The 113,689-nt window shown below is 59.6% G+C and carries 101 protein-coding genes and 19 pseudogenes (2 of these 120 cut by a window edge); 69 read left to right on the forward strand and 51 right to left on the reverse strand.

Features of this window, described 5'->3' with window-relative positions; all coding sequences use genetic code 11:
* Positions 1-982 carry the 5' portion of an LLM class flavin-dependent oxidoreductase gene (locus LPU83_RS61080; protein WP_024315073.1) on the reverse strand. It extends 377 nt beyond the left edge of the window, so 982 of the gene's 1,359 nt are visible here — the first part of the coding sequence; it begins with the start codon at positions 980-982; its stop codon lies beyond the left edge, outside the window.
* A gap of 11 nt (positions 983-993) precedes the next feature.
* The gene (locus LPU83_RS61085) at positions 994-2,172 is read right to left on the reverse strand and encodes an acyl-CoA dehydrogenase family protein (RefSeq protein WP_024315074.1); all 1,179 of its coding nucleotides are present in this window, start codon (positions 2,170-2,172) and stop codon (positions 994-996) included.
* A 305-nt stretch (positions 2,173-2,477) separates the two neighbouring features.
* On the opposite strand from LPU83_RS61085, the pseudogene LPU83_RS61090 reads away from it, so the two are divergent.
* From LPU83_RS61090 to LPU83_RS61115, 6 genes and pseudogenes are all read left to right on the forward strand, one after another.
* Positions 2,478-3,035, forward strand: a pseudogene (locus tag LPU83_RS61090) (LLM class flavin-dependent oxidoreductase); the annotation flags it as partial.
* A gap of 93 nt (positions 3,036-3,128) precedes the next feature.
* A complete protein-coding gene (locus LPU83_RS61095; protein WP_024315076.1) occupies positions 3,129-3,965 on the forward strand; it encodes an ABC transporter ATP-binding protein in 837 nt (278 codons plus the stop codon).
* Between the two features lie 23 nt (positions 3,966-3,988).
* Entirely contained in the window at positions 3,989-5,065 is a 1,077-nt protein-coding gene (locus LPU83_RS61100; protein WP_024315077.1) for an ABC transporter substrate-binding protein, read from the forward strand.
* A gap of 23 nt (positions 5,066-5,088) precedes the next feature.
* Positions 5,089-5,907: an ABC transporter permease gene (locus LPU83_RS61105; protein WP_024315078.1), complete on the forward strand. Its 819-nt coding sequence runs from the start codon at positions 5,089-5,091 to the stop codon at positions 5,905-5,907.
* A 3-nt stretch (positions 5,908-5,910) separates the two neighbouring features.
* Complete coding sequence (locus LPU83_RS61110) at positions 5,911-6,678, forward strand: ABC transporter permease (protein ID WP_024315079.1); 768 nt, start codon at positions 5,911-5,913, stop codon at positions 6,676-6,678.
* Positions 6,679-7,162: 484 nt separating this feature from the next.
* On the forward strand, positions 7,163-8,761 hold the full coding sequence (locus LPU83_RS61115) for an ABC transporter substrate-binding protein (protein ID WP_024315080.1): 1,599 nt from the start codon (positions 7,163-7,165) through the stop codon (positions 8,759-8,761).
* A gap of 837 nt (positions 8,762-9,598) precedes the next feature.
* On the opposite strand, the gene LPU83_RS61120 is transcribed toward LPU83_RS61115, so the two are convergent.
* Positions 9,599-10,366 carry an SDR family NAD(P)-dependent oxidoreductase gene (locus LPU83_RS61120; RefSeq protein ID WP_024315082.1) on the reverse strand — a complete coding sequence of 256 codons (768 nt, stop codon included), beginning with the start codon at positions 10,364-10,366 and terminating at the stop codon, positions 9,599-9,601.
* A gap of 363 nt (positions 10,367-10,729) precedes the next feature.
* Here LPU83_RS61120 and LPU83_RS74420 point away from each other — a divergent pair, with 363 nt between their 5' ends.
* From LPU83_RS74420 to groL, 4 genes and pseudogenes are all read left to right on the forward strand, one after another.
* Positions 10,730-11,605: an IS701 family transposase gene (locus LPU83_RS74420; protein ID WP_231052442.1), complete on the forward strand. Its 876-nt coding sequence runs from the start codon at positions 10,730-10,732 to the stop codon at positions 11,603-11,605.
* 106 nt (positions 11,606-11,711) lie between these two features.
* A complete protein-coding gene (locus LPU83_RS74425) occupies positions 11,712-12,110 on the forward strand; it encodes a hypothetical protein (RefSeq protein WP_012477274.1) in 399 nt (132 codons plus the stop codon).
* A 234-nt stretch (positions 12,111-12,344) separates the two neighbouring features.
* Positions 12,345-12,485: pseudogene (locus LPU83_RS61130) on the forward strand (co-chaperone GroES); the annotation flags it as partial.
* Positions 12,484-14,049: pseudogene (gene groL / locus LPU83_RS61135) on the forward strand (chaperonin GroEL); the annotation flags it as partial. The pseudogenes LPU83_RS61130 and groL, both read left to right, overlap by 2 nt.
* A gap of 380 nt (positions 14,050-14,429) precedes the next feature.
* On the opposite strand, the gene LPU83_RS61140 reads toward groL, so the two are convergent.
* Positions 14,430-15,437, reverse strand: coding sequence for a LacI family DNA-binding transcriptional regulator (locus LPU83_RS61140; RefSeq protein WP_024316629.1), 1,008 nt, complete (start codon positions 15,435-15,437; stop codon positions 14,430-14,432).
* 221 nt (positions 15,438-15,658) lie between these two features.
* Here LPU83_RS61140 and LPU83_RS61145 point away from each other — a divergent pair, with 221 nt between their 5' ends.
* Genes LPU83_RS61145 through LPU83_RS61160 form a run of 4 tightly spaced genes read left to right on the forward strand, consistent with a single transcriptional unit; the run spans position 15,659 to position 20,080 of the window.
* A complete protein-coding gene (locus LPU83_RS61145) occupies positions 15,659-16,975 on the forward strand; it encodes an alpha-L-fucosidase (protein ID WP_029710224.1) in 1,317 nt (438 codons plus the stop codon).
* Positions 16,976-17,025: 50 nt separating this feature from the next.
* Entirely contained in the window at positions 17,026-18,246 is a 1,221-nt protein-coding gene (locus LPU83_RS61150) for an ABC transporter substrate-binding protein (RefSeq protein ID WP_024316631.1), read from the forward strand.
* 39 nt (positions 18,247-18,285) lie between these two features.
* Positions 18,286-19,212, forward strand: a complete 927-nt coding sequence (locus tag LPU83_RS61155; RefSeq protein ID WP_024316632.1) for a carbohydrate ABC transporter permease — start codon at positions 18,286-18,288, stop codon at positions 19,210-19,212.
* The gene (locus LPU83_RS61160; RefSeq protein WP_024316633.1) at positions 19,202-20,080 is read left to right on the forward strand and encodes a carbohydrate ABC transporter permease; all 879 of its coding nucleotides are present in this window, start codon (positions 19,202-19,204) and stop codon (positions 20,078-20,080) included. The genes LPU83_RS61155 and LPU83_RS61160 overlap by 11 nt, the downstream gene beginning before the upstream one ends.
* A 598-nt stretch (positions 20,081-20,678) precedes the next feature.
* On the opposite strand, the gene LPU83_RS61165 is transcribed toward LPU83_RS61160, so the two are convergent.
* Positions 20,679-21,353, reverse strand: a complete 675-nt coding sequence (locus tag LPU83_RS61165; protein WP_024316634.1) for a methyltransferase family protein — start codon at positions 21,351-21,353, stop codon at positions 20,679-20,681.
* 112 nt (positions 21,354-21,465) lie between these two features.
* The gene (locus tag LPU83_RS61170; protein ID WP_024316635.1) at positions 21,466-21,930 is read right to left on the reverse strand and encodes a GbsR/MarR family transcriptional regulator; all 465 of its coding nucleotides are present in this window, start codon (positions 21,928-21,930) and stop codon (positions 21,466-21,468) included.
* A gap of 71 nt (positions 21,931-22,001) precedes the next feature.
* On the opposite strand from LPU83_RS61170, the gene LPU83_RS61175 reads away from it, so the two are divergent.
* Entirely contained in the window at positions 22,002-22,340 is a 339-nt protein-coding gene (locus LPU83_RS61175) for a hypothetical protein (RefSeq protein ID WP_024316636.1), read from the forward strand.
* A 252-nt stretch (positions 22,341-22,592) separates the two neighbouring features.
* On the opposite strand, the gene LPU83_RS61180 is transcribed toward LPU83_RS61175, so the two are convergent.
* Positions 22,593-22,985, reverse strand: coding sequence for a hypothetical protein (locus LPU83_RS61180; protein WP_024316637.1), 393 nt, complete (start codon positions 22,983-22,985; stop codon positions 22,593-22,595).
* A gap of 317 nt (positions 22,986-23,302) precedes the next feature.
* On the opposite strand from LPU83_RS61180, the gene LPU83_RS61185 reads away from it, so the two are divergent.
* Entirely contained in the window at positions 23,303-24,205 is a 903-nt protein-coding gene (locus LPU83_RS61185) for a 3'-5' exonuclease (protein WP_112334112.1), read from the forward strand.
* 720 nt (positions 24,206-24,925) lie between these two features.
* Here LPU83_RS61185 and LPU83_RS61190 read toward each other — a convergent pair.
* The 3 genes from LPU83_RS61190 to LPU83_RS61200 form a co-directional block, all read right to left on the reverse strand.
* Positions 24,926-25,123, reverse strand: coding sequence for a hypothetical protein (locus LPU83_RS61190; protein WP_024316639.1), 198 nt, complete (start codon positions 25,121-25,123; stop codon positions 24,926-24,928).
* A gap of 254 nt (positions 25,124-25,377) precedes the next feature.
* A complete protein-coding gene (locus tag LPU83_RS61195) occupies positions 25,378-25,800 on the reverse strand; it encodes a VOC family protein (protein ID WP_024316640.1) in 423 nt (140 codons plus the stop codon).
* A 353-nt stretch (positions 25,801-26,153) separates the two neighbouring features.
* Entirely contained in the window at positions 26,154-26,627 is a 474-nt protein-coding gene (locus LPU83_RS61200) for a glycine zipper domain-containing protein (protein ID WP_024316641.1), read from the reverse strand.
* A 606-nt stretch (positions 26,628-27,233) separates the two neighbouring features.
* Here LPU83_RS61200 and LPU83_RS61205 point away from each other — a divergent pair.
* Positions 27,234-27,662, forward strand: a complete 429-nt coding sequence (locus LPU83_RS61205; RefSeq protein WP_024316643.1) for a hypothetical protein — start codon at positions 27,234-27,236, stop codon at positions 27,660-27,662.
* Between the two features lie 582 nt (positions 27,663-28,244).
* On the opposite strand, the gene LPU83_RS61210 is transcribed toward LPU83_RS61205, so the two are convergent.
* The 3 genes from LPU83_RS61210 to LPU83_RS61220 all read right to left on the reverse strand — a co-directional run bounded on the left by LPU83_RS61210 (position 28,245) and on the right by LPU83_RS61220 (position 31,478).
* A complete protein-coding gene (locus LPU83_RS61210; protein ID WP_024316644.1) occupies positions 28,245-29,138 on the reverse strand; it encodes a LysR family transcriptional regulator in 894 nt (297 codons plus the stop codon).
* Between the two features lie 63 nt (positions 29,139-29,201).
* Entirely contained in the window at positions 29,202-30,440 is a 1,239-nt protein-coding gene (locus LPU83_RS61215) for a multidrug effflux MFS transporter (RefSeq protein ID WP_024316645.1), read from the reverse strand.
* 51 nt (positions 30,441-30,491) lie between these two features.
* A complete protein-coding gene (locus tag LPU83_RS61220) occupies positions 30,492-31,478 on the reverse strand; it encodes an aldo/keto reductase (protein WP_024316646.1) in 987 nt (328 codons plus the stop codon).
* Positions 31,479-31,941: 463 nt separating this feature from the next.
* On the opposite strand from LPU83_RS61220, the gene LPU83_RS61225 reads away from it, so the two are divergent.
* The 6 genes and pseudogenes from LPU83_RS61225 (at position 31,942) to LPU83_RS61250 (ending at position 37,043) form a co-directional block, all read left to right on the forward strand.
* A complete protein-coding gene (locus tag LPU83_RS61225) occupies positions 31,942-32,727 on the forward strand; it encodes an SDR family oxidoreductase (RefSeq protein ID WP_024316647.1) in 786 nt (261 codons plus the stop codon).
* 26 nt (positions 32,728-32,753) lie between these two features.
* Positions 32,754-33,581 (forward strand): SDR family oxidoreductase, encoded by an 828-nt coding sequence (locus tag LPU83_RS61230; RefSeq protein ID WP_024316648.1) that lies wholly within the window; start codon positions 32,754-32,756, stop codon positions 33,579-33,581.
* A gap of 40 nt (positions 33,582-33,621) precedes the next feature.
* Positions 33,622-34,637, forward strand: a pseudogene (locus LPU83_RS61235) (zinc-dependent alcohol dehydrogenase family protein).
* A 66-nt stretch (positions 34,638-34,703) separates the two neighbouring features.
* Positions 34,704-35,899, forward strand: a pseudogene (locus LPU83_RS61240) ((R)-mandelonitrile lyase).
* 28 nt (positions 35,900-35,927) lie between these two features.
* The gene (locus LPU83_RS61245; protein ID WP_029710229.1) at positions 35,928-36,488 is read left to right on the forward strand and encodes a flavodoxin; all 561 of its coding nucleotides are present in this window, start codon (positions 35,928-35,930) and stop codon (positions 36,486-36,488) included.
* A 9-nt stretch (positions 36,489-36,497) separates the two neighbouring features.
* Complete coding sequence (locus LPU83_RS61250; RefSeq protein WP_024316649.1) at positions 36,498-37,043, forward strand: GNAT family N-acetyltransferase; 546 nt, start codon at positions 36,498-36,500, stop codon at positions 37,041-37,043.
* Positions 37,044-37,148: 105 nt separating this feature from the next.
* On the opposite strand, the pseudogene LPU83_RS61255 reads toward LPU83_RS61250, so the two are convergent.
* The 3 genes and pseudogenes from LPU83_RS61255 to LPU83_RS61265 all read right to left on the reverse strand — a co-directional run bounded on the left by LPU83_RS61255 (position 37,149) and on the right by LPU83_RS61265 (position 40,219).
* Positions 37,149-37,945, reverse strand: a pseudogene (locus LPU83_RS61255) (ABC transporter ATP-binding protein).
* Between the two features lie 11 nt (positions 37,946-37,956).
* Positions 37,957-38,850 (reverse strand): nitrate ABC transporter permease, encoded by an 894-nt coding sequence (gene ntrB, locus LPU83_RS61260; protein ID WP_024316650.1) that lies wholly within the window; start codon positions 38,848-38,850, stop codon positions 37,957-37,959.
* Positions 38,851-38,908: 58 nt separating this feature from the next.
* Entirely contained in the window at positions 38,909-40,219 is a 1,311-nt protein-coding gene (locus tag LPU83_RS61265; protein WP_024316651.1) for a CmpA/NrtA family ABC transporter substrate-binding protein, read from the reverse strand.
* A gap of 513 nt (positions 40,220-40,732) precedes the next feature.
* On the opposite strand from LPU83_RS61265, the gene LPU83_RS61270 reads away from it, so the two are divergent.
* The gene (locus tag LPU83_RS61270) at positions 40,733-40,924 is read left to right on the forward strand and encodes a DUF6494 family protein (protein WP_024316652.1); all 192 of its coding nucleotides are present in this window, start codon (positions 40,733-40,735) and stop codon (positions 40,922-40,924) included.
* A gap of 180 nt (positions 40,925-41,104) precedes the next feature.
* On the opposite strand, the gene LPU83_RS61275 is transcribed toward LPU83_RS61270, so the two are convergent.
* The 3 genes from LPU83_RS61275 to LPU83_RS61285 form a co-directional block, all read right to left on the reverse strand.
* Positions 41,105-41,623, reverse strand: a complete 519-nt coding sequence (locus tag LPU83_RS61275) for a hypothetical protein (RefSeq protein ID WP_024316653.1) — start codon at positions 41,621-41,623, stop codon at positions 41,105-41,107.
* Positions 41,624-42,074: 451 nt separating this feature from the next.
* Positions 42,075-42,329 carry a hypothetical protein gene (locus LPU83_RS61280; protein WP_024316654.1) on the reverse strand — a complete coding sequence of 85 codons (255 nt, stop codon included), beginning with the start codon at positions 42,327-42,329 and terminating at the stop codon, positions 42,075-42,077.
* 254 nt (positions 42,330-42,583) lie between these two features.
* Positions 42,584-42,814: a hypothetical protein gene (locus LPU83_RS61285; RefSeq protein WP_024316655.1), complete on the reverse strand. Its 231-nt coding sequence runs from the start codon at positions 42,812-42,814 to the stop codon at positions 42,584-42,586.
* A 315-nt stretch (positions 42,815-43,129) separates the two neighbouring features.
* Between LPU83_RS61285 and LPU83_RS61290 the strand changes: the two genes are divergently transcribed.
* Both LPU83_RS61290 and LPU83_RS61295 read left to right on the forward strand, forming a co-directional pair.
* The gene (locus tag LPU83_RS61290) at positions 43,130-43,339 is read left to right on the forward strand and encodes a cold-shock protein (protein ID WP_082321283.1); all 210 of its coding nucleotides are present in this window, start codon (positions 43,130-43,132) and stop codon (positions 43,337-43,339) included.
* A 376-nt stretch (positions 43,340-43,715) separates the two neighbouring features.
* A complete protein-coding gene (locus LPU83_RS61295; protein ID WP_024316657.1) occupies positions 43,716-43,997 on the forward strand; it encodes a hypothetical protein in 282 nt (93 codons plus the stop codon).
* A gap of 549 nt (positions 43,998-44,546) precedes the next feature.
* Here LPU83_RS61295 and LPU83_RS61300 read toward each other — a convergent pair.
* On the reverse strand, positions 44,547-45,482 hold the full coding sequence (locus LPU83_RS61300; RefSeq protein ID WP_024316659.1) for a HEPN domain-containing protein: 936 nt from the start codon (positions 45,480-45,482) through the stop codon (positions 44,547-44,549).
* Between the two features lie 859 nt (positions 45,483-46,341).
* Between LPU83_RS61300 and LPU83_RS61305 the strand changes: the two genes are divergently transcribed.
* The 6 genes from LPU83_RS61305 (at position 46,342) to LPU83_RS61330 (ending at position 51,083) form a co-directional block, all read left to right on the forward strand.
* Positions 46,342-46,500 (forward strand): hypothetical protein, encoded by a 159-nt coding sequence (locus tag LPU83_RS61305; RefSeq protein WP_157997376.1) that lies wholly within the window; start codon positions 46,342-46,344, stop codon positions 46,498-46,500.
* Positions 46,501-46,973: 473 nt separating this feature from the next.
* Complete coding sequence (locus tag LPU83_RS61310) at positions 46,974-48,695, forward strand: arylsulfatase (RefSeq protein WP_024316662.1); 1,722 nt, start codon at positions 46,974-46,976, stop codon at positions 48,693-48,695.
* Between the two features lie 79 nt (positions 48,696-48,774).
* Positions 48,775-49,434 carry a hypothetical protein gene (locus LPU83_RS61315; protein WP_024316663.1) on the forward strand — a complete coding sequence of 220 codons (660 nt, stop codon included), beginning with the start codon at positions 48,775-48,777 and terminating at the stop codon, positions 49,432-49,434.
* 153 nt (positions 49,435-49,587) lie between these two features.
* Positions 49,588-49,998: a cysteine rich repeat-containing protein gene (locus tag LPU83_RS61320; RefSeq protein ID WP_374046201.1), complete on the forward strand. Its 411-nt coding sequence runs from the start codon at positions 49,588-49,590 to the stop codon at positions 49,996-49,998.
* A 24-nt stretch (positions 49,999-50,022) separates the two neighbouring features.
* A complete protein-coding gene (locus tag LPU83_RS61325) occupies positions 50,023-50,592 on the forward strand; it encodes an OmpA family protein (protein WP_024316665.1) in 570 nt (189 codons plus the stop codon).
* A gap of 59 nt (positions 50,593-50,651) precedes the next feature.
* Entirely contained in the window at positions 50,652-51,083 is a 432-nt protein-coding gene (locus LPU83_RS61330; protein ID WP_024316666.1) for a DUF2721 domain-containing protein, read from the forward strand.
* 34 nt (positions 51,084-51,117) lie between these two features.
* Here the strand turns inward: LPU83_RS61330 and LPU83_RS61335 are convergent, their stop codons facing one another.
* The 5 genes from LPU83_RS61335 to LPU83_RS61355 all read right to left on the reverse strand — a co-directional run bounded on the left by LPU83_RS61335 (position 51,118) and on the right by LPU83_RS61355 (position 57,970).
* Positions 51,118-51,906, reverse strand: coding sequence for a porin family protein (locus tag LPU83_RS61335; protein WP_024316667.1), 789 nt, complete (start codon positions 51,904-51,906; stop codon positions 51,118-51,120).
* Positions 51,907-51,990: 84 nt separating this feature from the next.
* Positions 51,991-54,231, reverse strand: a complete 2,241-nt coding sequence (locus tag LPU83_RS61340) for a tetratricopeptide repeat protein (protein WP_258579715.1) — start codon at positions 54,229-54,231, stop codon at positions 51,991-51,993.
* A gap of 110 nt (positions 54,232-54,341) precedes the next feature.
* Positions 54,342-55,169: a hypothetical protein gene (locus tag LPU83_RS61345; protein ID WP_024316669.1), complete on the reverse strand. Its 828-nt coding sequence runs from the start codon at positions 55,167-55,169 to the stop codon at positions 54,342-54,344.
* Between the two features lie 38 nt (positions 55,170-55,207).
* Complete coding sequence (locus LPU83_RS61350; protein WP_082321284.1) at positions 55,208-56,224, reverse strand: HAD family hydrolase; 1,017 nt, start codon at positions 56,222-56,224, stop codon at positions 55,208-55,210.
* Positions 56,225-56,299: 75 nt separating this feature from the next.
* A complete protein-coding gene (locus tag LPU83_RS61355) occupies positions 56,300-57,970 on the reverse strand; it encodes an arylsulfatase (protein ID WP_024316671.1) in 1,671 nt (556 codons plus the stop codon).
* Positions 57,971-58,286: 316 nt separating this feature from the next.
* Here LPU83_RS61355 and LPU83_RS61360 point away from each other — a divergent pair, with 316 nt between their 5' ends.
* From LPU83_RS61360 to LPU83_RS61370, 3 genes are all read left to right on the forward strand, one after another.
* Entirely contained in the window at positions 58,287-60,134 is a 1,848-nt protein-coding gene (locus LPU83_RS61360) for a sensor histidine kinase (RefSeq protein ID WP_231052457.1), read from the forward strand.
* Complete coding sequence (locus LPU83_RS61365) at positions 60,131-60,778, forward strand: response regulator transcription factor (RefSeq protein WP_024316673.1); 648 nt, start codon at positions 60,131-60,133, stop codon at positions 60,776-60,778. The genes LPU83_RS61360 and LPU83_RS61365 overlap by 4 nt, the downstream gene beginning before the upstream one ends.
* Before the next feature lie 79 nt (positions 60,779-60,857).
* A complete protein-coding gene (locus tag LPU83_RS61370; RefSeq protein ID WP_024316674.1) occupies positions 60,858-61,232 on the forward strand; it encodes a response regulator transcription factor in 375 nt (124 codons plus the stop codon).
* Positions 61,233-61,803: 571 nt separating this feature from the next.
* Here the strand turns inward: LPU83_RS61370 and LPU83_RS61375 are convergent.
* From LPU83_RS61375 to LPU83_RS61405, 7 genes and pseudogenes are all read right to left on the reverse strand, one after another.
* A complete protein-coding gene (locus LPU83_RS61375; protein WP_024316676.1) occupies positions 61,804-62,514 on the reverse strand; it encodes an LssY C-terminal domain-containing protein in 711 nt (236 codons plus the stop codon).
* A gap of 262 nt (positions 62,515-62,776) precedes the next feature.
* A complete protein-coding gene (locus tag LPU83_RS61380) occupies positions 62,777-63,115 on the reverse strand; it encodes a hypothetical protein (RefSeq protein ID WP_141652587.1) in 339 nt (112 codons plus the stop codon).
* Positions 63,116-63,238: 123 nt separating this feature from the next.
* Positions 63,239-64,048, reverse strand: coding sequence for a hypothetical protein (locus LPU83_RS61385; protein WP_029710233.1), 810 nt, complete (start codon positions 64,046-64,048; stop codon positions 63,239-63,241).
* A 385-nt stretch (positions 64,049-64,433) separates the two neighbouring features.
* Positions 64,434-64,906 (reverse strand): annotated as a pseudogene (locus tag LPU83_RS61390) (cytochrome P460 family protein).
* Complete coding sequence (locus LPU83_RS61395) at positions 64,903-65,328, reverse strand: carboxymuconolactone decarboxylase family protein (protein ID WP_375680026.1); 426 nt, start codon at positions 65,326-65,328, stop codon at positions 64,903-64,905. The pseudogene LPU83_RS61390 and the gene LPU83_RS61395 overlap by 4 nt, the downstream one beginning before the upstream one ends.
* Before the next feature lie 17 nt (positions 65,329-65,345).
* Positions 65,346-66,431, reverse strand: coding sequence for an alpha/beta hydrolase (locus tag LPU83_RS61400; protein WP_024316679.1), 1,086 nt, complete (start codon positions 66,429-66,431; stop codon positions 65,346-65,348).
* A 122-nt stretch (positions 66,432-66,553) separates the two neighbouring features.
* On the reverse strand, positions 66,554-67,447 hold the full coding sequence (locus tag LPU83_RS61405) for a LysR family transcriptional regulator (protein ID WP_024316680.1): 894 nt from the start codon (positions 67,445-67,447) through the stop codon (positions 66,554-66,556).
* A 112-nt stretch (positions 67,448-67,559) separates the two neighbouring features.
* On the opposite strand from LPU83_RS61405, the gene LPU83_RS61410 reads away from it, so the two are divergent.
* From LPU83_RS61410 to LPU83_RS61495, 20 genes and pseudogenes are all read left to right on the forward strand, one after another.
* Positions 67,560-68,714 carry an aldo/keto reductase gene (locus LPU83_RS61410; protein ID WP_024316681.1) on the forward strand — a complete coding sequence of 385 codons (1,155 nt, stop codon included), beginning with the start codon at positions 67,560-67,562 and terminating at the stop codon, positions 68,712-68,714.
* Between the two features lie 62 nt (positions 68,715-68,776).
* Positions 68,777-69,478, forward strand: coding sequence for an SDR family NAD(P)-dependent oxidoreductase (locus LPU83_RS61415; protein ID WP_024316682.1), 702 nt, complete (start codon positions 68,777-68,779; stop codon positions 69,476-69,478).
* A complete protein-coding gene (locus LPU83_RS61420) occupies positions 69,465-70,460 on the forward strand; it encodes an aldo/keto reductase (RefSeq protein ID WP_024316683.1) in 996 nt (331 codons plus the stop codon). Before LPU83_RS61415 ends, LPU83_RS61420 begins: the two co-directional genes overlap by 14 nt.
* A gap of 395 nt (positions 70,461-70,855) precedes the next feature.
* The gene (paoA, locus tag LPU83_RS61425) at positions 70,856-71,494 is read left to right on the forward strand and encodes an aldehyde dehydrogenase iron-sulfur subunit PaoA (protein WP_037070973.1); all 639 of its coding nucleotides are present in this window, start codon (positions 70,856-70,858) and stop codon (positions 71,492-71,494) included.
* On the forward strand, positions 71,491-72,441 hold the full coding sequence (locus tag LPU83_RS61430) for an FAD binding domain-containing protein (protein WP_024316685.1): 951 nt from the start codon (positions 71,491-71,493) through the stop codon (positions 72,439-72,441). The genes paoA and LPU83_RS61430 overlap by 4 nt, the downstream gene beginning before the upstream one ends.
* A 3-nt stretch (positions 72,442-72,444) precedes the next feature.
* Positions 72,445-74,637: an aldehyde oxidoreductase molybdenum-binding subunit PaoC gene (gene paoC, locus LPU83_RS61435; protein ID WP_024316686.1), complete on the forward strand. Its 2,193-nt coding sequence runs from the start codon at positions 72,445-72,447 to the stop codon at positions 74,635-74,637.
* A gap of 22 nt (positions 74,638-74,659) precedes the next feature.
* Positions 74,660-74,913, forward strand: a pseudogene (locus LPU83_RS74435) (FitA-like ribbon-helix-helix domain-containing protein).
* Positions 74,910-75,220 (forward strand): annotated as a pseudogene (locus LPU83_RS61445) (PIN domain-containing protein); the annotation flags it as partial. The pseudogenes LPU83_RS74435 and LPU83_RS61445, both read left to right, overlap by 4 nt.
* 276 nt (positions 75,221-75,496) lie before the next feature.
* Positions 75,497-75,856, forward strand: a pseudogene (locus LPU83_RS74440) (chromosome partitioning protein ParB); the annotation flags it as partial.
* A gap of 79 nt (positions 75,857-75,935) precedes the next feature.
* Positions 75,936-76,367 (forward strand): annotated as a pseudogene (locus tag LPU83_RS61455) (IS5 family transposase); the annotation flags it as partial.
* Between the two features lie 141 nt (positions 76,368-76,508).
* Positions 76,509-77,891: an IS701 family transposase gene (locus LPU83_RS61460; protein WP_037068948.1), complete on the forward strand. Its 1,383-nt coding sequence runs from the start codon at positions 76,509-76,511 to the stop codon at positions 77,889-77,891.
* 535 nt (positions 77,892-78,426) lie between these two features.
* Positions 78,427-78,600: pseudogene (locus tag LPU83_RS74445) on the forward strand (hypothetical protein); the annotation flags it as partial.
* A gap of 128 nt (positions 78,601-78,728) precedes the next feature.
* The gene (locus LPU83_RS74450) at positions 78,729-78,935 is read left to right on the forward strand and encodes a TraG/TraD/VirD4 family protein (protein ID WP_231052458.1); all 207 of its coding nucleotides are present in this window, start codon (positions 78,729-78,731) and stop codon (positions 78,933-78,935) included.
* The gene (locus tag LPU83_RS74455; protein WP_024319222.1) at positions 78,854-79,075 is read left to right on the forward strand and encodes a hypothetical protein; all 222 of its coding nucleotides are present in this window, start codon (positions 78,854-78,856) and stop codon (positions 79,073-79,075) included. The genes LPU83_RS74450 and LPU83_RS74455 overlap by 82 nt, the downstream gene beginning before the upstream one ends.
* A gap of 230 nt (positions 79,076-79,305) precedes the next feature.
* Positions 79,306-79,536 carry a helix-turn-helix transcriptional regulator gene (locus tag LPU83_RS61470; RefSeq protein WP_018859659.1) on the forward strand — a complete coding sequence of 77 codons (231 nt, stop codon included), beginning with the start codon at positions 79,306-79,308 and terminating at the stop codon, positions 79,534-79,536.
* Positions 79,533-80,795 carry a type II toxin-antitoxin system HipA family toxin gene (locus tag LPU83_RS61475; RefSeq protein WP_024319223.1) on the forward strand — a complete coding sequence of 421 codons (1,263 nt, stop codon included), beginning with the start codon at positions 79,533-79,535 and terminating at the stop codon, positions 80,793-80,795. Before LPU83_RS61470 ends, LPU83_RS61475 begins: the two co-directional genes overlap by 4 nt.
* A 274-nt stretch (positions 80,796-81,069) precedes the next feature.
* On the forward strand, positions 81,070-82,284 hold the full coding sequence (locus tag LPU83_RS61480; protein ID WP_082321218.1) for an IS701 family transposase: 1,215 nt from the start codon (positions 81,070-81,072) through the stop codon (positions 82,282-82,284).
* A gap of 186 nt (positions 82,285-82,470) precedes the next feature.
* Positions 82,471-82,754: pseudogene (locus LPU83_RS61485) on the forward strand (DUF1330 domain-containing protein).
* A 145-nt stretch (positions 82,755-82,899) separates the two neighbouring features.
* Positions 82,900-83,676, forward strand: a complete 777-nt coding sequence (locus LPU83_RS61490) for a hypothetical protein (protein ID WP_024316571.1) — start codon at positions 82,900-82,902, stop codon at positions 83,674-83,676.
* Positions 83,673-84,314 (forward strand): RES family NAD+ phosphorylase, encoded by a 642-nt coding sequence (locus tag LPU83_RS61495; protein ID WP_024316570.1) that lies wholly within the window; start codon positions 83,673-83,675, stop codon positions 84,312-84,314. The genes LPU83_RS61490 and LPU83_RS61495 overlap by 4 nt, the downstream gene beginning before the upstream one ends.
* Before the next feature lie 111 nt (positions 84,315-84,425).
* Here the strand turns inward: LPU83_RS61495 and LPU83_RS61500 are convergent, their stop codons facing one another.
* Positions 84,426-85,379, reverse strand: coding sequence for a sulfonate ABC transporter substrate-binding protein (locus LPU83_RS61500; protein ID WP_024316569.1), 954 nt, complete (start codon positions 85,377-85,379; stop codon positions 84,426-84,428).
* Positions 85,380-85,475: 96 nt separating this feature from the next.
* On the opposite strand from LPU83_RS61500, the gene LPU83_RS61505 reads away from it, so the two are divergent.
* The gene (locus tag LPU83_RS61505) at positions 85,476-85,901 is read left to right on the forward strand and encodes a hypothetical protein (RefSeq protein ID WP_157997377.1); all 426 of its coding nucleotides are present in this window, start codon (positions 85,476-85,478) and stop codon (positions 85,899-85,901) included.
* Between the two features lie 530 nt (positions 85,902-86,431).
* On the opposite strand, the gene LPU83_RS61510 is transcribed toward LPU83_RS61505, so the two are convergent.
* Together LPU83_RS61510 and LPU83_RS61515 are read right to left on the reverse strand one after the other, a co-directional pair.
* Positions 86,432-87,343, reverse strand: coding sequence for a response regulator transcription factor (locus tag LPU83_RS61510; protein WP_040680806.1), 912 nt, complete (start codon positions 87,341-87,343; stop codon positions 86,432-86,434).
* Positions 87,336-90,722 carry a hybrid sensor histidine kinase/response regulator gene (locus tag LPU83_RS61515; protein WP_024316567.1) on the reverse strand — a complete coding sequence of 1,129 codons (3,387 nt, stop codon included), beginning with the start codon at positions 90,720-90,722 and terminating at the stop codon, positions 87,336-87,338. The genes LPU83_RS61510 and LPU83_RS61515 overlap by 8 nt, the downstream gene beginning before the upstream one ends.
* A gap of 217 nt (positions 90,723-90,939) precedes the next feature.
* Here LPU83_RS61515 and urtA point away from each other — a divergent pair, with 217 nt between their 5' ends.
* The 5 genes from urtA (at position 90,940) to urtE (ending at position 96,670) form a co-directional block, all read left to right on the forward strand.
* Entirely contained in the window at positions 90,940-92,232 is a 1,293-nt protein-coding gene (gene urtA, locus LPU83_RS61520; RefSeq protein WP_024316566.1) for an urea ABC transporter substrate-binding protein, read from the forward strand.
* Positions 92,233-92,432: 200 nt separating this feature from the next.
* Positions 92,433-94,052, forward strand: a complete 1,620-nt coding sequence (gene urtB / locus LPU83_RS61525) for an urea ABC transporter permease subunit UrtB (RefSeq protein ID WP_024316565.1) — start codon at positions 92,433-92,435, stop codon at positions 94,050-94,052.
* Positions 94,049-95,212 carry an urea ABC transporter permease subunit UrtC gene (gene urtC, locus LPU83_RS61530; protein ID WP_024316564.1) on the forward strand — a complete coding sequence of 388 codons (1,164 nt, stop codon included), beginning with the start codon at positions 94,049-94,051 and terminating at the stop codon, positions 95,210-95,212. The genes urtB and urtC overlap by 4 nt, the downstream gene beginning before the upstream one ends.
* 5 nt (positions 95,213-95,217) lie before the next feature.
* Positions 95,218-95,973, forward strand: coding sequence for an urea ABC transporter ATP-binding protein UrtD (gene urtD / locus LPU83_RS61535; protein WP_024316563.1), 756 nt, complete (start codon positions 95,218-95,220; stop codon positions 95,971-95,973).
* Position 95,974: 1 nt separating this feature from the next.
* Positions 95,975-96,670, forward strand: coding sequence for an urea ABC transporter ATP-binding subunit UrtE (gene urtE / locus LPU83_RS61540; protein ID WP_024316562.1), 696 nt, complete (start codon positions 95,975-95,977; stop codon positions 96,668-96,670).
* Positions 96,671-96,688: 18 nt separating this feature from the next.
* Here urtE and LPU83_RS61545 read toward each other — a convergent pair.
* Positions 96,689-96,898 (reverse strand): annotated as a pseudogene (locus LPU83_RS61545) (winged helix-turn-helix transcriptional regulator); the annotation flags it as partial.
* Between the two features lie 27 nt (positions 96,899-96,925).
* Between LPU83_RS61545 and LPU83_RS61550 the strand changes: the two are divergent.
* Positions 96,926-97,142, forward strand: a pseudogene (locus LPU83_RS61550) (NmrA family NAD(P)-binding protein); the annotation flags it as partial.
* A 118-nt stretch (positions 97,143-97,260) separates the two neighbouring features.
* Here LPU83_RS61550 and LPU83_RS73215 read toward each other — a convergent pair.
* The 6 genes and pseudogenes from LPU83_RS73215 to LPU83_RS61575 form a co-directional block, all read right to left on the reverse strand.
* A complete protein-coding gene (locus LPU83_RS73215; RefSeq protein WP_167546225.1) occupies positions 97,261-97,542 on the reverse strand; it encodes a hypothetical protein in 282 nt (93 codons plus the stop codon).
* A gap of 179 nt (positions 97,543-97,721) precedes the next feature.
* Positions 97,722-98,020, reverse strand: a pseudogene (locus LPU83_RS61555) (transporter); the annotation flags it as partial.
* Positions 98,021-98,133: 113 nt separating this feature from the next.
* Positions 98,134-99,375 (reverse strand): alpha/beta hydrolase, encoded by a 1,242-nt coding sequence (locus LPU83_RS61560; RefSeq protein ID WP_051166706.1) that lies wholly within the window; start codon positions 99,373-99,375, stop codon positions 98,134-98,136.
* Between the two features lie 123 nt (positions 99,376-99,498).
* Positions 99,499-99,711 (reverse strand): hypothetical protein, encoded by a 213-nt coding sequence (locus LPU83_RS61565; protein WP_024316557.1) that lies wholly within the window; start codon positions 99,709-99,711, stop codon positions 99,499-99,501.
* Positions 99,708-100,514, reverse strand: a complete 807-nt coding sequence (locus tag LPU83_RS61570) for a DUF2092 domain-containing protein (RefSeq protein ID WP_040680807.1) — start codon at positions 100,512-100,514, stop codon at positions 99,708-99,710. The genes LPU83_RS61565 and LPU83_RS61570 overlap by 4 nt, the downstream gene beginning before the upstream one ends.
* A gap of 114 nt (positions 100,515-100,628) precedes the next feature.
* Positions 100,629-100,850, reverse strand: a pseudogene (locus LPU83_RS61575) (adenylate cyclase); the annotation flags it as partial.
* Positions 100,851-101,549: 699 nt separating this feature from the next.
* On the opposite strand from LPU83_RS61575, the gene LPU83_RS61580 reads away from it, so the two are divergent.
* Positions 101,550-102,545 carry a Fic family protein gene (locus LPU83_RS61580; RefSeq protein ID WP_157997378.1) on the forward strand — a complete coding sequence of 332 codons (996 nt, stop codon included), beginning with the start codon at positions 101,550-101,552 and terminating at the stop codon, positions 102,543-102,545.
* A gap of 484 nt (positions 102,546-103,029) precedes the next feature.
* On the opposite strand, the pseudogene LPU83_RS61585 reads toward LPU83_RS61580, so the two are convergent.
* A pseudogene (locus tag LPU83_RS61585) lies at positions 103,030-103,334 on the reverse strand (hypothetical protein).
* A 246-nt stretch (positions 103,335-103,580) separates the two neighbouring features.
* Positions 103,581-103,754: pseudogene (locus LPU83_RS75430) on the reverse strand (hypothetical protein); the annotation flags it as partial.
* Positions 103,755-103,788: 34 nt separating this feature from the next.
* Between LPU83_RS75430 and LPU83_RS61595 the strand changes: the two are divergent.
* Both LPU83_RS61595 and LPU83_RS61600 read left to right on the forward strand, forming a co-directional pair.
* On the forward strand, positions 103,789-104,178 hold the full coding sequence (locus LPU83_RS61595) for an antitoxin Xre/MbcA/ParS toxin-binding domain-containing protein (RefSeq protein ID WP_024316552.1): 390 nt from the start codon (positions 103,789-103,791) through the stop codon (positions 104,176-104,178).
* Positions 104,175-104,693 (forward strand): RES family NAD+ phosphorylase, encoded by a 519-nt coding sequence (locus tag LPU83_RS61600; protein ID WP_024316551.1) that lies wholly within the window; start codon positions 104,175-104,177, stop codon positions 104,691-104,693. Before LPU83_RS61595 ends, LPU83_RS61600 begins: the two co-directional genes overlap by 4 nt.
* 459 nt (positions 104,694-105,152) lie before the next feature.
* Here the strand turns inward: LPU83_RS61600 and soxR are convergent, their stop codons facing one another.
* Positions 105,153-105,587: a redox-sensitive transcriptional activator SoxR gene (soxR, locus tag LPU83_RS61610; protein WP_024316549.1), complete on the reverse strand. Its 435-nt coding sequence runs from the start codon at positions 105,585-105,587 to the stop codon at positions 105,153-105,155.
* An 86-nt stretch (positions 105,588-105,673) separates the two neighbouring features.
* Between soxR and LPU83_RS61615 the strand changes: the two genes are divergently transcribed.
* From LPU83_RS61615 to LPU83_RS61630, 4 genes are all read left to right on the forward strand, one after another.
* Complete coding sequence (locus tag LPU83_RS61615) at positions 105,674-106,396, forward strand: SDR family NAD(P)-dependent oxidoreductase (RefSeq protein WP_024316548.1); 723 nt, start codon at positions 105,674-105,676, stop codon at positions 106,394-106,396.
* Positions 106,393-107,517, forward strand: coding sequence for an S-adenosylmethionine:tRNA ribosyltransferase-isomerase (locus LPU83_RS61620; RefSeq protein ID WP_024316547.1), 1,125 nt, complete (start codon positions 106,393-106,395; stop codon positions 107,515-107,517). The genes LPU83_RS61615 and LPU83_RS61620 overlap by 4 nt, the downstream gene beginning before the upstream one ends.
* Before the next feature lie 395 nt (positions 107,518-107,912).
* Positions 107,913-108,182: a hypothetical protein gene (locus LPU83_RS61625; protein ID WP_024316546.1), complete on the forward strand. Its 270-nt coding sequence runs from the start codon at positions 107,913-107,915 to the stop codon at positions 108,180-108,182.
* A gap of 66 nt (positions 108,183-108,248) precedes the next feature.
* Positions 108,249-108,464, forward strand: a complete 216-nt coding sequence (locus LPU83_RS61630; protein ID WP_141652584.1) for a hypothetical protein — start codon at positions 108,249-108,251, stop codon at positions 108,462-108,464.
* 101 nt (positions 108,465-108,565) lie between these two features.
* Here the strand turns inward: LPU83_RS61630 and LPU83_RS61635 are convergent, their stop codons facing one another.
* From LPU83_RS61635 to LPU83_RS61660, 6 genes are all read right to left on the reverse strand, one after another.
* Complete coding sequence (locus LPU83_RS61635; protein ID WP_225040517.1) at positions 108,566-109,078, reverse strand: sigma-70 family RNA polymerase sigma factor; 513 nt, start codon at positions 109,076-109,078, stop codon at positions 108,566-108,568.
* A gap of 189 nt (positions 109,079-109,267) precedes the next feature.
* The gene (locus LPU83_RS61640; RefSeq protein WP_024316543.1) at positions 109,268-109,879 is read right to left on the reverse strand and encodes a flavin reductase family protein; all 612 of its coding nucleotides are present in this window, start codon (positions 109,877-109,879) and stop codon (positions 109,268-109,270) included.
* Positions 109,880-109,882: 3 nt separating this feature from the next.
* Positions 109,883-110,626 (reverse strand): aspartate/glutamate racemase family protein, encoded by a 744-nt coding sequence (locus tag LPU83_RS61645; protein WP_024316542.1) that lies wholly within the window; start codon positions 110,624-110,626, stop codon positions 109,883-109,885.
* Positions 110,627-110,630: 4 nt separating this feature from the next.
* Positions 110,631-111,452: an ABC transporter permease gene (locus LPU83_RS61650; protein WP_024316541.1), complete on the reverse strand. Its 822-nt coding sequence runs from the start codon at positions 111,450-111,452 to the stop codon at positions 110,631-110,633.
* Between the two features lies 1 nt (position 111,453).
* Positions 111,454-112,368: an ABC transporter permease gene (locus tag LPU83_RS61655; protein ID WP_024316540.1), complete on the reverse strand. Its 915-nt coding sequence runs from the start codon at positions 112,366-112,368 to the stop codon at positions 111,454-111,456.
* Between the two features lie 72 nt (positions 112,369-112,440).
* Positions 112,441-113,689 carry the 3' portion of an ABC transporter substrate-binding protein gene (locus tag LPU83_RS61660; RefSeq protein WP_024316539.1) on the reverse strand. Its footprint extends 50 nt past the window's final position, so 1,249 of the gene's 1,299 nt are visible here — the last part of the coding sequence; its start codon lies off the right edge, out of view; it ends in the stop codon at positions 112,441-112,443.

Below are 113,689 nucleotides of genomic sequence, written 5' to 3' on the forward strand. Positions count from 1 at the left end.
TTTCCGGCACCGGCCCGTCTAGCGGGAAGTCGCGAAGATCGACGCCGGAAAGCTGAGAAATCAGGTTGAGCCCGACCTCGGGCTGAATGAGCTCCTGAAGCGATTCGAACTTTTCCTGCGCTTCCGATTGCGTGCGACCAACGGTCGGGAAAATACCCGGCAGGATCTTCAGATCCTCGTGCGATCGACCGTATTTCGCGAGCCTTGCCTTCACGTCGGCGTAAAAGCCGGTGGCTTCCTCCAAGGTGATCTGGGCAGCAAAGATGGCTTCTGCTGTTCGGGCTGCAAGCTCCTTGCCGGGTTCGGAGGCACCCGCCTGGACGACGACAGGTCGCCCCTGCGGCGAGCGGGGAATGTTGAGCGGGCCACGGATCTTGAAGTGCCGGCCGCTGTGATTGAGGCGATGCAGCTTGGCTGGATCGAAATAGCGGCCGCTTTGGCGGTCGCGCAGGAAGGCGTCGTCTTCCCAGCTGTCCCAAAGGCCGAGCACGACATCTGCAAATTCCTCGGCCCGCTCATAGCGATCGGAGTGAAGGATCTGCGTCTCGTGGCCGAAATTGTAGGCCGCATCCGGATCCGAGGATGTCACGAGGTTCCAGCCGGCCCGGCCGCCGCTTAGTCGGTCGAGTGAGGAAAATTGCCGAGCAAGATTATAGGGGTCGGAGTAGCTGGTGGAGGCGGTGGCGATCAGGCCGATGTTGCGGGTAACCGACGACAGCGCCGAGAGCAGAGTGACCGGCTCGAAGGGATAGACACCGTTATGGGCATTGCGGCTTGCCGCTTCGACGTCCTTGATGCGTGCGGCAACACCATCTGCGAAGAAGATCGTGTCGAACTTCGCAGCCTCGGCAAGCCTTGCCAGTTCCAGATAGTGTTCAAACTCGGTGCCGACCGATGCCTTCGGGTGGCGCCATGCGGCGACATGGTGGCCGGTAAAGAGCAGGAAAGCGCCGAGCTTGATCTTATCCTTGCGTCTCGCCACTGCTGTTCCTTTCAGCGATAGATCGCCGGCACGGGAAATTCGCCCGTCAGCAGCCAGGTGCCGACGGTGCGTTTCTTGTACTCGGCGGGATTGTGGAGCGTATGGGTCCTGACATTGCGCCAAAACCGATCGAAGCCGTTGGCATTGGTGGCCGAGCGCGCGCCCATCAGCTCGAAAACCTCGCTCGAGACGGCAAGGCCGACTTCGCCGGCATAGACGTTGGCGGTTGCAATATCGATTGCAGCTGCGCCACGGTCGGCGAGGCTCAGCGAGGGACCCTGGGCGTAAGCCACGTCGAGACTGCGAGCCGCCTTGTCCGCGAGTTCCGTTGCCGCCAAGGTGCGGATATAGAGATCGCCGTACTGCCGCTTGATCCATGGATCGTCGACATGGCGTTCTACGCCTGAATGGATCCAAGGCCGCGAACTCCTCGTCGTATAGGCGCGACCCTCCTCCAGCATGCCCTGGGCGCTGCCGATGAAGACATTGAGCAGAACACTCTGCTGGAGGAGTGACGTGAGCGAGGAATAGGGCGTCAGCGGTACATCAGGCGAGCTGATCAGCTCGTCGTCATGAACCTGAAGATTGACGAAACGCACCGTACCGCTTCCGGTCTGCCTCTGGCCAATGCCATCCCAATCGTTTTCGATGACAATGCCTTCGCGATCGGCAGGCACGGCAGCGGTCAGCCGAGCGCCCTCGGCATTCTCCCAGGAGATCTGAATGTAGTCGGCGACATGCGAGCCCGAGGAGAATGGCCGGCTGCCATTGATGACCCAGCCCATTGCCGTCTTTTCACCCGATGATGTCCTCGACATGGCGTTTCCGGAATTGCTCCAGACCCAATTGCCCGCCGCGGAACCCATCAGCCATTTTTCCTTCTGGGCGGCCGAACCGCGAAACAGGATGAGGTTGAGCGGCAGATGGTGATAGCCGAAAAGATGGGCGAGCGAGCCGTCCGTCTTGGCGAACTCCCTGACGATCCGCAGGATCGTCAACCACGATGCACCCTGGCCGCCATATTCCCTAGCGATCTGCGCGGAGGGAAGAGAGCTTTCCTTCAAGAGCCTGATCTGCTCGACAGGTCTACCGCCCTGCTTGTCTCTCTCGACGGCATCGAGATGAAATGCTTTGCGAAGCTCAGTAGCCTTCGCCAAGAGTGGGTCATCAACGTCTGTTTCGAACGGCATACTGCCTCCCGGATGTCGGAGCAGGGATGTGCCCCTACCTTCGGCACCAACGGTTGGCCGGCTGACTGCTCAAGTCCAGAAATATCTGATTGATTTTACGGAAAGAAATTCTTTTCGGAGTTTGCAAAACGCCATTCTCGCCATGGACAAGATCGCCGTGGTTTGCGCGACAGCAGAACGTCGTCATTCGAAACGCGGCGTTGCCGATTGCAAAAATCCTGCTTCGTCGAGCTAAATAGAATACTATTTCTATAGATAATACTTTGTGCTGTTAGCCTATCGTCTTCCTGACGACGGAGGCTGATATGAGTACCGCGCAACGACAGCTCAAACTTGGCGCCTTCCTGTATCCGACAGGCCATCATGTGGCTGCCTGGCGGCATCCGGAGGCACAAGCGGATGCCGGTTCCAACATCGCTCACTATATCGAGCTTGCGCAACTCGCCGAAGCGGCAAAATTCGATCTCATCTTCATGGCGGACGGCGTCGGCACTCGCGGTACCGACATCGACGCTCTGAGCAGGACCGCGGTACGCTACGTGGCGCAGTTCGAGCCGATTACGCTACTCTCGGCTCTCGCCACGGTGACAAAAGACATAGGCTTCGTCGCCACAGCGTCCACCTCCTACAACGAGCCCTACCATATCGCCCGGAAATTTGCCTCGCTCGACCACATCAGCGGCGGACGCGCGGGCTGGAATCTGGTTACCTCCTCCAGCGAGCACGAGGCGCATAACTTCGGCCGTGATGAACACTATGCGCATGCGGAGCGATACGAGCGCGCGCCACACCTGCCGGTCGGACTGCGAGACTTTGTTGAACTGGTGCTGCCCGAACTGCGGCGGCGTGGTCTGTTTCGCACTGAATACCAGGGCAGGACCCTGCGAGAGAATCTCGGGCTCAGCGTACCTCAACATCCGGCGCGCCTTCAGGCCGCGGCAGAGTAGGGGCACAAAATGAACCGGCCCCATCTTACAGTCGAGCATATCACCCGGCAGTTCCAAATCGACGGCGAGCCGCTTGTCGCACTTGACGATATCAACCTCGATATTGCCGAAGGCGAGTTCGTGACGATCGTCGGCGCCAGCGGTTGCGGAAAGTCGACGTTGCTGCGTCTTTTCGCCGGTCTGGATGTCGCGACATCGGGCACCATTCGCCATGCGGGCGAGGCAGTCAACGAGCCTAGCCTCGATCGCGGCATCGTCTTTCAGGAACCGCGCCTCTTTCCCTGGCTCACGGTCGAGAAGAATGTCTCCCTTGGCCTTTTGAACAGCAGACTGCCAAAGGCGCAAAAGTCGGAACTCGTGCGCGACCATCTGGAGCTGGTCGGGCTTTCCCGCTTTGCCAATGTCTACCCGTACCAGCTGTCGGGCGGCATGGCGCAGCGCGCCGGTATCGCCCGTGGCCTCGTCAGTCGGCCAAACGTCCTGTTGCTCGACGAGCCCTTCGGCGCGCTCGACGCCATCACCAAGGCGCATCTGCAGGACGAGCTGGAGGAGATCTGGGCCAAGGAAAACATCACCATGGTGATGGTCACGCATGACGTCGAAGAGGCGGTCTATCTCGGGGACCGCGTCGTCGTGATGTCACCGCGCCCAGGCCGCATCCGTGAAATCATACCGGTCAGGCTGGCGCGTCCGCGCCGCCGCACATCCAGCGAGATTGCCAGTGCGCGCGATCGCGTCCTGAAAAGCCTTCATGCGACGGGCGAGAACACGCAGTCCCAGGCCAAGGGGTCGAAGCCATCCGATGACGGCGGTCGCACCGAACGCACGGTTGCTCTGGCGAGGTAAGCTTCACAAAACGGAGAGAAATCATGAAACGCGCATTTCTGTCACGACTGGCCGTCAGCCTCGCCCTGATGCTTGCCGCCGCGCCGGTCACGGGCCAGGCGGAGGAGCCGCTGGTTATTCATGTCGGCTATGCCGCCATCGGCGTCGACAATCGGCCTTATGCGGAAGGCACCTCTGCCGCGACCGCACGGGCCGGTGAATTTCTGGAAAAGGAATTCGCCAATGATCGGAACGTTAAGATCGAGTGGACCTTCTTCAAGGGCGCTGGCCCTGCCGTCAATGAAGGCTTTGCCAATGACCAGCTCGACTTCGCCTATCAGGGCGATCTTCCTTCGCTGATCGGCCGCGCCAACGGTCTGAAGACGAAGTATCTCCTTGCGAGCGGCGCGCGAAAGCCGCTCTATCTCGCCGTGGCGAAAGCCTCCGGCATCAAGTCGATCGAGGATCTGAAGGGTCGCAAGATTGCCCTCCAACGCGGCACGAACGGTCATCTCGCCGCCATCAAGGTTCTCGAGGCGCACGGCTTGAAGGAGCGCGACGTTCAGGTCGTCAACCTCGACAGTGCCGGCACGGTTGCTGCATTAACCAGCAAAGACATCGATGCGGCCTTCGGCGACACGCAGTTGATCAACCTTGCCGCCAAGGGTGCCGCCGACGTCATCTACACGACGAAGGGTGACGATCCGCGCTTTGGTCGCAATGCGGGTATCATCGGCCGGGAGGCATTTATCGATGCCCATCCGGAGATTACCCAGCGGGTCGTCGATGCGTTCGTCAAGGCGGCGCAATGGTCGTCCGATGAGCCCAATCGCGCAGCCCTTCTCGAACTGTGGCACAAGTCCGGAACGCCGGTTCCGATCCTCGAGGAATACTTCAAGGGCGATGCGCTTGCCTATCGCAATTCGCCGTTGATCGATGAGCTCCTCGTCTCGCAGTACAAGGAGCAGGGCGAAAAGAGCAAGGAATTCGGGCTCATCCGCCGCGATGTCGACCTCGAAGGCTGGTTCGAGCCACGTTACCTGAACAGCGCGATCGAGCGCTTCGGCCTGCTGCACTTCTGGCAGGCTTACGGCGCCGACGGCAAGCCGGTCGCCTCGTAAACCAGGACCGGAGTAGCAGGCTAATGGCAACCTATCTTGAACGTTCTGGCCATGACGGCATCAAGGACTGGCCGAGATATCTCAGGGGACTGCTCTTTTCGCTCTTAGCCTTGCTTCTTCCCGTACTGCTGATCTCAGTCTGGTGGCTTGCCTGCGCAAGGGGGTGGCTGCCAGAGCAGATCCTTCCGGCACCCGCCTATGTGCTGCAGACGGGCCGCGATATGATTGCGAGCGGTGAACTGCTCTATCACGCCGCAGTCAGCTTGCGGCGCGTGATCTTCGGTTTTGCGATCGGTGCGGTGTTCGGTCTGGCGCTTGGCATCGCCATGGGGCTGTCGCAACGCGCCGAAGACTATATCAAACCGCTCTTCCTCGCCTTTGCGCAGATCCCGACGCTTGGGTGGATTCCGCTCCTCATGCTGCTGGTCGGTATCGAGGAGACGCTGAAGATCATCATCATCGCCAAGGGGGCGCTCGTCCCGATTGCGCTCAACACCTTCTCGGGTATCCGCAACGTTCCCGGCAAGTATATTGAAGTCGGAAAGGCGCTGCGTTTCAGCCGCTGGCAGACGCTTCGGCTGATCGTTCTGCCCGCTGCCGTTCCGTCGATCTTCACCGGAATCCGCTACGGCCTCACGCACGCATGGACATCGCTCGTCGGCGTCGAGTTGCTGGCATCGTCCGAAGGGCTTGGATACCTGCTCGTCTGGGGCCGGCAGATGTTCTGGCTGGATACCGTGATCGTCGCGATGATTGTGATCGGGCTCATCGGCTTTGCGATGGACAAAGGACTGAGTGGCGCCGAGGTCTTCATTCAGCGCTGGAAGAAAGAGGGGCTTTAAACGATGGCCGCCACATCAACGGATACCGTCCGCCTCCGGCGGGACCTCACGCTTCCATTTCTTCTTCTCGTCGCATGGGAAGCTTCCAGCCGCTTGGGGCTCGTGGATCCACGCTTTTTGCCATCCATCGAGGATGTCATTTCGACGGCCAAGCGCGAGATCATCGACAATGGTCTGACGGGACAGCTCGGATCGAGCCTGTTGCGCAATCTTGCCGGCTTCCTGATCGGCTGCGTTTTCGGCGTCAGCTTCGCTACGCTGGTCGCCGTTACCCGAACGGGGGATCGGCTGATCATGCCGACCTTCAACGGCCTCAAACAAATTTCCCTGCTGGCGTGGATTCCGCTGATCTCGGTATGGTTCGGTTTTGGTGAGCAGGCGAAGGTCGTGTTTGTTGCGCTCGCTGCCTTCATCCCCATCGCTCTCAACACCTATGACGGCATCAAGGGCGCGCCAGCCGATCTGGTCGAGGTCGGCCGTTCGCTGCGGTTCAGCCCGTGGCAGCGCATCACCAGAATCTACCTGCCCTCGGCCCTGCCGGCGATCGCAACCGGCATTCACCTCGGCCTGATATACTCGTGGTTGGCAACGGTTGGCGCGGAATACTTCCTCGCGGTGGGCCCAGGCATCGGCGGCCTTGTGATTGCCGGGCGCGAGCGTTTCGATATGGCATTGGTGATGGTTGGCGTGATCATTCTCGGCCTCGTCGGGTTTGCACTCAACAGGCTGGCTGGCGCGGCCGAAGCAAGGCTCCTGCGCTGGCGCAGTTGAGAGCAGCGAATTTCAAGCTTCCCAACCGAACGTCGTTTCTCTTGTCCACGAATGTGGCGCTTCGGGTTTCGAGCCGACGGGCAATGGCGAGGGCTGTTCGGGCAGGGACGAGGGTACAAGGCTGCGCGAGCCTCGGCGGCCTGCCACGGCCGGACAACAGGTTTCTCGCTGGTTTTTGATCCGTACCGCGCGAACCGGCCCACCGACCATCGCGCCCTACGATACGGTTTTTGCCAATCCTTTTGCGGGGTTTGCCGCTGCATACGATATTTCTTCGTTTCCCTTTTTGCTTCGCCGGCGCAATCGTCCTGCTCGGTGCGAAGCTGCCGGAGCATGCGCATTCTCGCAATCTCGTCAGCGGGACGAAAAATCTTCTGCGCGCAGTTATTCTTTCCCATGCGAGAAGAAACTTTGACTTCGTGTTTCGGCACGCGAGACGGATGCTTCTGTCGAGGACCATTTCGGAACCAAGAGGAGCCTTCGCGTGTCCATCAACCGTCGTAGTTTCAATCAGTTAATTCTGCTTGCCGGCGCGGGTGCATTTCTTCCGTCGATCTCCTTCGGGCAGGGCGCCGCGCCAGCTTCCGGCGGCACCTTGAATTGGATCTACCGCGTGGATCCGGGCAACGCATTGCTTGCGATCAACACGTCGTCGGGAACCGGCCAGGCCATCGGTCCGAAGATCGTCGAGGGGCTCCTGACCTTTGACTTCGACGTCAAGCCGCAGCCACTCTTGGCAACCGACTGGGCCGTCTCTGAAGACAATCTGCGCTACACGTTCAAGCTCCGTAAGGGTGTCAAATGGCATGACGGAGCCGACTTCACCTCCGCCGACGTTGCCTTTTCGATCCTGCGGCTGAAGGAGGCTCATCCGCGCGGTCGCATCACCTACCAGAATGTCGTCGAAGTCCAGACACCTGATCCGCTTACCGCCATCATCGTACTATCCAAGCCCGCACCCTTCCTGCTAGCGGCACAATCGAGTTCGGAATCGCCGATCGTTCCGAAGCATATCTTCGAGAGGCTCGCACCGGGCGATGGCCAAACCCTGCAGACCACGATCGGCACCGGGCCCTTCAAGCTGACGGAATGGGTGCCCGGCAGCCATCTGATCTTCGAGCGAAACACGGACTACTGGGATGCCGGAAAGCCCTATCTCGATCGCATCATCCTGCGCGTGGTGACGGATCCGGCAGCGCGGTCTGCCGCCTTGGAGACGGGCGAGGCCGACATAGGCGACAATCCCGTGCCGCTCGCTGACCTCGACCGGTTGAAACAGGATCCCCATCTTGTCGTTGACACCACCACCTACGCCTATTCAGGTCCGCAGCAGCAGTTGTTCTTCAACTACGACAATCCGCTGTTCGCCAAGCGCGAGGTGCGGCTTGCCATCGCCAAGGCAATCAATCTGCAAGAGATCGTCGATGTTGCGCTTTACGGCTATGCGCAGGTTTCGCCGAGCCCCGTCAGTACGGCATTGCCGAAGTGGTACGATCCAAGCGTTGTGGCGCATCGGTTTGATCCCGTCGCTGCCGAAAAGCTCCTCGACGAGGCAGGCTATCCGCGCAAGTCGGACGGAAAGCGCTTCGATCTCCGGCTGACATACAATTCCTATCTGCCGCAAGGCTATGCCGATGTCCTGAAAAGCCAGTTGGAAAAGATCGGCATCGGCATCGAGATCAAAAAGTACGACCTCCCCACATTCTTGAAGACTGTCTACGCCGACAGGGCCTTCGACTTGGTGGTGGAGTCTCTCTCGAACACCTTCGATCCTTCCCTCGGCGTCCAGCGCGCCTATTGGAGCAAGAATTTTAAGATCGGCCTGCCGTTTTCGAATGCGAGCCACTACGCCAATGCTCAGGCAGACGCGCTGCTCGAGGCGGCTGCGATAGAGCCGGATGAGAATAAGCGATGGGAGACCTGGAGCAAATTCCAACATCTCATCCACGACGAAGTTGCTTCCGTCGACCTCGTTGCTGCTGGTGCGCAGATCGTTGCCAACAAGCGGGTGAAGAACTTCGTTACGGGATCGCAGGGGCTGAACTGGAGCTTCGGCGACCTGTGGATCGATCCGAACGCTTGAGATCAAGGATGGATAGAAAAGCGCCACATTGATCGATTGGCTGGGCGATGGGATTAAACTGGCGGCACTCGACATCGGGCCGGTTGAGGGGATCGGCTGTGCGTTACCGCTGTGTTTGCGACGCGCAACGGCGACGTTCGATTTCTTCAGGGATTCCAGACCGCGTATCGCTCGATCAAGCAGCGCGTGCCACTGCGACAAGCGCGGCCTCCACATCGGGGTTCCGCTCGCCCGTCGTCCGCTTCACTGTCGCGTATATGTTCTCCAGCTCCACATGGGGGATGCCATGAGTCTCGGCGAACTCAACGCTCGTGCCAGCTCCTCTGCGGAGATAACCCGCTTGTAAGGGGCATTGACCGTCCCGAGCACAAGTGCATGGACAGCCAAGGGGCTGTGATGAATTGAGCAGTGAAGATTGCTCAGGTCATTGCCGTGCGGCGAATATGGTTCAATCCCACATGGTTGTCATGGCGTGGTCCGGTTGACGCTGGGATGTCCGCCGCGGTGATGTGCTTAGCGCTTCCTCATCATATCACGAGTGCGGCCATCGCAGCGGTGGTGCCTTCTTCCGTCACGATTCCCCGCGCGTTGGATCGCCCACAGAGCAAATTCGCTACAACTGCTCGCCTGGCGTCTCGTTGCCCGCAGCGAGAAACCGGAAAACCGCTGTGATCACCATCCCAGCCGCGTCCGGTTCACACGGCCGGCGCTCGGAGAGGAGGGATGACGATGCAGCCCGAAAGTTCCACGAAGAAACCCAGCGCTGCCCGAAGAACAACCGATGACCAAGGGCCTTCGACGACGTCCCCTTCCTGAAGAGCAGTGCGTCCCGAACGCTCAAAACAGCCTGACGCCTGTCAGATGTGCCAGCCTAGCCATCAGCCTGTCCTGATAATCCGGGTCTGTAACTTCCGCAGCGGGTCGACGCTGCTGGCGGTGATGCCAATAGGCACCGTTGATCTTTGCGTCTTCGTCGTCGCTCGTCGCCAGCCAGGTCTGGGTCTGATGACCCATTTGAAGATCATCGGGCGCTCCGGCACCGCCCATCTTGGTTGGCACCCAGCCGGGATCCACCGCATTGCTGAGGACATCGGGCCAGTGCCGAGCAACGGCCGCTGCGATGGTGGCCACGTGAAGCTTGCTTTCGGAATAGGCCTGGCTTGTATTCCAAGCGCGCGTTTTCCAGTCGATATCATCGGTGGAGCTACCGCCACTCTGGTGCATGCCGCTGGTAAGGTAGACCAGACGGTCAGGTCGGTCGATCAATGCCGTGAGCAGGTATGGTGCCAACGTGTTGACAGCCAGGATCTTCGCATGACCTTCGGGTGTGTTCCCACGGCTCCTCTCGGAGTAGATGCCGGCATTGTGGATGACGGCGTCCATCTGTCCGACCTCATTGACCTGTTCAGCAATGGAACGCGTCTCCGCATCGCTGCTGAGATCGCCGATGACCACCGCCAAGGCTCTGGTTCTAAGATTTGCGACGGCCGAGGCCCTGTCGTTGGAGCGCGCATGCAACACGACCTCATGGCCTTCGTCTATCAAGGTGCAGGCCGCAGCCAGCCCCAGTCCGTCGGTTGATCCAGTAATGAAAACGCGGCTCACGTCGATACCTTTCAAAATTCCATCTCCAGCGGAGATAGGTAAAGGTGCGAGCCCGACCACCCCTTCATGTGTGACTACGGCCCGCACCGCCTGAAGTCGAATTGTCTGTATTCGTGCGGATCCTTTTCAAGCCCGGCGCCGGGACCATGATCCGGACAGCGAGATCGAAGCCAATCTTGCCGTGTGCGTCGGCGTTGTCTTAAATTAATTCATTGCCGCTCAGGCAATTTAGGCACATCGTCTTATCTCGACTTTGTACAAAATCGGTGGTGATTTCGGGGGCATCTGAGCAGCCCTGGGTGAATCAATTCGCCGCAGGGTCCCGGCCTTGCGCCATTCGTTTGATCGGATTCGAACGAATGGATGAGCGAACAACATGATTGTAGCCGTGAGCCGGGAGACGCGGTCCCCCACATCCTTCGCAAATGGCTGTCGCCGTTTCGTTTCTGGTTTACCGCGCCAAGCTGGGAGCATCTGCTGGTCCTGGTGATGGGTGCGCTCCTTTCGCCTGGCAAGCGAACGGTGACGGCCTGCCTGCGCATCACCGGACGCGCGGAGGTAAGTAATTTTGCCGCCTATCATCAACTCCTCAACCGAGCCCGCTGGAACCCTCGCACGTTGGCGGCCCGTCTGCTGTCCATCATTGTTGCCCGGCTCGTGCCCGAGGGCCCTGTCGTGATTGGCATGGATGATACAATCGAACGGCGTTGGGGCCAACGCATCGCCGCGCGTGGAATTTATCGTGACCCGGTGCGCTCCAGCCATGGCCACTTTGTCAAGGCCAGCGGCTTGAGATGGTTGAGCTTCATGGTTCTTTCACCTGTCCCATGGGCAAAATGTATTAAAGCCCTGCCGGTGCTGACGATCCTGTGTCCCTCTGAGCGCCATGATCAGAAGAAGGGCCGAAAGCACAAGCTGCTGACTGATTGGGCAAGGCAAGGCGTCTTGCAGCTTTGCCGCTGGCTGCCGGGCCGCGAAATCATCTTTGTCGGCGATAGCAGCTTTGCCGTTCATACACTGGCTGCGGCTCTTCCCGACACGGCCACTCTCATCACGCGGTTGCGTCTGGATGCCAGTCTCTTTGCTCCACCAGATCAACGGCACGAACATACGCTCGGGCGACCGGCGCAAAAAGGCAGGCCATTGCCGAAACTGAAAACGCTCCTCAAAGACGCAAAGACCGAGTGGCAGCATCGTCGCATCGTCCTGGTACGGCAAGCAAACCGACAAAACCCTTGATGTCACATCAGGAACCGGCCTCTGGTATCGGCGTGGAACGCCCCCAAGACCAATTCGCTGGGTTCTCGTTCGCGATCCATCAGGCCGTCGTGAACCCCAGGCGTTCATGAGCACCAACGTCAACCTTGAGCCCGCTCAGATCATTGCCTATTTCGTTCGGCGCTGGCAGATCGAGGTCACCTTCGCCGAAACGCGAGCGCATCTTGGCGTGGAAACCCAACGGCAGTGGAACGACAAAGCCATCATGCGCACGACCCCGTCGCTGCTGGCGCTCTACAGCCTCGTCACACTCTGGGCATGCGATCTGCTCGGTCATGGCGTCCTTCCCTATGCCGCCGCCTGGTACAAGAAAACAGAGTTCACCTTCTCCGATGCCATCGGTGCGGTTCGCATGATCCTGTGGGATCAGGATATTTATCGACAGCACCCGCCAGACCCGGACATTCCTGAAACTCAACCAAGCCGCCTCAAGCGGATGACACAAGCACTTTGCTTCGCTGCATAATGTACAAAGTCGAGCTTATCTTCAGCGGTCATTTTCAGGGCGCTGTTGATTGGGGCCATCAAACCCTACTTCAAACAGAGGGCGTCATGCCTCAGGGCACACAAGCGATTGCCCGAAATCTAAGGCCAGGAGCCAGGTGATGCACGCCAGGGAAAAACGACTTTATCGAAAACGCTTCATCGGCCAATGCCGCGTCAGTCGTTTGACCGGCGGATGATCAAAGGGATTAGACAAATGGCAAGCACCAATTTCCGCCCCCTTCACGATCGCGTCGTCGTCCGACGCGTTGAGTCCGAAGGAAAGACCAAGGGCGGCATCATCATTCCCGACACCGCCAAGGAAAAGCCGCAGGAATGCGAAATCGTCGCCGTCGGCTGACGCAGTGAAGGTAACACTCGGCCCGAAGGGTCGTAACGTCATCCTCGACAAGTCCTTCGGCGCTCCGCGCATCACCAAGGATGGCGTCACCGTCGCCAAGGAAATCGAACTGGAAGACAAGTTCGAGAACATGGGCGCCCAAATGGTCCGCGAAGTAGCTTCGAAGACCCACGACATCGCCGGCGACGGCACCACGACTGCAACGGTTCTCGCCCAGGCGATCGTTCGCGAAGGCGGCAAGGCGGTCGCAGCTGGCATGAACCCGATGGACCTGAAGCGCGGCATCGATCTCGCCGTTGCTGAAGTCGTCAAGGATCTCCAGGCCAAGGCCAAGAAGATCAACACGTCTGGAGAGATTGCCCAGGTCGGCACGATCTCGGCAAACGGCGAAAAGGAAATTGGCGCTTATATCGCCGACGCCATGCAGAAGGTCGGCAACGAAGGCGTCATCACCGTTGAAGAAGCCAAGACCGCCGAAACCGAACTCGAAGTCGTCGAAGGCATGCAGTTCGACCGCGGCTACCTCAGCCCCTACTTCGTGACAAATGCCGAGAAGATGGTGGCCGAGCTGGAAGATGCTTACGTGCTGCTGCACGAAAAGAAGGTCTCGAACCTGCAGCCAATGCTTCCGGTTCTCGAAGCTGTCGTTCAGAGCGGCAATCCACTCCTCATCATCGCTGAAGACGTCGAAGGCGAAGCGCTTGCGACCCTCGTCGTCAACAAGCTGCGCGGCGGCCTGAAGATTGCTGCCGTCAAGGCTCCGGGCTTCGGCGACCGCCGCAAGGCCATGCTCGAAGACATCGCGATCCTGACCGGTGGTACGGTCATCTCCGAAGACCTCGGCATCAAGCTCGAATCCGTAACGCTCGACATGCTCGGCCGTTCGAAGAAGGTTTCGATCACCAAGGAAAATACGACGATCGTCGACGGCGCTGGCGCCAAGTCCGACATCGAAGGCCGCGTTGCACAGATCAAGGCTCAGATCGAAGAAACCACTTCGGACTATGACCGCGAAAAGCTGCAGGAACGCCTTGCCAAGCTGGCTGGCGGCGTTGCCGTCATTCGCGTCGGCGGTTCGACGGAAGTCGAAGTGAAGGAAAGGAAGGACCGCATCGACGACGCGCTCAATGCGACGCGCGCTGCCGTTGAGGAAGGCATCGTACCGGGCGGCGGCGTCGCTCTGCTACGTTCGTCCACGAAGATCACCTCCAAGGGTGAAAATCAGGATCAGGAAGCCGGCGTGAACATCGTCCGCAGGGCGCTGCAGTCGCTGGTGCGCCAGATCGCTGAAAACGCAGGCGACGAAGCCTCGATCGTTGTCGGCAAGATCCTCGAAAAGAACGAAGACAACTATGGCTACAACGCCCAGACGTCCGAGTATGGCGACATGATCGCCATGGGCATCGTCGACCCGGTCAAGGTTGTGCGCACGGCTCTGCAGAACGCAGCTTCGGTTGCTTCGCTGCTGATCACCACCGAAGCCATGATCGCTGAACTGCCCAAGAAGGAATCCGCTGGCGGCGGCATGCCTGACATGGGTGGTATGGGTGGCATGATGTGAAGCAATTTCATCTCGGATGAAATTTGAGTGATTGGATTTTTGCTCCGTTCGAGCGACTGGGACGGGTCGTTCGTGGTCGCGCCTTGCACGTATCGAGTGACGCCTTCGTTGACACCTTGCTGTGGGAGCAGAACGCAAGACTGGCTGGCTGATTGCCGAGCGGCTGGGCTGGAGCGCCCTTATCGGATGCAGTCGCTATCGGGGGTCCGGGCCTATGCGGTAGGGACGCTCGGTGACGCGGACGGCGTTTTCGTGGTGGGCGAGACCAGTTCCTGAAGAAGGGCGCGCGCTCGGTCGGGTGGCCCGGCAACATTCCGGGACGGCTTTGCGGCTTGAAAACTGCCAGGTGGGTGTCTTCCCGATGACGTCCTTGAAAAGCGTTAGAGTCGCTTGGTTGATTCTCCGCGGACGAATCTCGGTGTTAGAATGAGGTCTTGCGGGCGCGCGGCGGCGCCTTCAGGACTTTGGATTCTTGCCAGCAGGCGCTGTGCTGTCAGTTCGCCGAGCTTTTGGGCGTCCTGTACCACCATCGTGATGCGGGGCGTGATCACGCTGCTCCAAGGAACGTCGTCGACCATTGCCAGCGACACGTCGTCCGGGCAGCGGAAGCCCATCTCCTGCATCACCTGCAGGGCCGCAAGGCCCATCATGTTGTTGGCGCCGATGATGGCGGTCGGTCGATCACGGCGAGCCAGCAGGCGCATCGCTTGGGTATGGCCGCCGGCCCGCGTGTAGCCGCCTTCGACCACCAGCGAAAGGTCGACTTCCACGCCAGCACCGGCCATCGCTTCCATATAGCCCGTCAAGCGCTCGTCGGCGGTGTACAGTCCGGCCGGGCCCGAGATGAAGGCGATGCGTCTATGACCGAGCTGCAGCAGGTGTTCCGTCAGAATCGTGGTGGTTAGCGGGTTGTCGGAGCCGACGAAGTCGCGCTCGGCGCCTTCCACCCTTTGGTCAAACATGACGATCGGGGTCTTGAAGTCGCGAAGGAATGCGGCGTAATCCTCGCCGCGCCCGTTTGTCGCCAGCACGATGCCGGCCACCTTCTGCGCTTCCAGCCGCTCCAGCAACGCCCGTTCAAGGTCCGCCTTGCCGGAGGAGTCGGCGATCAGAACGAAATAGCCGTTGTCCAGCGCCTGGTGTTCTATCTCGCGGCGGATGTCACCAAAGAACATATTTCCCAGATTGGCTGAGACAAAGCCGATCAGCGAGCTGCGTCCGCGTGCCAAGGTCTGTGCTACCGGGTCGACGCGGTAACCGGTTGACTTTACCGCCTGCTGAATGCGGTCGAGCGTCTCGGCGCCGACCCGCTTCGGGCTGTTGAGCGCGAGCGAGACGGTCGAGATCGAAACTCCCGCAAGGCGCGCTACATCTCGGATGGTGGCCATTATGATCGAACCGGTTCTAAGCCCTTCTTGTGACAGATTCTTCTTGCCTGCGCAACACACCGCTGCTCAATTTGCCTGCGTTTCAAGGCGTTCGTTCAAATTGCGTGAACCTTGATTCCTGCTTGACAGCCAGGATATCAAGGAAGATGATCAAGATGCCGAACCGGTTCGATACGAGGGCTTGAACCGGAAACGAGGAGGAGAGGCCTGTGGCGATTGCAATGCATCAGTCGGGGAATCCGGCATCCGGGGAGGTGGACAAGCATGCATGGTTCAGTCGCGACCGTCTGGGCCTGTTCATCCATTGGGGCCTCTACGCACTGGGAGCCAGGCACGAGTGGTTGAAAAACCGCGAGGAACTAGACGATGAGCGATACCAGCGCTACTTCGATAATTTCGACCCCGATCTCTACGAGCCCAAGGAATGGGCTCGCCGGGCCCGCCTCGCCGGCATGAAATATGTCGTGGTGACGACCAAGCACCACGAAGGATTCTGCCTGTGGGACAGCAAGGTGACGGATTACAAGGCGACGAACACGCCTTGTGGCAAGGATCTGCTGACCCCACTGGTCGAGGCGTTCCGCGCCGAGGGGCTCAAAATCGGCTTCTATTATTCGCTGATCGACTGGCATCACCCGGACTTCCCGATCGACGTCCATCATCCGCTGCGCAACCATCCTGATGCGAAGGCGCTGAATGCCGGCCGCAACATGGCCAACTATGCCGCCTATATGCGCGAACAGGTGCGCGAGCTTTTGACCGACTTCGGCCGCATCGACATCATGTGGTTTGATTTCAGCTATCCGCGACGGGAATATCGCGGCCTGTCCGGCAAGGGACGCGCCGATTGGGAGAGCGAGCGCCTGGTTGAGTTGGTGCGCGAGTTGCAGCCAGGCATCATCGTCAACAACCGCCTCGATTTGCCGCTCGACGCCAACACCCTGCCCGACATGGTGACGCCGGAGCAGTATACGCCGCGGGTGGCGCCCACCATCGCGGGTCAGCCCGTGCGCTGGGAAGCTTGCCATACCTTCAGCGGTTCCTGGGGCTATCATCGCGACGAGGACACCTGGAAGAGCCCGGAACAGATCATCAAGCTGCTCATCGATTCCGTCGCCATGGGAGGCAACCTCCTGATGAATGTCGGTCCGACCGGCCGAGGTACGCTCGATGCGCGCGCCATCGGCGCGCTTGAGGTTTACCAGAACTGGATGGCCCTTAACGGGCGCTCCATCTATGAAGCCGGGCCGTCCGACTATCCGGTGCCGTCAGGCTGCCGCTACACCCAACGCGGCAACCGCCTCTACCTGCACGTCTGCGATTGGCCATACCGCCACATCCACATCGAGGGTATCTCCGACAAGATCGCCTATGCGCAGCTCCTGCACGACGCCAGTGAAGTGCGCTGGCTAAGCCACATCAAGGAGGTGGATTCCAATGTCGGCGTGACTGTGCCGGAAGGCATGATCACGCTCGAACTGCCGGTACGGCGGCCGAATGTCACCGTGCCGGTGATCGAGATCATCCTGAAACCTTAGCGTTCGACCCCACTGCGTATCCATTGCATTCATGGAGGGAGGAGAATCCCATGAAGGTTCTGAAGAAAGCGCTGTTGCTCGCCGCAGTCGGCGGCAGCCTCTTTGCTACGGCCGCGTCGGCTGATCAGGTCAACCTGACCGGGCAGATGTGGACCGGCTCAGAAGCCGATACCAAAACCTGGCAGCACCTGGCCGACATGGTGAGCGTCAAGCACCCGGACATCAAAGTGACGCTGCAGACGACGGGCTGGGTCGACTACTGGACCCGGCTGCCGGTGTTAGCCGCGTCGGGCCAGCTGGCCGACATCGTCTCCATGCAGTCGTTGCGCATGCCGAACTTCTATTCGCTGCTCGAGCCCCTCAATGAGAGGATAAAGGCGGACAAGCTCGACATTGGCGCCTTCACTCCCTCGATCATCGGTGGGATGTCGGTCGACAAGGAGCTTTACGGCCTGCCTTACGACGTTGGTCCATGGGTTATCTATTATAACCAGGACGCGTTCGAGGCCGCCGGCGTTCCATTGCCGAAGCCGGGCTGGTCGCTTGCGGAGTTCACCGACGCTGCCAAGAAACTGACAAAGGACGGCAATTACGGCTTCGGCGTCGCCCCGGTCAACTATTCGGTCATGGCTTCGGCCTGGGGCGACAAATACATCGATGACGCCGGGCAGCTCGACCTCGTCAATCCGGCTGCCATTGCCGCAGCCGACAGGGTGATCGGCTTCGCTGCCAAGGATAAGATTGCGCCGCTGGTGCCGTCAGGCAACGATGCTGGCACGGTCATCCAGGGTCGGTTCAATTCAGGCAATATCGCCATGTATGTCGATGGTCCCTGGTCCATCATTGGCATGAAGGACCAGGTCAAGTTCAAGGTCGGTCTCACCACCCTGCCACGCGACGCCGGCGAACTGGCGGCCGTAACCGCGGGCTCCGGTTTCGGCATTTCCACCACCAGCCAGAACAAGGATGCGGCCTGGAAAGCGATTCAGGTGCTCACCAGTCCAGAAGCGCTGTCGTACCTCGCTGAGAAAGGGCGTGCGTTGCCGGCGCGCACCGCTGCGCAATCGTCCTGGTACCAGGTGGCGGCCAAAGACATCACCAATGGTGGCGAGGCCCTCGACTACTCGTTGGCGCATTCCATACCCTATGCGATCACCAGCAATTGGGCGGCGGTGGAAAACCTCTTCAACCAGTATTTTCCTCCGGCCTTCGCCGGCAGTGCCGACGCCAAGCAGACGATGGAGACCATCCAGAGCCTCGCACAACAATAGCTCTCGCCGCGGCAGGAATTGCCGCGCACGGAGGAAAACATGTCAGAAAGCGCCGTCGCCGAAATTCCCATGCAGCCCAGTCAGTCGCGGCGCCTTCTGAGGCCAGATACGCAGACGGCAATACTGTTCCTGCTGCCGAGCTTCCTCGGCTTCATCGCCTTCATGGCGCTGCCGATCTTGGCGTCGCTGGCGCTCAGCTTCACCAACTGGCAGTTGATCTCGACGCCCTCCTTTGCCGGCTTTCAGAACTATGTCCGCCTCTTCACCGTTGATCCGGCCTTTTACACCGTATTGCGCAACACACTCTTCTTCGCCGTCGAGTATCTGACGCTGAACATCATCGTCTCGTTGACGCTTGCTGTCTGGATATCGAGCCTGAAGCACGGCAAGGCGCTCTTCCGGGTGATCTTCTTCCTGCCGACCTTTACCCCCACGATCGCAGCGTCGGTGGTATGGCTGCTCATCTTCACCCCTGATGGACTGGCCGACAGCCTCATCCGTTCGCTTGGCCTCGGCCTGCCGAATTTCCTGCTCAGCACGACCTGGGCCATGCAGGCGATCGTGCTTGTCACTCTGTGGGCCAATGTCGGTTACAATGTCGTGATGTTTAACGCCGCGCTCGACCTCGTGCCAAAGCACTATCTAGAGGCCGCGACGATTGACGGCGCCAACGCCTGGCAGCGCTTCTGGCGCATCCGCCTGCCACTGATCTCGCCGACGATCTTCTTTGCCACCGTGATGACGGCCATCACCTCGCTGCAGGTGTTCGATGAGATCTATGCGATGACCCGCGGCGGCCCGGGCTCGGCGACAGCCACGCTCGGCTTTGCCATCTACCAGAAGGGCTTCGCCAACTTCCAGATGGGCTACGCCTCGGCACTGGCCTGGGTGATGTTCGTCATGATCATGGCCTTGACGATCCTGCAATTCCAGATGCAGCGCAAATGGGTGCACTATGACGACTAGCGAGGGCGCCTTGCACCCGGATTCTGTGTCGCGGAACAAAACCCTGCGGCGCATTGGCACGTTCGTCAGTTACGCCGCGCTTTCGCTGATCGCGTTACTGTTCCTCTTCCCCTTCTTCTGGATGGTGTCGAACGCGGTACGCTCCAACGCGGAAGTCCTGGCCGTACCGGTCCGCATCCTGCCACAGGAGTATCAATGGGGAAACTTCGTCGAAGCATTGGTTTCCCTGCCGTTTGGAACCTTCTTGTTCAACTCCTTCGTGGTCGCTAGCGGCGTCACGGCGATCGTGATTGCGGTGTCGTGCCTTTCCGCCTACTCTTTCGCCCGGCTGAAGTTTCCCGGCCGGGAGGGTCTGCTGCTCGCTTATCTCGGCACGCTGATGATTCCGCAGGTGATGTTGGTCATCCCGCTTTTCCTGGTGGTCAGTAAGCTCGGCTGGGTCAACACCTATCATGGCATGATCCTGCCGATGGCGTTCGGCTCCTTCGGCGCATTTTTGCTGCGGCAGTTCTTTCTCGGCATTCCCAAGGATCTCGACGAGGCGGCGATGATCGACGGGGCTTCGCGCCTGCGCATCCTGGTCACGATCATCGTTCCGCTTGCAATGCCGGCCATCGGCCTGCTGGCGCTGTTCACCTTCATGGGGCAGTGGAAAAGCTTCCTGTGGCCGCTGATTATCACCAACGGCATGGACAAAGCTACGCTGCCGCTCGGGCTCACCTTGTTCCAGACACAGCAGGGCACGTCGTGGAACTACATCATGGCCGGCGCGGCCATCTCCATGCTGCCGGGCATCTTCCTGGCCGTCGTGCTGCAGAAGGTGATCTACCGGGGCATCGCCATTAGCTCCGGATTCGGCGGGCGTTAATTCCAGCCGAAAACACGCGAAACTGGCAGGCCGCCGAGGGAAACTAGCACGCGGCATTAACTGTCGAAATGGCGTTTTCGGCCTTGAGCACTGCTTGCGCCTCATCGGCGAGCGTGCCCTGGCGGTAACGAAGCCGTGGAGGACCGACTCTGTCCATGCTGCAAGCAATGAGACCAAATTCGTTATTGTCGAGGGTGCCTTCGAGAGGAAGCTCCCGCTGACGTCCAGGCAACAACTTCCCTCTCGCTTGACGCGCCTGTCGCTTGGACAGGGTTTGTACGACACGCGAAAGGCAAGGTCTGCTGAAGGAGGCAATCCCAATCCAATGCCCCGCACAAAGCGGTGAGACAGCTCTTTCGAGAAGCCAATTCGCTTTCGGCTGCGCGCGTGTGGTGTGCGATATCGACTTGACCTGCGCTTCCGGCAGTTGGCGTGCCCGACGCCTAGTCCGAGCTGGAGGAGGCAATCAGACGAGCACAGGAAGGTTCGACCAGTGTCCAAATGGCTTCGGTCACGTCGCCGAGCGTCACTTCCGTCAGTTGAATCGATCGAGCGTAAGCCCGCCATTGACCCTGCAGCCGATATTGAATCGCCGCCTTCACCAGACGCCGGGGACCAATCTCCACCGCACCCGATTGGAATAATCGTTATATCCAGGAAGCTCGGCCCGCAACAGCCGGTCTTCCCAACATGTGCGCAAGACGAGTAGCACTGCCGCCAGCGCAGCGGGACCGAGCGCCCAGAATGAGCCCAGCGCAAGCGCCATGCCGAAGAAGAGCAACAGCGCGGCGATATACCCGGGGTGACGCACAAAGCGGTAGGGACCGATGGAGATCACACGCTGATGTCGCTCGGACTGGATTCGGACGCCAGGCTCGAAGAACGGATTCACCGCCTGCGCCCATCCGGTCACGGCGATGCCCACGACCACACCGATATAGCCCAATAGCACCGCCCAGGCGGGAACAGTCGACCAATGGAACCGCCCGGCATCTAGCGCGGCGACCGGTAGGACCGCCGCCATCGCCGGCAGGATGACCGCAAGCAGCGCCTTGTCCCAGCTTTTCGTGCCCGCCTGAAACCGGCTGCGCGCGCGGTAAATAATGGGATTGACCCGGGCGAGCACGAGGGCCGAAGTGCCAAAACCCAAAAACAGAACTGCAAGGAATATCCATCCGGGCCGCCAAGCGATCGTGCCGGCCGGCAGGAAGATCAATTCAAGCAGCGAAAGCGGCAGACCGATCGCATAGGCAATTGCCGTGCTGCGCGACATTGCACTCGGCTCCCGGGGCTTTTCTGCCTGTTCCATGTTGCTCACTCCTTCCACGAGATATTGCCAGACCGGCTTTGGCCCTAAGCGGGGGAACGCCGATCGAGCGCGTCGATCAGGATCGCGGCTTCTTTGTGCGCCACTGCCCGAGCGCTGTCTCCATTGCCTGGCGTATCGCGAGGTAGAACTCCGCCATTTCGTCGAGGCGGTCCCGCGTTGCTCCCGATGCGACGGTACCTGCTCCGTTCTTCAGGAGATCGGCGAGCGCATCGAGCAGGCGGTTCTGCTCGGTCAGCATGCCTTCGTAATTGTCGGAAACCGCGTATAAGGCCCGTTTACTTCCGCGCTCGCTGTGACGCCGGGCGAGTGTATATGCTTCCAGCAACCGCGCGGCGACGCTGGCGCTGCTCTTGCTGATCTCGAGGTCGGCCGTGATGCGGTCGAGGCTGACTGGCTCGGCGCAGATCAGTAGATAGCCGTAAAGGCGCGCCGCTGTCTGGGGCACGCCCCAGGGCATCAGCAACCGCGCCGCCTCCTCGATGAAGCTTTGCTCAGTGGACGTCATGTGCTTGTTTGACATATTCGGTATGTCCCGAATATAAAGTATATGAAAACGCATGTCCACCGAGCGAAGGTGGTTGAAGGAAGTCCATGCCCGCCACACCGGAATCCAAAGCGCGGACGCGGGTGTCCAGCTTCTTCGAGACTCCGCTCATCGTGTGGTTTGCCGGCGCGCTGCTGCTGTTCGGTGGTCTGCTGATCATCGCGTTCCATCAATATTGGTCGAGCGCCGCGGCGATCGTAATTTCCCTGTTTGGTTGGTTCCTAGCGCTGCGCGGCGCAGTGCTCCTGGCCACGCCGCAACTGATCCAGCGTGGCGCGGCTGTGTCGATGAGGACGCAGTCGCTTGTGCAGATGGGCTTCGGCGTCGCCGTACTGATCGGCCTCTGGCTCACCTATGTCGGCTGGGCCGCCAAGCCCAGCCCGTAAGCAATCGCGCGGGATCAAACGATCCATCGTCACGGTGCATTGAGGATACGAATCCGACCTTGTCATAGTGCGCGGAACGAAGCCAAGCCGAGAGCGTAGCATAGGTCGCCGCGAGCTACCGCGGTGTTTCAGGGATCATCCGCTTTCGGCGAAAGCATTGCGGACATCCATCGGCCAGTCCGCGAATGAGCGCAATGGACCAGAAGTAGCCCCGGAGGGATGTCTCGTTCGCGCCAATCCGGATCTTTTAAGTCAAGCATGCCGCGTGTAACCCTTGAAGCTCAGGAAAGCACCTAGCGTACCGGCTATCAGCGCCACCACGATGGTAGAGGCGGCGCCGCTGTAGATCATCGAACCTACCGCGATTGCGACCTGCGGTAAGACGATGCGGATAACGCCACCGACTGTCATCAGCCAGCCCAGCACTGTGATGATCACGCGCCATTCCATCTTCCATCTATTGTGCAGATTGACGATTGCGAGGCCGGCGAGCAGCGACAGTAAGCCGGAAAGATAGAGAAGGATGCCAGCGCGCAGCCCCTCTACGATCATGCTCTCATACATGCCGAGATTGATCAGCATGCCGAGCGCGACCGCGACGAATGTCGGTCCTACGAGTCTGGCGAGAAACAGCGATCGATCCAAGAGGCACCTCCGCGCCCGCACTCACCAATTGATATGTAGCTCCAGCAGATAACGCGTCAATATGGTGAGCATCGAACCTAGGGTCCAACAAACGTGAGCGAAACCCGCCAATGCGGCCGATCCATATTGAAAGCGCCGGCAATAAGACCACGCGATGAGTGCCATCATGTGACCTGTTGTCCTCACACCATCCGTTCCCTATTGTGGGCGCTTGCTTCACCTTGAGGGACGTCGGAAGCGCGATGGCATCACAACTTGACATGTTTGCACAGACCTCGGCGGAACACGACGGGACTGTTATAAGACTGCGGTCGGAGATGAAGCGGAGCGATGGCAGACCTCGTAGCGAAGAGGACATGGTGCGACATCTGGAAGAGAGCGGCAACTATAGGATCCTTCGCCGGCTAATTCCCCGTCCGGTCGCCGGTTTTTCCCGCGCGGAATATCCTCGCAATGGCGTTATCGTTGACACCGAAACCACCGGCCTTAATCATAGCAAAGACGAAATCATCGAGATAGGCGCCATCGCTTTTACTTTCAGCGATCAGGGAACTATCGGTGACGTCACTGGCGTCTATGGCGGCCTGCAGCAGCCGACAGCTTCGATCCCATCAGAGATCACACGGCTCACAGGCATTACCGACGAGATGGTGGCGGGGCAGGTGATCGACACGTCGCAACTCCGTGCCCTAGTCGATCCGGCCGATCTCGTCATCGCGCACAATGCGGGCTTCGACCGGCCATTCTGCGAGACCTTTTCTCCAATCTTCGCCGGAAAGCCGTGGGCTTGTTCGGTTTCGGAAATCGATTGGGCGTCTCGCGGCTTCGAAGGCACCAAGCTCGGTTATCTGATCGGGCAGGCGGGCTATTTTCATGACGGCCATCGGGCGGTTGACGACTGCTTTGCCCTGCTTGAGGTTCTCGCGCAGGGCGGGAGAGAATCGAGGCGAACGCCCTTTGCCGAGCTCTACGAAGCAAGCCAGCGATCACGCGTCCGCGTCTTCGCCGAGCACAGCCCCTTCGATATGAAAGATTACCTGAAGGCGCGCGGCTATCGCTGGTCAGATGGCAGTGACGGCCGTCCGAAATCCTGGTGGATCGAGCTTGCTGAAGACGCGCTTGATGAGGAACTCGGCTATCTGCGCTCGGAAATCTATCGCTGGGACGAGGCCGATCCACCGATCAAGCGTCTGACGGCATTCGACCGTTTCAAAGCCTGAGAAATATTCCCGGCACCCGGGCGTATGGCTGGATTGCGAATGTCTGCCTACGAGTTGGGCATGCTCATTGTATCGTCTGTCATCGAAGCGAGGCATCTCCTCCGGCCGTTCCCGTCATGGACAGCCGCGATATCAGCGAACGACCTTGTGCGAGTTTCAAACACGGTTGCAGCGAGTTCCACATCTTACCGGGATCGATTTCGGTGCGACGGCTTAAACCCTTCGGGGGAACAACCGTCGCAGCTTGGTTGCCGCACGGAAGCCTTCGTTTTAAACGATTTGAAAATTTTACTTCAAAAACTAATCGATTTTAAATCTGTGATTAAAATTTTCTTGTTGCAGTGCGAAAGATTTCGGCCTTAATTTCTGCCATCGAGCAGTTGTTTTGTTTGGAGGATCTCGCATGACTGTTACTTTTCCGCTCACCGAAAAGCGCCATGCGGACGAATTGCTAAAGCACCTGACAGCCCACAAACTCACTTATCCAGGAAACTGTGCCGTATCGGTAAGAGCCCTCGTTGCACACGTCACGTCCTCCCATACTACTGCATTGGGTAGAGCACGTACTGCTTGGTAAGTGCCCGCGTTTGAAGAAGCCCGCCTGGCTTGTGGAGCCGTCGCGCTGGGACGGATAGCTTCCGCCGCCTCTGGGATAGTCGCAAAGCTCAACGCAGCCATCGCGGTTTCCCCCCTCGATCCGCTGCTGGACGGCAGCAAGTATCATCCTGCTGCAGCAATGTCGTCAGCCGCCTTGCATGCTTCAAGACGTTCAAGGCAGGCGCTGATACGAGGCCGCGCGTCGACACCGGAGGTCTGGATCGAGCCAACGAACTCTCGGGCTTCGGCATGCGCAATCCGCAACCTCTCCTCGCCTCTATTGTTCACGATCACGCCAAGTGTGAAAAGCAACGTTTCCATGAGGGCTTCTTCATCGCGTTTCCTTGCCTATCGGTTCGTACCTCACGCACAAAAACGGGCCATCGGAAACCGAGGCCCGTAGGTGTGAAGGTCTGCACCTTCATAGGGGAACAACTGCTGCGACGGGCCTGGAGGACACCCGTATGTTGCAGCGGTCATACACGATATAGGCGAGTTGGCGCCTTTTGACAACGGATCTCTCAACATTGCGTTGGAGCGGCTTTCTTCCCCGTCGGCACAACCTGATCCGCCGATTACTGGATGGCGACCCTCGAGCTCGACCCCGGGGCGCGATACAGGGGCGTGTTGGGCTCGAACAATTCCACCAGATTTCCAGAGGGGTCTTCTAGCAGGATCTGCTTGCCGCCGGCGCCCTGGATAGCCTCGTTGCGGAAGCGACAGCCCGCCGACTTTAGTTGCTCTACTATTCTGTTCAGGTCTTCCACCGTGAGATGGATGCGGTTCCAGCCGCCCGGCGCCTGCTGCTCTCCTGATGGCATAGGCGAACCGCCGCCACTGCGCGGGTTCGGCTGGCTGAGATAGAGATGCATGTCGTCACGCGAGATTTCGGCAAAGGACGGGGCAGGATGCATCTCGAGCGTGAAGCCGAGATGTTTCGTGTAGAAATCGATCGAGGCACTGACGTCATCGACGATGTATCGGAAGCATGCGGCCATGGTCTATGCCTTTGCTACTTCAGTACGATATCCGGGTTTAGCCTACGCCTCTCGCAGTGAACCGCAAGCGTCCAACTCTGCCCGCGTGGGAGGTTCCGGATACTCTGGTCCGGTTTGTGGTCACGTCGATACCAGAGCGACGAAGTCGGGACCGCGGCGAGCCGGTCACCAAAGTGAACTATGTCCGGCCCGTCACAGAGGACGAATTTGAATCGGTCCTTGCAGCTTGGGGCCAAGGCTATTCAGCCTACCGAAGTCATCAGACCTTGCGGTAGCGCTTGTCTTGATTTTGATACCGGCGATCGCTCCGTCGTCTCGCTCGAGGGCCATCCGGTATGCTGGCCCTTCATTTCCTACCGTGTGGCACCCAAGACAAATGCGATTGCTGCCACAATCCCAACGGCCGTGAGCGGGCTTTCTCTCACCCGTTCCTCCAGATCGGCCAAGAGCGATCTTCCTTGTGTCTTCGCCACCCGGACCGACCCTGATGCAAGCTCAGACACAGATTCCGAAATGCGTGCGGCCTCGGAGCGCAGCGCGCGCACTTCCGCGCCGCCAAGTTCGCTTGCTTGAGCGCGACGGGATTCCAACGCTTCCTCCACCAGTGGCTCTTCCGGGTCATTGGGCTGCGCCTTCACACGCTCCGCTTCTTCGTGGTCGGTACGGCCGGTGGGAATGGTCGTTCGCGTCATTGAAACCGGATCGGACGCCGGGAAGGTGTCTTCCAGTCCCTTGTCCAACTCTCCTTTCTTACCTTTGCGGAGCTGCCGTGCCTGCTCGCGTTTCATTGATTCAACCGCAGGCGATGTTTCATTCGAGCTGGCCATTTTCTTCTCCTTCGCGTCATCTGATCTGGCAGCAAAATCGCTGCCCCCGACCGTATCCTCGTCCTCGAGGTTTCCAAGGCTGAGAGCGTCGTAGTCGTTGACGCTTCCGCCACTGTCACGCGCGCCGAAGGCCGTAGGTTGCACCATCATCGCCTTGGCATGGTCGATCGCAGTCTGGACCGAGTTTGGGATTCTCGTCGTCCATGCGAACAGATACTACCTCGCCGCCTTCACCGATGAAGTCGACCCTCAGCGCGTTGCCGTCGAGCGTAACTTTCGTGTCCATGACTTGCATGAGTACGCCTTTCGCTGGAACACAACTCCGGCCGAGCGCCGGGGTTCCGCAAAAGTCGTCGGAAGCCGACTAATGCATCCTTTTGGAAACTTGTGCGTTATGCGCAGCACAATAGGGAGTATGCGATCCCATGACCAAAGGAACTCATGGATGCCGGACTAGGCATTACATCCGCGGCAATGACCCGACCGCTTCAGGAGGGCTGTCGATGTCGGCAAACCGCTGTCGGCCGACCACCGTCGCAACGCTAGGAATGTCGCCGGGTTGGGCGACGGCGACCCGGGCGACCATCCAAGGAAGGAAACATTGACATGAGCGCGATCCGGCCACGAGCGCCCGGCTTCGACACCGACGACGAGCTACAGGAGCATCTTGCTCACCTTGAGACCGATGCGCCGTCCGACGAAGAGATATCGGTTCCAGAAGACTTCCGCCGGGACAGGCGCACATTCGAGGATGTGCGGGCCGATATCGAGACTGTGCGGGATGAGATGAACCATCTTCGGGCTCGTCTGGCCGTCCTCACTCACCAGGCGGAACTCGCGATCAGATCACGGGCCGAATGGGCGGACGCCAGCGCACATGCTCAACTCGGCGAATACCCGTGGGCGAAGCTGGCAGGTGCCATGGCGGGAAGCTTCGCGCTGACACGGCTAGCGAGACGGCTCCCCTTTGGAAGGTTTGCGACGGCGGCCGCACCGCTCATTCTGGCAGCGTTTAGCAAACGCGCCGATCGTTAATGCGTTGCCTCTTCAACAGCTCGCTCCATCGACTGTGGCCAGACTGCGTCCTTCGTCGCGAGGCCTTCAACTTCAAGAGCGACCAGGAGTGTGGTGGAGGTCTTTAAGACTAGACTCGGCACCTGCCGCTTTAGCGTACCTCTCTGACCACTCTGCGTACTACGTGTTCTTCGCGAGGTGCCGGTCGAAGTCGGCGCCCCATCATTCCACCAAATCGGGGACTCAATCCTTCGTCGCCACCACATAGGTCGGACCGAACTCCGCCTTGGCGACCGAAATGCTGGATCAAGTCAGCGTCTGGCCAGACACCGAGGCGACGCTTGGAAATCGTGCGGTATAGAATGACCGCTCGACGTCATGCACCAGGCGCCAAAGCTTGATCCAATACGATCGTGGCCGAAACGCCACCCTCGAATTTAAGGTTCATTATCTCCTGTTTGGCCCTGGCCAAAGCGAACCTCCAGGTTGACGTTCTTCAGCTTCGCGTATCTCCACGAACCGGAGAATGTAGTCCGTCATGCTTCGTCAGGGCGCGACTAGCTGCTTTGCAAACGTCGGCCTTGTTATACCGATTGGAGTTGATTAACCCCGGTAGCGCAGGGCGTCGACCAGCACCGAGAACGCGGCCGACGGCTGCCTGCGGCTTGGATAGTAGAGATGGTAACCGGCGAAGGAGGGGCACCAGTCTTCGAGGACGCGCACAAGGTGTCCGTCGGCAAGCTGCTGGCTCACGTGGTCCTCCATGACGAAACCCAATCCGAATCCGTCTTCGGCGGCGCGCACGATCATCTTGACGTTGTTGAACGCGAGTTGGCCTTCGACGCGTACGCGCAGTTCGCGGGCCTCCTTCTCTAGTTCCCACGCATACAGCCCTCCTCCGCTCAACATACGGAGATTGATGCAGCGCTGCGACGCGAGATCCTGCGGAACGATCGGCTTCGGATGCTTAGCGAAGTACTCGGGCGATCCGACAATCGCCATTCGAAGATCCGGCCCGATACGGACCGCAACCATGTCCTTGGCGAGGGCCTCGCCAAGGCGCACCCCCGCGTCGAAACGCTCGGTAACGATGTCGGTGAGGCTGGAGTCGGTTGCGAGCTCGACGTTGATCTCCGGGTACTCAGCGAGCAGGTTCCGCAACACCGGCCAGAGGACGGTCGTTGCCCCATGTTCCGAGGTGGTGATCCGGATATTGCCGGCCGGCCGTTCCCTGAGCGCACTGAGGGACGCGAGCTCTGATCCGATGCTATCAAGCGCGGGGCGGAGTGTGGCGAGCAACTTCTCGCCTGCATCGGTCGGGGCGACGTTTCGGGTCGTCCGGGTGAGGAGGCGGACGCCAAGCCGAGACTCAAGACGCCTGATCGTATGGCTTAGCGCCGACTGCGACGTTCCCAACCTTGCCGCCGCGCGGGTGAAGTTTTGTTCCTCCGCCACCGTCATGAATGCGTTTAGATCGACCAGTTCCTCACGTCTCACTCATGAACTCCTGATATCGATGGCGGGGGATTGCTCAAGTTGAAGCAAGCAACTGCTGCTCCGTCAAGCGTTTGGTGGCAGTAGCACAAGGCTCAGAAGGCTTCCGACGCCTGCCACGGCGACGACAAGGGCCAGCGGGAAAGGTGTTCCATCGGCAAGCCGACTAACCGCGGCGGAGCCGACGATCCCGGACCCATAATGGAGCGCGCCGACGAGAGCGGAAACCGCGCCCGCCTGCGCGGGAAAGTCCTGCAGGGCGCCGCCGATCGAGTTGGCGACGATCAATCCCGACCATGACACGAATACGAAAAGCGGGATCGCAAGGCCAGCCAGCCCGCCCCAGCCGGTGGAACCCGTTACCAGCAGCACCAGACCGCTGACCGCCGCGCCCGCCGAGCCGACCTGCAGAAGACGGCGGCTGCCAAAGCTCGTCACCAGTCGAGCGTTGAAGATGTTGGCAAGCATGATGCCGACGATCCCGAGCGCGAAAAGAACCCCATAGAGCTGCGGCGCCACATGGTAGTATTCGATGAACGCGAACGGAGTCCCGGCGATGTAGGCGTAGACGCCCGCGTAGAAGAAGCCGCCAGCGGCGGCGAAGCTGAGGAGGCGCCTATTCGAGACAAGCCGGAGGTGTCCACGTAGCGCGTCTAAGATCGAATCCTTGCTGCGTCTCTCGACCGGCAGCGTCTCCGGAATGGTGAAGAGCGCGGCAAGCGTGACCAGGCCGACAATTACGAGAAGCCAGAAGATCGCACGCCAGCCGGCGATAGCAAGGACCTGTCCTCCGACGATGGGCCCCAGAAGTGGAGCAATCGCCATCACGATGATCAAGGTTGACAGCATCTGCGCGGCGCGACTGCCCTCATAAAGGTCGCGCACCATAGCGCGTGAGAGCACGACGCCCGAGCAGGCGCCGACGGCCTGCACGATCCGCCAACAGATCATCTGCTCGGGGCTTCCGGAAAGGGCACAGCCGGCCGAGCCTAGCACGAACAGCAGGAGCCCCGCCGCGACGGGGAGCCGCCTGCCGAACCTGTCTCCCAGTGGCCCCCAAAGGAGCTGGCCGAGACTGAAACCGATTAGGAAGCCGGACACCGTCAGTTCCATGGAGCCGGCGTTGGCGTCGAGCTCCTTCGCCATGGTCGGCATCGCCGGAAGATAGAGGTCCGTTGAGATCGAGGCAAAGCCCATAAGGGCACTCAGGATGGCAAGCAGCCGCAGGCGCTGCGGCTTGGGACGTGCTTCCGCAGTTTCGTCCGCGACGAAGGCGGTCGGCCGCTCGGCGAAATCTTGTGACATGACGTACTCACTCGCAAAGAAGGAAGGCGCCTCGCGGCGCCTGCGAAGGAATCAAAGACCCGTGGTCTTCATCAGGTGCTCGGGGTAGCGCTCGCCCTCGACCTGGATCTTCGCTGCGGCGTCGTCCAGTTCGGTGAGATCGGCTGTGGTCAGCTCGACCTCAACTGCGGCGAGGTTCTCCTCAAGGCGGTGAAGCTTCGTCGTTCCAGGGATCGGCACGATCCACGGCTTCTGAGCCAGCAGCCACGCCAACGCGATCTGGGCCGGCGTCGCTTTCTTCTCGTCCGCTACGCGCCGGATCAGGTTGATCACGGCCTGGTTCTTTTCCATCGCCTCGGGCGCGAAGCGTGGCAGGATCTTGCGGAAGTCGTTCTCTGCGATCTTGCTGTCCTTACCCATCGCGCCGGTCAAGAATCCCTTGCCGAGAGGGCTGTACGCGACCAATCCGATGCCAAGTTCCTCGCATGCCTGCAGGATACCGTTCGTTTCGGGGCCGCGGGTCCACAGCGAGTATTCGTTCTGGAGCGCGGTGATCGGCTGCACCACCTGTGCCTTCCGCACTGTCTGCGCACCCGGTTCGGAAAGACCAAAGTGCTTCACTTTGCCTTCGGTGATCAGCTCCTTGACGGCCCCCGCCACGTCCTCGATGGGAACGCTCGGATCCACACGGTGCTGGTAGAAAAGATCAATAACGTCGACGCCCAGCCGCTTAAGCGACGCTTCGGCAACTTGCTTGATGTGCTCGGGGCGGCTGTTGACACCGGCCATCTTGCCGTCCTGGATGTTGAAGCCGAACTTCGTGGCGATAACCACCCGCTCGCGCACGGGGCGCAGCGCTTCACCGACGATCTCCTCGTTTGTAAACGGGCCGTAGACTTCCGCCGTGTCGAAGAACGTGACGCCGCGATCCACGGCGTCGCGGATGAGCTTAATGCTCTCATCGTTGCCGAGCGCGTGGCCGTAGCTGAAATTCAGGCCCATGCAGCCGAAACCGAGCGCCGAGACCTCCAGGCCTTGCCCGAGTTGTCGTTTCTTCATCGTCGTCACCTTTCGTGTTGCGAGACCGGAAGATAGGACGAAGTGCTTGGAGCGATTAGTCTGCTAAATCGGCATGCGGTCATGAAATCGGTTCATAGATCCCGCCGGTGGCCCAGCCGCTTTTGGGACGGACGACACGCGCCTTCGCGACGACAAGAACAGAGCGTAATGAGACACGACTGCCCCGCGAGGTAAGGCGACGGCAGTCAGACGGACACCGCACCGCCGCTTGCATGTCCCTACGAAGCTCATTCATAATTCCCGCCGGATTAGGGTGGCGATCTGACGTTGGCGGAGCGAATGGCTGAGCGGCCTGATCGCGTTCGAAAGTCTGGACGTGGGTTATGCGCGCCGCATTCATGAATTCCGCGCATAGGTACATGCCACCGAGAGCGTCTAATCAGATCAATCTGGCGGCGCTATCTTCCTCCGCGAGATGCAAGGAAAACCAGAGATGCAACGGATGAACGTGCTCGTCATCGGTGCGACAGGAAGCATCGGTCGCCTCGTCGTGGAGCAGGCGCTACGGAAGAACCATAACGTACGTGCGCTCGTGCGGAACACCTCCCGCGCCCGCCGCCTTCCGGAAGGCGTGGAGGCCGTCGTGGGGGACGTGACGAGGCCCGAGACGCTTGGACCGGCTCTCGACGGAATGGACGCCGTCGTCCTGACCGTAAACGCCGACGGTCAAGGAAAGGAAGCCGCGGAGGCGGTGTATTACCGCGGGCTTCGCGACCTACTGACCGCCATCGGCAGGCGGAGCGTGCGCATTGCTCTCATGACCACGATAGGCGTCACGGAACGCCGCGGCCACTATAATCGGACTAATGAAGGCCACGACTGGAAGCGGAGGGCCGAGCGCCTCGTTCGTAAGAGCGGTCTGCCTTACACGATCGTGCGCCCCGGCTGGTTTGACTACAACGCGGCCGACGAGCATCGCCTAGAATTCCTGCAGGGCGACCGGCGACATGCTGGCACGCCAAGTGACGGGGTCATTTCCCGACACCAAATCGCCGAGGTGCTGGTTGAGAGCCTCACGTCGGACGCCGCGACCAGGAAGACCCTCGAGCTCGTCGCGGAGAAAGGGCCAGCTCCTGCCGATGTCGATCCATTGTTCGCTGCGCTTCAGCCCGATGAAGAGGACACGCTCGATGGCGTCCTCGACCTCGACAACATGCCTCTCGACCAAGAGCCCGATCGCGTCCGGCGGGATTTGGTTTTGGTTGCGAAACATCGCGCAACGGCTTGACCGGCGCTACGTCGAAAGGAACCGACATGACAAGCGTAGTCGTCGTTATCGGCGCGGGTTCGATCGGTCAGGCGATCGCCCGACGCGTCAGTTCTGGAAAGCGCGTGCTGCTCGCCGATCTCCGGCTTCAAAACGCGGAAGCCGCCGCCAAAGTCCTGAGCGAAGCCGGCTTTGAGGTCAGCACGGCGACCGTCGACGTATCCTCCCGTGCTTCGGTGCACGCGCTCGTTGAGGTGGCGACCGCCATCGGCGACGTAACGGGCGTCATCCATGCGGCCGGCGTCTCTCCGTCCCAGGCGCCGCCAGAGGTCATCTTGAAGGTCGACCTCTACGGAACAGCGGTCGTACTCGAGGAGTTCGGGCAGGTCATCGCCGCTGGGGGATCATGCGTCGTCATCGCCTCGATGTCCGGGCACCGGCTGCCGGCCCTTACCGCCGAACAGGACAAGGCCCTCGCCACGACTCCTGCCGAGGAGTTGCTGGCGCTGCCGATGCTCCAGCCGGACAAGGTCACCGACCCGCTAAACGCCTACCAGATCTCCAAGCGCAGCAACGCGCTGCGGGTCAAGGCCGAGGCGGTGAGGTGGAGCAAGCGCGGCGCGCGGGTGAACAACGTGAGCCCCGGCATCGTCATCACGCCGCTTGCCAGGGACGAGCTGACTGGCCCGCGTGGCGAAGGATACAGGCGCATGATCGACCTCTCGCCCGCAGGACGCGCCGGAACGCCGGACGAGATTGCATCGTTGGCCGCTCTCCTCATGGGACCAGACGGGGCCTTCATCACGGGCAGCGACTTCTTGATCGATGGCGGCGTGACCGCCTCGTACTTCTACGGCGAGCTAGCACCCAAGTGACGGGATCTGGCTCAACTTCAACAATGAAAGGACAACAGTAATGTTGGGAACGAAGCTTTACGGGCCGGGCGACGTCCGCTGCGAAGAGGTCGCCGAGCCGAAGATCCTCAAGCCGACCGACGCCATCATCAAGCTGTCGGCGAGCTGCATCTGCGGATCGGACCTTTGGCCGTTCCGTGGTGCTAACGAAGTCACCGAGCCGCTCGCCATGGGTCACGAATACTGCGGCGTAGTCGTGGAAGTCGGAAGCGCGGTGAAGACGGTCAAGCCTGGTCAGTTCGTGGTCGGCTCCTTCTGCCTGTCGGACAACACGTGCCCCCACTGCAAGTTCGGCTTCCAGTCCTCCTGCGAGCAACGCGAGTTCATGACCGGCGCGCAGGCGCCGTTTGCCCGCGTTCCTCTCGCCGACGGCACTCTCGTCGCAACAGCGCAGCTTCCGTCTGACGATCTCATTGCGAGCCTGCTCGCGGTTTCCGACGTTCTCGGAACCGGATGGTACGCGGCCGACGCCGCCGGCGTCCAAGAGGGCGGTACCGCAGTGGTCGTCGGCGACGGCGCGGTCGGCCTGATGGGCGTGCTTTCCGCCAAGCAGATGGGCGCGTCGCGGATCATCGCGATGAGCCGCCATAAGAGTCGGCAGGATCTCGCGCTCGAGTTCGGGGCGACCGACATCATCTCCGAGCGTGGCGACGAAGGCGTGGCCCGCATCAAGGAACTCACGAAGGGCGTCGGCGCGGATTCCGTTCTCGAATGCGTCGGCACCCAGGAATCCATGAGCCAGGCGGTCAACTGCGCCCGTCCGGGCGGCAAGATAGGATTCGTCGGCGTTCCGCACGGCGTCACGTTCGACGGTCAGAATCTCTTCTTCCAGCAGAAGAGCCTGCTCGGCGGACCGGCGCCCGTGCGTCGCTATTGCCGTATCTGATGGATCTTGTGCTCGATCGAAAGGTCAACCCCGGAAAGGTGTTCGATCTCGAGGTGCCGCTTGCCGACGTCGCCGAAGGTTACCGCGCCATGGACGAGCGCCGGGCGATCAAGACGCTTCTTCGCGTCTGATGGAACAGGCCGCTTCGCAGGTCTTTTCTTCTACTCCCTCAAACCAACATCGACGGAGACGAGCTCATGAAGAAGATTGCAGCCACCATCGCAATGTCGGCATTGGCAGCGACGGGCGCCGAAGCCCGGGAGAAGCGTCAGCGCGTCGCGCCGCAGGCCGTGTACGAGACGGCGCCGGGGCTCGGCGATTTCACGGACAATGTCCTCTTCGGCGAGGTTTGGGAACGCAAGGAGCTGTCGCCACGGGACCGCAGCCTTGTCACCGTCGCGACGCTCGTCTCGACCGGGAAGATCGCGCAAACCGGCAGCCATGTCCGCAGAGCGCTCGACAACGGCGTGAAGCCCGAGGAGATCGGCGAGCTGATCACGCAGCTCGCCTTCTATTCCGGTTGGCCGAACGCGATGTCGGCCGTCGTCGAGACGAAGAAGGTGTTCGAGAGCGTGGGATCGGCGCCCTCGCCAACAGCGACGCCGCGCGCATCGAACTCGAAGCTGCGGCCGAAGCGGCACGTGCGACCACAGTCGACGCGAACGTTGCGCCGACGGCGTCGGCACTGGCCGATCTCACCAACCGTGTTCTCTTCGGTGACCTTTGGCAGCGTCCAGATCTGTCGGCCCGCGACCGCAGCCTGGTGACGATGGCGGCCCTGGTCGCGATCGGACAGCCCGAGCAGCTTCCATTCCATGCTAATCGCGCGATGGATAACGGCCTGACGCGCGCCGAGGCTTCGGAGGTTGTCACGCAAGTGGCTTTCTATGCAGGATGGCCTCGGGCGATGTCGGCCGTCCCGGTTCTTAAGAAGGCCTTCGAAGGTCGCGAGGCCGCGTCTCAGGCCGCCACCGCTCCGGCCGACCTGAAGGTGACCCGGGCAGGCGAGGGCAGGGCGGCCGCGCCGGAGCAGTACTTCACCGGCAAGGTCGAAACGTCGGGCTTCTATCGCGGCGACGCGCCCGCTCGGATCGGAGGTGCGACCGTTTCGTTCTCGGCGGGAGCACGGACTGCATGGCACACCCATCCACTCGGCCAGACTCTCTTCATTATGTCCGGGCGTGGTTTGGTTCAGAAGCAGGGTGGCGCAGTCGAGGAGGTCGGTCCAGGTGACGTCGTCTGGATACCACCTCAGGTCAGGCATTGGCACGGCGCCTCCGCCGAGGAGGCGATGACGCACTTCGCGGTCGCCGAGGCCCTCGACGGGAACTCGGTGACGTGGATGGAGAAGGTCTCCGATGAAGACTATCCGGCCGGCCGCAATCTTGATTGAGCGGTGCGAACCAGCGATGGAGGCCTGAATGTTTCGACGCCACTTCCTGCAGGCCCTGCCGCTCGCCGCGGCCGCCGTGTCGACTGTTCCGAAAGGCGCCTTTTCGCAGGCGGTTGGTGGCGGCTCGAAAACACTGGTCGCCTACTTCTCGCGAACAGGAAACACAAGGGTGATCGCATACCAGATCAGGAGAGCGAAGGACGCCGCGCTGTTCGAAATCGATCCGGCAGTCGCCTACCCGGAGGACTACGAAGAGACGGTCGCGCAGGCTCGCCGCGAGACAGCGTCCGGATACCTTCCACCCCTCAGAGCGTCGGTCCGTCAGGTTCGTCAGTACGACGCGGTCTATCTCGGCTTTCCAATCTGGGGGATGACAGCGCCGCCGGTGATCCGCTCGTTTATCCGGACTCACGACTTGTCTGAAAAAGCGGTATATCCCTTCATAACCCACGGGGGATACGGCCTTGGAAACAGTATCGACGTGGTGACTTCCTTGGCGCCTCGGGCACACTTGAAGCCGGTGTTGTCGATGGAGGCCGATCAAGAACGACAAACGCTTGAGCAGGTTAGAGGCTGGTTGGACGGCTAGGTGGAAAGAATGACGGAGACAGCAGCGGATCAGGACGCCGTGACGGTTCGCCCCGCAGTTCCGGCGGACGCGCAGCTTCTCGGGATATGGGGAGCGGCGCTTGTCGCGCTTCACCATCAGTTCGACGCCGCGCGGTTCTTTGGGGCCGGGTCTGCCACGCCGTCGAAGTATGCGAGCTTTCTTGAGAGGGAACTTGGCCGACCAGACGCGGTCGTTCTCGTGGCCGAAGATCGCGGGTCTCTCGTCGGCTACGTCTACGCGGCGCACGAGGGCAGGGATTACATGTCCTTGCGAGGACCCGCGGGTGTCATTCACGATCTCTTCGTTGATCCAGCCCGCCGCGGTAAGGGCATCGGCAGGTCGCTCCTTGAGGCAGCCATTTACGATCTCAAGTCCAACGGCGCCGAGCTCCTCGTGCTCTCGACGGCATACCGCAACCAGGCGGCTCAGAGCTTGTTCGCTGCTGTCGGTTTCCGTCCCACAATGATCGAGATGACATATGGGGCGGACAAGAGACGTCCCAAGAATGCACTGAGCACGGATCGGGACCGCTAAGTCCACGCGTCTCGCGATCCGCAAATCCTCGTAAGGACATCCCATCGGCCGAGCTCCGTTGCGTTGCCGATGATGACGAGTTTCCCGGTCTTCGTTTCGCGCAATCTACTCCGCCGCCTCGATGAAGCGGTGGCGTTCGTAGAGGAACTTCAGCACGGCTTCGCGGCATTTGAGATATGTTCGGTCGGAGGCGAGTTCGATGCGATTGCGGGGACGGGATATCGTCACATCAAGCACTTCGCCGATGCGGGCCGCCGGGCCGTTGGTCATCATCACGATGCGATCGGACAGGAGCACGGCTTCATCGACATCATGGGTGATCATCACCATCGTGTTGCCAAGCCGGGCGTGGATATCCATCACCGCATCCTGAAGATGCGCGCGGGTCAGCGCATCGAGCGCGCCGAAGGGCTCGTCGAGCAGCAGGATCTTCGGTTCCATTGAAAGCGCGCGGGCAATGCCGACGCGCTGTTTCATACCCCCCGAAATTTCCGAAGGCCGCTTGTCCTTGGCATGCCCCATCTGCACGAGGTCGAGGTTGGCCATGACCCAGTCATGCCGCTCGGCCTTGGTCTTTGTTCTGTTGAAGAGTTTGGAGACGGCAAGGCTCACGTTCTCGTAGACCGTCAGCCGGGCAGGAGTGAGTGGTTCTGAAAGACGACGGCGCGTTCCGGACCCGGTTCGTTGACCTCGCGGTTTTCAAGGAGCACGGCGCCTGCTGAAACTGGGGCCAGGCCGGCGATGAGGTTGAGCAGGGTGGACTTGCCACAGCCCGAATGGCCAATGATCGAGACGAATTCACCTTCGGAAATCGTCAGATTGATGTCCTTCAGAACCTCGGCGCTTACGCCGCCCCGATCGAAATGTTTGTCGATGTGGTCGAGCTTGAGATAGGCGTTCATCACGAGGCTCCTCAGTTGGCGACGGCGCCGCGGGTGACGAGTTTGCCGAGCGCGGCCACCAGCTTGTCGAGGGCGAAGCCGACGATGCCGATATAGGCGAGCGCGACGATGATGTCTGGAAGGCGCGACGAATTCCACGCATCCCAGATGAAAAAGCCGATGCCGACGCCGCCAGTCAGCATTTCGGCGGCGACGATGGCAAGCCAGGAGAGGCCCACGCCGATCCTGAGACCGGTAAAGATGTAGGGTGCTGCCGACGGCAGCATGATCTTGAAGAAAAATTCGAACTGGTTGAGCCGCAGCACCTTTGCGACGTTGCGGTAGTCCTGTGGGATATTGCGCACGCCGACGGCGGTGTTGATGATCACCGGCCAGATCGAGGTGATGAAGATAACGAAGATGGCCGAAGGATTGGAATCCTGGAAAGCTGCGAGCGACAGCGGCAGCCAGGCGAGCGGAGGAACCGTACGCAGCACCTGGAAGATCGGATCGAGGCCACGCATCGCCCAGACCGACTGGCCGATGATCGCACCGATGATGACGCCGCAGACGGCGGCAAGGCCAAAGCCATAAACCACGCGCTGGAGCGAAACGAGCACGCGCCAGCCGAGCCCGATATCCTGGGAGCCGTAGTTGAAGAACGGATAGGCGATCAGGTCATAGCTTTCCTGCCAGACCTGATGCGGCGAGGGCAAAGACGCATCGGTTGATGAACAGAGCACCTGCCAGACGAGCAGGATGAGTGCCAGCACGACGGCCGGCGGAACGACATTGCGAAGTGCGGCCAATCCCGCACGACGAAAATCGAGCCGCGTTCCATGCTTGCCGGAAAATGGCAGAACCTTTGCCGCCATCTTGGCAGCGGCGGCCGTGGGGGGATTTTCTTTATTTGCCAGGGCGGACATCAACGCGCTCCTCACGTGAATGAAAGGCCGGCGCGCCGGTTGCGCGCCGGAGGCGGGGTCAGGAGGCAGCCTTGATCGAAAGGCTGTCGAGATAGGCGGAGGGATTTTCAGGATCGAAGACCTTGCCGTCGAAGAAGGTCTCCTTGCCGCGGGAAGACGATGCGGGAATGTCGGCTGCAGCGACGCCGAGATCCTTGGCGGCCTCGCGCCAGATGTCTTCGCGGTTCACCTGGTTGACCAGCGCCTTGATGTCGGTGTTCGCCGGCAGATTTCCCCATCGGATGTTTTCCGTCATGAACCAGGTATCATGGCTCTTGAACGGGTAGGAGGCGCCGTCTTTCCAAAACTTCATATAGAGGTCGGTGGCATTGACCTCGCGGCCGTTGCCATAATTGATGTCGCCCTTGAGGCGGCCGAGCACATCCTTCGTCGGGACGTTGAACCATTGGCGCTTGCCGAGGATATCAGCCATCTCCGCCTTGTTGTCCATGCTCTCGCACCACTGCTGCGCCTCCATCACAGCCATCAGCAGGGCCTTGGCAGCATTGGGATTCTTTTCGATCCAGTCGGCCCGGAGCCCGAGCGCCTTTTCAGGATGACCCTTCCAGAGCTCGCCGGTCGTGGCTGCGGTGAAGCCGATGCCCTGGTTGACGAGCTGCTCATTCCACGGTTCGCCCACACAGAAGACGTCCATGTTGCCGACCTTCATGTTAGCAACCATCTGTGGTGGCGGCACGACGATGGTCGAAACGTCCTTGTTCGGATCAATGCCACCGGCGGCGAGCCAGTAACGGATCCAAAGGTCGTGGGTGCCGCCTGGGAAGGTCATGGCGGCCTTGACCTCCTTGCCTTCCGCTTTCTTTTTCTCAAACGCGGCCTTGAGCTTGGAGGCGTCCAGTTGCACGCCGGTTTCGGCATATTCCTTGGCGACGGAAATACCCTGGCTGTCGAGATTGAGCCGGGCGAGGATTGCCATCGGCACCGGCTTATTGTTCTGCGTCACCTTGCCGGTATGCATGAGATAGGGCAGCGGCGAAAGGATGTGAGCGCCGTCGATGCCGTTTGCTGCGCCGCCCAACACAAGATTGTCGCGGGTCGCGCCCCAAGATGCCTGTTTGGCGACATCCGTTTCCGGAAGGCCATGCTTGTCGAAAAGGCCCTTTTCCTTGGCAATGATCAGCGGCGCGGAATCCGTGAGAGCGATAAAGCCCAGCTTGACACCTTTCACTTCAGGGCCTGCCCCGGCTGCGAAGGCGCCGGACGGAAAGGCCGTCTTGACGGCGCCGATGAGGGCAGCCGTTGCAGTCGTCTTGAGCATGCTGCGGCGGGTAATGCCGGTTGTCGAAATCCCAGTCGAAATCTTTGTCATGCGCAGGTTCCCTCTGCTGGCCGAATTTTGGACACAAAAAAACGCCGCCGGAAATTGCGGTCACGGGATCGGAGGATCCCGGACATCAAAAACCTTGCGACGTCGGTGTCGTGTGTAGGCGCCTATGCCGCGCCTATCTGCGCCGGTCGCCGTTGACCGGTGCGTCTCAGACCTTGCAATCAGCGTGCCAGTTGTAAGGAGAGCTCGTAACAGTATGAAGAAAAAGGAGAAATCAGATGGTTTCGCGACTGTCTATTTCTTGGGCATATATACAACGTGATCAATTTGTGTGCGATTGCTTGCTGGGATCATCTTCGTGAGAGCGCTTATTTGTGCAGTGCACACGAGAGTAAGGTAGTAATGCGGGAGCTTAGCCACGCGCCTTGGCCGCAACGGCTGCTTCTGCCCGTCGCCCGGATCGCGGTCTGTTTTATGGCATCGCGCTTTCACCGCCTGCTTTCATGACGACTTGCCTTCCCTTACAATCCCTTGAGGACACACAGGAGTTCCGTCATGAGTGAAGACGCTTTCAACATGTCGATCCGCAAGTTCCTGAAGGAAGTGGGCGTCACTTCGCAGCGCAAGATCGAGGAGACGGTGCGCGAAGGGCAGACCAGCAGTAGGAAGCTGAAGGTCCGCATGACGCTGACGGCGGAAGGCACCAGCCTCAACCACGTGGTGGACGGCGAGATCGAACTTCCATAGGCCGGCTTGGTCGCCTGGAGCCGGCAGGACCGACCGCGGCGTCATTGGGCGTGATACGCTCTTATTTGGGTCTGAATCGACGCCAACAGCACACAGGCTGGCATGAAAGTCGAGACTGCGGAACAACGCGCAAATGCCACAGTTGAACGAACGTCGATTGACGACTATCAGGGCAGGCGGTCAATGCTTGAGGCACTTGCGGCCCATTGCCATTGCCTTGTAAGTTCCCTTCAGATCGACGACGAACATTCCCTTGGTTTCCGGAAACACGATCATTTCATATTTCTTCGCTACGGCGCGCTTGAACTCCGGGTTGTCTGTCAGGATGTAGCCGCCAGAATATCCGCCCTTGAGTTCGCCGTGGGTGCTGGTGGCTACGCCACCATAGAGATGACCTCCGATGGAGACGAAGACTTCCGACTTGGTCCCGTTCGTAAGGCCGATATCCGCCTTCGAGAATACGCCAAGGTATCCCAGATCCTGATTTGCGGTGACCCCCATTTGCACCGAACCTGAGCCATAGTCGCGCACGATCAAGCAGTCTCCGCGGGTTTGATTTGTATAGACGGTCCAGCCCTCGACCTCCCCATATTTAGCAAGCACGTCACTGGCCTTGGGAACGGGAGCCTGTGCATAGGCTGCCATCGCAGACGAAATCGCAACTGACGTCGCCGCGATGAGTGTCACGAAGCTTCTCATTGATATCCCCTTTTGTGTGCAGACTGAATCGCTCTGGGATCGTGGTGGTGATCTGCGCGACCCAGTGATAACCCGAAAAAATCAGCGCCAGAATCGATATCCAAATGCAAGGAAGCCGTGAAATTCTTGGGACACTGCTCTGGCGGTTGACATGGCCCCATGCCGGATTCGGATGTTTGGAGCCTCCATTCCAATCACCGCAGCGCCACCGAACGTGACCATATATTCACTTGCTAAATAAGGAAAACGGAATTCTTCTCGATTTAAAAAAAAGAAAGTACTTCCAAACTTATGGCGTCTGCTCCCTTATCCCGGAAATATGAACGAGCACCCAGCGAAGGCGCGGTCCCTTGCCTTCAGGACATGCCAATGCCAGGTGGACTCACCCAGTTATAGGGGTTCTGCAATTATCTTGTGACCCCGAGAGCTTGAGTGCACTAAAATACCAGGGTTATGTCATTCGCCGAACGACCCAGAGTGACCGGCCCGCATGAGCGATCCCGGACACGGGCCGGACGCGAGGATCATCTTTGAGCCGCTCGGCCTCTACGACGTCAAGAAGCAGGACCTGCTGATCGGTCTCGTTTGCATTCGGCGTGATCCACCAGTGTAGATCCTCGCAGCAGAGCCCAGCCTCCGGGTGCTCCTGGAGGTACTCAATGGCATATTCGGCGTCCACTTTTCTCGGTACGGCGACGACGGACATCTGCTCTCTCCTCCTCCGTCTGCAATCATGTGGACTATACTTGATTTATGGCGGCTGTTGCGGGGCAGGCCATCGCTTTCGCTGGTGGCATGGACGGCTTTCCGCCAGCCCGCTGGGATCGATGAATGATATCGCGCGTTGGTGGTTACCGTCACTCGTGATCCCGGCTTTTCTCTTTAAGCGCTAATCGATTGTCAGGTGCATCCCTCGCACAAATCGGTCCGCTTGCTCGAAAAAAGGTCGTGGATTTCCGCTCAAGCCACTACGTGCGTTGCAGGTTCCGGGATGGCCGATACGGAAGCAAGCATGGTCACAGGAGTGGCGCCGACGAATAGCGAAGAATGCGAATTGATGATCCGGCCCGTTTCGAGCTTCAGAAGCGGCCCATCGATGTCGATCACCTTCTCGGTAAAGGAAAGCTCGCCCCAGCCTTCGGAAGTTCCCTCGATCATTACAAAGCGATAACCGGTTCCGATATCAAACATTAGAAGTCCTCCGACCTTCCGATAACCTGCCATCTGGGGCCGTAGTGTCAAGTACGGCGTCCGGTGGGTCCGCCGCCGAAATCGCCTTTGTCAAAATCGCAACGGTATCTAACCTTGCCTTCGCCGTTCGATCAGACGAAGAGCATGTGGGCGAAGATCGAATTAGCTCTCCAGCGCCGGCAATAACTTATCGGTCGTCCGTGACGTTACTCCTTTGCGCCGTGACGAGCGCGGTATCTCGCTGTCGCATTTTCGCTTGCGAAGGAGAAGCGTCGGCTCCATGTTGAAGCCGTCTCGTAGTTCGTGAGGTAATCTATGCCAACGGGTACAGTAAAATTCTTCAATGCCGACAAAGGGTTTGGTTTTATAAGTCCCGATGGAGGCGGCAATGATGTGTTCGTACACATCTCGGCTCTTCAGGCTTCCGGCATCCGATCGCTTCGTGACGGGCAGAAGGTGTCGTTCGATACGGAGCCAGACAATAGGGGGAAAGGCCCTAAAGCCGTAAACATCGAAGTGCGGTAATACTCGAACGCAGTGCGGGGTCCCCTCCATCGGCCGACTTGATTTCGTCGCCGACGACTGCGGAACCGTGCGCATCCTTCAAGCTGTCGTCCATAGATTCTGCCACTACGCACGCTTGGCTCGTCTTCCCGGCCATCCCGTTATCGGCGACGAGCAACAGCTCAGTGCGCATGACCCTTGTCGGGCAGCTCGTCCTCACTAGTTAATTAACTTGAGCATTGTAAGACTTCAGTTCCTCTTGATTCATCCATGCAATAAGCGCGCGGCTGCCATAACTTGTGTCGCCCAACAATCGTCTCCATCTGCCAGGTACGCCACCCGTGTCTATTGCATACCGGCGCTGCGACCTATCGTCGGCACGCGCGAGGAGACAATCATGAACGACATTTCGAAAACTCTGACTGATATGACCGTTTTCGAGAGATCAAGCCTGATCGAGACCGTTGCCGATGCTCTCGAGGCAACCGCCGACGCAGCAGGCGATGAAGGCGATGCGCGCTTCGTCGCCAATTCACTGTTCGTTGCCAATACAATCCGAGGCTTATCCGGCGACCTTGCACCGGGGGATATCAAGGCAGCAGAGGTCCTCCTCGAGCAGGGCATTATGCTCGTCCAGCAGTTCTCGAATCGGGGAAGGCAGCGCGCAGTCCTCAACTAGCGGCTCACCACATCTTTCCTACATGCCCCAAGCGGGGGCTCTAAGGCAACCAGGTTCGACCATTTTTACTCGCGCTCATCGTCGTTCTCTATTTTAGGATACACTAAAGGACAAAGTGACTTGGCTGAGAATGTCCCCATTCGATGCTGGGTTTTTCGTAAGATGGCCATGCGCCGTCCAACGGGGAGATGACGCACTCGATGATCGATCACGTCAAGCACGGATGGGCTCTCTTGGCTCTTAGGCGCCCAGAATGTCGCGTACTTTCGTCAGTTGTACCGGAGATGGGTGAACTTCTGGAATGCTATAGCCTAGCAAATCTACACTTGGAAAAGCTTCGTCGGGAGCACGATCGCGAAGAAGTTGAATGTTATGAGGAGTTGCGCCTCGGGATCGAGGCGGAAGCTCGCTCCTATCTACAGCAATTCGACCGAATGGCGGGATAGGAGGGATTCGAACCCCCAACCAAGCGGTTGTTAGACGCCGGCTCTCCACGTTGAATAACAGGACCGGTGGTTCGAATCCCAACGCGGACATTCTCCCAAAGGCCTACAATGAAAGCCGCTCTGTGCAGACTGCTTCCACGAGATCCTGAAGAACTCTCACACGCTCAGCAAGCCATGTGAGTTCCTCCGTGGTGATAGCGTATTTCGCCGAATATCTCGCTTCGACGTAGGCTTTGGACAGCAGCTCGAAGCATCGACGCGAAAAGCGGCTGTCGCGCGGCCATGCCGCGATAAGCCGATTGTCTATCCGCTCCGCTTGCGAACGAAGGACCTTCAGACGGTGCGATTTAGGACTATAAAGGGTCAGTGTGAGTAGTGCGCAGTGATAGTAGTTCTCGCACGCTTGGTGAAGCATGAACGCGGCGTGGTTTCGATCACTCTTGGCAAAATAGAACTGAGTGCCTTCCGAAAACTTTTCGGCACTGTTAAACCATCGCTCGAAGTAAATCTTCGCTTCCTGCTGCTCCTCCGCCGCCGTCAGTGGCTTCGGTTTCGCCAGGGGATGGCCACGCGCCTCGTAGAGGACGATGCCGTCTCTGGCGATGTCGACGAAGAAGGGGCGACCGCGGGCGAGCTGATCGTTGACGTCCTGGAGCGTGTGGACGATCGGCACGACCGGCGTTTCGATGCGATGGCCGAGCTGCTCTTTTAGCAGCCGCTCCTCGATGCTTTCCCAGAGTTCTTGCTCCTCGGCAAAGGACTTCTTGTTGACGACGATCAACAGGTCGTAGTCGGAGCGGTAGCCACTGAGGCGATCCTCAACCCAATCACCGCGGCCATACGAACCGTACAGTATCAACTTCAAGATCTTGCCGGAATTTCGCTTTGCAGACAGCTTGCTTGCCTGAAACGCCTCGACCTCGGCAAACAGGATCTCGATGATGCGTGCTAACTCGCGCCGCTTCCTGTCCGGCAAGTGCTCGATGTGGTCGGTCAGGGTCAAAGCAGCGTCGAAGCCTTCAGTGTGAATCGCATCCATCGTAGCGGTTCCATCGTGTTTGCACACCCTAAAGCTTTTACGCGAATAAAAGATTGAATACAATCAGGAGCTGGGATTAACGCTCGCTCATGCGGGAGAGTTTTTGAAGGGCCACATCGCGCAGGGCAGGCGAGTTACCTTGGACGACTGCTGCCTACTCTTCGAAGGGAGCCCGTTGGACGCCTCTCCATCCCGTGGGCATTAAGCCGCCGGGGAAGGATTGGAAAGACCTCGCCATCGGCCACGCCCAGCGCGAGGCATGGCTCTTCCGCCTACGAAGGTCGAGCAGCGCGACGCAGCTGAGACTATCGGCGTCTGCGCGATCCCCGAAACCAAGTGGATGCGGCGGCGGTTCCTAAGACTGCGGGCCGGTGCATTCGACGCGAAGAGGAGCGCGGTATGAAGGAGCCCGTGAACTCATCTCATCGTCGGCGGAAACTCTTTTGGGCCTGGAGTTGGGTTTGGAATTTCTTCTGGCGGCAAGTCCGGATCGGGCTCCTCGATCGGCGGCTCCGGAACATCGGGCGGCAGATCGGGAATGGGACCAGGCTTAGGACTTGGAGCCGGCTCGGTTGGAATGGTTGTCATGGCGAATTCCTTTCTAGAGACCCAATCCTCTCGCAGGTCGGTTTGTTCCGGAGGAGCGCGGCATGAGGCTCTCCAACTGGCCATGGGGCGATCTGCAGCCTCACTCCTATGATTTCATCCAGAAGGTCTATGCCGCGTGTAGTGACGTTCTCGCCGAGGTCGGCCGGACCAACAGCGAAGCCTTTTCTAGCAAGCTCTCGAAGAGCTCGGCCTGTATGACATGGACCTGCCGAAGGTCGGGCTGGGTAGGATCGGTCCGGACCCGCGAACGATGCTTCACGGTAACCGCGAGATGCGCGTCGCCATCGATGCCCAATCCGGCCAGAATGAGGATTTCGTTCGCCAGCTCTTTCGAGAAGCGATGACGGCCATCAGCAGCCCCTGCGATGACCCGCGCGCGATCGCCCGTCGATCCGTCCTTCCTGCTTGAAACAAAGGAGGGCCGGCGCAGGTCCGGCCCCCGTTGCTCGGACGTGGCGGCTTATAGCCGGCCGCGCCCTGTCAGCTCAACTCGCCTTCGACTTCCAGTATGTCGAGGTGTGCACGGTTGTCAGCTATGTGGAGAAGGGCGCGCAGTACGCTACCGGCAATCGGGTTTCGAGAGCGCGGCTGGCCTCGGGGTGGTCGAGGCGGTCGCGGACATCGCTCTATAGCTTGGGGAAGAACCCTATCGGATTCCCTAAAGGGCAATATCTGCACCCGCTAATACGATGTAGAAAACATATGGAAGAGTGGACATGCCCTCTTTCTGCAAATCGAGGGGCAATATCGCGCCGCAGAGGGCGCTTCCGTGTCGAAATGATCTGTCCAATTTATGTCGCTAAATAACCCCCCGTTTTGCCTTGAATCGTCTTTCAACCACCTTGGCCATCCACGTGGAGGCCCTTCAGGGAGGCATTCGAAATGAGACGGACCACGCAATTATTAACAGCAGCGGTCGCCGTCGCAGCCAGCCTTCTGGCGAGTACTGCGACGATGCACGCGCAGGACGCCGCCAAGAAGCCGAACATCCTGTTCATCATGGGCGACGATATCGGCTGGATGCAGCCGGGTATCTATCACAAAGGCTTGATGGTCGGTGAAACCCCGAACATCGATCGCATCGGTCAAGAAGGTGCAATGTTCACGACCTACTACGCCGAACAGAGCTGCACGGCGGGCCGGAACGCCTTCTTCACCGGAATGCACCCGCTGCGCACAGGTATGATCCCGCCCCAATTGCCGGGCAGTCCGTCATATCTCAAACCGGGAACTCCATCGCTTGCATGGTTCCTGCGCGACCTCGGCTACAACACCGGTGAGTTCGGCAAGAACCACCTCGGCGATCACACGGACGCCTTGCCAACCGCCCATGGTTTCCATGAGTTTTGGGGTTATCTCTACCACCTCGACGCCATGCAGGGCGTGAGTTTCCCGGATATCAACAGGACGCCGACCGAGCAGACAATTGCTCCGGCGTGCAAGAACACGCCGATCCCAGGCCTCAAAGACGACCCTGCGGCGGTGGACCCAAAAACGACGTTATGCTTGATGCCGCCACGGCCCGTGCTGGCGTGCAAATCCTCGGACGGCACCGCCGCCAACCAGACCTGCGCGGACGAAGGCCCGCTGACGCTGGAGCGCTCGAAGACGGTCGACGAGGAAATATCGAGCCACGTCATCGATTTCCTCGACCGCAACGACCCGGAGAAGACGAAAAAGCCGTTCTTCGTCTGGTACAACCCCGCGCGCATGCACATCACGACCGTGCTTCCGGACAAGTACCAGAACATGGTCGGCGAACCTGGTGGTAAGGACTGGGGTGTCAACGAAGCCGGCATGAAGCAGATGGACGACAACATCGGCTACGTGCTGAAGAAACTTGAAGAAATGGGAGAGCTCGACAATACGATTATCGCCTTCACCACCGACAATGGGGCCGAAACGATCACCTTCCCAGACGGTGGCACTACCCCGTTTAAAGGTGGCAAGCTGACAACATGGGAAGGCGGCATGCGCGCGCCGCTCGTCGTGCGTTGGCCGGGCCACATCAAACCGGGCACAGTAAAGAACGACATCTTCGCCTCTCTCGACTGGCTGCCGACACTGGTCGACATCGCAGGCGGACCCAAGAAGAACGAACTGAAGGCTGAGATCGAGAAGGGCGCCTATCCGGGAATCGCCAAGACCACGCTCGATGGCGTCAATCAGCGGGACTATCTTGAAGGGACTTCGGAAAAATCTGCCCGAGATACGTTCTTCTACTATTCCGGCAAGGATCCGTCGGCAGTTCGCTACAAGAACTGGAAGATGTATTTCGCAATGGTATCGGATGCGCCCACAGGCTTCCTCGCAGGCGTCCTCCCGTTCCACTGGACCCAGGTGGTCAATATCAAGCGTGATCCGTTCGAGACGTCGATAGGCGAGCAGATCAAAACCCTTACAGGTATGGGTGGAGCGATCTCTGCTCCAGCGACTGCCTACGTCTACGACTGGAACATGCTGCCTATCGGTCAGGCGCTGTGGCTGAAGGAACTCCAGAGTTATATCGACTATCCGCCGATGCAGGACCCGGCCAGCTATAATCTCGAACAGGTCATCCAACAGGTTCAGGCGATGAAGCAACAGCACCATCCAGGCGAATAGCCTGACCTCAACCGATGACGGACGCCGCTCGACGGCGTCCGTTTCTTCAGCATGTCCAAGGGCTGCAGAGGGCGGAACGATGAGTGATGGCATCCAAGCACGTCGTGACGAACCACGCTGGCCTCCGGTGATGGCGATCCTGGCGGTGTTCGTTTTCCTCGAAATTCTGCCGCACCACGTCTATGCCATGCCGCGATGGGTGTCGTACGCGGTTGTCGTCGCCGCACTCGTTCCAATGATCATGGTGACGGTGTCTCCCGACAACTCAACCTGGCTTCGCATCGAACGCGTCGGGACCATGCTGCTTGCCAGCGTCTACGCTGGGAATACGGCGGCGGAACTTGGCGATATGATAGGGATCATCACGATCCATCCACCGGAGACGCGATCGGTGTCGTTGCTGACTTCATCGTTTTCGATCTGGATCACCAACGTTCTTACCTTCTCGCTTCTCTATTGGCAGATCGATGCGGGCGGTCCGTCGCGCATCGCGCGTGGCATCGCAAGGAGACCCGACTGGCTCTTTCCCCAGGCGTCGGCTCCCGAGCTCGCATCGCCCGATTGGCGGCCGCTCTACATCGACTACCTGTCGCTGGCGTTCAATACGGCAACGGCCTTCAGTCCCACGGATGTCCTGCCACTCACGCCGCGTGCAAAGGCATTGATGATGCTCGAAAGCGCGATCTCGCTCCTGACCCTGGTGCTCGTGGCCGCACGTGCAGTCAATGTCATTCCGTAGCGTTCTCACGGCGAGTGCCCCAAAGGCCAATAGACAGGCGCCCCGCTTTCCAGCCACAAACACGAGGGCCTGCTGCATCGGACGACGTCCCCAGGCCGCATGAAAGGGTTTCAACCACTAGGATCGGATCACCCCATGACCCAAAAGAGGCTCATGCTCGTCGCCGCAGCGACATTCTCCGCCTTTATGACTCACGCCGTCGCCAGCCGCGCTGACACCATTAGCTACGCGGACGCCGTGACAGCGCTCGCCCAGGAGTGCGGCGCAGACATCAAGAAGCATTGCAAGGGCGTCAATCTTGGAGGTGGCCGCATTCAGGCCTGCCTCGAAGAGAATGCCGCCAGGGTCTCGCCGACATGCACCTCGACGCTTTCGAGCGTGATGACGTCCATCAAGCAGCGGCAAGAGGCACAGATGGCGTACACCAAGGTCTGCAGGCACGACATGTCTCAGTACTGCAACGGCGTGGTAGGGGACGGAAACATCCTCGCATGCCTCATCGAGACCAGCCGCGTCGATGGCAGGAAATGCGACCAGGTAATCACCGACGCCGGATGGCGCTAGGATCGAGGGATAGGAGGGAAGACAATGTTCATTGCCCGAATTCGCATATTGGTAACGGTTGGCCTGCTGCTTGCTCCAGGCTACACAACGGCGCAGCAGATCGATCACAAGCAACTGATCGGAACCTTGGCACGGCTCGACCAGGCCTCACCCGTAGTCGATGTCGCCTTGTTGGCCGAGGAGGTTGCCGCAAACGCCGGAAAGGGCGTGGCAAATCTTCCGAACTGGCAGAACCTGTCGCGGCTTTCGCAGCTCATTGTCGAGATTGATTTCGAGAATGATTCCGTCGCCATCGAGCCGGAGTCCTATCGCACGATCGGGATGATCGCCGATGCATTGCATCACCCCAATCTCTCACGATACAAATTCCTGGTGGTGGGGCATACGAGTTCGACCGGTGATGCCAAGCACAATCTCAAGCTCAGCCAGGACCGCGCGGATGCCATAACCTACGCACTGTCCACGACCTTCGCCGTCCCCCCCGATCACCTGTATCCCATCGGAGTCGGCAAGGAATGGCCGATCGATGCCGGCCACCCTGCGGCAGCCGACAATAGACGCGTGCAACTCATCAATCTGGGCCTGGTCCGGTAGAAAAGGACATATGGCCGCGACGCCGATGAGATGTACGCCTGGATACATAGGTGAGAAAGATGTCGGTCGAAGCTGACCAGCTCGCTAGCATGATCAACCACGCGGTCGCGCCGGCGTTCATGCTCAATGGCGTCGCGGCGATGGTGGCGGTGCTGGTCAATCGGATTTCCGGCGTCACCGAGCGGATCAGAAAGCTTCGCGAGATCGACGAGAGTGACATCGCCCGAGCCTCGCTGAAGAAGGGAATCGGGGAGCTGAAGCGTCGTGAACGCCTTTTAAACAGCGCATTGCACCTTGCGGTGCTGGCCGGAATCGGCGTGACGCTTCTGCTCCTCTTCGGCTTCGTCGTGGCCTTTTTGGGATACCGTCACGAACCGGGCGCGGCCGTATTGTTCATTGCGGCACTCTGCTTCCTGGCGGGGTCTCTCTTCCGATTCCTGCAGGACATCTGGCTGTCAAAAGGCGAGCACGACGACCGTCAGCTGCAATGATCGCCGAATTGGTCCCCATGCGCTCTCGCCTTCACTAGAAGTGGAAGGATACCCCTATGATCGGGCCCTGCTGGACGACGTCGAAGACAAACCCGTCGTTCTCGTAGTTGACGCCTAATGCGCGGTATCCGGCCACGGCCGAGATGGTGTCGTTGAATTTGTAGCCGAGGCCGAGGCCCACGTCCCAGTCGACGTCGGCACCACCGCCGCCCACCAGCCCCCATCCCGTGACATAGATTTCCGGGGTGAAGAAGTAGTTTCCGCGCAGGCCGACGACGGCGTCCACCCATGTCGCGCTGTCTTCCCGCTCCACACCGGCCAGAAGTCCGCCGTTGAAGGAGATGTCCGTCTCGACCGACCAGACTTTCATGCCGCCGAACACGTCAAGGTGCCCATTCTGATCTTCGAGTACGGCGTAACCCACGCCGAGAAGCCCTGCAAAGGTCTCCGACGTCACGTCGACGCTGTCGGCCAAGATGCCGCGGGGCGTGTGCGCATCGGCACCCAGCTTGACGTAGACCACGTCGCCGACGATGCTGTAGCGGTCATATCTTGCTTCGGCCGCAGCCATGAAGGCGAAGTCGAGATTGTCGAGAATGTCGCCGAAATCGGAATCGATATTGACCTCGGGAAGCCCGAATTGCCTCACGTCCCCGGAAATCCCGGCAGCCCAGAAGTATGGAGCGACCGTGAATTCCCAGCCGCTCCGGGTCTCGACCGTCTTCGCTTCGGGCGCGAGCGGTGTCACATCGGCGGCATTGCCGATCGAAGCGGCTGTGACGCCGGCCAGCAAGACAATCGCATGCAAGTATATGGCCTTCATGAGAATCCCCCGATCTCGTTCGCCCCAGCACTGCTTCCGAGTCGGGAGTGTGCAATAGGAAGTGGATTTCGGCAAGCGGAACATCTATTGCGGGTTGACGGCCTGCCGCAACTGCCTGAGCAGATCCGAGATCTGCGGGTCCTGCGGCCTCAATTGCGCCATGCGTTCTGCCAATCTCAACGCGTCCTCGAGCCGCTGAAGCTTGAGAGTGTATTGGAGCGCGAGGCCCGTGATATCCGGATGCGAGCCGGCAGCCGCCCAGGCGTCAAGTCTGTTCAGGGCGTCTTCCGTCCTCCCGACGGAATCGAGGGCAACGCCGAGCGTCGTCTTGTAGCGCGAGTTTTGCGGATCGAGCCGGATCGCTTCCTCAAGCTCGCCGATGGCATTATCAATCGCCTTCTTGCGAACCAGGGATAGAGCGTGTCCGTAACGCAAATCGGCGCGGTCCGGCGAAAGTGAAGTGGCTTCGGCGTAGGTTCGCTCGGATTTGTCGTTCTGCCCGGTGGCTCGGTAAAATTCCGCAAGATTGACGCGCGAGCCTTCCAGTGTAGGGTCGAGGGAAATCGCGTGCTGGAAGGCGGCTTCGGCCTCTGCCGCTCGCTGCTGGCCGAACAGGAAGAAGCCATAGTTGCTTTGCGTTTCCGCGACGTCGGCATTCGTTTCGACGTAGGCACGCAGGTCGTTGACCGCGGTTTCGAAGCTGCCTCGCTGGCTGCCAAAGAGGTCGGGAGGGGTTCCCCCAAGGGCCGTTGCCGCCGCCACACGCACGGCGCGCGTTTCATCGCCGAGCAGGTCGCCGATCGCCTCCAGCCTGCGCTCTGGCGGAATGTTTCCCGCAGCTTCCGCGGCCCCAAGCCGCACGAGTGGATTTATATCGGCCGATGCCGCTCGAATATCCGCCACGGCGTCCGCTCCGCCGATCCGGCTCATTCTTGCAATGGCACTGCCTCTGACAATCCCGGCCTGGTCCTGATCGTTGACCAGCTTGCGCAGTGCTTCCATAGCTGTTTGAGCGTTCGCGGCGTCGGTGAACGCATGGGCGATCGTCGGACGTTTACGCCAGTCGGTTCCGTACCACTTGTCCATGGTCTCGGCTGCCCAGGCATTGTCGTTGCGGGCATGGCATGTCGTGCATGCATTTGGCGTACCCAAGGTCGCCGACAGGTCCGGCCGGGGGACCAAGAACGAATGGTCACGTCTCGGATCGACCTTCATATATGTGCGTTGTGGCATATGGCAGTTGGCGCATTGAGCTCCCGCCGATCCGACGGGATGGTGGGTATGGCTAGGATCGTCGAACAGGCCGCTCGGATCCTGCTTCACAAAGCGCTCCGGCTTCGTTTCCGTATGGCACTGCGTGCAGAGCGCGTTGCCATCAGCCTTCAGGCTGGCATCGTGCGGCCGATGGCAGTCGAGACATGTCACGCCTGCCCTTGCCATCTTGCTCTGCTGAAACGAGCCGTATTCGAAGACCTCGTCGAGGATCTGTCCATCCGGAAAATAGAGATCCTCTCGGAGGAATGCCGGGGAGAAATAGTCGAGAAAAGGCTTCCCGGCGTCGTAACCGCTCAAGAGCCTGGTCCGCCTTGCATGGCAACCGAAGCAGACATTCGCATCAACCGTCGGCAAGCCCAGGTCTGGCTTCTCGGCTGACGAGGCGTCGCCGGACTGCGCCCATGCGACGTGCTCGGCACCCGGACCGTGACAGGACTGACAGCCGATGCTGGTGGCGACATAGGTCGACTGGTATTCGTCCGTCTGCGGTCTGAAGTTTGCTTGCGGATCGGTCGAGTGACAGTCGATGCAGGTGCGGTTCCAGCGGTAGAACGGACCCGCCCAGTGATAGGTCGACCCAGGCTTGGCCGGGGATGTATTGCCGAGCCAGAACCACTCCTGTTTGGTCGTGTCCCAGGCGACGTCGAGAGCCTGCAGCCGTCCTCCTTCTGTATCAGCGAGGTACTGCTGAAGCGGTTCGTAGGCGAGGGTGTATTTGACTTCGAACTCGGCTTGCTTGCCGTCCGGCCCTTCCGTCTTGACGAAGAAACGGCCGTCACGACGGAAGAATGTCGTGGCAATGGCGTCATGCTCGAACCGGGAATTGTTGAAATCACCTCGCACGGTGCTGTCGTTGGCGAGCGCCATGGCCTTGGCATGGTGGGATTTTGCGAAAGCGGCGGCCTGATCACCATGGCAGGACGCGCAGGTCTTCTCGTCTACGAAACCCTCATGAATCGATATCCGGGGATCCGGGCCGGGTGTCGCGATATTATCGGAGGCATGGCTCTGCCCGGCGGAGGCGAGCAACAGGAAAAAGAGGGACAACAGAAGGACGATTCCTGAAACCGCCGCTGACCGAAAAGATGCTGCCACTCAATCGCTCCATGCCACCGTCTGGGAAAGCGCCACGCCGCATCGGCGGCGTGGGTGGAGTGGGGTCAGTAGCAGGCCGGGTATGGATAGTAGCCGCACTGCGGGCCGTTGTCGTAGGAATTGTAGTAGGGATAGTAGGGACGGGCGGCTGCCGCACCAATCGCCGCGCCGGCGACTACACCCGCGGCAACCGGAGCGCCGCGATACCAGGCCCCGTGGTAGACGGGGGCATGCCAATAGCTGCCTCCAACGCGGTTGATGTTCGTATCGCCGATATGCACGTCGTTGCCCCCGAAGCCGCCTCCGCCAAAATCTCCGCCACGGAAGCCGCCGCCAGCGAAACTGCCTCCGCCAAATCCGCCTCCGCCGCCGAACCCGCCACCGCCACCGAAGCTGCCGCCGAAATGATCGATGAACAGGGCTGCGGGACCGGTCGCACCGCTCAGGCTTCCCTCCAGAATGGCAATATCGAAGGTCAGCGTCGTGCCATCGAGTTTCGGAGTCTTCAGCGTGACGACGGCGTCACTGACATCCGATCCGTCGCCGCCCAGCACCGATACCGTCGCGTTCGGAGGATCGACGGCGAAATTGTCCTTGCCGTCGTCCCATTGCATGATGAACTGTTCGGTCATCACATGTCCGGCGGCGCGCACCGGCCGGTCAGCAAAGACGATCGAATTTGGCGAGACGCCGGTCAGAATGAGCTTTCCGTTCTCGATCTTGGCACCAGCCGAATTGAGCACGGCCAATGACGGCACCGGACCTGTCGGCGTGGTTGTGCCAATGGCTTTTTCGAGCGGCACGTGCGGCTTTTTCGGGGCGTCCTGGGCAAAGGCGGCAGTGCTCAGCGCGAAGCCGGCAATGATCAGGGTGGCGATATGATCGACTTTCATGGCGGTATCCTCCCGTTGAGATTGGCAGAAACACGGTCCTAGTCCTTGAAGATCTGCTTCCAGTCGGCCTTCATGTCGATGACGGTCCAGCCGGTGATCGCTGCCGCATCGAGCGCCTTGTCGAGGCGGCCGAAATCGGTGTTGCGGTCATAGGCGTATTCGCGCTCCGCGTCGGTATGGTGGACAAGCATGCCGAGACGCGCAGGCGCGCCCGCCATTGTCGTCCATTGCAGCATTTCGAGGTCGCCGTCGGAATTGCCGAAGGCTGCAATTGGCCGGCGTCCGATCTCCTCGTTGATCCCGACCGGTTTGCCGGCCTTGTCATCGATGAAGTTGACTTCGGGCAGGCGGCGCAGCGTCGGCGTGTCGTCCTGCATCTTGAACTCGGTCTTGATCGAAGAGCCGACGACCTGCTCAGGCGGTACGCCATAGGCCTTCTCCGTCCATGGCCGCATGAACTCCACGCCGCCACCCGATACGATGAATGTCTTGAAGCCGTTGGCGCGCAGGTAGGCGAGCAGTTCGACCATCGGCTGATAGACCAGTTCGGTGTAGGGTCGCTTGAATTTTGGATCGCGCGCCGTCGCAAGCCAGTCGGTGACGACCTTCTGGAACTCGTCGGTCGTCATTCCCGCATGGGTGACCATGATGATTTCCAGAAGGCCCTTTTCGCCCGATGCGGCAAGGGTTTTCATATCGCCGTCGAGCGCCGCCTTGAACGGCTGCACAGTCTGCCATTCCGGATGCTGTGGAGCGAGCGTCTTCACGCGGTCCAGGGCGAAGGCCAACTGGGTGTACATGGGATGTTCGACCCACAGCGTTCCATCATTGTCGAACACTGCGATCCGTTCGGGTTCGGCGACGAATTCGGGTGATCCCTGCCTGGTGACCTTCTCGACGAAGGAGACGATCGCCTGCTTCGGCGCGGTGTCGTTCCAGGAGGGCAAGGGATCGCTCTGTGCCAGCGTTGTTGGTGCGGCGAGCAAGGTGAACAAGCCGATCGCCAGAATTCCCTGGCGCGTCCATTTGAGGAATTCACGACGAGTGGCCAGCATTTCGGGGCCCTCCTGAAACAGTTGGTCTAGCCTTGAGACGACGGCGGCCTGAAGATGTCAGGCCGCCGATCAGATTCAGTTGCCGGTCGGTAGTGTGATGGTGACGCCTTCCTTTGCCAGGGAGTCCCGCACCCACTGGAACCGCTCATAGTTCGATAGTGTGATCGGACCTGTATAGCCCATACTCTGCAGCTTGCGAGGAGGATACTGAACATACGTCGCCATGATCTTCTTCAATTCTTCCCCCATGACAACGCCCATCCAGGTTCGTTCCGTGAAGTTGTTCATGAAGATATCGTAGCGCTCCTGCGGGTCTTGCCAGAGGTCAAATACCTGAGGCACTGTGGCTACATACTTGTCCGGCCCCTTCCAGCCGAGGTTGGAATCGACCGCCAAACCGCCCGTCTGAGCGCCGTCATCGCCACGAATATTGAATGCAAATTTGTAGTTATTGACGCGTATAGCGCCAGGCGACAGTTCGTTCTCAGTAAAGTAGAACCATGATTTGCGTTCCGACTTTCCGGTTCCGAGAAGGATCGGCGTCATGTCGTAGCTGTCGAAAATGATTGGCTTGTCTTCGCGATCCTTGTCTGGCAGGGGAACGCCGCCGACGGAGGCAAACGTCGCCATGAGATCAAGCCCACCGACAATATCGTGGTTCTTGGTGCGAGGCTTGATCTTGTTCGGCCATATGGCGATCGCTGGAACCCTATTGCCGCCTTCACGGAGCGTGCCTTTCGTACCGCGGAAGGGCGTATAGCCTGCGTCAGGATAGACATCCTGCCAGGCCCCATTGTCCGTGGTGTAGAAAACCAGCGTGTTCCGGTCCATTCCGGTCTCACGCAACTTGTCCATGATCCGGCCAATGCGGGTGTCGAGTTCCACGACCGAGTCGGCATACTTGCTCTTTGACATGGACTTGTGCTCGAACTCGGGCGCAGGCATGTTCGGCTGGTGAACCTTCATGAAGTTCACGTTGATGTAGAACGGCTCATCGGGCTTCTTGGCGGCTTCGTCGAGGAAGCCCAGTGCAGCCTTCTCGACGTAGCTGTCGAAGAACGGAATGCCGACGACGCCTTCCTTGCCATCAATCACCGGTGTGTCGACATATTGCCCGTTGATCTTGAACTCTTCGGTCACCGGCCCGCCGGCGTTTCCGGACAGTGCACCCTTCGTCACCTTCTGAAACATCTCCCGCAGTTTCGGATCCATGTCCGGGAACCACGTCGGGTCGCCATAGGTGTAGGCGTTGAGGTGGTAGAGGCCTGCATACTTCATCTCGTCATAACCTTGGGCATTCGGCAACGCATAGTCCGCCTCGCCGAGATGCCATTTGCCTGTGAAGTAGGTGTGATAGCCTCCACGCTTCAACACGGATCCGAGCGTCCATTCGGCCGCGGGCAAGCCACCGCCCTGACCTTGGAAGGCAACGGTGGTCATGCCGCTGCGGTTGGGAATGCGTCCGGTCTGCATGGCTGCACGCCCAGGCGTGCAGCTCGGCTGGGCATAGAAGGAGAAGAAGGTCATGCCTTCGTCCGCCAGCTTGTCGATGTTCGGGGTCGGCATCCCGCGGCCTTCGCCGCCACCATAGGGACCTAGATCGCCGTAACCAGTATCGTCGGAGACGATGAACAGGATGTTCGGCTTTCGTTGGGAGTCCTGCGCTTGCACCGATGAGGCTGCACACCAGAGAATGGTGGACGAAGCCAGTGCTCCAATGCAGCGGATAAGGATTCTGCTGTTCATTTCAAATCCTCGGTTGAACGTTCGGCTGACTGATGGCAATGCGCTGGCCGCAGCGCGGTTGCATGCGTCAGGCGAAACGGACTTTAAACGACTGCGACAGGCCGGCGGGGCCTCTCTCCAGTCGGTCGACGTCGATATTAGCGGATGCAGGTGGTCCTCGATATTGCCCTTTAGGGAGTCTCGGAAGCAACGTTCCAATCACCGGTAGTACAATGCGGTGATGACACTACACCGCTAAGGTGTTATTCTCGCCCGGCTTTGGGGAAGCCAGATGAGCTCGCGCACGTGGTCAGTTAGATTGCAATACGCTGGCCTCATGCTGTCGGCGGCCTTGTCGATTGTTGCGAACTCTCACGCGGCAACCTCGGGCACATCGTTCCCCATCGTCGATCGGGTTCCACGCATCCTCATCCTTTATCCCTACGATGAGAGGCTCGCGGCAACGACGGTTGCCGGGGAAGCGTTGCGGAGCCGCCTGCTGGAGGAGACGGATGGGAAGATCGACCTGTTTTCAGAGTTTCTGGATCTGTCGAGGTTTCCGGAAGCCGATCATGTCTCACGCATGGGACGATATCTCGCGGAGAAATACGCCGCTCGCCGCCCCGACGTAGTTGTCGCGTTAGGCAAGGAGTCTGCCAGCTTCATATCGACGAACCGCGGAAGGATCGCTCCCGATGCAAAGATCGTCGCGGCAGGCTTCGGCAACTCCATCGCGGAGAACATCGATCTGCCGGATGACGTGATCGGGGCGTTCACGACATTCGACATTGTGAAGACGGCGGAAATGGCCCGCAAACTGCAGCCCAATGCCCGTCACCTTTACATCATCGGTGGTTCGTCGGAATTCGACCGGGGATGGTTGGCGTCGGCGCGTGCGGATCTCGACGAGTTCTCCAAGTCATACGAAACGACGTACCTGGAAGATCTGACGATTGAGGAGTTTATCGAACGCGCATCAGACGTCCCCGTCGATAGCATCATCCTGGCGTTGACGATCTTTAAGGATCGGGCGGGGCGGAATTTCATCCCGCGCGAGGCAATCAGGCAGATCGCGGCAACGGCCAGTGCGCCCGTCTATGGGCCCTATCAGACCTACATCGACCACGGCGTCGTCGGCGGCGATACCGTCACCTTCGATTCCCTGGGACGCACCGTCGGAAACCTCGTCATCGACGCAATCGCCGGCAAGCAGGTGGCGGACGTCAACGCGCCGCAGACCTATATCGTCGATGCCCGGCAACTTCGGCGCTGGGGGCTGGCGGAGGAGGATCTGCCAGCGGGCACCATACAGATGTACAAGGAAAGAGGCTTTTGGGAGGAACACTGGCTCGCATCTACGAGCGTAGTTGCCGTCGTTTTGATGCAGGCAGGCGTCATCTCGATTCTCCTGTTCGAGCGCCGCAAACGCCGCCAGGCGGAGAGCAGTTCTCTTCTTCATTTGCTCGAAGCCGTTCATCTCAACCAATCGGCAACCGCCGGCGCTTTGTCGTCATCCATCGCCCACGAACTGAACCAGCCGTTGTCGGCCATACGAAACAATGCCGAGGCGGCGTCCCAGCTGCTTCGAAGCGAAACCCCCGATCTGCAATTGATCCAGCAGATCCTTCAGGACATTCAGGAAGACGACCAGCGGGCAGGCGACATCATTGGCAGGATGAGGGGGTTGCTTAAGAAGAGAAGCGAGATCGATTGGCAGGAGTTCGACCTCAACGACGTTGCGTCGAGCGCGATCCACATCATTCATGGCGAGGCCGAGCGCAGAGGGATTACACTCAATACAAATCAGCCGACGACCGAGCTGCCAGTGCGGGCGGACAAGGTTCATGTGCAACAGGTCGTCCTCAATCTGGCGACCAATGCGATGGACGCCATGATGGACGCCGATTCCGCCAAAAGAATCCTGACATTCGCAACAGGAATTGAGAAGGAGAGGGCCGAGCTCTGTGTTGTCGACACAGGCAACGGCATTCCTGAAGAGCGCCTGTCCAGCATCTTCGAGCCGTTCTATACGACCAAGAACGCAGGGACGGGGTTGGGTCTTTCCATATCGCGTGCGATCGTCGAGACCTATGGCGGCACGATCTCTGCATACAACCGGCCTGAAGGCGGCGCCATCTTCCGGGTGGTCCTGCCTCTCGCCCGACGGGAGGCGCGAGGTGCATGAAACCAGTTGTCCATATCGTAGACGATGACGAATCCTACCGCACGGCGACTGCACGGCTGCTCTGCGCCTATGGTCTGAAGGTCGAGGCCTATGAATCCGGAGATCAGTTTCTAGCCCGCCTTCCAAGCTGCGAGCCGGGCTGCGTTCTCCTTGACCTACAGATGCCAGGTCAATCTGGTCTGCAAATACAGCGCCAGTTGTGCGAGCTGGCGCCGCTACTGCCAATCGTGTTCCTCACCGGCGAAGGAGACATAAAGACAAGCGTCGACGCAATGAAAGCAGGCGCTCAGGACTTCTTGGAGAAGTCGAGCTCGGTGCCGGTCCTGATGGAAACGATCGAGCGCGCGTTGGCTCAATATGAAAGGCGTCGGGCCGAGCTCGATCAGCATCAGGAGCAGCGGAGGCTGGTGGCGAGCCTGAGCGCGCGCGAAGCCGAAGTCTTTGAGTTGATCATCCGTGGCCATCTCAACAAGCAGATCGCCTTCGCCCTTGGCATATCTGAGCGCACCGTCAAGGTGCACCGGCATCGCGTGATGGAAAAGCTCGGCGTGCGCTCCGCTGCCGAAGCAGTGTCGATTGCAGCCAGCGTCGGTCCTTTCGAACGAAAACCCGTTACGCACAATGTCCCGGCGACTTCCCTTTAGGACAATATCAATCGAACACCAACACGCCTACTGTGAAGGCAACCGCGTATCTCTCATGTAGTCACGAGTGGGGCTTGGGATGGGAAAGCTGCGCCACACGGTCGCCGTTGTTGATGATGACGCAAGCCTACGGCGGAGCGCCGGGCGGCTCCTCAACGCCTATGGTTTTGCGGCCGTGGAATATGCATCCGCCGAAGCCTTTCTCGCGCAACCTGCAAGCGCCGACGTCGCCTGCCTTGTGCTGGATATCGACCTGGGCGGTGGCATGTCCGGCATTGAATTGCAGCGCAGGCTGAAAGAGGCTGGCTCGAACCTGCCGGTCATTTTTATCACAGCGATTGAAGATCGACGCCTACAAGCAGAGGCCGAGCGGGCCGGGTGCATCGCGTACTTGCGAAAGCCCTTCGCCGGGGCCGATCTTATCACGGCGATCAATAAGGCGCTGGGGTTGTAAGGGAAGACGTCCACGAGGCAACAGGACGCATGAACGACACGAATATCACCACGTCGATAGAAAGGAACGCTTCACTATGCACTGCAAGACACCCGACAAGCCGTTGATGAACCTGGCGCTCGCTTGACCGCCTGCACGAGCGCGCAAGGTTCCGTCTCCACCAAGGAAAGCAACCTCGCAGCCGGCTTCGTCGCGCGCCCTGCCGACACGCCAAAGCGCCAGGCGATGCGCAACCACCTGCCTCCGGACACTTTCGTGACGAGTACGCGCGGCAACAAGACAACCTACGTCTATGCCGATCCGGGCGGCTGCAAGTGCCTCTACGTTGGAACGCAACAGGCCTACAGACAGTACCGAACCCTTCAACAGGCAAATGCTGCAAGCCAACGGCAGCTTGCCGCACAGGTCCATCCCGACTCCGGCTGGGACTGGGGGAATGGGTGTCCCTGGATCTCGGATTTCAACAACGGTCCCTTCGGCCAAATTTTGACACCCCCTGAACAATCAGAACCGTTAGACGCGGTAACACGGTCGATAGCGTTCAGAGCCGCGAGCGTCCGGCGCGCGACCGTTAACGCTCGTTCGCGCGAAGCACGCCGATGAGAGCCTTCCCGTCGGTGAAATAGGGGTCGCCGCCTCCGTTGCGGCCGCTGCGTGTCGCCCCGATGCCGTCGATCTCATAGTCCGATAGCAGTTGGCCCGCCTTGAGGAGATCGCCGATGACCCGGTTTCGCTCGGCGTCGACATCCGGACCGATGTGATGCGTGATCTGCCCGGTGTCATGACTGAGGCCAACGCCGCGATCAAAGCTTGCCGAGCCAAACCATAGCGGACGGTCGTCCTCCCCGGTTTGTTTCGTCAGCCAGAAACGAACGTGGTTGCGCTCGTCGGCGCTTTCGCCCACAGGCTTCTCGAAGGCGAGGTCCTGCTTTCTTCCCTCGAAAAACAGCGGACTGACCGGGGCGTCGAGGTCGGGCCGGTCAAGCACGACACTCAATCCGATATCGATCGATGTGCGCAAGGTGATTTTGTCGGCAGGATCCCACTTGGCCGCCGCAAAGGCGCGGACCACATCCTCCTTCGATCCAACAAGGCCGACATTGATCGGATCGCCCGGAATGTCCTGCGCGGTTGTCGTGACCATGCTGCCGAGCTTGGCAACGCGGCCGGCATCATGGAAAAACCAGATCTCGGGAATGACAAAATAAGCGAGCAGCAGGTACGTGCAGAGCAGGACGATCACAGCGCCCAACACCGTGCGGGTTTTCGTGCGATGACGCATTGGATTTCGCCCACCCTGAAGGTCTTGAGGAACGATACGACAAAAATGTTCAGGAAAATATCCAGAAAGTAGTGGGCGGCTTAAGCACTTTGGGTGGCCGTCAAGCGGAGCAGGGTGGGGCGTGAGAGGTCACGCTGCCACCAGCAGAGTGCTTTCTGAAATCCCGCCGAGTTCAAGGTCCGGGATCTTTCAAACCTTTCTTGGCGCGGCCTCTGTCGAGCTTGCCGAATTCGGTCATGATGCTCACCAGAACGCTGCCCGTCTATCCGAATGTAAACAGGCCCGACATCGCCATGATCGGCCCGATCAGACGCCATCCGTCCGGCAGACGGACAGCGCCTTCTCCAAGCGTCGTATAGCTCTCCAAGACGAAGTAGTAGCTGTCTCGCATTGAAGGGATCAGCCCCATCAGCGATATGGGGGCGGCCCAAAGGAAGGTTTCCACAAAATGAAGGACTGCCAGCGAACCGATTGTGAATGCAAGCAAAAGATTGATCCGCCAATGCGGTGTGACGTTAGTCACACGGACCCAGGATTTGCTGAAACGCTGGTTGATTGCGCGGATGCCGACACCGTGTACGATGATAATCGCAATCACCATCAAGGTTCCAAGCGCAATCTCAAGAAGCGGGTCGGGAGGTGACAGTTGATCCAATCGAATCCCTCAGAAGCAATGGCAGCACGCCGTAACTCGTCTTCCTGGAGCGGATGTCGCGAAAGTCTCTTATTTCGGGAACAAGAACGTGACCACTGCCCGAACTCCCCAGCCGTCAGGCCCGTTTTCCGGCGAACTTGCCCAGTAACGCGCGCCGACGCCAAAGCTCACGGGCTGTTCGCCGAACTTCACCACCTTGGAGACCTGGAAGTTGATCGGGACCGACCAGTCATTGGTTTCCCAGTCGTATGTGCTCTCGGTATTCAATGAGAAGGTCCAGGCTTCCGGCGTCGTGTAAGAGATGAAGGGTTGCAGGTATGTCGAACTGACGTCCGCCCGGTCGCTCTGTCCGGCGAACGACCACAAATGGTTCGCCAGTATACCGAAGGTCCATGGCCCGTCTTGCTTGAGAGCCACGCCGGTTGGACCCGCGGCCCACTTTCCGCTTCCGAGGAACTCGTCGGTTGCTGTGGGAACCAGGAACGCCGGGCCGACGCCCCAGATAATTCCATTTTCGGTTGGCTTGGCTGGCGACAGGAAGAAACTCTGTAGCGTGTCACCGAGCCCGAACTGCTCTCCTGACGGGCCAGCGATGTCGTCTTGCCACGTCACAGGCAGGATCGTTCGGGAAATGAGGTTCCAGTCTTCATTGAGCGCGAATGGAATTACCGGCTGAATGTTCACGACGGTATGATCGCCGTCTTGCGGTCCGTAGCCTTGATCGTAGTTGAATTGAAACGGAACGCTGATCAGCGAGGCAATTGGGTTTGAGAGCTTCTTTGCTAGCTCCTCGCTGGATTGGGCGTGCACCGATGCGGCAATGGACGTCAGAAGAATGGCGTAACTGAAGAGTTTGAGCGAACCTGATGCCACAGTCATGCTCCTACCTGCACGTAGGTTTTATGAAAACCGGCGGAGCCGTGCAGGACCCCCCCAGGTTGCATGCTGTAAACACGATGGGAGAGTCCGCATATCGGCGCAAGTGCATGGCGGCAACACATGCCGCAAAAGAGCCGGCCCGCAAGCTGAGGCAACCGAGCGGTGGCACCGCGCCAAAAGGCAACGCCTCATGGGCATCGGAAACGACGAGAGCTAGTAGAAGTTGTTACCGGTGCCGCGAACCGGGCCAATTGGATAGCCGCCAGCAAGAACATGGCGGTGCCGAAAATCTCGTGGGTCAGATTGTCGAGCCACCAGTAGGCCAGACACGCCACAAGAAGTCCGACGGATACGACGTGGAGAAACAGACGAGCGGGAAACGGGATCATTCGAATTCGAAGCGCCGCATATCGCTGTGGGTGTAGAGGAAGTCCCGGTCAGATCGCGCGTCATGACATGATTGGCAGCGGGCCGTATTCTCGGCCAGGTTGATCGTCTTGTCGGGCTTGAACCACTGGAATTGCCAGTCTCCGGTGCGCCGGCTTTCGTCATAGTCGGCACCAAAGCCTTCGCCCTTCTCCATGACGAAGTACCGAAAGACTTCGCCGTCACGGTAGTCCACGAGCACCACATGAGTGTCGGGGGGACGGGCTGGCCATTCTTGACCGCCTCGATCGCCTCGCGCGATGTCATGATGTGTTCAGTGACTTCGCCGCGGGTGACGGTCGTATAGTGGATCAGCTTGTCGATGTCTGGAAACGTTGTGCGGTTCTGTTCTGCATGAACCTGCCAGCCGACAAGCGCGACGGCGCAGCCAGACAGGAACGCGCCCACGATGACGTCTGCGACCTTCGTCATTCCGGATTTCTCCCGAATACTTCCTTGGCGACGCCGACCGCCGTGACGGCATTCGGCCAGCCGCCGTAGAAGGCGAGGTGGGTGATGGTCTCGCTCAGCTCTTCCTTGGTAACGCCGTTCTGAAGTGCAATGGCAAGGTGCGAGCGAAGCTGATCCGGCCGGTTCATGGCGATCAGCGCTGCCACGGTGATAAGGCTGCGATCGCGCTTCGAAAGCTCCAGACGTTCCCAAATGTCGCCATAGAGGATATTGTCGGTGAGTTCCGCAAGCTTCGGCGCGGTATCTCCCATCAGTTGCTGGGCTCTGGATTGCTTGGTCATGTCATCGCCTTTCGCCAAGGACTGGGCACACACCGCCCCTGGCAGCGCTGCGAGCACGATGCCGACCGTCAGAAGTATGTTCGCGATCAGGTGTTTCATCAGTTTTCTCCGCTCTGTGGTCAGTCGAGCTTCTGCTCGGCAAGAAACTTCGACACCTGGTCGGCGATCTCGATGTTGTTCAGATCGGAGAACAAGAAGTGGGTGTTGCCGCGGATGCCGATCTCCGGCAAATGGACGAGCTTAGCGTCGCCGCCGTGCTTATTGATGGCGGCAACCCAGAGCTTCGCCATCGCCAGTCTCACACGCCAGTTGTCCTGTCCACGTTCGCTGGTTGGTTCGACGGGGAAGTTGTCTCCGTAGTAGATGACGATCGGAATACGCGTCAGCTTTTCGAACTCTTGGACGGGAACGCCTTCCGCTGGCAGAGTGCCCGCCGCGCTCGGCATCGAATCGGGCACTTCACCGTCTGGAAAGATGAAGCCGCTACCCGGCTCGAATGCGACGATCCCTTTTACGTTCGGGTTCTTGATAGCGGTAAGCCATCCGGGCCCGCCTCCCTGCGAATGCGTGAATAGGATCGCCGGACCGGTTCGATCGAGAACCGCTGACATGGCATGCGAGATGACGCCCGGATCATAAGGACCGGTGTTCGGCGTCACTGAGGTCAGGAATTGTGTCAGCGTATTCGGATCGCGATCGAACTGGACGTTGTCGTAGTATTTCGGCCAAACGCCAATCCGGAACTGGTCGAAGAAGAGCTGGTCGTATCGGGTGGGTTCAATGGCAGCGGCGACGGTGCTGTTGCCGGCACGGCCCCGCCGCGGCTGGTCGACGACGTAGACTGGGAAACCGCGGCGGAGAAAGATCGTCTGGAATCCCTCGCGCCCGTCGGGCGTCGTTTCCCAGCTCCGGCCCGACTGGAAGGCGCCGTGGAGCATGACGATCGGCAGCGGTCTCGGGTTCTGTGGGATCTGGAAGAAGGCGTAGAGATGATCGCCATGGATGCTCTGGCCCTGCGAGGTCGGAGCTTTGTTGTTGAAAGTACCGGGCGTGGTGACGGCCTTACCTCCGGCTGAGAAACTGCCCTGTTCCTCGATGACAATGGCTTCGGGCTTGGGTGCCGTTTGCGCGGACGCAACTGCGGCGATTCCGAAATGGCTCAAGGCTAGTAGAAAAAATGCTGCATTCCGTAGCGAGATATTCATGTCGTCCTTCCCCTGGCGCTGACACAAGGAAAGATACGCGAGGGCTTATCTAGTGATTAGATGCCTTGATCCGCATGAAGCCATTAGCTGTCCTTATCAATCACATCGAAGTGAACGCGCTTTTATGTGCGGTACCGGAGAGCCTCGACGACGAGGGCGAAAGCCGGCGAGGGATGCCTCCGGTTCGGATAGTAAAGATGATAGCCCGCAAACGGCGGGCACCAGTCCTCCAGCACCCTGATCAGTTCGCCCTTGTCCAAAAGCTGGTGCACCTGATCCTCTGGCATGTAGGCCAGCCCCAATCCTCTAAGAGCCGCCTCCCGTCTCATTGCCAGGTTGTTGAAGACGAGCTGTCCCTCGACGCGGACGCGGAGCTCCCGTCCGTCCTTCTCGAACTCCCAGGCGAAGATGTTGTCGTACGTCGGCAGCCGCATGTTGATGCAGTTGTGGGCGGTCAAATCCTGTGGCGTCTCCGGCCAAAGGTGCTGACGGAAGTAGGCGGGCGACCCCACAACCGCCATTCTGACTTCGGGGCTGATCGGAACCGCAATCATGTCCTTCGCGACCTGCTCGCCTAGACGGACGCCGGCGTCGAAGCGCTCGGCGACAATGTCTGTGAGCCCGTAGTCGACGATGATCTCGACCTTTACGTCGGGATTGTCCGGCAGGAACTTCTCGAGAGCAGATGCAAGAACGGACACCGCAGCATGCTCTCCCGCGGTAATGCGTACGGTACCCGTCGGCCGGTCCCGCATCTCGCTCAGTGCCGCGAGCTCGGCTTGGATCTCTTCGAAACGCGGCCCCGCCGTCTGCAGCAGCCGTTCGCCGGCTGCGGTGGGCGAAACTCGACGCGTCGTTCTTGTCAGCAGTCTCATGCCCAGCCGCTCCTCGAGACCTCGGATCGTTTGGCTGAGGGCCGACTGCGACACGCCGAGCTTGGCGGCGGCCTTCGTGAAGCTTTCCTCGCGGGCAACGGTGACGAAGGCGGCAAGGTCATTGAAGTTCTCGTTCGGCATTCATTAGTCCTGCTTATAGGGGAATGCGGATTATAGCGTCTAATCGAGCGATCAAGCGAGGGCTATATTCGGAAGCAGGAAGAACTCCGTAGCGCCGTGAAAGGATTTCTAGATGGCAGATCAGCAGAAGATGACATTGGGCCGTCGAAGCTTCCTGGGAGCGGCGGGATCGCTCGCAGCCACCCCGCTTCTGGACGCGGGCCTATCTCCTGCCCTGGCGCAGTCGACATCGACCGCCGGTTCATCTGCCAGCGCGCTTGGGCGACGAAAGCTCGGATCGCTCGAGGTCTCCAGCGTCGGCCTCGGCGTGCAGAACATGAGCCGCACCTACCAGACGACGATCCCCAACCGTGCGGAGATGATCGGCATCATCAGGGCAGCACACGAGCGTGGCGTCACGTTCTACGACGCCGCGGAAGCCTACGGACCGCATGAGGTCGAGCGGATCCTGGGTGAAGGCGTGCAGCCGTTCCGAAACCAGATCGTCGTCGCCTCCAAGTTTGGCTGGAACATCGACCTGGAGACCGGCAAGCGGCTGCCGGAGCTCAACAGCCGTCCAGAGCACGTGAAGCTCGCCGTCGAGGGCATGCTCAAGCGTTTGCGGACTGACCATATCGATCTTCTCTACCAGCATCGCGTCGACCCGCAGGTTCCGATCGAGGACGTCGCGGGCGCAGTCAAGGAACTCGTGGCGCAGGGCAAGGTTCTGCACTGGGGGCTGTCCGAGATGGGTCTCAACACCGTACGCCGCGCACACGCCGAGTTGCCGCTTACAGCAGTCCAGAACGAGTATTCGATGCTGTGGCGAGGCCCCGAGGAGGCCGTCATTCCACTCTGCGAGGAACTCGGCATCGGTTTCGTTCCATGGAGCCCGCTGGGCGTCGGTTTCCTGACGGGTGCCATCGACGAACGGACAAGATTTGCCGAAGGAGACATACGCGGCGTCGAGGCGCGGTTCTCGTCAGAAAATGTGCCGAACAATCTGGCCCTGGTCGCTCTAGTGAAGACCTGGGCTGATCGCAAGAAAGCGACGCCCGCCCAGATCGCGTTGGCGTGGCTCATGGCCCAGAAGCCATGGATCGTACCGATCCCCGGGACCACGCAGATGGCGCACATGCTTGCAAACATCGGCGCAGCCTCCATCCACTTCGAGCCCGACGAGGTCGCGGAGCTGAACAAGGCCGTCGCGGCCATTCAGATAAACGGCGCGCGGCTCCCTGACCAAGTCCTGGTCTTTTCTGGCGTGGAAGCGCCACCGCGAACCTGACCGTTTGGGGCACGGGGTACTCGTGACCATTGGGCGGACAGCACCACACGAAAGGAATGACGATGACCACATGGACGATTACCGGCTGCTCGACTGGACTGGGAAGAAGCCTCGCTGAAGCCGTTCTCGCGGCGGGACACAACGCAGTCGTAACGGCACGCGACGTGGCGAAGGTGCAGGACCTTGCGGCGGCGTTCCCCGACACGGCTCTCGCAGCCCCCCTCGACGTCACGGACAAGGAGCAGGTGGCCAGGGTTGCTGCTCAGGCGCAGGACCACTTCGGCTCCGTCGACGTTCTCGTCAACAATGCGGGCTACCGGGCCGCGGTCGAAGAGGGCGACGACAAGGAGGTCGAGGATCTGTTTGCCACCAACTTCTTCGGAACCGTCTCGATGATCAAGGCGGTTGTTCCGGGCATGCGTTCTCGGCGCAGCGGAACCATTTTCAACGTATCCTCGATCGCAGGCCGGCTGGCCGCGCCCGGCTCCGGCTACTGCGCGGCGAGCAAGAACGACAAGACCCACGGTCGTCAGCCGGGCGATCCGAGAAGGGCGGCAACCGCGCTTCTCGAGCTGGTCGGAAAATCGGAACTCCCAGCCCGGTTTCTGCTGGGCAGCGACGCCGTCAAGATCGTCGGAAACGAACTCGACAGCCAGCGGCGAGAGATCGACGCCTGGAAGGAACTCAGCGTCAGCTCGGACTTCCAGTCCGGCGAACGCGGACGCGACGAACAAGCAAAGGGAAACGAAAATGCAGAAGCGTAAACTTGGAACTTCCGGCCTGGAAGTATCGGCCCTCGGCCTCGGATGCATGGGAATGACCGGGGTGTATGAAGCAGCCGGCGACACGAGCGAGATGATCAAGCTGCTCCGCGATGCCTTTGACAGGGGGATCACGCACTTCGACACGGCCGAAGCCTACGGACCGTTCGCGAACGAGTCGTTGCTCGGCGAGGGCCTGCAGCCCATTCGCGACCAGATCACGATCGCGACTAAGTTCGGCTTTGACATCGATTTGGAGACTGGAGCGCGCACCGGTGGCACCAACAGCCGCCCGGAGCACATCAAGGCCGTGGCGGATGCCGCGTTAAACCGTCTGAAGACCGATCGCATCGACCTCTTCTATCAGCACCGCGTCGATCTGAACGTGCCGATCGAGGACGTAGCAGGCGCCGTGAAGGATCTGATCGCGCAAGGCAAGGTCAAGCACTTCGGCCTGTCGGAAGCCGGCGTCCAGACCATCCGCCGTGGTCATGCTGTCCAGCCCGTCACCGCGGTCCAAAGCGAGTACTCGCTGTTCTGGCGCGAGCCGGAGAAGGAGCTCCTGCCGGTGCTCGAGGAGCTCGGGATCGGCTTCGTGCCGTTCAGCCCGCTTGGCGCTGGCTTTCTGACTGGCAAGATCGACGAGAGCACCAAGTTCGAAGAGGGCGACTTCCGCAATATGGTGCCGCGTTTCTCGACCGAGGCCCGCAAGGCGAACCTTGAGCTCGTGTCGGTTATCAAGGCGGTCGCGGAACGGAAGCGGGCGACCCCTGCCCAGGTCGCCCTTGCATGGCTGCTGGCGCAAAAGCCGTGGATCGTTCCTATCCCTGGCACCACGAAGCTACATCGTCTTGAGGAAAACATCGGCGGCGCGGAACTCCCAATGACGGCCCATGATCTCGCCGAGATCGACCGCGAGGCGTCGAAGGTCGACATCCAGGGTGAGCGGCTTCCTGAGGCTGTTCTCAAGATGACCGGCCACTAGGGGCATGAGCTCAGCGTTCGGCGCGGCCGCCGTTTTATTGTCGTAGAGGACGGCGGTCAGGGTTAGATCGTCGAACGCAATTCTGCCTGACGTTGCTTGCTTCTTGGCTTGCGGGATCGCCTCCCTGCTGCGCCTTGAGCGCAGAGGGAAGGGTGGCCGGTGCCGTAGCACCGAGGACTGCCCGACGCGTGAAATTCGTAGATCTCAGCGTTATGCCCGCCCGCCTCAGACCGCAGAAACCCAGCCCGATGTCGGTCACTCATGAGCGTGATCGATAACTGCATGCAGTAAAAGCACCCTAAACAAATTTTCCGGCGCCCTACCTTTGCAAGTTGGCATCAAGCCCATCGGGCCTGATGCCTCCGTCCAACGAATAAAACGAAGTGGAGATGGACATGCAAAACCCTGCCCAACTGGAACTTTCCCGTCGCGACCTGCTTATCTCGTCGGCCGCGACGATCGCGGTTACTGGGACCGTCGCCAAAGGCGCGGCGGCGCAATCCGCAGGGAGAACAATGGATTACACGACGAAGGTAACCTTCATGGTCAACGGCGAGGAACGCGATCTCGACGTCGACAACAGAACCACGCTGCTCGACGCGCTGCGCGAACATCTCCACCTCACCGGCACCAAGAAGGGCTGCGATCACGGCCAATGCGGCGCGTGCACGGTCATCGTCGACGGACGGCGGATCAACTCCTGCCTGACGCTGGCCGTCATGCACGAGGGCGACGAGATCACGACGATCGAAGGCCTCGGAAGGCCCGGCGAACTCCATCCAATGCAGGCCGCCTTCGTCAAACACGACGGCTTCCAGTGCGGCTACTGCACGCCCGGTCAGATCTGTTCCTCCCTGGCGGTGCTCGACGAGATCAAGTCGAACATTCCCAGCCACGTCACCGGCGATTTGAACAGCCCGGCGCAGTTGACTGCAGCCGAAGTGCGCGAACGCATGAGCGGCAACATCTGTCGTTGCGGGGCCTACTCCAACATTCTCGACGCCATTTCGGAATTCGCGGGGATCAAAGCATGAAAGCCTTTACCTACGAACGGGCCTCATCTGTCGAGGCCGCGGCCAAGGCGGTCGCATCCAACCCTGAAGCAAAGTTCATCGCCGGCGGCACGAACCTGCTCGATCTCATGAAGCTTGAGATCGAGGCGCCGACGCACCTGATCGACGTGAACGGTCTTAGTCTCGACAAGATCGAAATCACTCCCGAGGGCGGACTGCGTATCGGCGCTCTCGTGAGGAATACGGATCTCGCAGCGCACGAAGTCGTCCGTCGCGACTACGGACTTCTATCACGAGCGCTCGTGGCCGGTGCCTCGGGGCAGCTACGCAACAAGGCGACGACGGCAGGAAACCTTCTGCAGCGGACGCGCTGTCCGTACTTCTACGACACCAATCAGCCATGCAACAAGCGCCAGCCGGGCAGCGGCTGTTCGGCCATCGGTGGCTTCTCCCGCCAGCATGCTGTCGTCGGTGGCAGCGATGCTTGCATCGCCACCCATCCAAGCGACATGGCAATCGCCATGCGGGTTCTCGATGCGACCGTCGAGACGGTAAAGGCAGACGGAAGCGAGCACTCGATCCCAATTGCTGACTTTTATCGTCTGCCCGGCGACACGCCGCATATCGAGACCGTCCTCGAGCGTGGCGAGTTCATCACCGCCGTCATGCTGCCGCCGCCGATCGGTGGGAAGCACATTTACCGCAAGGTTCGCGACCGCGCCTCCTACGCCTTCGCGCTCGTCTCGGTCGGAGCCGTCATCCAGCCCGACGGAACCGGACATGTCGCGGTCGGTGGCGTCGCACACAAGCCCTGGCGGGTCGAGGCGGCCGAAGCCGAGCTTCCGAAAGGTGCTCAGGCTGTCGCAGGCGCCATCCTCGCCGACGCCCATCCCACGGAGCAGAACCGTTTCAAAGTCGAGCTGGTCAAGCGCACGCTCGGCGCCGTCCTTTCAGAAGCAAGGGGTTGAGCCATGAAGTTTGATAGGCCAGCAACCACCAATCCGATCGACCGGCTGAAGGTCGTCGGCCAACCGATCCACCGCATCGACGGGCAGCTCAAGACGACCGGAAGGGCGATGTACGCCTACGAGTGGCATGACCCCAATATGCCATACGCCTACGGCTATCCCGTCGGTTCGGCCATCGCCAAGGGCCGGATAAAATCGATGGACGTCTCCGCCGTCAAGATGGCGGCAGGCGTCCTCGCCGTTGTCACGACCCTCGACGTCGGCGACCGTAAGAAGGGCAAGTTCAACACGGCCAAGCTCTTCGGCGGCGACAAGATCCAGCACTACCACCAGGCGATCGCTGTCGTCGTCGCGGAGACCTTTGAACAGGCTCGCGCGGCAGCTGCCTTGATCAAGGTCGCCTACGCTGAGGAGAAAGGTGCGTTCGACCTCAAGGAAGCACAGGCCTCAGCTAAAAAACCGGACGAGTCTGTGCAGCCGGACTCTGCGGCCGGCGACTTCGAGTCCGCGTTCAAGAGCGCGCCAGTTACCTTCGAGGAAACCTACACCACCCCCGACCAGTCCCACGCGATGATGGAGCCGCACGCTTCCATCGCCGCATGGAACGGCGACGAGGTGACGGTGTGGACTTCGAGCCAGATGATCGACTGGTGGCGCTCCGACCTCGCAACGACGCTCGACGTCGACAAGGAGAAGATCCACCTCATGTCTCCATTCATCGGTGGCGGGTTCGGTGGCAAGCTCTTTCTTCGATCGGACGCTGTCCTCGCAGCGTTCGCTGCCAAGGCCGCCAAGCGACCGGTCAAGGTCGCCCTGCCGCGCCCGTTCATGATGAACAACACGACGCATCGTCCAGCGACGATCCAGCGCATCCGCATCGGCGCGGGGCACGACGGGAAGATTACCGCGATCGCCCACGAAAGCTGGTCGGGCGATCTCGAGGGGGGCCAGCTCGAAACGGCCGTCAACCAGACACGGCTCCTCTACGCCGGAGGCAACCGGATGACGGCCATGCGCCTCGCCACGCTGGACCTTCCCGAAGGCAACGCCATGCGTGCGCCCGGCGAGGCGCCCGGGTTGATGGCGCTGGAGATCGCGATCGACGAGATGGCCGAGAAGGTCGGTATGGATCCGGTCGAGTTCAGGATCGTCAACGACACCCAGGTCGACCCGGAAAAGCCCGAGCGTCCGTTTTCTCATCGAGACCTTGTCGGCTGTCTGAAGCTCGGCGCCGAACGGTTCGGCTGGAGCAACCGGCCCAAGGCCGGATCCCGCCGCGAAGGGAACTGGCTGGTCGGCATGGGCGTCGCCGCGGCCTTCCGCAACAACCTCGTCCTGCCGTCCGGGGCGCGGGTGAAGCTCGACAGGCAGGGCGTCGTGACGGTCGAGACCGACATGACCGACATTGGTACTGGCAGCTATACTATCATTGCGCAGACTGCTGCCGAGATGATGGGTGTGGGGATCGACAAGGTCGCCGTCCAGCTCGGAGACTCCCGGTTCCCCGTGTCGGCCGGATCGGGTGGACAATTCGGTGCGAACTCGTCGACCTCGGGCGTTTATGCCGCTTGCGTAAAGCTGCGCGAGGCCGCGGCCAAGAAACTCGGCTTCAATTCTAAGGACGTTGTCTTCGAGAACGGCGACGTGCGCTCGGGCAATCGTTCGGTTCCGCTCGCCGAAGCCGCGGGGCAGGAAGGGCTCGTCGGAGAGGACACAATAACATGGGGCGACCTTACGGAAACCCACCAACAGTCGACCTTCGGCGCGCACTTCATTGAGGTCGGCGTCGACGTCGCGACTGGCGAGACGCGCCTCCGGCGGATGCTGGCCGTCTGCGCCGCCGGCCGCATCCTCAATCCAATCACGGCTCGCAGCCAGGTGATCGGAGCCATGACCATGGGAGCCGGCGGCGCCCTGTCGGAAGAACTTGCCGTCGATACCCGGCGCGGCTTCTTCGTCAACCACGACCTCGCCGGCTACGAGGTCGCGGTCCATGCAGACATTCCGCGTCAGGACGTGATTTTCATGGACGAGACAGATCCGATGTCGTCGCCGATGAAAGCGAAAGGTGTCGGCGAGCTAGGCCTTTGCGGCGTCTCCGCCGCGATCGCCAACGCCATCTACAACGCGACAGGCGTCCGCGTCCGACACTATCCGATCACGCTCGACAAACTGATCGAAGGCATGCCTGCCTGACCGCAAACGGACGGCTGTCGGTTTGACGACCGCCGTCCGCCTCACCATTCGAAACCTTTCCGATGAAACACATCGCGCTCTGCGGGTGCGAGCGGCTCACCATGGCCGTAGCACGGAAGCCGAGATCCGTGATATTCTCGAATCCGCGGTTCATCCGTCGGAGCGAGTGAAGCTCGGTTCTCTTCTCGCGGAAATCGGCCGTGAAGCAGAGCGTTCCAATCGAGACGTTGAAGCTTTGCAGCAAAGTCGCCAACTGAACCAATGACTTTCGAATGATCTCGCTGGACATCAATGTGATATACGAGCCATGGGAACCGGCTCCCGATGAGGCGCTAATCGCTTGGCTGGATGCCCAGGTCGTCGAGACATTGTTCCTGTCCGCAATATCAATCGCTGAACTTCGTTTCGGGATTGCTTCTATGCCTGCAGGTAAGCGGCAAACAATCCTTCGCGATCGCCTCGAGGGTGAAGTGCTCCCACTTTGCCGAGCGCGCATCCTGCCATTCGACGTCCTTACCTCCCAGTTTACTCGGAGCTAATGGCGCGTGCCCGTTCGTCTTGGAAGGCTATCGGCAAGGCTGATGAAATCGAGCCAGCGTGCTGGTCACGGCTTTCCAGGTGGGGCGTCTTTCTGTGAACTCAGACAGTCGCACCAGTCACGGCAGCGCAGCGCAGCGCTCCAACCCAAGCCCATGAGAGGAACGACCATGACCACGATCGCAACCATCGCCCCGACCATCGAAAACGGCGCGACCGTCTTCATCCCGCTCAACTAGCTCAAGAAGCACCCGAAGAATGCCCGCAACACCCCGCACAGCGAGGCGAAGGCGACCAGTTTTCTGCGAGCGAGCCGGAACCGGAAGAAGACGCCGGGGATGATGGCAAGCCGCCGTCGGATTCGCTCTTCCGCGACCTGACCGCGCATCGCACCCTTGGCCTGCGTCTCGCCCTTGGCGAGCAGCCGGATATGGCACTCATAGCCGTCCTCCACACGCTGGCGGCGCAGACCTTCTATCGCGGCGGCAGCGAGGCCCATTGCCTCGAAGTCCGCCCGACCAGCAACTACCTCGCGGCCCACACCGACGGCATCGAGGACACGGCGGCGAAGATGCTGAATGATCGTCATGCCGGATTGGCGGCGGACATGCCGCGTGATGTGCTCGACCTCTGGGGCTTCGTCGCCGCTCTGGACTATGCGAGCCTGATGGCCTTGCTCGCGTTTCGATACCGGATCAATACTCCCCAGAAGTGCCGTTTGAATCGTCCCCGGTTTAGCGTTGCCGCCAGTCTTCCGGGGCGCGGGCAAGAAGATCAAGGGGCGCAAGCGTCACATCGTCGTCGATACGCTGGGATTGATGGTCGGCCTCATGGTTCATAGCGCTGATGTTCAGGATCGCGACGGCGCAGCCGCTGTCCTCAAATCCATTCTCAAGCGCTGGCCTTGGCTCAGACATATCTTCGCCGATGGCGGCTATGCCGGACCGAAGCTGAGGGGCGCGCTGCAAAAGATCGCTACGTTTACTCTCCAGATCGTCAAACGAACCGACAAGGCCAAGGGCTTCGAAGTCCTGCCGCGCCGTTGGGTCGTGGAGCGCACCTTCGCGTGGCTCGGCCGATGCCGACGATTGGCCAAGGATTGGGAGAAATCAATCGCTTCGGCTGAAACCTGGATCATCATCGCTCACATCCGCATCCTGACCCGACGCCTCGCAAGATATTACGATTATTGAATTCTTTTCGAGTCCGGTTCTAAGCTCGACTTTGTACAAAATCGGTGGTGATTTCGGGGGCATCTGAGCAGCCCTGGGTGAATCAATTCGCCGCAGGGTCCCGGCCTTGCGCCATTCGTTTGATCGGATTCGAACGAATGGATGAGCGAACAACATGATTGTAGCCGTGAGCCGGGAGACGCGGTCCCCCACATCCTTCGCAAATGGCTGTCGCCGTTTCGTTTCTGGTTTACCGCGCCAAGCTGGGAGCATCTGCTGGTCCTGGTGATGGGTGCGCTCCTTTCGCCTGGCAAGCGAACGGTGACGGCCTGCCTGCGCATCACCGGACGCGCGGAGGTAAGTAATTTTGCCGCCTATCATCAACTCCTCAACCGAGCCCGCTGGAACCCTCGCACGTTGGCGGCCCGTCTGCTGTCCATCATTGTTGCCCGGCTCGTGCCCGAGGGCCCTGTCGTGATTGGCATGGATGATACAATCGAACGGCGTTGGGGCCAACGCATCGCCGCGCGTGGAATTTATCGTGACCCGGTGCGCTCCAGCCATGGCCACTTTGTCAAAGCCAGCGGCTTGAGATGGTTGAGCTTCATGGTTCTTTCACCTGTCCCATGGGCAAAATGTATTAAAGCCCTGCCGGTGCTGACGATCCTGTGTCCCTCTGAGCGCCATGATCAGAAGAAGGGCCGAAAGCACAAGCTGCTGACTGATTGGGCAAGGCAAGGCGTCTTGCAGCTTTGCCGCTGGCTGCCGGGCCGCGAAATCATCTTTGTCGGCGATAGCAGCTTTGCCGTTCATACACTGGCTGCGGCTCTTCCCGACACGGCCACTCTCATCACGCGGTTGCGTCTGGATGCCAGTCTCTTTGCTCCACCAGATCAACGGCACGAACATACGCTCGGGCGACCGGCGCAAAAAGGCAGGCCATTGCCGAAACTGAAAACGCTCCTCAAAGACGCAAAGACCGAGTGGCAGCGCATCGTCGCATCGTCCTGGTACGGCAAGCAAACCGACAAAACCCTTGATGTCACATCAGGAACCGGCCTCTGGTATCGGCGTGGAACGCCCCCAAGACCAATTCGCTGGGTTCTCGTTCGCGATCCATCAGGCCGTCGTGAACCCCAGGCGTTCATGAGCACCAACGTCAACCTTGAGCCCGCTCAGATCATTGCCTATTTCGTTCGGCGCTGGCAGATCGAGGTCACCTTCGCCGAAACGCGAGCGCATCTTGGCGTGGAAACCCAACGGCAGTGGAACGACAAAGCCATCATGCGCACGACCCCGTCGCTGCTGGCGCTCTACAGCCTCGTCACACTCTGGGCATGCGATCTGCTCGGTCATGGCGTCCTTCCCTATGCCGCCGCCTGGTACAAGAAAACAGAGTTCACCTTCTCCGATGCCATCGGTGCGGTTCGCATGATCCTGTGGGATCAGGATATTTATCGACAGCACCCGCCAGACCCGGACATTCCTGAAACTCAACCAAGCCGCCTCAAGCGGATGACACAAGCACTTTGCTTCGCTGCATAATGTACAAAGTCGAGCTAAGTCTAAGCTAAGAGATTATGGCTGCCTTATCGGCCGATAGATGACCGAGTTTAGCATTCGCGCGTGATGCGGATAATTTTACGAAAGCGAGCGCCCTGATGAAAACAGGGTACCAGCAAATTTTTATGCCAGATATTGGGAAATTCGCGATACCTCGGGCCGTCTGAGCCCCATAGTACGCCTCAGAGGGGATTGCGATATTTCCGAGCGAGTCTTTTTCGATGCGTTCAGGATTGTAAAGCGTGGTCACGTGTTATCACCCTTGAAAAAATCACGTCCCGCCCCATCGCAGGGAGGCTTGAAGAACTTCATTCCGACGAAACGTCGGGCGTAAACAGCTGCAGTGAAGGGGCACCAAGGCTACTTCAGCCCCGCGCAGACCCCGTGATCAACGGACTGTCCATGAAGACACTCGTCGGAAGTCGCCAGTGTTCGACAATCCCCGGAGAATATATCTCCCCAGAGCGCGATCAAGACGACGATCAAGAAGGCCTTCGATTGGGCGCGCTCTGATGAAATGCACAGCTTCCTCGGTGCAACCACATGCCCGCTCGAAAACTTGTTCGAGGGTCGCGCCGACCTCTTCATGGTCGTGCCGCTCGACCAGGTGGACGCCCAGGCCGTCTTTCTCCGATTGCTGACAAACATCATTCTCGGCATGGCCGTGCGCCTTGAAGGCGCGAAGAAGCCGAAAAAGAACGTGCTCCTGGTGCTGGACGAGTTTGTCCGTCTCGGCCGCATGGAAAAGCTGATCAACATCGCAAACGTGCCGCCGGCTGCGGCATCGAAGCGCTGTTTATCACCCAGGACAAGGGCCAGATCGAAAGCGTCTACGGCAAGGGCGACACCGCTAGCATTCTCGGCTCCTGCGTCACCACCCGCATTTTCGGTCTTGGCCGCGCCGAGTTCGAAACCGCCAATTGGGCCGTGAATGCGGTTGGCGATTGCGCCGTACCAAGCAATCGTCCGCCAAATTCGGTGAGAGCCGCAAAACCTCCACCGCCGAGCAGCGCCAGAAGCTCATGACCGCCGATCATATCCTGGAAATGAAGACCGGCAAGATGCTGCTGCTGACGGGTTCGAAACCGCCTGCGCTCGTTGACGCGATCGTTTCGCACAGGCATTCGTCATATCGAGGAAAGTTGGACCGGAATCCGATGGTGTGATTTGATCTGCAAGGCTTCCAGTAGGATAGGAACCGCTGCGATTCCCAATCAGCGGGGCCATAACTCCCAATCGGCCGAAGTTCCCGGCATCGCATCGGCTCCACCTGAATTTCCCGATCGGGAAATTTTCCCAAATATGGATCACCTGGCGCTGGTTATTTTCCCGATCGGGAAATTTTACTCGACAGGGCGGCTGATATGCTGCTATTTTTCCCGATCGGGAAATAAAGATGGCAAAACAAGTCAGAAGTCCAGCCGATATCGGCGCCCTAGTACGAAGCGCACGCAAGGAGCAAAACTTGCGACAGGACGAGCTTGCCGGGGTCTCTGGAGTTGGCCTCCGGTTCATTGTAGACCTCGAAGCCGGCAAGCCGACAGCTCAGATCGGAAAGGTTTTGCAGGTTCTGCAAACGCTGGGTTGTTCGATTGATATTCTGGCCCCTGGTGAACGTAGAAAATGACGGTAAGGGTTCTCAACGTCTGGTGGGATGGTCGCATTGTCGGGCAATTCACCCAAGATAAGCATGGCGACATCGGCTTCGCCTACACTGAAGCTTGGCTTGATGACGAAAAGACGCTTCCGCTGTCGGCTTCACTTCCGAAGCGTCCAGAGCGTTTTTCTCGCCGTGAATGCCGACCATTTTTCGGCGGCCTGCTGCCCGAAGAAAGCCAGCGTCTTGTTGCGGCGCAGGCGTTGGGTGTTTCACCTGCCAACGACTTCGCGCTTCTTGATCGCTTGGGCGGCGACGTCGCCGGCGCGCTTCAGCTTTTGCCTGAAGATCAGGAACCGATCGGGGCAGGACCGATTGCGGATCAGCAAACGACACCTCTGGATGAGGTGGGAATCGTTCGGATATTGGACGCACTTCCGACGCGGCCGCTGCTGGCCGGTCAAGAAGGCTTAAGGCTATCGCTTGCGGGCGCCCAATCAAAAGTTCCAGTTGTTCTAATCGATGGCCAAGTCGCGCTTCCGCTTCCAGGCCAGGCGACTACGCACATCTTGAAGCCACCAATTGCGCGCTTTCCAGGGACCACCGAGAATGAAGCCTTCGTGATGAGGCTTGCTGCCGCAATCGGGCTCGACGTTGCTCCCGTCGAACCGAGGTCCGCGAATGGTCGCCCTTTTCTTTTGGCTGAGCGATACGATCGCTATCGCAACGCTGACGGCGTAGTTCACCGCATTCACCAGGAGGACTTTTGCCAAGCACTCGGTGTGCCACCTGAAACGAAGTATGCAAGCGAGGGCGGCCCGACCTTCAGGGATTGTTTTGAGTTGTTGCGGCGGGTATCTGAGCGGCCGGGCCCAGACATCGCAAAGCTCTTGGATGCTGCGATTTTCAATCTCATTGTCGGAAATGCGGACGCCCACGGCAAGAATTTCTCGATCCTTTATGATAATCGGGGACCGCGAATGGCTCCGCTGTACGATCTGCTATCCACGGTGGCCCATCCAGACCTTTCTCCGAAAATGGCTATGCGGGTCGGAAAACGCGCAACACTTGCAGAAATGGACGCCGCTGGTTGGCAGGCTTTCTCGAAGGAGACGGGTGTTGGCTTACTTTTGGTACGCCGCCGGGTGAAGGAGTTAGCCGATGCCACAGGTGAAGCGATAACCCAATTATCAGAAAAGATATCTCCGCTTGCCGCAGATCCAGTGACACTAAATCACGTGGCAGCTTTGATCTCAGACCGTGCCAAACTCGTAGCGCTAAGCATTTAGCTCAACAGCGCCAGCCATCTCCGCCGACCTAACCCAAATATGGAGTTGTAGCGCCGGTCGCAGCGCGCTCGCGCGGCTTGCGGCGAATCCTCGCGAGACAGGACATATCTGCAAAGGTGCGCCTCCCGAGGGTCGAGCTGGTCGAGAAGCTCAAGACCGGGGAGCGCATGGTGAAGTGGCGGCACTTGCCATAAGCCGCGTCACCACATCCCGCAAGACACGCCTCTAACATTACAGTTGCATATCTATCTGTGGTCTGAATCTATGGGTCTCCATGATTCGGAGGTCATGGATGACAGGTGCATCAATCGAGACGACGCTTGAGCTTTGGGCATCATCGTTGCGCGACGTGAAGGCTCGCATGCGCAGACTGTTTACGCAGGAGCGAGTTGCAGCCTCTGCGAACCTTTTCCTGGACGGCTTGCTGGGTGACGAGCGGCGTAAGACAGGTTGGATGCGTGCTGAGGCGGCCGGTGATCCCGGCCCGTGGCGGCAACAAGCCATTCTGGGGCGCGGGCGCTGGGACGCGGACGCACTTCGCGACATCGTGCGAGAGTATGTCGTAGAAAACCTCGCCACGGATGATGCGGTCCTGGTCATCGACGAGACGGGCTTCCTCAAGCAGGGCAAGACATCGTGCGGTGTTGCACGTCAATATACAGGTTCGGCTGGCAAGATAACGAACTGCCAGATCGGTGTGTTCGCCGCCTATGTGTCCGTTCGCGGTCATGCCTTTATCGATCGGGCCCTGTACTTGCCCAAAAGCTGGACCGGCGATCCGGCAAGGCTGGCAGCAGCTCATGTTCCTCAGGCTACAGCCTTCGCTACCAAGCCAGGCCTGGCTGTCGAGATGATACGGCGTGCGCTGGCAGCCGATGTGCCGTTTTCATGGGTGGCCGCAGATGCGGTCTATGGCGTCGGGGACGTTGAAGGGACCCTGCGTCGAGCCTGCAAAGGCTACGTTCTTGGGGTTAAATCGGACCACCATTTCGGCTCCTGGTCGGGTAAGCCTCCGGTCGCCGGCACAGCGCAGGAGATCGCCCGTGATCTCGATTCAAGTGCATGGCAGCGTCTTTCCGCCGGTGAGGGCACCAAAGGCGCGCGGCTTCATGACTGGGCCTACTGTGAACTCGCCGATCTCGATGCCGACGAATACAACGAGACGACATCAGGGCTTTGGACCCGTGGCCTCCTGATCCGGCGCAATATCAGCGACGGTGATCTCGCATTCTTCACCACATGGTGCCTGGCCGGGACGGACATCCAGACGCTCGTTTCCGTTGAAGGCCATCGCTGGGCGATCGAAGACAGCTTCGAGACCGCCAAGAACGAGCTCGGACTCGATCACAATGAAACCCGGTCATGGCATGGCTGGCATCGCCACGTCTCCCTCGTCATGCTTGCCTTCGCCATGATGGCGGTGATCCGGTACCGCGCCAATGACGCGACGCCCCCAAAAAGACCGCGGATGCCGACCATCAGGATTTGATCCGCTGGTCTATCCAGGAAGTCCGGCGCATCGCCATCAGACTCGCCCAGCGTCGCATAAACCCCGCCTACGTCATCGCATGGTCATGCTGGAGACGCGCCCATCAGGCGGCCGCTCGACGAGCTCATCTCAAAACTAAAATGCAACTGTAATGCTAAACTTCAAACTCATTAGATGGAGACAGTCATGTCCGCCTATCTCGTTGTCGACCTCGACATTCACGACTCTGAAGCAATCGCAGATTACCGCTCGAAGGCTCTGCCCTTGGTGGCAAAAGCTGGCGGCCGCCTCATCGCTCTCGATGACGCCCGCTCGAGCTCGAAGAATGGCAATCGACCAACATGTTGATGATCGAATTTCCGGACATGGATGCCATCCGCAGTCTCTTTACGTCCCCCGAATATGCGCCACTCGCATACCAGCGTCAGGCTGCAGCAGGTTCGCGGATCATTGCCTTGTGCGGCGTGTAATGCCATTCGCAAGAGAACGGCAGCGCAGTTTTCGATCGCGTGTGGCAGCTTTGCCATGATCGCGGGCCCGGCCGAACACTTGATATCGACATGGCGTGACATAAGTGATATGGAAGATTCATCACTAAACTCATGAGGCTCCAAAATGCAGCCACTGTTCGACCATGCAATACTGATAGATGACCTGGCTTCACCGGCGATCCCCAGTAAGGACACAAGTGCTGTCCAGGCGAAACTATCGGCTGCGATTTTTGAGGCCCTCGGTTCTTTGCGGAAAGGCAAGACTTTGAGGGTCGGAGGAACTGAGCAAGAGCTACAGCGGTTCGCCAATGCGGTGGCCGAAATCGCATTCGGCGACTCCGTCATTCTGCGTCTCCACCGGAATTTATCCGGGGCCGGCAAGGAGTCTGTGAAAACTTTCGCTGACGCACTGGTCCGGGTAAGCGGTTCGGTCGAAGAGAATCGACTGGAAGCAGCCATAGGCAAACTAGCGGAAGTGCTTTTGCCGGACGAACTCGAAGATGCGCGCGGCGTGCTTGCGGCAGACAATCTTGCGTTACGTGATCGCTTTGTCCAGGAGGTGCCTCAACTAAGTAGTATCGATGTTGGAAAGCAGTCTGGATCCAGCGCAAAGAACAGCTACGCAACAGCAGCGCGCTGGAAGAAGAATGGCGAAATCATTTCCGTTCAGCATCGAGGCTCTGAGTTTTTCCCGGCGTTTCAGTTCCAGGACGGCCGACCGCACCCAACCATAAAGCAGGTTCTGGCGGCGCTTCCTCAATCCATGACAGCCTGGCAGAAGGCGTGGTGGTTCGTGTCGTCGAACGGCTGGCTGGAAGATGCCGCACCTATCGATCTCCTCGACAATGCGGACGCCCTGGTGGCTGCGGCGAAGAAGGAACATGAGGAGGTTATTGGGTGAGGGGGAACAGTGTTCCTCCTCCACCGGCTGCATTCGCGACCGTCAATATCGCGACGATCAGCGCTGGATCGGTACTTCATCGGACACATGCATCTGCGTTTCGTCCGGGTCAGTTCAATCCGTGCCTCGGGCAACCGACCAGATTTGCGCCGTTCGCAGACGCGACTGGCACATGTGTTCCATCGCTTTATGCGGCGACCAGCCGGGAGGCTGCCGCGTTCGAGAGCATATTTCATGATATTGCTCCTACTGCGCGATTTAAAACCATTCGCTTGGGCACGATCCAATCGCGGAGCGTCAGCAGAATCGTTCCAAATAAAGACCTTCCTGTCGTCAATCTTTATTCCCCCGACCTCAAAGCCTGGGGTATCGCCCGCACGAATTTGATAGAGACACCAAAGTCGGCCTATCTGAAAACGGTCTTGTGGGCGCAGGCTCTTCACAGAGCGTATCCCGATATCAAAGGCTTGATCTGGACGTCGCGCCAATGCGATCCGGAGAGCTGCCTGATCTTTTTTGGAGACCGTCTCCGAGAGAGCGACTTTGATGTCTTGGATTGTATCGATGTAGCTACAAATCCCAACCTTCTTCTCGAGTTGAGGGGCTGGGGTAAGCGCGCAGGAATTACGATTATCTGACGGTCGTCTCCCAGCTGGCGGCTTTCAACCTTTTCCCGAAAGTCTGCGAGTCCCGACAGAAGCGGAACTCTTTTATCTATCGGTCAACGCGACGCATGCGGCAGCTGGGCGTCACGCCTTGCCCTTGCGGACAACGTCGGCAATCGTCACCTTCTTGGGAATGAGCTTGAGTTTGAAAAAGGTGTCGGCGATGTCTTGCTGCTGCGCGACGACGGCGTCATCCAGGTTCTTGACCCCGTAGGACTGACGCTCGAGCGCCTTGACGAGGACAGGTTCAGGGATGCCGACCGATGGTGATAACTCTGCAGCCGCAGCCGTCGTGTCGGACTTGGTCCATTCGTCAATCTCGGAAATGGCGTCGATCAAGACATCGATCGCCTGGGCGTGGCCGTCGACCAGCGCCCTGGTGCCGAGATAGAACTGTTGATTGGGAACGATGCCCACGCCGTTTCTGAGTTCTCGCGCTTCGATCGCCACTTCCGCAGCTGCCTGGAAGGGATCCCAGATGACCCATGCATCCACCGCGCCCTTTTCGAAGGCTGCGCGACCGTCGGCCGGGGCGAGGAACGATGGCTCCACGTCCTCATAGGACAAGCCAGCTTCTTCGAGCGCCCTAACGAGCAGGTAATGCACGTTCGAGCCCTTGTTGAAGGCGACCTTCTTGCCCTTCAGGTCCGCAACAGAGTTTATGGGGCTATCCTTCGGGACAAGTATGGCTTCGCCGCGCGGGGCGGGCGGCTCGTGTGCGATGTAGACAAGCGGAGCGTTCGCGGCCTGGGCGAAGATCGGCGGCGTTTCGCCGGTCGATCCGAAATCGACAGCACCAGCGTTCAGGGCCTCGAGGAGCTGGGGACCGCCCGGAAACTCGGTCCATTCAAGCTTGTAGTCGATGGGTTCAAGTTTCTTCTCCAGCGTCCCTTTGCCCTTGAGAAGCACCAGAGTCCCATATTTCTGGTAGCCGATACGTACGACCTTGTCAGCCGCGCCAGCCAGTCGAACATGCGTCAAAGGTGTCGCGATGGCACCTGCCACCACCGCAGTGAAAGCTCGTCTCGTGATTTTCATCATACCCTCCGGAATAAGACGACGCTAAATTAAAGTGTCTCTACATTTTTACTAGAATATACGTACTCGCGCGTCCGCTTCTCCGGGATTCGCTTTTTGTTCTGTCCCGACAGCGAGCAAAAAGAACTGCGCCTCATGCTGATCCGGATTTTAACGCGGGGGCCGCTTGACGATGGTCTCAAAGTCCAGGTGACCTTCACCGGCACTGGAAAAGCGCCTTTGATCACAGCATCCAAGAAGCTTTGCTTCACGGCGGCCATCCGAAATTGGTCCATTGGTTCTCGGCTACAGGCGCTGAATGAAGCAAAAGCGCAAATGCTTGCCTCGCCAGGCCGGAAGGAAATCGATCAGCTCGCGGTTCTCGAGCCGTTCGCTGCCCCACCCGATGATCTGTGCGATACCAGTCCCGGCAATGCATTCCTCCAGCATCTATTTGGGGTCTGTGAACCTGAGGAGGCCGCTGGCAACCGCGACAATCTACTGATCGCGGACGAAACTCCCAATCGAGGCCTGCCTTTATGAGGATCAAGGAACTGCAGACAGCGATGCTTAGATTAGGAGTTTTCTTCGGTTGTCGATACTAAGTTTAGGGTGCCGGGTCTTTCAGTGCGTCGAGGGCCCATTCCAGCGCGATGCATGGTGGCACCAGTTGCTGCTCGATCATCACGATCTGCGGCTTGGCGTTTTCGTCTTCCAGCAGTTGGAAGCCCGGTAAGGCCTATTTTAGGCTATTGACGCTTCCCCCGCACACCTATTGATACTTTCCCCGCATTTCTATTAACACTTTCCCCACAAGGATTTTTTCCCCCAGGCTGAAGTGAACCATCATGGACGACTCTCAAAGAGGCAATATCCATGAAGAACCGAGTTCTCATCCAGGGGCAGCACGCCACAGCCGTTGGTCTCTGCTGCATGGGCTTCAACTTTAGCTACCGCCATTGGTCAGGCAACCGGTCTGCGCAATGTTTTCGAGTGAAACCTTGGAGCGATTGGATAGCGCGTTCGCGCGCTTTGCGGATCAATGCGGCTTTCTCCGAAGCATTCGAAGTGAATCACATCTCGTGCAGGACATGAGCGGCTTTGACGGCGGCAGAGGCGCGGTTTTCGACACCGAGCTTCACGTAGATCTGTTCGAGATGCTTGTTTACGGTGCGCGCCGAAAGGCCAAGAATCTCGCCAATGTCGCGATTTGCCTTGCCCTTCGCAATCCATAGCAAAACCTCGGATTCCCTCTGTGTCAGCGAAAAATGCCGGCGCAGCACCTCGTCGTCGGCGCGCGCATTGTTCGCCGTGAGACGAAACAGATATTCGTCAGCACCGATCGCGCCGAGGAAGGCGAGCTGAAGCACGTCTTTGCCGGCACGCGAAACGGAGATCGCGCCGTCGCGCGCCGATCCCGAGCGGGTCTTCATCCAATCGGCAATCTTGCCGACCACGGTATCCATCGCGTCGTCTCGCTCCATTGCGGCATTGACGAGGCGCGTCGCCTGTGGCGTCGACCAGTGAATATTCCCATTGCCCTTGACCGCAAGGAGATGCCTGCCGGCAGCATCCAGCGCCACGCGGGCGCTCAGCGCCGAACGCGCGTTGCGTAGATGGACTCCGATGCGGGCGCGCAGCTCATCGATGTTGATCGGCTTCGTCAGGTAGTCGACGCCTCCGGATTCGAGAGCACGAACGACGTGCTCGGTCTCCGTCAGCCCGGTCATGAAGATGACGGGGATCTGACTGATCGCCGGGTTTGCCTTCAGTTTCCTGCAGGTTTCAAATCCATCCATGGATGGCATGACCGCATCCAGCAGTATGAGGTCGGGGGTAATGCGCTCCACGATATTTAGCGCCGCCGATCCCGACGTTGCTATCAATACCGAGAATCCGGATTGTTCCAGAGCGTCGGTCAGGAACCCCAGTGCTTCCGGCGAGTCATCCACCAGCAGAACGATGTCGCGCGGAAGCTCAGCCAAGGGTTTCTACCTTCTTATCAAAGCGATGCAGGAAATTCATGAAGCCGTTGAGATCGAAGGCGGCAACATAAGTACGGAGGTCATCCGTAAATGGCTGATTTGCCTCCACCTTGGCAAGGTCGGCGAGCTTTGCCTCGATGCCCCTGATGTAGCCGATCTCGGCGAGCCGCAACAATTCCTGCAGATGCGCGGGTCCCGGGCTCAGCAACGGCCGTTCATGCTTGGTGGGGGTAGGCGGGGTCGCCTCCGCATAGAGCCATTTCAGGCCCAGATGGAGTGCAAGCTTGTCACGCAGCTGCTTGATGTCGACCGGCTTGCCGATGGCATCATTGTGACTGTCGTCGCTGTCGCGGTGAGCGGCGGCATCGCCGATATTGGCTGACAGCATGACGATCGGAGCGACCTGGCCATGTGCGCGCAGGCGCGAAACGAGTTGCCATCCATTCATGCCGGGCATCAAGATATCGACGAGAAAAAGATCGGGCTGGATGCCTTCGATTAAGGTCAGGCAGTCGGCGCCGCTCGCGGCAGTCAGGACGACAAAGTCGAGAGGGACAAGAACCTCGCGCATCATTTCGCGGTGGTCTTCATTATCGTCCACGACGACAATCGTACGACGCGGCCCGTCGTAACTGATGATCTTCTTCTCCTGTGGTGGGACGCTCATTTCGCGAAGCACAGCCGAAAGCATAAGCCGAACGCGAAACACCGTTCCACGGTCCCTCTCGCTGCTCACCGAGATTTCGCCGCCGAGCGTGTTGGTCAAAAGCCGCGTGATCGTCAGACCAAGACCGAGGCCGGGCATCGGCCGGATGCTGTCGGCCTCGCCACGCTGGAACGGCTCGTAGATGCGGCTCAAGTCCTTCTCGGCGATGCCGCGGCCAGTGTCGGTGACCGTGAAGGTCGCCACCTGGCTGCGGTATCCGACGTCGAAGGTGACGCTGCCCTCGTCGGTGAACTTGATGGCGTTGGAGAGCAGGTTGACGAGAATCTGGCGCAGCCGCTTCTCGTCGGTGCGCACAAATTGCGGAAGGGCCGGCGAGCGGTCATGATGGAAGGTCAGTCCCTTGGCATGTGCCTGCGGGCGGAACATGTCGACGATCTGATCCAGGAAATCCTGGATGTTGATCTCGTTGGAATAGACCTGCAGGCGCCCGGCTTCGATCTTGGAAATATCGAGAAGCCCATCGATAAGACCAGACAGGTGCTCGGCGCTGCGGCGGATCACCTTGATCGAGGATTGCCGCGGGGCGGGAATCGTCTCGTCGCGCTCGAGGATCTGCGCGTAGCCGAGGACGGCATTGAGCGGTGTGCGCAATTCGTGACTGAGGCCGACGACATAGCGGCTCTTGGCGCGGTTGGCGGCCTCTGCCGTTTCCTTGGCGGTCTGCAGCGCCGCGTCCGTCTTCTTGTGGGCAGCGATTTCCTTCAGCAGCAGCGTGTTCTGGCGCGAAGATTCCTCCTCGGCGACGACCCGGCTATCATGGGCAAGCACATAGAACCAGCAGACGACCCCGGCGATGACCGCAAAGACGAAGAAGACGACCAGGATGGTGCCGTTGACCACCTCGGCGGTTTCCGGCGAAGCGGCGGAAACTTGATGGGCGATCATCGCAAGGATGGCGCCGACCGCGGTGAGCGCCAGCACGACGGCAATGCCGTAGCGGCCAAGGCGGGTGGTCAGCTTCTCGACGACGGTCTCAGGCAGCACTGCCTTGGCGACCGTGCCGATCTGGGCATTCAAGCGCGCCTTCGGTTTGCACATATCGTGGCATCGGCTGTCGAGCGAACAGCAGAGCGAGCAGATCGGTGCCGCGTAGGCCGGGCACCAGGCCATGTCTTCCGGCTCGAAGGGATGTTCGCAGACCGAGCAGGTGATGTTGGTCAGGTTCTTCCAGCTGTGGCGCGGCTTGCGCGCGAGGTAGAACTTGCCCTTCGTACCCCAGGCGATCAGCGGCGAGGCAATGAGCGCGACAACGAGACTGATGTAGGGAGCCAGCGACGCGGCGATGGAGCCGAAGACCCCGAAATGCGCAATCAACGCGATGCCGGCCGACAGCGTCATGGCGCCAAGGCCGACCGGGTTGATATCGTAGAGGTGGGCGCGCTTGAATTCGATGCCGGGAGGGGCGAGGCCAAGCGGCTTGTTGATGAAGAGATCGGCGGAGATCGTGCAAAGCCATGCCATGGCGATAATCGAAAAGATGCCGAGCGTCTCCTCGAGCAGCCTGTAGATGCCAAGCTCCATCAGGAGAAGCGCAATCGCCACGTTGAAAATGAGCCAGATGACGCGGCCAGGATGGCTGTGCGTCAGGCGTGAGAAGAAGTTCGACCAGGCGAGCGATCCGGCATAGGCGTTCATCACATTGATCTTCAGCTGCGAGACCACCACGAAGGCGGCCATCAGCAGCAATGCGGCATTGTGCCAGGGGATCATGTAGCCGAACGCCGTCAGGTACATCTGTGCGGGATCGGCGGCGCGATCGACCGGTACGCCCGAAGCGAAGGTCAGGACGACCAGAAAGGAGCCCGCAAGCAGCTTTGGCGCCCCGATGATGACCCAGCCTGGACCGGCAAGGAAGACGGCCAGGCGATGGCGCCAGTTGCGCTGCTTTTCCGGCGGCAGGAAGCGCAGGAAGTCGGCCTGCTCACCGATCTGCGACATCAGCGCCAGGATGACGGCGGACGCTGCGCCGAACTCCACGAGATCGAAGGACGCGACAGTGCCCGGAGGGCCGGAGGCGTGGCGGATGCCAGCGAAGGCCCGCCAGAGATCGAACTTCTCCCAGTCCATCACGGCAATGAAAATGAAGGGAAGAACGTTGAGTACGATCCAGAACGGCTGCGTGAGCAGTTGAAACCGGCTGATAAGGCGGACTCCATGCGTTACCAGCGGAATGACCATGACGGCGCTGATGATGTAGCCGATCCAGAGCGGGATGCCGAGCGTCAGCTCCAGCGCACCCGACATGATCGAGGCTTCGATCGCAAACAGCATGAAGGTGAAGCTGGCATAGATCAGCGAGGTGACGGTCGAGCCGATGTAGCCGAAGCTCGCACCGCGCGTCAGCAGATCGATGTCGACGCCATGGCGGATCGCATAGCGGCTGATGGGCAGGCCAATCGCCAGCATGGCGATAGAGGCGACGAGGATCGCGTAGAAGGCGTTGGTCGTGCCGTAGGACAGCGTAATTGCGCCGCCGATAGCCTCAAGCGCCAGGAAGGAAATCGCGCCGATCGCGGTTTGCGAAATACGCTGGGAGGAGAATTGCCGTGCGCTCTTCGCAGTAAAGCGCAGCGCGTAGTCTTCGAGTGTCTGGTTCGCGACCCAGCGATTGTATTCGCGCCTGACTGGAATGATGCGTTGCCGCGCTGCCATGCGTTCGTGCCAGCCCCTTTGTTCCCCTTGTCATGCGTTCGTAACACGGAACGACGCAGGGCTTAAGAGTGTGGTGCAACGCAAAACTGCACATTTCGCCCCGTCTACTACGTCATATTACGTATACGGTTTCGCAGTGCAGCACCGGATAGTCCCTTAAGCAACAGTTAACTTCCGTTTTCGGTCTGTTGTCGAACAAGAAGAGGGGATCAACCAGATGAATCTCAAGTCCTATATCACGGGCGCCGCACTCGGCGCCGTCATGTCGGCTACGGCCGCATTCCATGGAGCCGTTGCCGCTGACGACACCATCAAGGTCGGCGTGCTTCATTCGCTGTCCGGCACGATGGCGATTTCCGAAACCACGCTGAAAGACGCCATGCTGATGCTCATCGACGAGCAGAACAAGAAGGGCGGCCTTCTCGGCAAGAAGCTCGAAGCCGTCGTCGTCGATCCGGCTTCCGACTGGCCACTGTTTGCCGAAAAGGCACGCGAGCTGATCGAAAAGGACAAGGTCGCGGCCGTCTTCGGTTGCTGGACCTCGTCTTCGCGCAAGTCGGTTCTGCCGGTTTTCGAAGAACTGAACTCGATTCTCTTCTACCCGGTACAATACGAGGGTGAAGAGTCCTCGCGCAACATCTTCTACACCGGCGCTGCTCCGAACCAACAGGCTATCCCGGCTGTCGACTATCTGATGGAAAAGGAAGGCGTTAAGCGCTTCGTTCTCGAAGGCACCGACTACGTCTATCCTCGCACCACCAACAAGATCCTGGAAGCCTACCTGATCGCCAAGGGCATTCCGAAGGAAGACATCATCATCAACTACACACCGTTCGGCTTCTCCGATTGGCAGACCGAAGTTTCCAAGATCAAGGAATTCGGCGCTGCCGGCAAGAAGACCGCCGTCGTCTCTACCATCAACGGTGACGCCAACGTTCCCTTCTACAAGGAACTCGGCAACCAGGGCGTCAAGGCAACCGACATCCCGGTCGTCGCCTTCTCGGTCGGCGAAGAAGAACTTGCCGGTCTCGACACCAAGCCGCTCGTCGGCCACCTTGCTGCCTGGAACTACTTCGAGTCGGTCGAAAGCCCGGCCAACAAGAAGTTCATCAAGGAATGGCACGCGTTCACCAAGAACGACAAGCGCGTGACCAATGACCCGATGGAAGCTGCCTATATCGGCTTCAACGCTTGGGTTAAGGCTGTCCAGGCTGCCGGCACGACCGACACGGACAAGGTGCTCGACACCATCATCGGCACCACGGTTCCGAATCTGTCGGGCGGCTTTGCAACCGTCATGCCGAACCACCACATCACCAAGCCGGTTCTGATCGGCGAAATCCAGGGCAACGGCCAGTTCGAAATCGTTCAGCAGACCCCGGCGGTCGTTGGCGACGAGTGGTCCGACTACCTGCCGGACTCCAAGGATCTGATCTCCGATTGGCGCAAGCCCATGAACTGCGGCAACTTCAACGTTGCCACGGGCAAGTGCGGCGGCAAGGGCTCGTGAGTGATGTGTACCACCCCGTCACTCTGATTGCCTGAAGACTTCCGTCCGGTCTCTCCTGTCCGGGCGGAAGGTCCATCTGCAAAGCGCTGCGTTGACGCTTCGGACGGCCGAGCGGTCCCTCAATTGCATCGATGACGACTTGAAGACTGATTTCTCCCGATTGCGCCGGAAGGCCAACGATAACCGAGGCAAGAAAGCCGATGTGTCGCGCCATCAAGATTCTGCTTCTGACGCTCTGCCTGGCAATGCCGGCTTTTGCGACGGTGCTCAAAGCACAGGAAGACATTCACCCCCTGATCGATGCGCTCGGCGTCGGTGACTTCCCGGAACGCGAAGCGGCCATTAGGGCGCTCGTCGCCTCTGGGGATTCGCACGTCAGCAAGATCTTGCAGCAGCTCGGCGACGGCCAGCTTTTCGTAAATTCCGAAAGCGGCGGGCCGGTTCTGCTACAGGGCGGTACGGAGGATGAGCCAACCTATTCCGATCCGATCAGCGGCGAAGCGGTCGCCGACGTCGATCCGGACTACATGTCCAAGGTCAAGATCAACAACTCGCTGCGCGGCGTCATCGGCACGGCGATGAGCCAGTTGACCCTGCTGAGCCCGGATCGCGGTGAGCGGCTTGCCGCAGCCCAGGGCCTGCTCAGAGACGCCGATCCATCCAATCTCGATCTTTTGAATTCCGCGCTCGCGGATGAAAAGGACGCCGAGGTCAAGAATACCATGGAAGCGGCTCGCGCCGTGCTGATGTTGAAGAGCGACGTCAGCGCCGAGGACAAGAAGGCCGCCGTCGATACGATTGCCGACCGCGGAGGGCGCAACGCTCTGACCATCCTGACAACCGCAATTGCAACTGCGCCTGAGGAACTCAAGGTCGAGATTCAAGCCCACATCAATTCGATCAATCGTAGCCTTGCCCTATGGGACGTCGTTCAAAACATCTGGTATGGCCTGTCGCTCGGCTCGGTGCTCCTGCTTGCTGCGATCGGTCTTGCCATTACCTTCGGTGTCATGGGCGTGATCAACATGGCGCATGGTGAGATGGTGATGATCGGCGCCTATACGACCTATGTCGTGCAGGAGTACATCGCCTCGGCCTTTCCGGGGCTCGCTACGTATTCGCTGGCCTTCGCCGTTCCTGCCGCCTTCGTGTTTACCGGCTTCGTCGGTCTGGTGATCGAGCGCCTCGTCATCCGCTACCTCTACGGCCGGCCGCTCGAGACGCTCTTGGCGACGTGGGGCGTGTCACTGATCCTGCAGCAGGCCGTTCGTTCGATCTTCGGTCCGACGAACCGCGAAGTTCGTAATCCGAGCTGGATGTCCGGCGCATTCGAACTCGCCGGTCTGTCGATCACCTGGAACCGGTTGTGGATCATTGTCTTCTCGATGGCCGTCTTCGTGACACTGCTCATGCTGCTGAAGCGTTCCGCCTTCGGTCTTCAGATGCGCGCTGTTACGCAAAACCGTCGCATGGCATCGTCGATGGGCATCCGCACCGGCTGGGTCGATGCCTTCACCTTTGCGCTCGGCTCCGGCATTGCCGGCATCGCGGGCGTGGCGCTCTCACAGATCGACAATGTTTCGCCGAACCTTGGCCAGAGCTACATCATCGACAGCTTCATGGTCGTGGTCTTCGGCGGTGTCGGCAATCTCTGGGGCACGCTCGTCGGCGCGCTGTCGCTCGGTGTCGTCAACAAGTTCCTCGAGCCCTTCGCCGGCGCCGTGCTCGGCAAGATCCTGGTGCTGGTCCTCATCATTCTCTTCATCCAGAAGCGTCCGCGTGGGCTCTTCGCACTCAAAGGAAGGGCGGTGGAAGCATGATTACGGCCTTCCTTCTCCGGTCTCTCGATCGCAAGATCGTCATCGCACTCGTTCTGCTTCTGGCAGTCGCCGTCCTGGTGCCCGTGCTGAACCTGATGACGGCGCCGACGAACCCGCTGCACATCCCCACCTACATCATGGCGCTGTTCGGCAAATACCTGACCTACGCGCTTTTGGCGCTGGCGCTCGATCTTGTCTGGGGGTTTTGCGGCATCCTTTCGCTCGGCCACGGCGCCTTCTTTGCGCTTGGCGGCTATGCGATGGGCATGTACCTGATGCGGCAGATCGGTTCGCGCGGTGTCTATGGCGATCCTGTCCTGCCAGACTTCATGGTGTTCCTGAACTGGAAGGACCTTCCCTGGTTCTGGTACGGCTTCAACCACTTCTGGTTTGCTGCGATCATGGTGCTCTTGGTCCCCGGGCTGCTTGCCTTCGTTTTCGGCTGGTTCGCCTTCCGCTCGCGTGTTAACGGCGTCTATCTCTCGATCATCACCCAGGCGATGACCTACGCCCTGCTACTGGCCTTCTTCCGCAACGACATGGGTTTCGGTGGCAACAACGGCATGACCGATTTCAAGGAAATCCTCGGCTACAACGTTCAGGCGGACGCAACGCGTGCGGCACTCTTTGCCGCAACGGCAATCTTCCTGTCGCTGTCGCTGATGCTGGCGTCCGCGATCGTGCGCTCGAAGTTCGGCAAGGTTCTGGTCGGCGTTCGCGATGCGGAAAGCCGCACCCGCTTCCTCGGTTATCGCGTCGAGCATTTCAAGCTCTTTACTTTTGTCGTCTCGGCGATGATGGCCGGCATTGCAGGTGCCCTTTACGTGCCGCAGGTCGGCATTATCAATCCCGGCGAATTCGCGCCGGCCAATTCGATCGAAGTCGTCATCTGGACGGCTGTCGGCGGCCGCTCGACGCTGATCGGGCCGATCATCGGCGCCATCCTTGTCAACGGCGGCAAGACGATCTTCACGGGTCTCTTCCCAGAGTTCTGGCTGTTTGCGCTTGGTGGCCTGTTTGTCGCAGTGACCGTGTTCCTGCCCAAGGGCATCGTCGGCACGCTGGCGCAGTATCTGGGCAAGCGCAAACGGCTCCCCGCTGATGCCTCGCCCGCCAAGCAAGAAGACGGCGTTGACGCAAAAATACAAGCCGCGGAGTGAGCGCCATGATCCCCGACGTCAAACCCAACAGCGTTCTCTATCTCAACAACGTCTCGGTCTCCTTCGACGGCTTCAAGGCACTGAACGCGCTCTCGATCGTGATCGAACCGGGCGAGTTACGCGCGATCATCGGCCCGAACGGTGCCGGCAAGACGACGATGATGGATATTATCACCGGCAAGACGCGCCCCGACGCCGGCGAAGTCTATTTCAACGGTCAGACAGACCTCACGAAGCTTGATGAAGCCGACATCGCCCAGCTCGGCATCGGCCGCAAATTCCAGAAGCCGACGGTTTTCGAAAGCCACACCGTCTGGGACAATCTCGAGCTGGCGCTGAACCGCAAGCGCGGTGTCTTCCCGACGCTGTTTTATCGGCTGTCTGCCGACGATCGGGCACGCATCGATGAAATCTTGGCGACGGTGCGGCTCACACATCGTCGGGACGATCTGGCGGCTAATCTATCGCATGGGCAGAAGCAGTGGCTGGAGATCGGCATGCTGCTGGCACAGGAGCCGAAGCTACTGCTGGTCGACGAGCCGGTGGCTGGGATGACCGATGCAGAAACATCTGAGACGGCGATCCTTCTCAAGGAAATCGCCAAAACCCGCTCCGTGGTTGTCGTCGAGCACGACATGGGCTTCATTCGCGACCTTGGCGTCAAGGTCACGTGTCTTGCGGAAGGCTCGGTGCTGGCCGAGGGATCGATCGATTTCGTGAGTTCCGATCCGAAGGTGATCGAAAACTATCTGGGGCGCTGAGATGCTGACAGTCGAGAATGCAAACCTCCATTATGGTGCAGCACAGGCGCTGCGCGGCATCTCCATCAAGGCGGAGATGGGCAAGATTACGTGTGTGCTGGGGCGGAACGGCGTGGGGAAGAGCTCTCTTCTTCGCGCCGTTGCCGGCCAGCACCCTCTATCTGCCGGGGCGGTTACCTTCAACGAAGTCAAGCTGAACGGGCTGCCGCCCTACGCCCGTGCCAAACAGGGGATCGGCTACGTGCCGCAAGGGCGCGAGATATTCCCGCTGCTGACGGTCAAGGAGAACCTGGAGACGGGCTTTGCGCCGCTTTCGCGCCGTGACAAAAATATCCCCGACGACATCTTCAGCCTGTTTCCGGTGCTGCAATCGATGCTGGGGCGGCGCGGCGGCGACCTGTCGGGCGGGCAGCAGCAGCAACTGGCGATCGGCCGGGCCATGGTGACGCGGCCGAAGATCCTGGTTCTCGACGAACCGACGGAAGGTATCCAGCCCTCGATCATCAAGGATATCGGTCGGGCGATCCGCTATCTGCGCGACAGCACCGGCATGGCGATCCTGCTGGTCGAGCAGTATCTCGATTTCTGCCGGGAGCTTGCAGACTACGTCTACATCATGGATCGCGGCGAGATCGTTCACCAGGGGCTGGCCGAAACTCTGGATACGCCCGAGGCGCGTCGCCATCTGACTGTTTGAGTTGGTGGCGATCTGAACCTATTTCGGAACCAGGGAAATTCGCTTTCGCTCGTCAGCGGCGTAGCTTTCTCCCCAACTGGCCATGGCCTGAATGATGGGAGCGAGCGAGCGGCCAAAGGGCGTCAGGGAATATTCAACCTTGGGCAGCACTTGCGGATAGACCTTTCTGTACACGACCCCGTCGGCCTCCAATTCGCGCAATTGCGACGTCAGCATTTGCGCCGTCACGTTATAAACGGGCGATGGTACAGGCATTTCGGCGGTTCGCACGGCGTGTTCCTGATGACGCCGCCGATCGCGCCGCCAGCGACGCATGAAGCAGAACTAGGGCAGGGAGCTGGCGGACGCAGCCGTTGAAGCAGGCGTTCAACACCTCGTCTTCAGCGGCTTGGAAAACGTTGATGAAATTACAAATGGTCGGAAATTCGCGCCGCACTTCACCGACAAAGCCAAGATTGAGGACTATAGCCGTTCGGCTTGTGTTGCTGTCCTTGAGCGGTCGCGAAAAGGCCCCGCTTGGTTCGCGGGGCAAGGTGAGGGCTGAGCGTCACGTCCCCAAGGCCGTGAACAAAAAACGAAAACGCCGTACGCTATGCCATGGTTCCCTTTCGGCTAAGATTGAAACCGCGCGCGGCATCGACAATCTGTTGCAGCTGCTTCGCGTCGCGCACGCCCTGTTGATAAAGCTCGATGGTGATCGCGGCGATGCGATCCGCCTCCTCGGAGCCAGGCTCTATTCCGAAATCTTCGCAAGTCGCATCGAAAACTGCGTGACATTTGCGCAGGTCATCAGAATCCAAGGGTTCATCGTGGCGACTGAATTGTTTTCGAGACATCACAACATCCTCCATGAAGAACATCTCTTTTGCCATCCCTAAAGAGGCCCCGCCATGACAGCGGGGCAAGGGTTGGGACATAGGAAAGGTCGAGGCGAAGCCTCTGGTCGCTAAATGCGATTGCCGATCTTTGGTTCCACGCAAAGGGCTGCGCGAGGTGCAAGACAAGGCGGCTATTTTAGAGGTCAGCTGGCACCTCGGACATTGGCCCGATGAAACCGGGTTCCCGACGGGCCGGCGATCTCGTTCTGCCAGGTGACCGGGAGAATGGTTCGAGAGATGACGTTCCAGTCCTCGTTGATCTCGATGGGAACCACAGGCTGAATGTTCGGCGTCGCCTTGTCGCCGTCTTCGGGACCGTAGCCGCGGTGGTGGTTGAATTGGAAAGGAACGCTGATTAGCGAGGCGATCGGATTTGAGAGCTTCTTGCCAGATCCTCGCTCGACTGGGCATCGGTGCTGGCACCACTGCATCCCAGGGCCAGACTGAGCAAAGCGGAGCGGTATGATGCCATTGTCAATTTCAGTACCCCTCTCGTCCCAGAGCGAGATCTAGAAGTCAAATGTGACGCCGATGATCGGATGTGGCGAATCAAAGCATACTCGATCGGCAGCCGAAGCTGGCGGCCTAGCGTTTGCAGTTCGGCGTCGGCCTGCCTTCCCCGCAGTTCTTGACCGCCGCTGCGGCCGACTGAGGGCCGCTCGAGCCCGCCGCGCTGCTGATGTGGCTGGCATAGTTGTCACGCGTGTCCTGATCGACGACTGCTACAGGCGCGGCGAGAACCAGACCGGCGACGTTGCCAGCCGCCGCTGCGGCGCCCGTAGTTGCTACAAGGATCTGATCGCCAAGTCCGACCCTGCTGTCGGTGAGCGTCTGGCCCTCCGAAATGCGCTGGCCAATGAGCTGGACGATCTCAGGTGACTCGGCGAACTTGCCGTGGTTCATGCTGTCGCCGGATTTGATCTTGGTGAGGTCGATGACCATGATCTTGTTGTCCTCGAGCTCCTTCTTATACGGGGCCTGCTCCGGATCGATGGCACCCAGCCGGGAGACGTCGCCCCAGACCCGGCGCGAGAAGGCCAGCGCCTTGTCATCACGGGAGACAAACAGCGTGAACTGCGGATGCTGCTTGCCCATGTCGGCGATCTGCTGGCGGAACACGTCGACGTCGACATCGGGGGCCGCGAGCATGACGTTCTTGAACTTCTCAGGCAGCCGGCCGTTGCGAATGGCCATCTGGCGCAAGGATTCCAGTGCCAGCCAGTTGCCCATGGAATGCGCAAGGATCGAGACTTCCTTCACCTCGGGGTCTCTTGCCAGATACTGGAAGAGCGTCTCCAGTGCGTTGCGGGTATAGTTGGTACTTTCCCGATCGTAGCCATAGGCGAGCAGGCTGCCGCGCGAGGGCCAGGTTACCAGAACGGGTGCGCTATGGACGCCGGAGTCGTGGACGATCTGCGCGAAACGGTAGACGGCATCCTCGAACCGATTGTTGAAACCGTGAATGAACACGAGCACGCTGCCGTCCGGGGTCTTCCTGACGGTCGCGCTCAGCCATTTTTTTGCCTTGTCGATGTTGAGATCGTCGGCCTTGACGGTGGCGAAGTCGGTGGCGGGATTGGACGGCAACCTCTTCGGCCAGGCGACCTGTCCTTCCTTGCGAACCTTGCTCGGCGGAATGGATATCGTCATATCGGCAAAGGCAGGAGCCAGCGCCCGTTCGCCGTTGAACATCTCGCCTGGAACCGTGGACCGGGTGCGGGTCGTCGCGATCAGCATGTCGACCTTCGGCGACTGCGGTGAGGTGTTCGCCACGGGGGTCAACACATCCTTCGGATGTCCTCCGCACCCGGGCAATGCTGTAGTCACCGCACATACAAGAAACCAACGAACCCAGCTCGTTCGAGCCGACGCCCACGCTACGCTACTTCGACTGCCCACAGATCGCCCCCATCAAAAATATCTCGCCGACCGTCCCTCGACTGTCTCCTCCTAACAATAATAGACGCCGACCGCGCAACGCCGGACCGTTCGGCGCGCCACTCCGGCAACGCTGTACGGCGTCAGCGGTCTGCCGACCCTGGCTTCTGCCGGGGTCACGATACCGTCTGGCAAGGGGATCGAAAGCTGCTCAGCAACCTCAAGCCCGGAAAATCCGACGGCCGCGGCAATTACAAGAACTCTCACCCGTTGAAACAGGGTCATTGCTTCGCTCCCTTTGCGAGGTGATCGGGAAGCTCGTCGGTGTCCTTGAGCTTCGACAGATCGACCTTCTGCGCGTTCGAGGTGTTTTTGAACGTGTAGTCTGCCGCCATGACATCGGTGCCGGTCTTCCAGTCGCTGATCTGGATGCTGTATTGCGGCCCCTGATCGACCTGTGTCGCGGTGATCACGTAGCGGCACGGGTAGGGGCGGTCGCCTTGAGCGATCCAGATCTGCCAGTCGACCTCCTTGGCGCGGAAGGCGAGATGATCGCACTCGGCCCCCCCGATCACGCCACTCCCAAGGTCTTTCACGTTTGTGACGCCGTCCATCAAGGTGCCGTAGACGTCCGGCAGCAGCAGGTCTGCTCCGGGAACCGGCCGGTGCAGCTTCTCCCGCATTGCGTTGATGAGATCATCGATAGTGCCGGGCACCTCGGCCTGCGCATAGAGGTTGGCGTCTTTGCCAAAAAGGGTCGCCGTCTTGCCGTCAAATGTCATTTCGACATTCGCAAAGCCGCCGTGGCGGGTGACCCGGAGCTTGTCGGGCCGGCCCATTTCCATCTTGCCGGAACTTGCCAGCAGGATCTTCTGATGCTCGGGGGTAACGACCTCGAGATTGGTGTCGTAGGCGAAAGAGATGGCCTTCTGGGAGGCTAGATAGTCGGACATCGCCTTCACCAGCTTCTTGGCGGCGCCTTCGTCGGCATGTGCCACCGACAAGAATCCGGAAACAATCATGGCGACCAACCCGGCCACGAATGCGGCCGTGAAACTATGCCTGGATCTTGATGATGGTCTGGTCATCGACGGAGGCCCTCCGAGCTGATCGTTGCAATCCGTCGAACTCTACAGTCGGACGGCGGGAAAGGCCCGTAACATCTGGTAGCATCTGTTCCGTTACGCTTGGCCGGGCGCAGGTCAACGCGGCACAAGCTCGGTCGGTCCGTGAAGCGGAAGCAGCATTGATGCTCGCACTTCGTCCGACGCCGGCAGGCCCGCCTTTCGGAGGTCGGCGATCAGTCTAGCTTGATCGGCTGGCTGGAAGTTTCTAGCCGTCAGTTCGGTGACGACATTGGGTACGAAATCCGGCCTCATCGCGTTGAAGAGAGTAGCCTCTCGGCGCGCTTCCTGCCCCCGTCCGATGGTCGCCAGATTACCCTCGGTATCGCGACAGAGCCAAGGCGTGATGGTCAGCCAGCTCCACGAGCGCTGTGGCGACTCCTCTTTGCTCCAAGTTGCATGGGAAAAGGCCACCAGCTTCGATCCTAAGGAGTGGCTGCGGATGGTTCTTGTTGCGGCCTCGAGCGCCGGCTTCGTGCCGGGGCCCGTATTTCATGCAGTTTTTATGCATGAAAATTTTCTGCGTTGAAAAACCACTGATATCAATGCCTTACCGAATCGATTTTTGCAATCAAGAGCCTGTCGTGAGACATGGCTTTTTTATGCGCGTTTTATGCATATATTGGATGACGTTTAGTGAGAGGTAGTCCTATGCATCCCGTCCTTCTTGTCCCCGAATTACAAGGTCTGGAGAAGAACGTTTATGACACGCTTGCACGGCGCGGCGGAAGCGGGCTTTCTCAGGCGAAGATCATCCAGTTGCTAGAGCTTCGGCCTTCCAGTCAGTCTTCGGTTTCCCGAGCCCTGGCTAAGCTTGGCGCATCGGGACTCGTTGAAAAGTCCGGAACCACTAGAGACGCGTCTTTCAACTTAACTTCGGAAGCGAGATGGTTTTCAGTTCCCAGCCATCTACGTCCGCATGTGAACTATGATCCAATGCGGTTTCGATCCTATGACACTGACGCTGGACCCTGGCTTGATCCCGCTGCGCGCGCTCTCATGGCCGATTCCGTTGGGCAGGGCGGACTTGATCTCGACCCTTCGACGTACACGCGCGAAATTGCCGAAAGGTTTTTGATCGAGATGTCGTGGGCTTCCTCGGCGCTTGAGGGAAACACGTATTCTCTGCCCGAGACCGAGGCTCTGATCAAATACGCGGAAGTCGCGGGTGGCAAGTCCGAAGTCGAAGTGCAAATGATCTTGAATCACAAGCAGGCTATTGGCTGGGTTATCGACAATATCGCAACGGCGCAGATCACGTCGGAAACGGTGATGAGACTGCACGCTATGCTCATGCGGACACTGGTCAGGCAGAACAATCTGGGAGCGGTTCGGCGCGACCCGGTTTCAATCACGACCAGTTCATACTCTCCGTCGTCCGATCACGCGGAGCTATCAATGGGTCTTTCGGAGCTCTGCTGGAAAGCATCGATGACGAGAGACCCTTTCGAGGCCTCCTTCGCGCTGCTTGCAGGCATCGCGTATCTGCAGCCTTTTATCGATGGCAACAAGCGGACTGGGCGGCTGCTCAGCAATATCCCCCTCCTCAAGGCAGGCCTGCCTCCTATTTCCTTCGTCGGAGTGGGTAGAGCCGCTTACGGCATCGGCATGACGACATGGTACGAACTGGCGGATACAAAATACCTCAGCAAAGCCATCTCCGAAGGCTATGCGATCACAGCGCCGTCCTATCTTGTGGCAGCGACCACCAAGAGAGTGCCACGCTCTATCGAAATCAGGATGCGACGACGCCTTGATGACGCGGTCGCGGAATATCTCAATCGAGCGGTCGATGACCCGGCAATGACACCGGATGATTTCGCAACGGAGGCGTTCGCGGATATCGAGGGCGAAGACTTCGATGTCATTGTTCAATCGTTCTCGGACATCATCGAGTCGATCAGCGAAGTGAACTGTGTCGCATATGGCGTGGAGCCCGACCTTGTCGAACGCTACCACGAGGCAAAGGCTGGCGGCGGCCCCGCACATCGCTGATCGCGGTATTTTGCATAAATAGAAGGCGTACGTTGCTGATCTGAAAGATGTTTTTGTGAATCCAGACATTTGTGCATAAAAGATGCATAAATGTTGGCGCTATCGGCACCGGATATTCACGCGCATGGGATTCGTCGGTTAGGCAAGGCTTCTGAGTAGAGAGACGTTGGAAGTTGGTAATCTAATATCTGTCGAAAGTCGGAGTTTGGCGACGGACATTGGCCATGGAGAGTATTCCACCCGTTAGGGACTGGGCCAACTAACCTGATGTTCATTCCGGCATCCTGCCATTTCTAATGGCCATAAAATCTGCTTCGGAACGATCTCTAACCGAGGGTGGGCCATAATCCAATTTGAGGTGAGCTGAGAGACTGAGGCGGCGGTATCGATTCCGAAGAACCGATCATGCAAGTTCACCAAAGTGGGCTGCTTGGCGTATTCGAAAGTGTTCAACATCTCTTCAACCGTAACCGCCCGATTGTTGTTACCGCGGAGATTTCGCTTTGATGTGGGCGATGAGCTCTATCGTCGTCGACAAAGACTTTGAGGAAGTCGTTCCATTGTTCCATTCGTCGGTCGAGCGGCGAGCGTGAGCAAGCATCTGGCGCAGCTCGTCAATGCCATCGTCAGTGAGAGCAGTAATTGCCTCGTCTGATCCGGCACAGACGCTGATGATACTTCCATAGGTCAGATTATCGGAATTTCTGACGATCGCCCAAGGAGCTCAGGGTCCTCGTCGAGTATTTTCGCGACATAGTCGATGGTTAGGACGTGGGTGATCGTCGCCATCAGGCGGGCTAGGCACAGATTGCAGTAACCGGCACCCAATTCACCCCAGCCAATACCTCGGCCCCGGCCCATTGCGTCCTGCCACATCAGCAGGGTTCGCCAGGCTACTCCGGTCGATGGTCGATCGACAGCCAGCCGCAGCCGATGCACTCGGTAAGCCCCGACCGCAGGCGCTGCAACTCGGTTATGCTGATCGATGCGCAATGCCCACTCGCTAGACAGCCGTGACCAATCCCGACGCGACGGCACGCGGTTTGCCGGCAACTTGGCGAGCTCGGCGCCGATCTCCTCAAGCGTCAACCCAATGCGCTGTGCAAAGGCGATGAAGGCGATCCCGGCGCAGTACGGACCGGTGATAACCGACAAGTCGCTTGAGCGAGGCACCTTGCAACGGAGCGGGTCATGCCATATCCTATGCACGTAAAATATGTTTCTACATATGGCAGGCAGAGAGATGGCTCAAGCGCACAAACACCCTGGAGAGATCGGTCCGTTGATACTGTCTTACATGGATCGAGGTGGAAAAATCGCGATCGGGCAAGTGGCAGACGGTTTTGGCATGTCTAAAGGCCAGCTTGCGGAAACTGCGGGACTTGCGCGCGAAAGCCTCTACCGGAGCGAGCGCAGCGGTGCAGCGAAAACGCAGAGCCGTCTTCGCGAGATGCTTGAAATCATCAGCCGGATCACAGAGTGGGCCGGCGGCAAGGAACAGGCAATGGCCTGGTACCGGGCACAACCGCTGCCGGCTTTCGGTGACCGAACTGCCGAGGCACTTGTAAAGGATGGCAAGGCTGCAGCCGTTCGCGATTATCTCGACCACATGGCCTTGGGCGGCTTTGCTTGAGGTTTAAGGGAACCTGCTATCGCGCGCATGATCCACGCTGGTCCTTTAAACCAACATCCGGCGATGGTGCTGCAATCAGGGGCGCCCGCTTCAATCCGAAGGGAGTGCCGGCGCTTTACGTTGCGCGCAGCATCATGACGGCTGTAAAGGAAGCCAATCAAGGCTTCGCCCACCGCATCGATCCCTGCGTCCTGTGTTCTTACGACATTGACTGCGAGGACGTCGCTGATCTGACCACCGAGCAAGGCAGGCGCGAATATTCTGTTTCATTCGATGAAATGACTTGCGCCTGGGCAACCGCACTTGCAGATGCACGACGCCCCGCCTCCTGGGCGATCTACGATCGCCTCCACGGGCACGGCGCGGCCGGCATCCTCGTGCCGAGTTTCGCGCCTGGCGCCGAGTCGGATGACCAGAACCTCGTTTTGTGGAAATGGGGGCCAGATCTCCCTCGCCAGGTAAAGGTGGATGACCCGAGCGGTCGGCTCCCCAAAGATCAGCTATCGTGGCGTTGAAGCGTTTGCTTCACGCGCCGCTACTCAGCGCTTCGCGCGAACCATCCCACGCGACATCGATGCCGCCACGCACGCAATCGAACTCCCCTGGAGCAACGGCCAGACCGAGGGTGTGGCCGGTCGCGAAGTGTTGCATTTTGTCATTGGGTTTTGCAGTCGAATTGACCTTTGGCCGGCCGAATTTGTAAGAGGTCTGCAACTCCTACCGGAAGCTGGGCTTGGGATGATGCGCGCATTCCGGCCAACCGGAAATCACCGGCCGCCAGCAGGTCTTTTGCCCTTGAGGCTCAGGTGACCAGTATCACGAAGACCCAGCGCGAACCTGGCCCATTTTTAGGTCGCGCCTGGATGCAGACATCGACCGAGGAGAACCGAAACAATGCCTGTTGCCGCTATGCAGGGCAGGCAGGGCGATGTGAGTATGAACAGGTCGAAGACCCCGAGATCGCGGCCCTACGATCACCCCAGCCAATACCTCGGCCCCGGCCCCTTGCGTCCTGCCACATCAGCAGGATTCGCCAGGCTACACCGGTCGATCGACAGGCAGCCGCAGCCGATGCATTCGGTAAGCCCGGACCGCAGGCGCTGCAACTCGGCTATGCGCTGGTCGATGCGCATTGCCCACTCGCCCGACAGCCGTGACCAATCCCGACGCGACGGCACGCGGTCGACCGGCAACTTGGCGAGCTCGGCGCCGATCTCCTCAAGCCTCAACCCAATGCGTTGCGCAAAGACGATGAAGGCGATCCGGCGCAGTACGGATCGGTGATAACGCCTGTGCCCCGAGCCGGCCCGCTCGGACGGGATCAACCCGCGCTCCTCGTAGAAACGCAGTGCCGACGAGGCTACGCCGCTGCGCCGCGACACGTCGGTGATGGTTAGCATCGGATCCATGCATGAATAAGAGCACGAATCCCACTTGACTTCAAGTTAACTTGAACTTGTAGCAACTGTTCTCACGGACTAAAGGAGCACCGCCAATGCAGATGAAAATCGATCTTCAGGGACTTCGCGTGATCGTGACAGGCGGTACGTCCGGCCTCGGACTGTCGCTTGTGCGGCAGCTTACGGCGAAGGGCGCGCGCGTCGCCTTCGTCGCTCGCACGGCAGCCAATGTCGAGCGCGTTGCAGCCGAGACAGGCGCGCACGGCATTGTCGCGGACATCGGCAAGAAGGACGACATCTACCCGATCGCAATGCAGGTCACGGCCAGCTTTGGCGGGATCGACGTCCTGATCAACAATGCTTCAAGCCTCGGTCCTGTCACTCTGGCCCTTCTTGCCGATACCGATTGCGAGGAGCTGGAAGCGGCGCTTGCGGTCAACGTCCTCGGCGTCTTCCGGCTGACGAAAGCCCTGTTTGGTGCGCTTGCCGCGTCAGCACGCGAGGGCCGCGGTGCGCTGGTGATCAACATCTCCAGCGACGCGGCGGTCAACGCGTATCCCGGCTGGGGCGCCTATGGCGCGAGCAAGGCCGCTCTTGTCCATCTGACCGCGATCTGGGACGAGGAGGCGAAACCCGATGGTATCAAGCTCCTTTCGCTCGACCCTGGCGATATGGACACCCCACTTCACGCGCTGGCGCTTCCGGACGCCGATCCGTCGACCTTGAAGGCCCCCGAGCTTGCTGCTGGCGAGATCATCGAAACGATGCTCGACGCATTGTCGGTCCGGGCCCAGCTTTTCCCCGGGGAACAAGCATGATTGCCGACCTTTCCGATCGGCGTTCCGCCAGACTGTTCGTCGTCGAGACGGGCGGCACGATGCGTGACCTGCCGCGCACGAGGCTCGCGACGCTGTTTAATCCGAGCGATCTGGTCGTCGCCAATGACGCCGCGACCTTGCCTGCCAGCTTACACGGCACGCATATCCCAAGCGGTGAGGCGATCGAGATTCGCCTGGCCGGCTGGCTAACACTTTCCGATCCTACCCGCTTCGTGGCGATTGCCTTCGGCTTTGGTGATCACCGCACGCCAACGGAGGACCGGCTGCCTCCGCCTGCGCTGTCAACAGGCGACCGCCTGCGGCTCGGCCCGCTTGACGCCGTCGTCGAGCGTCTTCTCGACCATCCACGACTTCTCGAGCTCCGCTTCCCAGGAAACCCCGCAGCGGTACTTGCAGGAATGGCGCAGCACGGTCGGCCGATCCAATACGCGCATGTTCCCGAGCCATTGGCGCTGTGGGATGTTTGGACGAAGATTGCCGCCCGGCCGTTGGCGTTCGAGGCGCCGTCAGCGTCTTTCGCGCTCGACTGGCGCACGCTTCAAACCTGGCGTCGGCGCGACGTCGGATTCGCAGCACTCACGCATGCCGCGGGCGTTTCTTCCACTGGCGATCCCGCGCTCGACCTGCGCCTTCCCTTCGACGAGCCGTACCACATCCCCGAGCGCACCGCGGAGCGCGTCGCGCGGGCGAAGCTTTGCGGCAGCCGCATCATCGCGATCGGCACGAGCGTCGTGCGCGCGCTCGAGGCCGCTGCCAATCCCGATGGCAGCGTGCGCGCCGGAAATGGCATTGCGACAGGGCGCATCGCGCAGGGCACGTCGCTTCGCGTGGCCGATGCGGTTCTTACGGGCGTCCACCAACCCGGCGAAAGCCATTTCGAGCTCCTGCGCGCCTTCGCTGACGATGCCCTGCTCGCCGAGACATTCGCAGCGCTCACCGCGTCCGGCTACCGCGCGCATGAATTCGGCGATTCCGTGCTGTATAACTGCCAGCCGCTGCAGCTATCGGCGGGAACGGAAGGCGAACCTCTCATCACGCGGCTTGGCTATGATGTCGGCAAGATTGATGGCGTTCCCGGCGTGCTGGACGTGAAAATCTAGCCGATGGCCTCGCCACTTCAACTCCGCTCAAGGCGGCGCTTTCCAGTCGTGGTCGAAAACCATCAGCCGCGGCAGCTTTCTCTTGGCTTTTGAGAGATCACGATGATCGTCAGAGTATGTTCGAGCCGCAGAGGCGTTCCGCCTCCTTTGCGATAATGTTCAACGCGAGGCGCGGCCGCAGCCGTCCGAAACCGGCGTTCTCCTACCGTCAAACGGCGCACCAAGGTGGTCCCTGGCGCTCACTCTTCTCAGATCGGAACTCGTGCAAGGGGACTTCCGGAACATCTCTGAGTGTGTTCTGTTCGGATATCGCAACTCAGGGGGCAACCATGCTTCGATATCTTGTGATTTCCAAACGTACGCTCCCGTCGAGTGTCTCAAATGCTTGGAAAGCAATGGATATCGTTCTGGCGGGTCCGATTGCTGCGGCAGCCCTTGAGGCGTCTGACCTTGGTGGCCACGATGGCGCGATCGTCGATCTCGATTACGAGGGTCACGAGATGATCGCGTGCGTGGAAATGCTTGACGTTGGCCAGATCCCTTTCGTGTTCGCGGCCTTCGTTTCGAGTTCATTGAAGCCCCCCGGATGCTTTGTTCTGAGCGAGGCGAAAGGAGAAATCTGTGCGATCTACCATCGTCTCCGGCAAACCTTTCGAACACATTAGGATTCGCTTGAACTCTTCGATCAGAAGCGTAGGGTTTTGCTAGGGCGTGAGTTCGCGGAGGGTGCCGTGCATCAGATGAGATACTTCCCGGACATCCTGACGTCCACCGACTTTGAGATTCTCACACCGGTTTTCGAACGTCTGCGGGCAGACAACATCTGCACCGATCCCGACCGGCTGGCGCGAACAATTATTGCCTTGTACCGCGTCGGTCTTGTCTGCCCCCGACGCCTAAGTGCGATGGCCCGTTATCTGGAAGCCAGGCAGACGGCGTTCCACTAGCTGCTCTTAGTGACCTCAGGGATTCCTGATACGGGTTGCCTCAGCCAGACGCGAGCCACGAGGCGGTCAACCTGAAGCGAACTTCTGATCGCCCGCCTTTCCTACCTGGTTGCAGCTTCGCTGAAGGAGACCTCGTCCAAAGCCAGCATCAAAGCCATCCGTGCACGCGCGACGCGGCTTTTTATGGTGCCGATTTCGCACCCGCACTCCTTTGCAGCATCCATGTACGAGCGCCCGGCCACGACCAGCATTAGCGGTTGTCTCAACTGTTGGGGCAGGCGATCAATCGCGTCTGAAACATCTTTCAGCCGCAATGGCCAATCCTGATCCGATGGCACGGGGATCTCGAAGGAGCCGTCGGAGAGATCGGAGGCCGGACGACAACGCTTCGAGCGCTTGTACTGGCTGCAGTAGTGGTTTCGCAGGATGGTGAACATCCAGCTCTTGAGGTTGGTTCCGGGCGTGAAATGATCCAGATGACTGAGGGCCTTCATGATCGTTTCCTGAGCAAGATCCTCGGCGTCGGCATCTGATTTGGTAAAGCGCCGCGCGAAGGCCTGCATGACAGGACGCAGGGCAACGATGTCATCCTGAATGGAAGGGTACTGCGGCATTGCGGTTCCTCCGAACATCAACCGCAATGGATACGAGCACTAATGGTTCCGGCATTTCGCCCACCGTCCGATATCGAACCAAAAGGTTTGGGTTTGACGACACAGCAGTGAACGAATCTTGGCGTTTCGGTCAGTGATCTCGAAGCGCAATTTGATATCCTTCAGCAGGCTCGTGGTGACACCGCGCCCTTACAATTTCGGTGTCAGCATCTGAAAGCGATCTCGGATCGTGGAGCAGGTGTCGCCACCCAGGCGCGCAATGGCATCGACTTCGGCGGGATCGACGCGCAGCCGTTCCGGATCGACGACGCCATCGCGATAGTGCGCGTAGATGATTTCGCCCAGGATGATCTGCCGGGATTTCCCGAGCTCCAGCGTGACGTGACGCCGGCACTCAAAGGCTGCCGGCGCCTCCGCAATCCATGGCGAGGCGACCTTCTGGCCAGGCATCGCCGTCAGCCCGGCTTCCTTCAATTCGTCGACGCCGCGCGGATATTTCGAACCGCAGATATGCATCGCATCCGCGATGGCAAACGACACGATGTTGACCGTGAAGACCTCGGTCATGCGGATGTTATGGCCCGTGTCCTTGAAGGACATGTCCGGATTGTTCTCGACGCCGAGCGCCAGGATCGGCGGATCGGCCGACAGGCAGTTGAAGAAGCTGAAGGGTGCGGCATTGATGCGGCCATGCTCGTCGATGGTCGTCACGAGCGCAATCGGCCGCGGAATGATGGTCCCGATCATCAGCTTGTAGCGTTCGCGCTCGGAGAGCGTTTCGAAGTCGAAGGAAATGGTCATGGATCAGCTTGCTGCCCGCATCGGCGCAAAGGCGCTCATCGCGCCCGTGAAGGGCTTGGCCAGCGGCGATGCATAGGAGCCGCGCTTGCTGGTCGAGAGCCCAAGCGACACCAGCGCCTCCGCCTGCTTGACCGCAGCAGCGACACCGTCGACGACCGGGACGCCGTAGATATCCTGCAGCTCGCGCGCCAGATCGGTCATGCCGGCGCAACCGAGCACGATCGCCTCCGCCCCATCTTCCAAGAGTGCCCGTTCGATCTCGGTTCGCAGCTTGTCGATGGCACCCGACGCGGGGTCTTCGAGCTGAAGAACCGGTATATCCGATGCGCGCACCTTTGCACGTCCGCCCATGCCATAGCGCCGCACGAGATTGTCGATCAGAACGCGCGAGCGCTCCAGCGTCGTCACGACGGTAAAGCGTTGCGCCAGGAACCCGGCCGTCGCGACAGCGGACTCGCAGAGCCCGAGCACCGGCACGTCGGCAAAGCTGCGCGCGGCATCAAGCCCGGTATCGTCGAAGCAGGCGATGATGGCCGCGTCATAACCACCGGCCTTCTGTTCCTTCAGTTCGTTGAGAAGCCCCGGGATGGCCAAGGCGCCGTCGTAATGCCCCTCGATCGAGACCGGCCCCATACGGGAGGTCGCAGCAATAATATCGGTGCCGGAGGCCGCGACCGCGCGGGCAGCGACAGCCGCCTTCTCGGTCATGGAGGCCGTCGTATTGGGATTGACGAGAAGAATGCGCATCAGATCAACTTGTTTTTGCTTGGCGCCGGCGCAGCATGAGCATGATACCGAGCGCGACGAGAATGATGGTGAAGGAAAACAGCGTCGTCACCGTTCCGAGCGCGTAGAGCACCGGCGTCGTGACGTTGGTGGTCATGCCGTAAATCTCGAGCGGCAGCGTGTTGTAGCTGCCCGATGTCATCAGCGTCCGAGCGAATTCGTCATAGGAAAGTGTGAAGCCGAAAAGGCCAACGCCGATCAGGCTTGGCGCAATCATCGGCAGCACGACATGCCTGAACGTCTGCCAGGAGGTCGCGCCGAGATCGCGCGCCGCCTCTTCATAGGCGGGCGAGAAGCGGTTGAAGACGGCAAACATGATCAGCACGCCGAACGGCAGCGTCCATGTCAGATGCGCGCCGAAAGCGGATGAATACCAGGCTGGCTTCAGGCCGCTTTGCTGGAACACCACGCCGATCCCGAGCGAAATGATGATCGATGGAACGACGAGGCTTGCGACCGTCGCATAAAAAAGCACGGTCGAACCGCGGAAGCGGCGCCGGAACGCCAGGCCCGCCAGCAGCGAAACGACAACGGTTACCACCATCACCATCAGCCCGAGCGTGAAGGAGCGACGGAAAGAGGCGCCGAAGTCGCCGACCGCCTGCTTCTCGAACAGATTGAAAAACCAATGAACGGATACACCATTCAGCGGGAACGTCAGGCCGCCATCCGGCCCCTGGAAGGACAGGATCAGGATCGCCGACAGCGGTCCGTACAGGAACAGCACGAAGACGAGAAAGAACGCCGCAAGCACATAGAATTCGAAGGTGCGCTTCTCGTGGTTCATCTCACAGCTCCTTGCGGATATCGACGACGCGAAGGATCGCGGCAACCATCAGGAGGACGACCACCAGCAGCACCACCGCGTTGGCGGCAGCGGCCGGATATTGCAGCAGCGACATCTGGTTCTTCATCATCAGTGCCACGGAGGCGCTCTGGCCGCCGGACATGACCTGGACGGTCGAGAAATCGGCCATGACGAGGGTGACGACGAAAATCGTCCCGATCGCCATGCCGGGCTTTGCAAGTGGCAGAACGACGTTCCAGAGGATCTGCCAGCCGCTGGCGCCGGCATCGCGCGCCGCCTCGAAGAGTGAGCGATCGATGCGCATCAGCGTATTGAAGATCGGCGTTACCATGAACAGCGTGTAGAGGTGCACCATGGCAAGAACGACGGCGAAATCGGAATAGAGCAGCCATTCGATCGGCTGCGGCACGATGCCCATCTGAACCAGCGCCGAGTTGACGAGCCCATTACGGCCAAGCACCGGGATCCAGGAGATCATCCGGATGATGTTCGACGTCATGAACGGCACGGTGCAGACCAGGAAGAGGATCATCTGTGTCGTCGTGCGGCGGATGTGGAAGGCCAGGAAGTAGGCGACCCAGAAGCCGATGAAGAGCGTCAAGCCCCAGACGATGACCGTGAATTTCAGGGTGTTGAGATAGGTCTTCCAAGTAACCCATGAACCGAGCGTGTCGGTGTAGTTCATCGTCAAGAAAGCGGGGTAAAGGCCGGCGAAATCATAATCCCAGAAACTGACAACAGCGATCATGGCGATCGGCAGGATGAAGAAGAAACCGAGAATGAGAACCAGCGGCGTCGCCTGCAGATAAGAGGCTGCCCATGCCGGCCATCCGATCCTTCGACGGCTTATCTGTTGCGATTGTTGCTCGGCCTGCGAAGACGCGATCGTGGCCATCTTCCGGTCTCTCCGTTGTGGATACCCTCTCCCCAAAGGAACTGGGGAGAGGGCCTGGCAGAAGGGGGCGCCTTAAGCGGCGATGAACTCGTTCCAGCGCCGAACCATGTAGCGGTCCTCATCCATGACGGAGTTCCAGCACGCGACATGACCAATGCGCTCTTCGAACGAACCACCGTCGCGAACAGCACCGGCCTTCTCCATGACTTTGCCTTCCGGTGAAAGGACATCGCTCTGCGCCGCCTTGCCCTCGATCCAGTAACCCCATTCATCGGCGGTCATGAACTTCTTGGCAGTCTCCATGCAGGCCGAGTAATAGCCTTGGCGGTTGAGGTAGCCGCCGACCCAGCCAGACGTGTACCAGTTGATGTATTCGTATGCCGCGTCGAGCTGAGCGCCCTTGAGGTGCGAGGCAAGGCCGAGACCGCCGCCCCACGAACGATAGCCTTCCTTGAGCGGCTGATACTTGCAGGCGATGCCCTTCGAACGGACGGCGGCAACGGCCGGCGACCACATGGACTGGATAACGACTTCGCCGGAGGCCATCAGGTTGACGGACTCGTCGAAGCTCTTCCAGAAGGCACGGAACTGGCCATCCTGCTTTGCCTTGATCAGGAACTCGATCGTCTTGTCGATCTCTTCCTTGGTCATATTGCCCTTGTCGGCATATTTGATGTTGCCCAAGGCTTCCATGATCATCGCGGCGTCCATGATGCCGATCGACGGGATGTTGAGGATCGAGGTCTTGCCCTTGAACTTCGGATCCATGATATCGGCCCAGGTGGAGATCTCGCGGCCGACGAGGTCAGGGCGAATACCTAGCGTATCGGCATTGTAGATCGTCGGCATCATGGTGAAGAATTCAGTCTCGCCCTTGGCGAAGGTCTTGGCATCCTTGCTTTCGACATAGCCGACCGTGTGCGGCGCCGTGCCCTGAGCGATAACGCTGTCTGGCTTCAGCTTGCCTGTCTTGAAAAGCGGCACGACCTGATCGTAATACTTCAGCTTCTTCGTTTCCATCGGCTGGATGACACCGGTTGGATAGACCTTCTTCAGGATCCAGTATTCGATATCGGCGATGTCGTAGCTGTCGGGCTGCGTCACGGCGCGCTGGGCGGCAGCGTCGGAATCGGTTGCCGTCATCTCGAGCGTGATGCCGAGGTCCTTTTTGCACTGCTCGGCGATGGCGTTGATGTTCGAAACGCCGGTGCCGAACTGACGAAGCGTGATGTTCGACTGTGCCCAGATGGTCGGGAAGCCAGTGATCAGGCCGGAGCCCGCGGCTGCACCGATGGCGGCAGCGCCCGTCTTTAGGAGGCTA

This window comes from Rhizobium favelukesii (assembly GCF_000577275.2).
Classification (GTDB): domain Bacteria; phylum Pseudomonadota; class Alphaproteobacteria; order Rhizobiales; family Rhizobiaceae; genus Rhizobium; species Rhizobium favelukesii.

Excerpts from the sequence above, each read along its gene's own strand:
- LPU83_RS61175 (WP_024316636.1), top strand. The coding sequence starts at position 22,002 with ATGCCCGCCACACCGGAATCCAAAGCGCGGACGCGGGTGTCCAGCTTC.
- LPU83_RS61500 (WP_024316569.1), bottom strand. The coding sequence starts at position 85,379 with ATGAAAATCACGAGACGAGCTTTCACTGCGGTGGTGGCAGGTGCCATC.
- LPU83_RS61415 (WP_024316682.1), top strand. The coding sequence starts at position 68,777 with ATGACCACATGGACGATTACCGGCTGCTCGACTGGACTGGGAAGAAGC.
- LPU83_RS61295 (WP_024316657.1), top strand. The coding sequence starts at position 43,716 with ATGAACGACATTTCGAAAACTCTGACTGATATGACCGTTTTCGAGAGA.
- LPU83_RS61185 (WP_112334112.1), top strand. The coding sequence starts at position 23,303 with ATGAAGCGGAGCGATGGCAGACCTCGTAGCGAAGAGGACATGGTGCGA.
- LPU83_RS61360 (WP_231052457.1), top strand. The coding sequence starts at position 58,287 with ATGCTGTCGGCGGCCTTGTCGATTGTTGCGAACTCTCACGCGGCAACC.
- LPU83_RS61470 (WP_018859659.1), top strand. The coding sequence starts at position 79,306 with ATGGCAAAACAAGTCAGAAGTCCAGCCGATATCGGCGCCCTAGTACGA.
- LPU83_RS61375 (WP_024316676.1), bottom strand. The coding sequence starts at position 62,514 with ATGCGTCATCGCACGAAAACCCGCACGGTGTTGGGCGCTGTGATCGTC.
- LPU83_RS61205 (WP_024316643.1), top strand. The coding sequence starts at position 27,234 with ATGAGCGCGATCCGGCCACGAGCGCCCGGCTTCGACACCGACGACGAG.
- LPU83_RS61365 (WP_024316673.1), top strand. The coding sequence starts at position 60,131 with ATGAAACCAGTTGTCCATATCGTAGACGATGACGAATCCTACCGCACG.
- LPU83_RS61315 (WP_024316663.1), top strand. The coding sequence starts at position 48,775 with ATGAGTGATGGCATCCAAGCACGTCGTGACGAACCACGCTGGCCTCCG.
- LPU83_RS61420 (WP_024316683.1), top strand. The coding sequence starts at position 69,465 with ATGCAGAAGCGTAAACTTGGAACTTCCGGCCTGGAAGTATCGGCCCTC.
- LPU83_RS61190 (WP_024316639.1), bottom strand. The coding sequence starts at position 25,123 with ATGGAAACGTTGCTTTTCACACTTGGCGTGATCGTGAACAATAGAGGC.
- urtB (WP_024316565.1), top strand. The coding sequence starts at position 92,433 with ATGTGTCGCGCCATCAAGATTCTGCTTCTGACGCTCTGCCTGGCAATG.
- urtA (WP_024316566.1), top strand. The coding sequence starts at position 90,940 with ATGAATCTCAAGTCCTATATCACGGGCGCCGCACTCGGCGCCGTCATG.
- LPU83_RS61145 (WP_029710224.1), top strand. The coding sequence starts at position 15,659 with ATGCATCAGTCGGGGAATCCGGCATCCGGGGAGGTGGACAAGCATGCA.
- LPU83_RS74420 (WP_231052442.1), top strand. The coding sequence starts at position 10,730 with ATGAGCGAACAACATGATTGTAGCCGTGAGCCGGGAGACGCGGTCCCC.
- LPU83_RS61095 (WP_024315076.1), top strand. The coding sequence starts at position 3,129 with ATGAACCGGCCCCATCTTACAGTCGAGCATATCACCCGGCAGTTCCAA.
- LPU83_RS61110 (WP_024315079.1), top strand. The coding sequence starts at position 5,911 with ATGGCCGCCACATCAACGGATACCGTCCGCCTCCGGCGGGACCTCACG.
- urtD (WP_024316563.1), top strand. The coding sequence starts at position 95,218 with ATGATCCCCGACGTCAAACCCAACAGCGTTCTCTATCTCAACAACGTC.
- LPU83_RS61220 (WP_024316646.1), bottom strand. The coding sequence starts at position 31,478 with ATGAAGAAACGACAACTCGGGCAAGGCCTGGAGGTCTCGGCGCTCGGT.
- urtC (WP_024316564.1), top strand. The coding sequence starts at position 94,049 with ATGATTACGGCCTTCCTTCTCCGGTCTCTCGATCGCAAGATCGTCATC.
- LPU83_RS61225 (WP_024316647.1), top strand. The coding sequence starts at position 31,942 with ATGAACGTGCTCGTCATCGGTGCGACAGGAAGCATCGGTCGCCTCGTC.
- LPU83_RS61515 (WP_024316567.1), bottom strand. The coding sequence starts at position 90,722 with ATGGCAGCGCGGCAACGCATCATTCCAGTCAGGCGCGAATACAATCGC.
- LPU83_RS61650 (WP_024316541.1), bottom strand. The coding sequence starts at position 111,452 with ATGAACCACGAGAAGCGCACCTTCGAATTCTATGTGCTTGCGGCGTTC.
- LPU83_RS61265 (WP_024316651.1), bottom strand. The coding sequence starts at position 40,219 with ATGACAAAGATTTCGACTGGGATTTCGACAACCGGCATTACCCGCCGC.
- LPU83_RS61330 (WP_024316666.1), top strand. The coding sequence starts at position 50,652 with ATGTCGGTCGAAGCTGACCAGCTCGCTAGCATGATCAACCACGCGGTC.
- LPU83_RS61475 (WP_024319223.1), top strand. The coding sequence starts at position 79,533 with ATGACGGTAAGGGTTCTCAACGTCTGGTGGGATGGTCGCATTGTCGGG.
- LPU83_RS61270 (WP_024316652.1), top strand. The coding sequence starts at position 40,733 with ATGAGTGAAGACGCTTTCAACATGTCGATCCGCAAGTTCCTGAAGGAA.
- LPU83_RS61310 (WP_024316662.1), top strand. The coding sequence starts at position 46,974 with ATGAGACGGACCACGCAATTATTAACAGCAGCGGTCGCCGTCGCAGCC.
- ntrB (WP_024316650.1), bottom strand. The coding sequence starts at position 38,850 with ATGTCCGCCCTGGCAAATAAAGAAAATCCCCCCACGGCCGCCGCTGCC.
- LPU83_RS61385 (WP_029710233.1), bottom strand. The coding sequence starts at position 64,048 with ATGACTGTGGCATCAGGTTCGCTCAAACTCTTCAGTTACGCCATTCTT.
- LPU83_RS61105 (WP_024315078.1), top strand. The coding sequence starts at position 5,089 with ATGGCAACCTATCTTGAACGTTCTGGCCATGACGGCATCAAGGACTGG.
- LPU83_RS61150 (WP_024316631.1), top strand. The coding sequence starts at position 17,026 with ATGAAGGTTCTGAAGAAAGCGCTGTTGCTCGCCGCAGTCGGCGGCAGC.
- LPU83_RS61300 (WP_024316659.1), bottom strand. The coding sequence starts at position 45,482 with ATGGATGCGATTCACACTGAAGGCTTCGACGCTGCTTTGACCCTGACC.
- LPU83_RS61480 (WP_082321218.1), top strand. The coding sequence starts at position 81,070 with ATGATTCGGAGGTCATGGATGACAGGTGCATCAATCGAGACGACGCTT.
- LPU83_RS61305 (WP_157997376.1), top strand. The coding sequence starts at position 46,342 with ATGCTTCACGGTAACCGCGAGATGCGCGTCGCCATCGATGCCCAATCC.
- urtE (WP_024316562.1), top strand. The coding sequence starts at position 95,975 with ATGCTGACAGTCGAGAATGCAAACCTCCATTATGGTGCAGCACAGGCG.
- LPU83_RS61195 (WP_024316640.1), bottom strand. The coding sequence starts at position 25,800 with ATGGCCGCATGCTTCCGATACATCGTCGATGACGTCAGTGCCTCGATC.
- LPU83_RS61595 (WP_024316552.1), top strand. The coding sequence starts at position 103,789 with ATGGCTCAAGCGCACAAACACCCTGGAGAGATCGGTCCGTTGATACTG.
- LPU83_RS61290 (WP_082321283.1), top strand. The coding sequence starts at position 43,130 with ATGCCAACGGGTACAGTAAAATTCTTCAATGCCGACAAAGGGTTTGGT.
- LPU83_RS61490 (WP_024316571.1), top strand. The coding sequence starts at position 82,900 with ATGCAGCCACTGTTCGACCATGCAATACTGATAGATGACCTGGCTTCA.
- LPU83_RS61245 (WP_029710229.1), top strand. The coding sequence starts at position 35,928 with ATGTTTCGACGCCACTTCCTGCAGGCCCTGCCGCTCGCCGCGGCCGCC.
- LPU83_RS61085 (WP_024315074.1), bottom strand. The coding sequence starts at position 2,172 with ATGCCGTTCGAAACAGACGTTGATGACCCACTCTTGGCGAAGGCTACT.
- LPU83_RS61615 (WP_024316548.1), top strand. The coding sequence starts at position 105,674 with ATGCAGATGAAAATCGATCTTCAGGGACTTCGCGTGATCGTGACAGGC.
- LPU83_RS61405 (WP_024316680.1), bottom strand. The coding sequence starts at position 67,447 with ATGCCGAACGAGAACTTCAATGACCTTGCCGCCTTCGTCACCGTTGCC.
- LPU83_RS61380 (WP_141652587.1), bottom strand. The coding sequence starts at position 63,115 with ATGGTGATTGCGATTATCATCGTACACGGTGTCGGCATCCGCGCAATC.
- LPU83_RS61170 (WP_024316635.1), bottom strand. The coding sequence starts at position 21,930 with ATGTCAAACAAGCACATGACGTCCACTGAGCAAAGCTTCATCGAGGAG.
- paoC (WP_024316686.1), top strand. The coding sequence starts at position 72,445 with ATGAAGTTTGATAGGCCAGCAACCACCAATCCGATCGACCGGCTGAAG.
- LPU83_RS73215 (WP_167546225.1), bottom strand. The coding sequence starts at position 97,542 with ATGGCAAAAGAGATGTTCTTCATGGAGGATGTTGTGATGTCTCGAAAA.
- LPU83_RS61625 (WP_024316546.1), top strand. The coding sequence starts at position 107,913 with ATGGATATCGTTCTGGCGGGTCCGATTGCTGCGGCAGCCCTTGAGGCG.
- LPU83_RS61645 (WP_024316542.1), bottom strand. The coding sequence starts at position 110,626 with ATGCGCATTCTTCTCGTCAATCCCAATACGACGGCCTCCATGACCGAG.
- LPU83_RS61350 (WP_082321284.1), bottom strand. The coding sequence starts at position 56,224 with ATGCTGGCCACTCGTCGTGAATTCCTCAAATGGACGCGCCAGGGAATT.
- LPU83_RS61635 (WP_225040517.1), bottom strand. The coding sequence starts at position 109,078 with ATGCCGCAGTACCCTTCCATTCAGGATGACATCGTTGCCCTGCGTCCT.
- LPU83_RS61570 (WP_040680807.1), bottom strand. The coding sequence starts at position 100,514 with ATGACCAGACCATCATCAAGATCCAGGCATAGTTTCACGGCCGCATTC.
- LPU83_RS61200 (WP_024316641.1), bottom strand. The coding sequence starts at position 26,627 with ATGGCCAGCTCGAATGAAACATCGCCTGCGGTTGAATCAATGAAACGC.
- LPU83_RS61250 (WP_024316649.1), top strand. The coding sequence starts at position 36,498 with ATGACGGAGACAGCAGCGGATCAGGACGCCGTGACGGTTCGCCCCGCA.
- LPU83_RS61280 (WP_024316654.1), bottom strand. The coding sequence starts at position 42,329 with ATGTCCGTCGTCGCCGTACCGAGAAAAGTGGACGCCGAATATGCCATT.
- LPU83_RS61285 (WP_024316655.1), bottom strand. The coding sequence starts at position 42,814 with ATGTTTGATATCGGAACCGGTTATCGCTTTGTAATGATCGAGGGAACT.
- LPU83_RS61345 (WP_024316669.1), bottom strand. The coding sequence starts at position 55,169 with ATGAAAGTCGATCATATCGCCACCCTGATCATTGCCGGCTTCGCGCTG.
- LPU83_RS61620 (WP_024316547.1), top strand. The coding sequence starts at position 106,393 with ATGATTGCCGACCTTTCCGATCGGCGTTCCGCCAGACTGTTCGTCGTC.
- LPU83_RS61640 (WP_024316543.1), bottom strand. The coding sequence starts at position 109,879 with ATGACCATTTCCTTCGACTTCGAAACGCTCTCCGAGCGCGAACGCTAC.
- LPU83_RS61100 (WP_024315077.1), top strand. The coding sequence starts at position 3,989 with ATGAAACGCGCATTTCTGTCACGACTGGCCGTCAGCCTCGCCCTGATG.
- LPU83_RS74425 (WP_012477274.1), top strand. The coding sequence starts at position 11,712 with ATGAGCACCAACGTCAACCTTGAGCCCGCTCAGATCATTGCCTATTTC.
- LPU83_RS61155 (WP_024316632.1), top strand. The coding sequence starts at position 18,286 with ATGTCAGAAAGCGCCGTCGCCGAAATTCCCATGCAGCCCAGTCAGTCG.
- LPU83_RS61580 (WP_157997378.1), top strand. The coding sequence starts at position 101,550 with ATGGCCGATTCCGTTGGGCAGGGCGGACTTGATCTCGACCCTTCGACG.
- LPU83_RS61325 (WP_024316665.1), top strand. The coding sequence starts at position 50,023 with ATGTTCATTGCCCGAATTCGCATATTGGTAACGGTTGGCCTGCTGCTT.
- LPU83_RS61565 (WP_024316557.1), bottom strand. The coding sequence starts at position 99,711 with ATGACCCTGTTTCAACGGGTGAGAGTTCTTGTAATTGCCGCGGCCGTC.
- LPU83_RS61160 (WP_024316633.1), top strand. The coding sequence starts at position 19,202 with ATGACGACTAGCGAGGGCGCCTTGCACCCGGATTCTGTGTCGCGGAAC.
- LPU83_RS61400 (WP_024316679.1), bottom strand. The coding sequence starts at position 66,431 with ATGAATATCTCGCTACGGAATGCAGCATTTTTTCTACTAGCCTTGAGC.
- LPU83_RS61165 (WP_024316634.1), bottom strand. The coding sequence starts at position 21,353 with ATGTCGCGCAGCACGGCAATTGCCTATGCGATCGGTCTGCCGCTTTCG.
- LPU83_RS61370 (WP_024316674.1), top strand. The coding sequence starts at position 60,858 with ATGGGAAAGCTGCGCCACACGGTCGCCGTTGTTGATGATGACGCAAGC.
- LPU83_RS61230 (WP_024316648.1), top strand. The coding sequence starts at position 32,754 with ATGACAAGCGTAGTCGTCGTTATCGGCGCGGGTTCGATCGGTCAGGCG.
- LPU83_RS61355 (WP_024316671.1), bottom strand. The coding sequence starts at position 57,970 with ATGAACAGCAGAATCCTTATCCGCTGCATTGGAGCACTGGCTTCGTCC.
- paoA (WP_037070973.1), top strand. The coding sequence starts at position 70,856 with ATGCAAAACCCTGCCCAACTGGAACTTTCCCGTCGCGACCTGCTTATC.
- LPU83_RS61430 (WP_024316685.1), top strand. The coding sequence starts at position 71,491 with ATGAAAGCCTTTACCTACGAACGGGCCTCATCTGTCGAGGCCGCGGCC.
- LPU83_RS61335 (WP_024316667.1), bottom strand. The coding sequence starts at position 51,906 with ATGAAGGCCATATACTTGCATGCGATTGTCTTGCTGGCCGGCGTCACA.
- soxR (WP_024316549.1), bottom strand. The coding sequence starts at position 105,587 with ATGGATCCGATGCTAACCATCACCGACGTGTCGCGGCGCAGCGGCGTA.
- LPU83_RS61140 (WP_024316629.1), bottom strand. The coding sequence starts at position 15,437 with ATGGCCACCATCCGAGATGTAGCGCGCCTTGCGGGAGTTTCGATCTCG.
- LPU83_RS61460 (WP_037068948.1), top strand. The coding sequence starts at position 76,509 with ATGAGCGAACAACATGATTGTAGCCGTGAGCCGGGAGACGCGGTCCCC.
- LPU83_RS61410 (WP_024316681.1), top strand. The coding sequence starts at position 67,560 with ATGGCAGATCAGCAGAAGATGACATTGGGCCGTCGAAGCTTCCTGGGA.
- LPU83_RS61215 (WP_024316645.1), bottom strand. The coding sequence starts at position 30,440 with ATGTCACAAGATTTCGCCGAGCGGCCGACCGCCTTCGTCGCGGACGAA.
- LPU83_RS61320 (WP_374046201.1), top strand. The coding sequence starts at position 49,588 with ATGCTCGTCGCCGCAGCGACATTCTCCGCCTTTATGACTCACGCCGTC.
- LPU83_RS61275 (WP_024316653.1), bottom strand. The coding sequence starts at position 41,623 with ATGAGAAGCTTCGTGACACTCATCGCGGCGACGTCAGTTGCGATTTCG.
- LPU83_RS61655 (WP_024316540.1), bottom strand. The coding sequence starts at position 112,368 with ATGGCCACGATCGCGTCTTCGCAGGCCGAGCAACAATCGCAACAGATA.